At 39.8% G+C, this 115,343-nt stretch carries 107 protein-coding genes, 1 tRNA gene and 1 pseudogene (1 of these 109 running past the window's edge); 61 read left to right on the forward strand and 48 right to left on the reverse strand.

The features are described from left to right. Nucleotides 1-322: 322 nt before the first annotated feature. The 14 genes from ASE55_RS11495 to ASE55_RS11560 all read right to left on the reverse strand — a co-directional run bounded on the left by ASE55_RS11495 (nucleotide 323) and on the right by ASE55_RS11560 (nucleotide 16,719). Nucleotides 323-2,674, reverse strand: a complete 2,352-nt coding sequence (locus tag ASE55_RS11495) for a hypothetical protein (protein ID WP_128414558.1) — start codon at nucleotides 2,672-2,674, stop codon at nucleotides 323-325. 16 nt (nucleotides 2,675-2,690) lie between these two features. Next, nucleotides 2,691-3,245 (reverse strand): LptE family protein, encoded by a 555-nt coding sequence (locus ASE55_RS11500; RefSeq protein WP_056219514.1) that lies wholly within the window; start codon nucleotides 3,243-3,245, stop codon nucleotides 2,691-2,693. Beyond that, a complete protein-coding gene (locus ASE55_RS11505; protein WP_056219515.1) occupies nucleotides 3,235-3,927 on the reverse strand; it encodes a hypothetical protein in 693 nt (230 codons plus the stop codon). Before ASE55_RS11505 ends, ASE55_RS11500 begins: the two co-directional genes overlap by 11 nt. A gap of 11 nt (nucleotides 3,928-3,938) precedes the next feature. After that, nucleotides 3,939-5,234, reverse strand: coding sequence for a sigma-54 interaction domain-containing protein (locus ASE55_RS11510; RefSeq protein ID WP_056219520.1), 1,296 nt, complete (start codon nucleotides 5,232-5,234; stop codon nucleotides 3,939-3,941). 87 nt (nucleotides 5,235-5,321) lie between these two features. After that, on the reverse strand, nucleotides 5,322-5,756 hold the full coding sequence (locus ASE55_RS11515) for a hypothetical protein (RefSeq protein WP_056219522.1): 435 nt from the start codon (nucleotides 5,754-5,756) through the stop codon (nucleotides 5,322-5,324). Nucleotides 5,757-5,815: 59 nt separating this feature from the next. After that, nucleotides 5,816-7,255: a tRNA (N6-isopentenyl adenosine(37)-C2)-methylthiotransferase MiaB gene (gene miaB, locus ASE55_RS11520; RefSeq protein ID WP_056219524.1), complete on the reverse strand. Its 1,440-nt coding sequence runs from the start codon at nucleotides 7,253-7,255 to the stop codon at nucleotides 5,816-5,818. A 120-nt stretch (nucleotides 7,256-7,375) separates the two neighbouring features. After that, the gene (locus ASE55_RS11525) at nucleotides 7,376-8,116 is read right to left on the reverse strand and encodes an energy transducer TonB (RefSeq protein ID WP_157844647.1); all 741 of its coding nucleotides are present in this window, start codon (nucleotides 8,114-8,116) and stop codon (nucleotides 7,376-7,378) included. Beyond that, entirely contained in the window at nucleotides 8,109-8,426 is a 318-nt protein-coding gene (locus ASE55_RS11530) for a hypothetical protein (protein WP_056219530.1), read from the reverse strand. Before ASE55_RS11530 ends, ASE55_RS11525 begins: the two co-directional genes overlap by 8 nt. 18 nt (nucleotides 8,427-8,444) lie before the next feature. Next, complete coding sequence (locus ASE55_RS11535) at nucleotides 8,445-8,933, reverse strand: energy transducer TonB (RefSeq protein ID WP_238585043.1); 489 nt, start codon at nucleotides 8,931-8,933, stop codon at nucleotides 8,445-8,447. A gap of 99 nt (nucleotides 8,934-9,032) precedes the next feature. Continuing rightward, complete coding sequence (locus tag ASE55_RS11540; protein WP_056219533.1) at nucleotides 9,033-10,292, reverse strand: MFS transporter; 1,260 nt, start codon at nucleotides 10,290-10,292, stop codon at nucleotides 9,033-9,035. Continuing rightward, nucleotides 10,292-12,025, reverse strand: a complete 1,734-nt coding sequence (locus tag ASE55_RS11545) for a thiamine pyrophosphate-dependent enzyme (RefSeq protein ID WP_056219536.1) — start codon at nucleotides 12,023-12,025, stop codon at nucleotides 10,292-10,294. The genes ASE55_RS11540 and ASE55_RS11545 overlap by 1 nt, the downstream gene beginning before the upstream one ends. 193 nt (nucleotides 12,026-12,218) lie before the next feature. Then, complete coding sequence (gene lysA / locus ASE55_RS11550; protein WP_056219539.1) at nucleotides 12,219-13,418, reverse strand: diaminopimelate decarboxylase; 1,200 nt, start codon at nucleotides 13,416-13,418, stop codon at nucleotides 12,219-12,221. A gap of 328 nt (nucleotides 13,419-13,746) precedes the next feature. Next, the gene (locus tag ASE55_RS11555; protein WP_056219542.1) at nucleotides 13,747-14,970 is read right to left on the reverse strand and encodes a PolC-type DNA polymerase III; all 1,224 of its coding nucleotides are present in this window, start codon (nucleotides 14,968-14,970) and stop codon (nucleotides 13,747-13,749) included. Between the two features lie 222 nt (nucleotides 14,971-15,192). After that, a complete protein-coding gene (locus ASE55_RS11560) occupies nucleotides 15,193-16,719 on the reverse strand; it encodes a helicase HerA-like domain-containing protein (protein ID WP_056219545.1) in 1,527 nt (508 codons plus the stop codon). Between the two features lie 264 nt (nucleotides 16,720-16,983). Here ASE55_RS11560 and ASE55_RS11565 point away from each other — a divergent pair, with 264 nt between their 5' ends. The 3 genes from ASE55_RS11565 to ASE55_RS11575 are packed head-to-tail and all read left to right on the forward strand — an operon-like array spanning nucleotide 16,984 to nucleotide 19,115. Then, the gene (locus ASE55_RS11565) at nucleotides 16,984-18,393 is read left to right on the forward strand and encodes an MBL fold metallo-hydrolase (protein ID WP_056219548.1); all 1,410 of its coding nucleotides are present in this window, start codon (nucleotides 16,984-16,986) and stop codon (nucleotides 18,391-18,393) included. 3 nt (nucleotides 18,394-18,396) lie between these two features. Further along, nucleotides 18,397-18,771, forward strand: a complete 375-nt coding sequence (locus ASE55_RS11570; protein ID WP_056219551.1) for a rhodanese-like domain-containing protein — start codon at nucleotides 18,397-18,399, stop codon at nucleotides 18,769-18,771. A 44-nt stretch (nucleotides 18,772-18,815) separates the two neighbouring features. Further along, on the forward strand, nucleotides 18,816-19,115 hold the full coding sequence (locus ASE55_RS11575) for a thioredoxin family protein (protein ID WP_056219554.1): 300 nt from the start codon (nucleotides 18,816-18,818) through the stop codon (nucleotides 19,113-19,115). Nucleotides 19,116-19,208: 93 nt separating this feature from the next. On the opposite strand, the gene ASE55_RS11580 is transcribed toward ASE55_RS11575, so the two are convergent. Beyond that, complete coding sequence (locus ASE55_RS11580; RefSeq protein ID WP_056219557.1) at nucleotides 19,209-19,967, reverse strand: nitrilase-related carbon-nitrogen hydrolase; 759 nt, start codon at nucleotides 19,965-19,967, stop codon at nucleotides 19,209-19,211. A 99-nt stretch (nucleotides 19,968-20,066) separates the two neighbouring features. On the opposite strand from ASE55_RS11580, the gene ASE55_RS11585 reads away from it, so the two are divergent. From ASE55_RS11585 to ASE55_RS11600, 4 genes are all read left to right on the forward strand, one after another. Beyond that, the gene (locus tag ASE55_RS11585) at nucleotides 20,067-20,507 is read left to right on the forward strand and encodes a DUF6646 family protein (protein ID WP_056219560.1); all 441 of its coding nucleotides are present in this window, start codon (nucleotides 20,067-20,069) and stop codon (nucleotides 20,505-20,507) included. 103 nt (nucleotides 20,508-20,610) lie between these two features. After that, nucleotides 20,611-21,960, forward strand: a complete 1,350-nt coding sequence (gene rseP, locus ASE55_RS11590) for an RIP metalloprotease RseP (RefSeq protein WP_056219563.1) — start codon at nucleotides 20,611-20,613, stop codon at nucleotides 21,958-21,960. A gap of 80 nt (nucleotides 21,961-22,040) precedes the next feature. After that, nucleotides 22,041-22,114: transfer RNA gene (locus tag ASE55_RS11595), tRNA-Asn, on the forward strand. Between the two features lie 108 nt (nucleotides 22,115-22,222). Beyond that, a complete protein-coding gene (locus ASE55_RS11600; RefSeq protein ID WP_056219566.1) occupies nucleotides 22,223-22,852 on the forward strand; it encodes an SOS response-associated peptidase family protein in 630 nt (209 codons plus the stop codon). Between the two features lie 52 nt (nucleotides 22,853-22,904). Here the strand turns inward: ASE55_RS11600 and ASE55_RS11605 are convergent, their stop codons facing one another. Then, nucleotides 22,905-23,135, reverse strand: a complete 231-nt coding sequence (locus tag ASE55_RS11605) for a hypothetical protein (protein WP_056219569.1) — start codon at nucleotides 23,133-23,135, stop codon at nucleotides 22,905-22,907. A gap of 295 nt (nucleotides 23,136-23,430) precedes the next feature. Here ASE55_RS11605 and ASE55_RS11610 point away from each other — a divergent pair, with 295 nt between their 5' ends. Next, entirely contained in the window at nucleotides 23,431-25,956 is a 2,526-nt protein-coding gene (locus tag ASE55_RS11610) for a DUF5686 family protein (RefSeq protein WP_056219572.1), read from the forward strand. A 50-nt stretch (nucleotides 25,957-26,006) separates the two neighbouring features. Here ASE55_RS11610 and ASE55_RS20475 read toward each other — a convergent pair whose 3' ends face one another. From ASE55_RS20475 to rplU, 3 genes and pseudogenes are all read right to left on the reverse strand, one after another. Then, a complete protein-coding gene (locus tag ASE55_RS20475) occupies nucleotides 26,007-26,192 on the reverse strand; it encodes a bacteriocin-like protein (RefSeq protein WP_056219575.1) in 186 nt (61 codons plus the stop codon). Between the two features lie 205 nt (nucleotides 26,193-26,397). Continuing rightward, complete coding sequence (gene rpmA / locus ASE55_RS11620) at nucleotides 26,398-26,655, reverse strand: 50S ribosomal protein L27 (RefSeq protein ID WP_056219578.1); 258 nt, start codon at nucleotides 26,653-26,655, stop codon at nucleotides 26,398-26,400. 53 nt (nucleotides 26,656-26,708) lie between these two features. Beyond that, nucleotides 26,709-27,071: pseudogene (gene rplU / locus ASE55_RS11625) on the reverse strand (50S ribosomal protein L21); the annotation flags it as partial. A gap of 179 nt (nucleotides 27,072-27,250) precedes the next feature. Between rplU and ASE55_RS11630 the strand changes: the two are divergent. Continuing rightward, nucleotides 27,251-28,135 (forward strand): hypothetical protein, encoded by an 885-nt coding sequence (locus ASE55_RS11630; RefSeq protein WP_056219584.1) that lies wholly within the window; start codon nucleotides 27,251-27,253, stop codon nucleotides 28,133-28,135. A gap of 116 nt (nucleotides 28,136-28,251) precedes the next feature. Beyond that, the gene (locus ASE55_RS11635) at nucleotides 28,252-29,343 is read left to right on the forward strand and encodes an acyltransferase family protein (RefSeq protein ID WP_056219587.1); all 1,092 of its coding nucleotides are present in this window, start codon (nucleotides 28,252-28,254) and stop codon (nucleotides 29,341-29,343) included. Nucleotides 29,344-29,353: 10 nt separating this feature from the next. On the opposite strand, the gene ASE55_RS11640 is transcribed toward ASE55_RS11635, so the two are convergent. Beyond that, nucleotides 29,354-29,593 (reverse strand): hypothetical protein, encoded by a 240-nt coding sequence (locus ASE55_RS11640; protein ID WP_056219593.1) that lies wholly within the window; start codon nucleotides 29,591-29,593, stop codon nucleotides 29,354-29,356. Nucleotides 29,594-29,752: 159 nt separating this feature from the next. Here ASE55_RS11640 and ASE55_RS11645 point away from each other — a divergent pair, with 159 nt between their 5' ends. From ASE55_RS11645 to ASE55_RS11660, 4 genes are all read left to right on the forward strand, one after another. Continuing rightward, on the forward strand, nucleotides 29,753-30,334 hold the full coding sequence (locus tag ASE55_RS11645) for a tRNA-(ms[2]io[6]A)-hydroxylase (RefSeq protein WP_056219595.1): 582 nt from the start codon (nucleotides 29,753-29,755) through the stop codon (nucleotides 30,332-30,334). 6 nt (nucleotides 30,335-30,340) lie between these two features. Then, the gene (locus ASE55_RS11650) at nucleotides 30,341-30,958 is read left to right on the forward strand and encodes a DUF502 domain-containing protein (protein WP_056219598.1); all 618 of its coding nucleotides are present in this window, start codon (nucleotides 30,341-30,343) and stop codon (nucleotides 30,956-30,958) included. Nucleotides 30,959-31,142: 184 nt separating this feature from the next. Then, nucleotides 31,143-32,228 carry an FAD-dependent oxidoreductase gene (locus ASE55_RS11655; protein ID WP_056219601.1) on the forward strand — a complete coding sequence of 362 codons (1,086 nt, stop codon included), beginning with the start codon at nucleotides 31,143-31,145 and terminating at the stop codon, nucleotides 32,226-32,228. A 2-nt stretch (nucleotides 32,229-32,230) separates the two neighbouring features. Continuing rightward, nucleotides 32,231-33,388: a pyridoxal phosphate-dependent aminotransferase gene (locus ASE55_RS11660; protein ID WP_056219604.1), complete on the forward strand. Its 1,158-nt coding sequence runs from the start codon at nucleotides 32,231-32,233 to the stop codon at nucleotides 33,386-33,388. A gap of 80 nt (nucleotides 33,389-33,468) precedes the next feature. Here the strand turns inward: ASE55_RS11660 and ASE55_RS11665 are convergent, their stop codons facing one another. Beyond that, nucleotides 33,469-34,668 (reverse strand): PQQ-dependent sugar dehydrogenase, encoded by a 1,200-nt coding sequence (locus ASE55_RS11665; RefSeq protein WP_056219799.1) that lies wholly within the window; start codon nucleotides 34,666-34,668, stop codon nucleotides 33,469-33,471. A gap of 210 nt (nucleotides 34,669-34,878) precedes the next feature. Here ASE55_RS11665 and uvrB point away from each other — a divergent pair, with 210 nt between their 5' ends. Beyond that, the gene (gene uvrB / locus ASE55_RS11670) at nucleotides 34,879-36,870 is read left to right on the forward strand and encodes an excinuclease ABC subunit UvrB (RefSeq protein WP_056219607.1); all 1,992 of its coding nucleotides are present in this window, start codon (nucleotides 34,879-34,881) and stop codon (nucleotides 36,868-36,870) included. A 45-nt stretch (nucleotides 36,871-36,915) separates the two neighbouring features. Here the strand turns inward: uvrB and ASE55_RS11675 are convergent, their stop codons facing one another. The 4 genes from ASE55_RS11675 to ASE55_RS11690 form a co-directional block, all read right to left on the reverse strand. Then, nucleotides 36,916-37,170 (reverse strand): DUF3820 family protein, encoded by a 255-nt coding sequence (locus ASE55_RS11675; protein ID WP_056219802.1) that lies wholly within the window; start codon nucleotides 37,168-37,170, stop codon nucleotides 36,916-36,918. A 16-nt stretch (nucleotides 37,171-37,186) separates the two neighbouring features. Further along, a complete protein-coding gene (locus ASE55_RS11680) occupies nucleotides 37,187-38,275 on the reverse strand; it encodes an AI-2E family transporter (RefSeq protein WP_056219609.1) in 1,089 nt (362 codons plus the stop codon). Further along, nucleotides 38,272-39,009, reverse strand: coding sequence for a hypothetical protein (locus ASE55_RS11685; protein ID WP_056219804.1), 738 nt, complete (start codon nucleotides 39,007-39,009; stop codon nucleotides 38,272-38,274). Before ASE55_RS11685 ends, ASE55_RS11680 begins: the two co-directional genes overlap by 4 nt. A gap of 73 nt (nucleotides 39,010-39,082) precedes the next feature. After that, nucleotides 39,083-39,805 (reverse strand): hypothetical protein, encoded by a 723-nt coding sequence (locus ASE55_RS11690; protein WP_056219612.1) that lies wholly within the window; start codon nucleotides 39,803-39,805, stop codon nucleotides 39,083-39,085. A 46-nt stretch (nucleotides 39,806-39,851) separates the two neighbouring features. On the opposite strand from ASE55_RS11690, the gene ASE55_RS11695 reads away from it, so the two are divergent. The 3 genes from ASE55_RS11695 to ASE55_RS11705 all read left to right on the forward strand — a co-directional run bounded on the left by ASE55_RS11695 (nucleotide 39,852) and on the right by ASE55_RS11705 (nucleotide 42,184). Further along, nucleotides 39,852-40,829 (forward strand): aminodeoxychorismate synthase component I, encoded by a 978-nt coding sequence (locus ASE55_RS11695; protein ID WP_056219616.1) that lies wholly within the window; start codon nucleotides 39,852-39,854, stop codon nucleotides 40,827-40,829. Further along, on the forward strand, nucleotides 40,813-41,439 hold the full coding sequence (locus ASE55_RS11700) for an aminotransferase class IV (RefSeq protein WP_056219617.1): 627 nt from the start codon (nucleotides 40,813-40,815) through the stop codon (nucleotides 41,437-41,439). Before ASE55_RS11695 ends, ASE55_RS11700 begins: the two co-directional genes overlap by 17 nt. A gap of 211 nt (nucleotides 41,440-41,650) precedes the next feature. Next, nucleotides 41,651-42,184 carry a hypothetical protein gene (locus tag ASE55_RS11705; protein ID WP_056219619.1) on the forward strand — a complete coding sequence of 178 codons (534 nt, stop codon included), beginning with the start codon at nucleotides 41,651-41,653 and terminating at the stop codon, nucleotides 42,182-42,184. Nucleotides 42,185-42,186: 2 nt separating this feature from the next. On the opposite strand, the gene menD is transcribed toward ASE55_RS11705, so the two are convergent. Further along, nucleotides 42,187-43,863, reverse strand: a complete 1,677-nt coding sequence (menD, locus tag ASE55_RS11710) for a 2-succinyl-5-enolpyruvyl-6-hydroxy-3-cyclohexene-1-carboxylic-acid synthase (RefSeq protein ID WP_056219621.1) — start codon at nucleotides 43,861-43,863, stop codon at nucleotides 42,187-42,189. 84 nt (nucleotides 43,864-43,947) lie between these two features. On the opposite strand from menD, the gene ASE55_RS11715 reads away from it, so the two are divergent. Then, on the forward strand, nucleotides 43,948-44,898 hold the full coding sequence (locus tag ASE55_RS11715) for an isopenicillin N synthase family dioxygenase (protein WP_056219623.1): 951 nt from the start codon (nucleotides 43,948-43,950) through the stop codon (nucleotides 44,896-44,898). Nucleotides 44,899-44,946: 48 nt separating this feature from the next. On the opposite strand, the gene ASE55_RS11720 is transcribed toward ASE55_RS11715, so the two are convergent. Genes ASE55_RS11720 through ASE55_RS20480 form a run of 3 tightly spaced genes read right to left on the reverse strand, consistent with a single transcriptional unit; the run spans nucleotide 44,947 to nucleotide 46,877 of the window. Continuing rightward, complete coding sequence (locus ASE55_RS11720; protein WP_056219626.1) at nucleotides 44,947-45,756, reverse strand: GLPGLI family protein; 810 nt, start codon at nucleotides 45,754-45,756, stop codon at nucleotides 44,947-44,949. Further along, on the reverse strand, nucleotides 45,749-46,648 hold the full coding sequence (locus ASE55_RS11725; protein ID WP_056219628.1) for a hypothetical protein: 900 nt from the start codon (nucleotides 46,646-46,648) through the stop codon (nucleotides 45,749-45,751). The genes ASE55_RS11720 and ASE55_RS11725 overlap by 8 nt, the downstream gene beginning before the upstream one ends. A gap of 25 nt (nucleotides 46,649-46,673) precedes the next feature. Then, nucleotides 46,674-46,877 carry a bacteriocin-like protein gene (locus tag ASE55_RS20480; protein ID WP_185116291.1) on the reverse strand — a complete coding sequence of 68 codons (204 nt, stop codon included), beginning with the start codon at nucleotides 46,875-46,877 and terminating at the stop codon, nucleotides 46,674-46,676. A 182-nt stretch (nucleotides 46,878-47,059) separates the two neighbouring features. On the opposite strand from ASE55_RS20480, the gene ASE55_RS11730 reads away from it, so the two are divergent. Both ASE55_RS11730 and ASE55_RS20485 read left to right on the forward strand, forming a co-directional pair. Continuing rightward, nucleotides 47,060-47,356 (forward strand): helix-turn-helix transcriptional regulator, encoded by a 297-nt coding sequence (locus tag ASE55_RS11730; RefSeq protein WP_056219631.1) that lies wholly within the window; start codon nucleotides 47,060-47,062, stop codon nucleotides 47,354-47,356. Between the two features lie 73 nt (nucleotides 47,357-47,429). Further along, nucleotides 47,430-47,594 (forward strand): bacteriocin-like protein, encoded by a 165-nt coding sequence (locus ASE55_RS20485; protein ID WP_170207314.1) that lies wholly within the window; start codon nucleotides 47,430-47,432, stop codon nucleotides 47,592-47,594. 80 nt (nucleotides 47,595-47,674) lie between these two features. Here the strand turns inward: ASE55_RS20485 and ASE55_RS11735 are convergent, their stop codons facing one another. Both ASE55_RS11735 and ASE55_RS11740 read right to left on the reverse strand, forming a co-directional pair. Next, nucleotides 47,675-48,721 carry a PA0069 family radical SAM protein gene (locus tag ASE55_RS11735; protein ID WP_056219808.1) on the reverse strand — a complete coding sequence of 349 codons (1,047 nt, stop codon included), beginning with the start codon at nucleotides 48,719-48,721 and terminating at the stop codon, nucleotides 47,675-47,677. Nucleotides 48,722-48,850: 129 nt separating this feature from the next. Beyond that, a complete protein-coding gene (locus tag ASE55_RS11740; protein ID WP_056219633.1) occupies nucleotides 48,851-49,045 on the reverse strand; it encodes a hypothetical protein in 195 nt (64 codons plus the stop codon). A gap of 166 nt (nucleotides 49,046-49,211) precedes the next feature. Here ASE55_RS11740 and ASE55_RS11745 point away from each other — a divergent pair, with 166 nt between their 5' ends. Next, nucleotides 49,212-49,562, forward strand: a complete 351-nt coding sequence (locus ASE55_RS11745) for a hypothetical protein (protein ID WP_056219638.1) — start codon at nucleotides 49,212-49,214, stop codon at nucleotides 49,560-49,562. Between the two features lie 17 nt (nucleotides 49,563-49,579). Here ASE55_RS11745 and ASE55_RS11750 read toward each other — a convergent pair whose 3' ends face one another. Together ASE55_RS11750 and ASE55_RS11755 are read right to left on the reverse strand one after the other, a co-directional pair. Next, complete coding sequence (locus ASE55_RS11750; RefSeq protein ID WP_056219641.1) at nucleotides 49,580-52,210, reverse strand: hypothetical protein; 2,631 nt, start codon at nucleotides 52,208-52,210, stop codon at nucleotides 49,580-49,582. Nucleotides 52,211-52,239: 29 nt separating this feature from the next. Next, a complete protein-coding gene (locus tag ASE55_RS11755; protein ID WP_056219644.1) occupies nucleotides 52,240-53,031 on the reverse strand; it encodes a DUF2797 domain-containing protein in 792 nt (263 codons plus the stop codon). An 89-nt stretch (nucleotides 53,032-53,120) separates the two neighbouring features. Between ASE55_RS11755 and ASE55_RS11760 the strand changes: the two genes are divergently transcribed. The 9 genes from ASE55_RS11760 (at nucleotide 53,121) to msrA (ending at nucleotide 66,746) form a co-directional block, all read left to right on the forward strand. Next, nucleotides 53,121-54,143, forward strand: a complete 1,023-nt coding sequence (locus tag ASE55_RS11760) for a GDP-mannose 4,6-dehydratase (protein WP_056219647.1) — start codon at nucleotides 53,121-53,123, stop codon at nucleotides 54,141-54,143. Between the two features lie 140 nt (nucleotides 54,144-54,283). After that, nucleotides 54,284-54,505 (forward strand): DUF2795 domain-containing protein, encoded by a 222-nt coding sequence (locus ASE55_RS11765; RefSeq protein ID WP_027382805.1) that lies wholly within the window; start codon nucleotides 54,284-54,286, stop codon nucleotides 54,503-54,505. A gap of 124 nt (nucleotides 54,506-54,629) precedes the next feature. After that, nucleotides 54,630-57,704 (forward strand): preprotein translocase subunit SecA, encoded by a 3,075-nt coding sequence (secA, locus tag ASE55_RS11770; protein WP_056219650.1) that lies wholly within the window; start codon nucleotides 54,630-54,632, stop codon nucleotides 57,702-57,704. A gap of 151 nt (nucleotides 57,705-57,855) precedes the next feature. Next, a complete protein-coding gene (locus ASE55_RS11775; RefSeq protein ID WP_056219653.1) occupies nucleotides 57,856-60,039 on the forward strand; it encodes a TonB-dependent siderophore receptor in 2,184 nt (727 codons plus the stop codon). Between the two features lie 55 nt (nucleotides 60,040-60,094). Continuing rightward, nucleotides 60,095-61,303, forward strand: coding sequence for a PepSY-associated TM helix domain-containing protein (locus ASE55_RS11780; protein WP_056219656.1), 1,209 nt, complete (start codon nucleotides 60,095-60,097; stop codon nucleotides 61,301-61,303). Then, a complete protein-coding gene (locus ASE55_RS11785) occupies nucleotides 61,303-63,420 on the forward strand; it encodes a TonB-dependent receptor (protein WP_056219811.1) in 2,118 nt (705 codons plus the stop codon). Before ASE55_RS11780 ends, ASE55_RS11785 begins: the two co-directional genes overlap by 1 nt. 47 nt (nucleotides 63,421-63,467) lie before the next feature. After that, entirely contained in the window at nucleotides 63,468-64,679 is a 1,212-nt protein-coding gene (locus ASE55_RS11790; RefSeq protein ID WP_056219658.1) for a PepSY-associated TM helix domain-containing protein, read from the forward strand. 87 nt (nucleotides 64,680-64,766) lie between these two features. Then, nucleotides 64,767-65,735, forward strand: coding sequence for an ROK family protein (locus tag ASE55_RS11795; RefSeq protein WP_056219660.1), 969 nt, complete (start codon nucleotides 64,767-64,769; stop codon nucleotides 65,733-65,735). A 456-nt stretch (nucleotides 65,736-66,191) separates the two neighbouring features. Further along, the gene (msrA, locus tag ASE55_RS11800; RefSeq protein ID WP_056219662.1) at nucleotides 66,192-66,746 is read left to right on the forward strand and encodes a peptide-methionine (S)-S-oxide reductase MsrA; all 555 of its coding nucleotides are present in this window, start codon (nucleotides 66,192-66,194) and stop codon (nucleotides 66,744-66,746) included. A 234-nt stretch (nucleotides 66,747-66,980) separates the two neighbouring features. On the opposite strand, the gene ASE55_RS11805 is transcribed toward msrA, so the two are convergent. After that, on the reverse strand, nucleotides 66,981-68,744 hold the full coding sequence (locus ASE55_RS11805) for a RagB/SusD family nutrient uptake outer membrane protein (RefSeq protein ID WP_056219664.1): 1,764 nt from the start codon (nucleotides 68,742-68,744) through the stop codon (nucleotides 66,981-66,983). Nucleotides 68,745-68,762: 18 nt separating this feature from the next. Further along, the gene (locus ASE55_RS11810) at nucleotides 68,763-71,807 is read right to left on the reverse strand and encodes a SusC/RagA family TonB-linked outer membrane protein (protein ID WP_056219667.1); all 3,045 of its coding nucleotides are present in this window, start codon (nucleotides 71,805-71,807) and stop codon (nucleotides 68,763-68,765) included. Between the two features lie 328 nt (nucleotides 71,808-72,135). On the opposite strand from ASE55_RS11810, the gene ASE55_RS11815 reads away from it, so the two are divergent. Next, nucleotides 72,136-73,212, forward strand: a complete 1,077-nt coding sequence (locus tag ASE55_RS11815; RefSeq protein ID WP_056219815.1) for a phosphatidylinositol-specific phospholipase C1-like protein — start codon at nucleotides 72,136-72,138, stop codon at nucleotides 73,210-73,212. 118 nt (nucleotides 73,213-73,330) lie between these two features. On the opposite strand, the gene ASE55_RS11820 is transcribed toward ASE55_RS11815, so the two are convergent. Both ASE55_RS11820 and ASE55_RS11825 read right to left on the reverse strand, forming a co-directional pair. Continuing rightward, nucleotides 73,331-75,121, reverse strand: coding sequence for a metallophosphoesterase family protein (locus ASE55_RS11820; protein ID WP_056219672.1), 1,791 nt, complete (start codon nucleotides 75,119-75,121; stop codon nucleotides 73,331-73,333). 74 nt (nucleotides 75,122-75,195) lie between these two features. Continuing rightward, a complete protein-coding gene (locus ASE55_RS11825) occupies nucleotides 75,196-76,044 on the reverse strand; it encodes a hypothetical protein (RefSeq protein WP_056219675.1) in 849 nt (282 codons plus the stop codon). Between the two features lie 404 nt (nucleotides 76,045-76,448). Between ASE55_RS11825 and ASE55_RS11830 the strand changes: the two genes are divergently transcribed. The 9 genes from ASE55_RS11830 (at nucleotide 76,449) to ASE55_RS20140 (ending at nucleotide 84,308) form a co-directional block, all read left to right on the forward strand. After that, nucleotides 76,449-76,637: a hypothetical protein gene (locus tag ASE55_RS11830; RefSeq protein WP_128414559.1), complete on the forward strand. Its 189-nt coding sequence runs from the start codon at nucleotides 76,449-76,451 to the stop codon at nucleotides 76,635-76,637. 47 nt (nucleotides 76,638-76,684) lie between these two features. Then, nucleotides 76,685-78,355, forward strand: coding sequence for a tetratricopeptide repeat-containing sensor histidine kinase (locus ASE55_RS11835; protein WP_056219681.1), 1,671 nt, complete (start codon nucleotides 76,685-76,687; stop codon nucleotides 78,353-78,355). A gap of 4 nt (nucleotides 78,356-78,359) precedes the next feature. Then, complete coding sequence (locus ASE55_RS11840) at nucleotides 78,360-79,025, forward strand: response regulator (protein WP_056219684.1); 666 nt, start codon at nucleotides 78,360-78,362, stop codon at nucleotides 79,023-79,025. A gap of 143 nt (nucleotides 79,026-79,168) precedes the next feature. Further along, nucleotides 79,169-79,618, forward strand: a complete 450-nt coding sequence (locus tag ASE55_RS11845) for a hypothetical protein (protein WP_056219687.1) — start codon at nucleotides 79,169-79,171, stop codon at nucleotides 79,616-79,618. An 18-nt stretch (nucleotides 79,619-79,636) separates the two neighbouring features. Then, nucleotides 79,637-81,340, forward strand: a complete 1,704-nt coding sequence (locus tag ASE55_RS11850; RefSeq protein WP_056219690.1) for a hypothetical protein — start codon at nucleotides 79,637-79,639, stop codon at nucleotides 81,338-81,340. Between the two features lie 10 nt (nucleotides 81,341-81,350). Next, nucleotides 81,351-81,524 carry a hypothetical protein gene (locus tag ASE55_RS20335; protein ID WP_157844649.1) on the forward strand — a complete coding sequence of 58 codons (174 nt, stop codon included), beginning with the start codon at nucleotides 81,351-81,353 and terminating at the stop codon, nucleotides 81,522-81,524. Next, nucleotides 81,521-82,045 (forward strand): hypothetical protein, encoded by a 525-nt coding sequence (locus ASE55_RS11855; RefSeq protein WP_056219693.1) that lies wholly within the window; start codon nucleotides 81,521-81,523, stop codon nucleotides 82,043-82,045. Before ASE55_RS20335 ends, ASE55_RS11855 begins: the two co-directional genes overlap by 4 nt. Before the next feature lie 2 nt (nucleotides 82,046-82,047). After that, on the forward strand, nucleotides 82,048-83,595 hold the full coding sequence (locus ASE55_RS11860; RefSeq protein WP_056219695.1) for an AAA family ATPase: 1,548 nt from the start codon (nucleotides 82,048-82,050) through the stop codon (nucleotides 83,593-83,595). Between the two features lie 401 nt (nucleotides 83,596-83,996). Continuing rightward, a complete protein-coding gene (locus ASE55_RS20140; protein WP_128414560.1) occupies nucleotides 83,997-84,308 on the forward strand; it encodes a hypothetical protein in 312 nt (103 codons plus the stop codon). A gap of 84 nt (nucleotides 84,309-84,392) precedes the next feature. Here ASE55_RS20140 and ASE55_RS11870 read toward each other — a convergent pair whose 3' ends face one another. From ASE55_RS11870 to ASE55_RS11880, 3 genes are all read right to left on the reverse strand, one after another. Then, a complete protein-coding gene (locus tag ASE55_RS11870; RefSeq protein ID WP_056219702.1) occupies nucleotides 84,393-84,842 on the reverse strand; it encodes a GNAT family N-acetyltransferase in 450 nt (149 codons plus the stop codon). Beyond that, nucleotides 84,835-85,458: a ribosome biogenesis GTP-binding protein YihA/YsxC gene (gene yihA / locus ASE55_RS11875; RefSeq protein ID WP_056219705.1), complete on the reverse strand. Its 624-nt coding sequence runs from the start codon at nucleotides 85,456-85,458 to the stop codon at nucleotides 84,835-84,837. The genes ASE55_RS11870 and yihA overlap by 8 nt, the downstream gene beginning before the upstream one ends. Before the next feature lie 69 nt (nucleotides 85,459-85,527). After that, nucleotides 85,528-86,289: an alpha/beta fold hydrolase gene (locus ASE55_RS11880; protein WP_056219708.1), complete on the reverse strand. Its 762-nt coding sequence runs from the start codon at nucleotides 86,287-86,289 to the stop codon at nucleotides 85,528-85,530. A gap of 272 nt (nucleotides 86,290-86,561) precedes the next feature. Between ASE55_RS11880 and mraZ the strand changes: the two genes are divergently transcribed. From mraZ to ASE55_RS11965, 17 genes are all read left to right on the forward strand, one after another. Further along, entirely contained in the window at nucleotides 86,562-87,020 is a 459-nt protein-coding gene (mraZ, locus tag ASE55_RS11885; RefSeq protein ID WP_056219818.1) for a division/cell wall cluster transcriptional repressor MraZ, read from the forward strand. A gap of 42 nt (nucleotides 87,021-87,062) precedes the next feature. Then, nucleotides 87,063-87,956 (forward strand): 16S rRNA (cytosine(1402)-N(4))-methyltransferase RsmH, encoded by an 894-nt coding sequence (gene rsmH / locus ASE55_RS11890; protein ID WP_056219711.1) that lies wholly within the window; start codon nucleotides 87,063-87,065, stop codon nucleotides 87,954-87,956. Nucleotides 87,957-88,025: 69 nt separating this feature from the next. Continuing rightward, nucleotides 88,026-88,394, forward strand: a complete 369-nt coding sequence (locus ASE55_RS11895; protein WP_056219718.1) for an FtsL-like putative cell division protein — start codon at nucleotides 88,026-88,028, stop codon at nucleotides 88,392-88,394. Next, entirely contained in the window at nucleotides 88,378-90,369 is a 1,992-nt protein-coding gene (locus tag ASE55_RS11900) for a penicillin-binding transpeptidase domain-containing protein (protein WP_056219721.1), read from the forward strand. The genes ASE55_RS11895 and ASE55_RS11900 overlap by 17 nt, the downstream gene beginning before the upstream one ends. 76 nt (nucleotides 90,370-90,445) lie before the next feature. Further along, entirely contained in the window at nucleotides 90,446-91,906 is a 1,461-nt protein-coding gene (locus ASE55_RS11905; protein ID WP_056219725.1) for a UDP-N-acetylmuramoyl-L-alanyl-D-glutamate--2,6-diaminopimelate ligase, read from the forward strand. Nucleotides 91,907-91,967: 61 nt separating this feature from the next. Next, nucleotides 91,968-93,209 carry a phospho-N-acetylmuramoyl-pentapeptide-transferase gene (gene mraY / locus ASE55_RS11910; RefSeq protein ID WP_056219728.1) on the forward strand — a complete coding sequence of 414 codons (1,242 nt, stop codon included), beginning with the start codon at nucleotides 91,968-91,970 and terminating at the stop codon, nucleotides 93,207-93,209. Between the two features lie 72 nt (nucleotides 93,210-93,281). Beyond that, a complete protein-coding gene (gene murD, locus ASE55_RS11915; protein WP_056219730.1) occupies nucleotides 93,282-94,637 on the forward strand; it encodes a UDP-N-acetylmuramoyl-L-alanine--D-glutamate ligase in 1,356 nt (451 codons plus the stop codon). Continuing rightward, entirely contained in the window at nucleotides 94,634-95,872 is a 1,239-nt protein-coding gene (locus tag ASE55_RS11920; RefSeq protein ID WP_056219733.1) for an FtsW/RodA/SpoVE family cell cycle protein, read from the forward strand. The genes murD and ASE55_RS11920 overlap by 4 nt, the downstream gene beginning before the upstream one ends. Nucleotides 95,873-95,884: 12 nt before the next feature. Next, nucleotides 95,885-96,127, forward strand: a complete 243-nt coding sequence (locus ASE55_RS11925) for a hypothetical protein (RefSeq protein WP_056219736.1) — start codon at nucleotides 95,885-95,887, stop codon at nucleotides 96,125-96,127. A gap of 10 nt (nucleotides 96,128-96,137) precedes the next feature. After that, a complete protein-coding gene (murG, locus tag ASE55_RS11930; protein WP_056219821.1) occupies nucleotides 96,138-97,232 on the forward strand; it encodes an undecaprenyldiphospho-muramoylpentapeptide beta-N-acetylglucosaminyltransferase in 1,095 nt (364 codons plus the stop codon). A 54-nt stretch (nucleotides 97,233-97,286) separates the two neighbouring features. Further along, the gene (gene murC / locus ASE55_RS11935; protein ID WP_056219737.1) at nucleotides 97,287-98,651 is read left to right on the forward strand and encodes a UDP-N-acetylmuramate--L-alanine ligase; all 1,365 of its coding nucleotides are present in this window, start codon (nucleotides 97,287-97,289) and stop codon (nucleotides 98,649-98,651) included. A gap of 60 nt (nucleotides 98,652-98,711) precedes the next feature. Next, the gene (locus ASE55_RS11940) at nucleotides 98,712-99,674 is read left to right on the forward strand and encodes a cell division protein FtsQ/DivIB (protein WP_056219740.1); all 963 of its coding nucleotides are present in this window, start codon (nucleotides 98,712-98,714) and stop codon (nucleotides 99,672-99,674) included. A gap of 86 nt (nucleotides 99,675-99,760) precedes the next feature. Further along, the gene (ftsA, locus tag ASE55_RS11945; protein ID WP_056219743.1) at nucleotides 99,761-101,155 is read left to right on the forward strand and encodes a cell division protein FtsA; all 1,395 of its coding nucleotides are present in this window, start codon (nucleotides 99,761-99,763) and stop codon (nucleotides 101,153-101,155) included. Between the two features lie 90 nt (nucleotides 101,156-101,245). Beyond that, nucleotides 101,246-103,171 (forward strand): cell division protein FtsZ, encoded by a 1,926-nt coding sequence (gene ftsZ / locus ASE55_RS11950; protein WP_056219745.1) that lies wholly within the window; start codon nucleotides 101,246-101,248, stop codon nucleotides 103,169-103,171. A 95-nt stretch (nucleotides 103,172-103,266) separates the two neighbouring features. Further along, nucleotides 103,267-103,713 (forward strand): GatB/YqeY domain-containing protein, encoded by a 447-nt coding sequence (locus ASE55_RS11955; protein ID WP_056219747.1) that lies wholly within the window; start codon nucleotides 103,267-103,269, stop codon nucleotides 103,711-103,713. A 372-nt stretch (nucleotides 103,714-104,085) separates the two neighbouring features. Next, complete coding sequence (locus ASE55_RS11960) at nucleotides 104,086-104,496, forward strand: BrxA/BrxB family bacilliredoxin (RefSeq protein ID WP_056219750.1); 411 nt, start codon at nucleotides 104,086-104,088, stop codon at nucleotides 104,494-104,496. A 108-nt stretch (nucleotides 104,497-104,604) separates the two neighbouring features. Beyond that, nucleotides 104,605-106,119 carry a GH3 auxin-responsive promoter family protein gene (locus ASE55_RS11965; RefSeq protein ID WP_056219753.1) on the forward strand — a complete coding sequence of 505 codons (1,515 nt, stop codon included), beginning with the start codon at nucleotides 104,605-104,607 and terminating at the stop codon, nucleotides 106,117-106,119. 39 nt (nucleotides 106,120-106,158) lie between these two features. On the opposite strand, the gene ASE55_RS11970 is transcribed toward ASE55_RS11965, so the two are convergent. The 8 genes from ASE55_RS11970 to ASE55_RS12005 all read right to left on the reverse strand — a co-directional run bounded on the left by ASE55_RS11970 (nucleotide 106,159) and on the right by ASE55_RS12005 (nucleotide 113,189). After that, the gene (locus ASE55_RS11970; protein WP_056219755.1) at nucleotides 106,159-106,563 is read right to left on the reverse strand and encodes a hypothetical protein; all 405 of its coding nucleotides are present in this window, start codon (nucleotides 106,561-106,563) and stop codon (nucleotides 106,159-106,161) included. A gap of 40 nt (nucleotides 106,564-106,603) precedes the next feature. After that, nucleotides 106,604-106,966, reverse strand: a complete 363-nt coding sequence (locus ASE55_RS11975; protein ID WP_056219758.1) for a hypothetical protein — start codon at nucleotides 106,964-106,966, stop codon at nucleotides 106,604-106,606. Nucleotides 106,967-106,970: 4 nt separating this feature from the next. Next, complete coding sequence (locus ASE55_RS11980) at nucleotides 106,971-107,945, reverse strand: endonuclease/exonuclease/phosphatase family protein (protein WP_056219760.1); 975 nt, start codon at nucleotides 107,943-107,945, stop codon at nucleotides 106,971-106,973. Between the two features lie 71 nt (nucleotides 107,946-108,016). Further along, nucleotides 108,017-109,003 (reverse strand): endonuclease/exonuclease/phosphatase family protein, encoded by a 987-nt coding sequence (locus ASE55_RS11985; RefSeq protein WP_056219764.1) that lies wholly within the window; start codon nucleotides 109,001-109,003, stop codon nucleotides 108,017-108,019. A gap of 6 nt (nucleotides 109,004-109,009) precedes the next feature. Beyond that, on the reverse strand, nucleotides 109,010-109,741 hold the full coding sequence (locus ASE55_RS11990; RefSeq protein ID WP_056219767.1) for a rhomboid family intramembrane serine protease: 732 nt from the start codon (nucleotides 109,739-109,741) through the stop codon (nucleotides 109,010-109,012). A gap of 5 nt (nucleotides 109,742-109,746) precedes the next feature. Next, nucleotides 109,747-111,531, reverse strand: a complete 1,785-nt coding sequence (mutL, locus tag ASE55_RS11995; RefSeq protein ID WP_056219770.1) for a DNA mismatch repair endonuclease MutL — start codon at nucleotides 111,529-111,531, stop codon at nucleotides 109,747-109,749. Between the two features lie 286 nt (nucleotides 111,532-111,817). Further along, entirely contained in the window at nucleotides 111,818-112,669 is an 852-nt protein-coding gene (locus ASE55_RS12000; protein ID WP_056219773.1) for a YoaK family protein, read from the reverse strand. A gap of 25 nt (nucleotides 112,670-112,694) precedes the next feature. After that, entirely contained in the window at nucleotides 112,695-113,189 is a 495-nt protein-coding gene (locus tag ASE55_RS12005) for a hypothetical protein (RefSeq protein ID WP_056219776.1), read from the reverse strand. Between the two features lie 235 nt (nucleotides 113,190-113,424). Here ASE55_RS12005 and ASE55_RS12010 point away from each other — a divergent pair, with 235 nt between their 5' ends. The 3 genes from ASE55_RS12010 to feoB all read left to right on the forward strand — a co-directional run. After that, the gene (locus ASE55_RS12010; protein ID WP_128414561.1) at nucleotides 113,425-114,357 is read left to right on the forward strand and encodes a GLPGLI family protein; all 933 of its coding nucleotides are present in this window, start codon (nucleotides 113,425-113,427) and stop codon (nucleotides 114,355-114,357) included. Nucleotides 114,358-114,492: 135 nt separating this feature from the next. After that, nucleotides 114,493-114,747, forward strand: coding sequence for a ferrous iron transport protein A (locus tag ASE55_RS12015; RefSeq protein ID WP_082474503.1), 255 nt, complete (start codon nucleotides 114,493-114,495; stop codon nucleotides 114,745-114,747). Further along, a protein-coding gene (gene feoB / locus ASE55_RS12020) for a ferrous iron transport protein B (RefSeq protein WP_056219778.1) crosses the window boundary here: on the forward strand, nucleotides 114,747-115,343 show its 5' end (the start). The gene runs 1,437 nt beyond the window's last position; 597 of the gene's 2,034 nt are visible here — the first part of the coding sequence; the start codon lies at nucleotides 114,747-114,749; the stop codon falls past the right edge of the window. Before ASE55_RS12015 ends, feoB begins: the two co-directional genes overlap by 1 nt.

Raw genomic sequence — 115,343 nt, forward strand, 5'->3', positions numbered from 1 at the left:
ATTTCATGACAATTAAAAATTTCTTATAAAATGATTTAAATTAAGAAATTTTTCGATTTATAATTGTAATAAAAATTTCATGACAATTAAAAATTTCTTATAAAATGATTTAAATTAAGAAATTTTTCGATTTATAATTGTAATAAAAAATGTCCATTTTTACAATTAATAAAAATGGACATTTTATGGATATATGATGATATATATAATTGTAAGAAGAAGCGGCAGGAGAAAATTCTCCTGCCGCTTCTTCTTAATTTCCGCTTTGAAATAATTCTAAAAAATAAGAGTCTTCAAAATCATTGTCACTGAAGATCATTTATTACTTACTTCTGAAATCCTTGATTTCCTTAATTTTACCTTTGAAGTAGGCTTCCTTTTCAGGCAGTTTCCCGATCAGGATTTCAAATGCCTTGATGGCTTTTGTATATAATTTCTGTTCAACATACAGATTGGCCAGGGTTTCCGTCATTAAGTGTGAAATATCATCCCCTTTCTCTTTTACCACAAAATTGACTTCATCTTTTAACTGACTGATTTTAGGGTTATTTTCAATAAAAGCCTCAATCACTTTGGTCTTGATCTCCACTTTTTCTTTTTCAACCTCTTCAGTCCTGTCGATTTTCAGCCAGCTCTGCCATGTATTGATGAATCCCGGAACGTTGCTGTCGGCAGGATTAGGCACAGTTACGTTTACAGGAGCCTCTTGTGTCTTTTCTTCCTGCACTTTATAACTATTCTGCCCTTCAGTTTCTTTTTTGTTTTTTTCAGGCTGCGCAATACTCCATCCTGAACCGAAGAACGAAACATTCATTACCGGGGCTTCTTCTTTATTTTCAGATTCTGTTTCCACTGTTTCATCATCATTGATCTGCTCCTGTTCAGTGATATTTTCAAATTCTTTCTCTACGTTCCCAGTTTGTGCAGGCTCATCCGCTGCAGGTGGAATTTCTTCCTGAACCGGTTTTTCCTCTTCCTTAGTTTCTTCAGGAGCTGTTTCAGTTTTTGCAACTTCCGCTTTTGGCTGGGGAGTTTCTGCTGATTTGCTGAGTAAAGAATCCGGGAGATTGGACTCAAATGACATGGGTTTCCATGCAGATTTTACTTCTGCCGGCTCTTCTGTTACCGTTGTTTCTTTCTCTTCCTTTTCTTCTTTTACGTCTTCAGCTAATGCAGGTTCCGTTTCTTTTGCTGAAACAATATCCTCCTTGCTTTCTTCTTTAATTTCCGGCTCAGACGGCTGTATCTCAAAGCTCTGGGTTTCTGCAAAACTGATGTCATGACCAAGATCTTCAGGCTCTTTTTCCTTCTCTTCTTTTTTAACGACATCAGAAGCAGCCTTTTCCTTCATCTTTTTCTCAACTTTCTCAATCAGGCGGCGCATTTCATCTTCATGCTTGTTGTTATTCGACTGAATGATTTCAGCGGTGCTGTTTTCTTCCGTATTGTTTGCCTGGATTTTTACTTCCGGCAGGAAAGATTCCATCCCGTGAAAGCTCAGTTCAGCATCGTCCTGAATGGTTTCCTTTTCTTTTTCTGAGGAAATCTCATCTTCATCAATGACCTTTTCCGAAGTAAATCCGGTCTGTTGGGCCGTATCCGGTTCTTCAACATGATCATCAGCTGTGGCAGGATCCCGGATTTCTTCCGGTTCATTACTCTGAATCTGAACTTCAGGAACGAAAGCTTCCATTTCATGGAAACTTACTTCTGATTCATCAAGAATTACTTCTTCTTTTTCCGGTTCTGCAGTATTTTTTTCTTCTTCAATAATGGTTTCAGGAGTGAATGCTTCTTCCGGCTTGTCTGTATCCGTACTTCCGGTATTTTCTTCAGCTGCATCAGGCTCCAGGGTTTCTTCTGATTCATTGTTCTGAACCTGAACTTCAGGAACAAAAGCTTCCGTTTCATGGAAACTTACTTCTAATTCATCAAGGATTACTTCTCCTTTTTCCGGTTCAGCAATAATTTTTTCTTCTTCAATAATCGTTTCAGGGGTGAATTCGTCAGGACTTTCATTTACCGGATCCTGAATCTGCCCATCTTTTTCTTCTGCCTCATTTTCACTTTCAGCAGCAACAGGAGCTTCTGCTTTTCTGGGCTTCTGGGTAACGATAGATCCTGATTCCAGTGTTGATTCAAGATCAATGGTCTCTACATCCTCATCTTCCATGAAACTCTCTTCACCTTCAAATAAAATCCTGTTCTTTTCACCATTAACATACACAGGTTTGATTTCAGGCCGGGGCTCAGGAAGTATGCGCTGATGTTCTTTGTTTTCAACAGTTTCCTCTACAGGCTCAATACTTTCAGGGATACTTTCGGTAACCGGAGCATCTTCTCTTTTGAGAGGAAAACCTGAAATTTTCGTCTGCTGTAAAGGCTTTAAAATTTTTTGTTCAGGAACCGGCTTTTCCGTTACGGTTTCAGATGGTATCTCAGGCTTGGGCCGCTGCTGAATTTTACCGTTGATCAGCTGATACAGAATTTTTTTGTCTGTGGTATAGGCAGCTGTTGTTGAAAGCACTTTCTGATAGTTCTCTTTATCATACCGGTGGACCCCATACAGGTATAAAGCCCTGATGTTCTGAACATAGGGAAAAGAATCTATTTCCTCTTTCAGAAGGCTGAGGTCTTCTGACTGAATATTTTTCGGGGTTTTTAGTAATTCCAAGACTCTGTGATTCATCTTACCAATTCGCTACAATGTCGTTAAATATCTTGTTTATAATTCTGTCCGTTGCTATTTTTACCTGAGAGCTTTCGATTTCAGACTGCGACAAATTGCTGTTAAATACAGCTTCATCAGAATAGCTTCTGTCAAAACTTACATCCGGGTGAAGCTTATTTTCATAATGCACTTTCACGGTGATGGTCAGTTTATTCTGGGAGTCCTGAACCACGCCGCCGGTACTCTGGTTCGTCGTGGTATTGGAACTGATGGTGGTAGGCGTAATGGAATAGTCCGTAATCTCGCCTTCCACAAGGATATCCGGATTTTCTTTTGTCCCTTTTAAGGTAGTCCGCTGTAAAAACCGGTTCTGTATATCAGTAGAAAACTGCTGTGACAGGGTTGGATTTACCAGAGGAGCATTGTTCGGGAACTCGTTGATCTGTATGGTTTTTTCATCGGTAAGTGACGAACCGGTGAAACTGTAACAGGAATTAAGGGTTCCCAGGCACAACAGCAGCATGCAGGTAAACCCGGACAATTTAAATGGTATGTTTTTCTTTTTAAAATTCATTTTTAGATCCGATTTCTTTTATTTCGTCATATTCAATCTGCTGCATCCCGTCTTCCAAAGCAAAATACTGAGCGGTATATACAAAAGGTATGGTCAGTAAAAGTCCGATACCACAAGCCAGAATGCCTAAATATCCTAAAATAGCAACAACAAGAATGAACAGGAACATATTCAGTCCGTTTCCTTTCCCCATTGTTACAGACATATTCCAGGCTGTTTTAACATCTGTAATGCCTCCCAGTGAAATTAGGGCCGTCATATAGAATGCCTTGATGAGAACCACTATAATTGCAACATATACAAAGAGCATATAAACCATATATAATATCCCGAAACCGGCAGAGAGGTTATCTCCGTTAGCCATAATCGGTATGAAAATAATCATCGGAATATAAATCAGCAGCAATCCGCCGATCAAAATTAACTGCATGATGAAATACGGCATAAAATTGTCAAAATTAAAGATATCCCCGGAACTTACCTTTTCCCCTCTGCGGAGCCCTCTGCAGTATCTGTAAAAATTCCCTATAGCCAACAGGCCGCAAAACGGAATGATTGACATTACAAAACAAAGCAGGAAGGCAACAAAGATATCTCCGAAGTTGCTCTTTAAAAAATTATATCCGTTACTGATATATTCGCCCATCTTAAAATTGACAGGCTTTGCATTTAATTTCATCATATTATTTAATTTTATTCTTCAAGATTATATTGTTTTATTTTTCTGTACAGTGTCCTCTGTGAAATTCCCAGTTCGTCTGCTGCTTTGTTCCTGCGTCCTTTATGCTTTTCCAAAGCTTTGATAATCAGGTCTTTCTCGTTATTCTGAAGTGACAGTGATTCCGGTTTGTTTTCTTCAATTTCAATATCTTCAATATCCTCGTAGCTTTCTTCCGGGCCGGACATAATGGTAGGATTCTGCACAACGGGATGGTCATTACTGTTATTATTCTCAAAATACAGCAAGGAATTCGGTGCTACATTCTGCTGTGCCTCAGGGGTATAAATCCTGTTAATCAGGTTTTTCTCATGGTTGCTCAGGTCTGTATTCCCACGGTTTTTTATCAATTCCGAAGTTAAGGATTTTAAATCATTAATATCGTTACGCATATCAAAGAGAATTTTGTACATGATTTCCCTTTCATTGCCGAAATCGCTCTGCTTCTGGGAATTAGGCGTATTGACAACCATAGGAAGATGGGTTTCCATAGGGATGTATTCCGCTAATTTTTCTGCTTTAACATGCCTTTCTCTCTCCACCACGGTCATCTGCTCCACCAGGTTCCTCAACTGTCGGACGTTCCCGGGAAAAGCATAGCTTTCAACATAATGCACGGCACCGGGCTCCAGTTCCAGCTCAGGCATCCTGTATTTTTCCGCAAAATCTATTGCAAATTTCCTGAACAGCAGATGGATATCCCCTTTCCTTTCTCTTAAAGGCGGCATATCGATCTGTACGGTATTCAGACGGTAGAATAAATCTTCACGGAACCTTCCGTCCTGGATAGCCTTCATCATATTCACATTCGTGGCCGCAACAATCCTTACATTGGTTTTCTGCACCTGGGAAGAACCTACTTTCATAAATTCGCCGCTCTCCAGGACCCTTAACAGGCGAACCTGGGTCTGCAAAGGCAGCTCCCCTACCTCATCAAGAAAAATGGTTCCGCCGTCTGCCACTTCAAAATATCCTTTTCTGGTGGCTGTTGCTCCGGTGAATGCTCCTTTTTCGTGTCCGAACAATTCGGAATCAATGGTTCCTTCCGGAATGGCTCCGCAGTTAACCACAATATATGGCTGGTGTTTTCTCTTGGATTCTGAATGGATGATTTTCGGGATAAATTCTTTCCCGACACCGCTTTCCCCGATTACCAGAACAGAAATGTCTGTAGGGGCTACCTGGATGGCTTTTTCCAAAGCACGGTTCAAGGCAGGAAAATTCCCGATGATTCCGAAACGGTTTTTTATATTTTGTAACTCGATATTCATAGTAATTTAGATTATTTATTCCTGCAGTTTTACTATTCTGCTGCAGAAATTCAGTTAATGTGTTGAAAATGATTTAATATATTCTTATTAACTCATTACCATTAAATAATCCTTGTTCCTGATTTTTGAAACTTTTGCTTTAAAATATAAAATATCAGTGAAGGCATATGCTTGACTGTTTTTCTCGAAGTTCTTCAGGGCCTGGCTGTGCTCTTGCTTTCTAAAAAGTCCGGATTCTGCCTTATCCTGATAATAATGGGTTTGGGTTTCTGAACAGAAACTATACCCGATAAGCTCTGATGCATTCTGTCTCCGGCTGATGGCCAGATGAACCTTCTGTTCTTCTTTTACACAAAGTTTTTGTGAAGTGCTGCAATCAGGGTTTAAAATCTGCTGATACAGTTCATATAGCTGCCTGCAGTCTTCATTTTCAAAACATGCGGTATTGCTGGCTTGTGCCGAGACATTACTGCATATGATCACCAACAAAACACCAAGGCAATATTTCTGAAACTTTTCCATTGTTAATTTGTAGGTTACTGATTTATTTTTAAAAAATGATGCCTGATCTTAAGTGCGGCTTATTTTGAAACGGTTTCCCCTAAAAGTGTGCCCTGCGTATTATCAAATACAAAAACGTTCACAATGTCACCAATTTTCTGGCCTTCCAGCATATCAAATACACAGACTGCATTCTGGGAGTTTCTGCCTTTCCACTGGTTTTTATTTTTTTTGGAAATTCCTTCAATCAGGACCTGATGGGTTTTCCCAACATACGATTTCATACGGTTTCTTGATAAATCGCCCTGTAATGCAATTACTTCCGCCAGACGCCTCTGTTTTACATCGGCCGGAATATTGTCTTCCATTTTTTTATGCGCAGGCGTTCCCGGCCTTTCCGAGTAGGCAAACATATAACCGTAGTCATATTCCACTTCTCTCATTAAGCTCAGGGTATCCTGATGGTCTTCTTCCGTTTCGCTGCAGAACCCAACGATCATATCCTGGGAAAACGCGATGTCCGGAACGATTTCTCTGGCTTTTCTGATGAGGTCAAGATATTCCTCACGGGTATGCTGCCTGTTCATGGCTTCCAGCATCTTATTGCTTCCGCTCTGAACGGGTAAATGAACATATTTGCAGATATTGTCATGCTTTGCGATCATTCTGAATACATCCAGGCTCATATCCTGAGGGTTAGAAGTGGAGAACCGGATTCTCATTTCAGGTACCGCTTTAGCCACAAGATCAAGCAGCTGGGCGAAATTTACAGCGGTGGCCTGCTGCATTTCCGAGGCTTTGACAAAATCTTTTTTCGGACCGCCTCCGTACCAGAGGTACGAATCTACATTCTGTCCCAAAAGGGTAATTTCTTTATATCCGTTACGCCCAAGGTCTTTGCATTCTTCTAAAATCGAGTGCGGATCACGGCTTCTTTCACGGCCTCTGGTAAAAGGAACCACGCAGAATGTACACATATTATCACAGCCTCTGGTAATGGTTACGTAAGCGGTTACACCGTTTCCTCCCAAACGGACCGGATTGATATCTGCATAGGTCTCTTCTTTTGAAAGAATAACGTTGATCGCGTCTCTTCCATCTTCAGTTTCTTTTAAAAGGTTCGGCAAATCCCGGTATGCATCGGGGCCGACTACCAAATCTACCAGCTGTTCCTCTTCCAGGAATTTGGTTTTAAGCCTTTCGGCCATACACCCGAGAACGCCGACCGTCATATGGGGTCTTTCTTTCTTCAGGTTTTTGAACTGTGAAAGACGCATTCTTACGGTCTGCTCCGCTTTTTCACGGATAGAGCATGTATTCAGCAGGATAAGGTCTGCCTCTTCTATTTTAAGTGTTGTGTTGTATCCCTGTTCATTAAGAATAGAAGCTACAATTTCGGAATCCGAAAAATTCATCTGGCAGCCGTAGCTTTCCAGGAACAGTTTCTTGGAATTACCGTCCCGCTCTGCAACTGCAAAAGCTTCACCCTGTTTTGTTTCGTCTATATATTTTTCCTGCACAATAGTCTCTGTTTAAGTTTCAAACGATAAAGTTCAAAGTTTCCGACATTGAATTTTAAAACTTTAAACTTCTGAATTAATTTGCAAAGATACAAAATATTGTGACAGAATGGCATGAGGCTATTGAGGAGGGCCAAAATTTAATGGGAGTCTAAATCTATATCTTACAGGAACACCATTTATTTTGCCGGGGGTCCATTTTTTTCTAACACTTTTAATTCCTTCAATAATTCTGTTATCAAATTCTTCTATACCGGAAGACTGCTCAAGCTTTATATCATTTATTCTGCCATCCCGCTCAACTACAAAAATCACAACAAGCTTAAAGGCACTTTTCCATTCAAAACCACGGAGATCAATTCTTTTTGCAACTTCTTCACGAAATTTATTGATTCCTCCGGGCAGACTTTCAAATGAAGCAGGATATACTTCCGGGACATATGCTTCCTTATAATTTCCAAACAGAGCATCCGGAAAAATAAAGAAACTTGATACTGCCTTTTTTTTAACACCATCTACAATTACAGGGTTCCACCGATCCATATGTTCAAGAACCTCTAAACTCAGATCATGAGCACATTTGTTCTTGGTTTCCATTTCAGTGTCCGTTTCCTCTTTTACATAGTTTACAGTAGAATTCTCATTAACCAAAACTTTCAAATAATAGAACTCAGACTTATTTTCACAAGGTTTTAGCTTTTTATCAATTAAAATCTGATGAAAATCTTTGTAAAACTGAACCTCACCTCCTGTATAAGCTTCCTGTCCTTTCGGATAAATATATAATTCTGATGAAATAACCTGCCCAAAAAGATGTACTGTAACACCGATCAGTCCCAACAATAAAATCCTTTTAATCATGATCATAGGTATTATGGCTGAAATTAACTTTCATTACCGATTCAGAAACTTCGGGAATTCCGTTTTTCACGGCGGGCTTCCATTTTCCTTTCATTTTTCTGGCCACGTATTTCATATTATCAACAAACATTTCGTTGTTTTTAAAGGCATGAACCATATTCATGAATTCCTTACGAAAGGCTTCATCATCTCCGGGAAATTCTGCCTTATGGTTGATTTCTGAAGTTTGCAGGGTTTGGGATCCGGTTTCCCGAGAAAGGGCTTTACTGCTCAGAAGCAATAAAGGAATCATTAAAAGATATTTTTTCATGGGTATTAAAAAGCAGTTTTATACATCTGCAGCAATTGATAACAGATTCATTTTTATTTTTATCTGTGAGGTTACCGGCTTTCCGTTACACATCGCAGGGATCCAGTTTTTTCTGATTCTTCTTACCAAATATTTCATATCATCAAAGAAAATCCGGCTGTTGTCAACTTGGGGAGCACCTTCAATATCGGTCACCTTTCCAGTTTGGTCTATGGTAAGCGTAAATGTAAAGTCTCCGTTCAGGACATAAAAATCCGTATTCAGATACACGTACATATTCTTTTTCAATATTTCTTTATAAGCGGAAACCCCGCCTTCAAAATCAGCAGTATTAAAATCATTACAGTTTTTAACAGCTACCTGAAATAAGGGTTCTTTGATCTCTATTTTTAAAATATTCTTATTATTTTCCGCAATAAAATCGTCGCCTCTTTCTTCAACATCAAACTGCGCAGAGGCAAAATTTGCCGTCAGCAACCCTATAAGCAGTACTATTGTTTTCATCATATTATCCTATAATTTATGACCGTAACAGGCACCAAAATTACATCAAAAAAAGAAAAAACTTCGCTGTACAACGAAGTTTTCTGATATTATTTACGAAGTTTAAGCTCTTAAAGGAAGCTCGGAACTTTTGCGTCCCGTCTCCTTCAGCAACAGCGAAATCAGGATGGCCAGAATAATCCCGACGATCCAGAATAAAATAGAATTCTGAAAATGCTCCGTGCCCGGTGCTGTTCCAAGGCTTTTCCCGAACCATCTGCTGAAAACCGGGCTTAATAAAGTGGTTACCCCAAACGTGATAAAATTAATAGCTCCCGTTGCGCTTCCTTTTACAAAATCAGGATTGGCTTCTTTGATGACTGAATAAGGGATCATGGCAGCACCGGATCCGAGACCGAGTATAAACATGCTTATTTTCGCAGGATATAATTCCGGTAAAAATATCAGCTGAAGCAGGCTCAGAATCATTAGGAGTGCCCCACCCACAAGAACCGGCTTCCGCCTTCCGATCTTATCGGTAATAAATCCTAAAAGCGGACATCCGAATACCCACCCGAATGCAACCATCGCACTGGTAATGGCAGCTTCCGAAAAAGAGAACTGCTGGTCTTTCTGAAAAAAAGCAACCGCCCAGGTCATCGCAAAAATCGTGGTGGGAGCAAACAGCAGTCCTGATATAATTCCGCACAGCCATGACTGGGGATTTTTAAATACAATTTTATACGGCTCAAGATAACCGACAGGCTTCGACTCCGTTTCATTTGATTCCGTGTCAACAGATTCTTTTTCCCTTTCCTCTTTCGGAATCACAAAAAACAGGCAGAATGCCGTAATAACTGTTGCGATCCCTGACCAAAGCCAGAATGAATTGATATTGATGCCCTGCTCCACCCAAGGCCCAACAATAAACTGACCGGCAGTGCCACCCAGCATTCCGATACATTGGGTAAATCCGATTGCGGTTGCAAGAGACTTGGAAGAAAATCCTTTACTCGCCAGATAGACACAGCCGGGAAAAGCAAATGCACAGCCGGCGCCCTGCAATAACCTCCCGGTAATTCCTGCCACCTGGCTTGAAAGCAGAAATAAAAGACATCCTATTCCAAGGATCAGTGTTCCGATGAAAAGAGACCGTTTGCCGCCGAACTTATCCAGTGCAATCCCAGCAATAAGGCTGCAGGTAGAATACGTGTAATAATAGGTCCCGACCATATTGATCAGCTTCAGTTCGGTGGTATTGAAATTATTAACCAGTTCAGGGATCATTACTGCAGGTGCAGATCTGATTACATAATCCAGGAAATAAAAAATCAGCCCGAAAATCCAGGCAACAATATACAGTCTCTTAAGGGAGTCAGTCATTACAGAATATCTTTAATATGTTTATAGTTGCTTTTTACCGTATCCAGTGCTTCTTCCATTTTCCCTCCGAGCATTAATTGGGTCATTGCTTTGGTCATTCCCAGTACCTGTTCAAGTTCCACCTTCGGGGGTAAAGCCAGTGCGTTACGGTTGGTAAAGATATTCAAAAGGTACGGACCATCATAATCTAGGCATTCTTTAATGGCATTTTCAACTTCTTCAGGCTTACTGACATTTTTTCCGGGATAGCCCATCACCTGGGCAAGCATGGCAAAATCCGGATTCACCATATCGGTTTCATTGTCCGGCATTCCGGCCACTTCCATTTCCAGCTTTACCATTCCCAACGACCTGTTGTTGAAGACAATCAGCTTTACAGGAAGTTTATACTGGAAAATTGTTGCCATATCTCCCAACAGCATAGATAAGCCTCCATCCCCGCACATGGCGATCACCTGTCTTTGCGGATGGGCCAGGGCTGCACCTATCGCCATCGGCATTGCGTTGGCCATGGATCCGTGGTTGAAAGAGCCGAGCATTTTACGCTCACCTGTCCCGGTAATATATCTTGCTCCCCAGACGCAGCACATCCCGGTATCAACGGTAAAAACAGCATCGTGCTTTGCCAGCTTATCTAAAATATGGGTTACAAATTCCGGCTGAATGGCATCTTCTGTCCCGGGATCTTTTACATAGATCATCTGGTCTTCTTTTACCTTTTCATAAAACTCCAACTGCTGGTTCAGGAAACTGACATCTTTTTTCTCATTCAGCAGCGGCAGCAGTGCTTTTATGGTTTCTTTGACATCACCGGTGAGCCCGAGCTCCAGTTTTGCCCTTCTTCCCAGCCTTTCAGGGCTTTCATCAATCTGGACGATTTTATTTTTTACCGGCATGAACTTCTGATATGGGAAATCGGTGCCCAGAAGAACCAAAAGATCGGCTTCATGCATGGCGTGGTAAGCAGAAGGAAGGCCGAGCAGGCCTGTTAATCCGACTTCATTGGGATTGTTGGGCTGAATGGCCATTTTCCCCCTGAAAGAATAACCGACAGGTGCCTTTAAATATTTTGACAGCTGTACCACTTCAGGAGCTGCTTTTTCAGCGCCTATTCCGCAGTAGAGGGTTACTTTTTCGCTTCCGTTGATAAGGTCAGCCAGGCTTTTCAGTTCTTCATCAGAAGGACGGATGACCGGATTTGTTTTAAAAATTTTATTGGAAGTTACTGCTTCTTCTGCATCCAGTTCGGAAACATCCCCCGGAAGCCCGATTACAGACACCCCTTTTTTGGAAATGGCATGCTGGATGGCTGTCTGCATAATTCTCTGCACCTGTTCCGGCCTGGTAATCATCTGGTTGTAATGGCTGCAGTCATCAAATAACTTTATGGTGTTGGTTTCCTGAAAATAATCGGTCCCCATTTCCTCACTTGGAATGGTAGAGGCAATCACAAACATCGGAAGGTGCGAACGGTGGGCTTCATAGACACCGTTGATCAGATGGACATGTCCCGGTCCGCAACTTCCGGCGCATACCGCAAACCCGTCGAGTTCAGCTTCTGCAGCCGCCGCAAAGGCCCCAACTTCTTCGTGCCGTACATGGATCCATTTAATACTGCTTTTTTTAACTGCCATATTAAGGTGGTTGAGGCTGTCTCCGGTTACTGCGTAAATTCTTTTCACGTTTGCACTTTCAAGCATTTCTACAATCTGCTCTGCTATATTTTTTGCCATAATGATATTTGATTTGGTTTCAGAATAAAGATATAAAGCTGTAAAGATTATGCCATTATCCCGTTTTAAAACATAATAATACCTTAAATTTTACTTAAAAAGAAAGGCTTTGCAGTATCATCCTGCAAAGCCTCTTGTATTTAAACGTTAATTACAACTGTCGTTAATAAATCTGTATCCTTTTTGTTACAATCTATAATATTTCAATCTGATTCCTCAATAGATCTTCAAACTCGTCTCTTTTACGGATCAGGTGGGCTTTACCGTCCAGGAAAAGGACTTCTGCCGGCTTCAATCTGGAATTAAAATTAGAGCTCATTTCAAAACCGTACGCTCCCGCATTATGAAAAACCAAAACATCGCCTTCCCTTACTTCGTTCAGTTTTCTGTCCCATGCAAAAGTATCGGTCTCACAGATGTTCCCGACCACGGTATAAATTCTTTCTGCACCTTTAGGATTTGATAAATTGCTGATCTGATGGTAAGAGTCATAGAACATCGGACGGATGAGGTGGTTAAAACCGGAGTTTACACCTACAAAAACCGTTGCAGTGGTCTGTTTGATAACATTGGCTTTTACCAGAAGATACCCGCTTTTCCCTACCAGGAATTTCCCCGGTTCAAACCAAAGTTCGAATTTCTTTCCTGTTGATTTTGAAAATTCTGAGATTACTTTCTCCACTTTCTTCCCTAATGTTCTTACATCGGTTTCTTCTTCGCTGTCCTGATAAGGAATTTTGAACCCGCTTCCCATATCCAGATATTTCAGGTTCGGGAAATGCTCGGAAAGTTCAAGCATAATATCCAGGGCCTGCAGGAATACATCGGGATCCTTGATCTCGCTTCCGGTATGCATGTGAAGGCCTTCCACATTCAGGTTGGTGCTTTTCATCACCCTTTCGATATGACGGACCTGATGAATGGAGATCCCGAATTTACTGTCGATATGGCCTGTAGAAATTTTATAGTTCCCGCCGGCAAAGATATGCGGATTGATCCTTACTAAAATCGGGTATGTATTTCCGTATTTATTCCCGAACTGTTCAAGAATAGAAATGTTGTCAATATTAATATGCACTCCCAGTGTCATAGCCTGTTCAATTTCAGCCAGGTCTACACAATTGGGCGTAAAGAGTATTTTTTCTTTGGTGAATCCTGCCTTCAGTCCCAGTTTTACTTCATTAATTGAGACACAGTCTAAGGAAGCACCCAGGTTTTTGATATATTTTAAAATATTGATATTCGTAAGTGCCTTTGCAGCATAGAAGAACTTCGTGTGTTTTAAAAAAGAAGAGGTCAGTTTCTCATATTGAGTTTTAATAGATTCAGCATCATAAACATACACCGGCGTGCCAAACTCATTGGCAATCTGTAACAAATCTTGTGAATTCATAAGTAATGGGGTTAAACTTCTTTTTTGATTTTAAGGAAATACAAATGTAGTAACAAATTGTTAATATTTTAAAATCAAACATATAGAAGATTATCCTTTTAATTTATCTTTTTACAGAATAAAAAACTTCACTTAAGTTTAGGATAGTTTTTTATATCACTAATATCATAAATAACCATCTGCACAATCAGATTCAAAATTGAAGGACCCGTAATGGTATATCTGAATTAAAGGTTACTTATCTAAACCTCACCAGCAAACCAAGGCGTGAGTTCATGAAAGAAAATTTAATTCTTTCTGATTATCGGCATTAATATTTTAAACCAGACTATTTAGGCAGCGGTAGTGTCTCAAAATCACCCCGGATGAGGGCAAGCTGTAGGTCATTATTAAGATCCGCCGACTGAAACAGCAAGTCAATTTTCAGCTTGGAAAGCTTGCTTAAAGTCTGAATCTGCGTAAAGAGTTCATAAAAGCCATAGGAAACCACTTTGCCGTTTTCGACAATTAAGAATAGTTTTTCTCCTAATTTCCTTCCTGTTCCCAACCAGAGTCCGTTCCTTTTTTTGAAATTGATTTTATTTTTAAAAGCTTCAACATCATTGTATTCTTCCAGTTTACTGATAAACTGCACCGCTTTTGAACCCTGTGTAAAAGATTTAAATTTGAGGATTGGTTTTTCGTCCTTATTCAGTTTATTCTTTTCTACGATATACTTTGAGTTTCTGTAATACAGTCCGAACGGAAGAATTTCCCTTTTCCTGATTCCTTTTGAATTTAAAATCAGCTTGGCAATAATATCGGTTCCGGTAAGTTCATAATTGATCTGTTCTACATCTGTCTGAACAGATTCCCATCTCTTGGACTTGGAATTGAATACTTTTTTTGAAAACTTATTGATGTCCTGAACATGATCCGAAAAAATAATTTTCCCCGATTCGTCCTGAAAATAAACAAAGCCTTTTTCATTAGGAAGATCCTGCGTAAGCACTTTGATCTTGTTGATGTAAGTCTTGGCATTGGATTCTTCATGATGCTCCTGGATGATCTCGTTTTTGGTATCTTTTAAAACCAGCAGCTTGAACAGCTCCAGGGTTGCCCTTGCGTCACCGTCTGCCCGGTGGTGGTTCGTAAGCGGGATCCCAAGGGATTTCACCAGTTTACCGAGTGAGTAGCTTACCTCATCCGGAATCAGCTTTTTTGCCAGCGGAATGGTATCCAGTGTATTGATCTTATAATCATAGCCCAACCTCTGGAAAGACTGGCGCAGCATCCTGTAATCAAAATCGATATTATGCCCCACCAAAGTAGTATTGGCAGTAATTTCAATCACCCTTTTGGCTATTTCATGAAACTTCGGAGCCGTTTTAACCATTTTGGGGGTAATATTCGTGAGTTTCTGCACGAAGGGCGTGATATCACTTTCAGGGTTGACTAAGGAAATAAACTGGTCTACAATTTTCTGCCCGTCATACCTGTAAATCGCAATATCTATAATGCATTCTTTTCTATAACCTGCACCATTGCTTTCTATATCGATAATTGAATACATTTAAATCTATACAAATTTCATTTGATTAATCTTCATACTACTGCCACCGGAACAAAGTCCGGTTAACAATAACTTAATAACATAACTTATGCCATATCTCCTGCCGGCCTGATGATAACAGGTGCTGCTGCACCCTAGGAAAACAGTGAAAAATAAACACTGACCACAAAATCATTGCATCTCCGGCAAAGGCATCCTGCTAAAATAACAAAAATTCTACAATTATCTCTTTCTTCCTCCCAATCCAAGCATTCCGAGGATCGCTTTGGCGCCTTCACGCATCAGGGTACCTGTAAAGGTTCTGCCTGCTTTACTTTGTAAAATCTGTTCAAACATTCCTGCCTCTTCTTTCACAGGCTTTGTCTTTTGGCCCGGAGCTGCTTTCTGAACGGCTTCTTCCATTCTTTTAACCAGGATCTCATAAGCCGATTCATTATTTTCCGGTTTTTCATATTTGGCAACCAGGGCTGACCTGCCTGTAAGCACCGTTATTTCCGCATCATTCAGAACATCCATTCTGGATTCAGGTGAAATCAGGTAGGTATGAACCAGCGGCGTTGGGATTCCTTTTTCATCCAGGGCCGTGATAAATGCTTCCCCTATTCCCAGGTTCTGGATCAATGTTGAGGCATTGTAAAATTCCGTTTCCGGATAGTTTTCCACCGCTTTGGAAATTTCTTTTTTGTCTTTTGCCGTAAACCCTCGCAGGGCATGCTGAATCTTTAATCCCAGCTGGGACAGTACCGCTTCCGGAACATCACCCGGAATCTGGGTGATAAAGTAGATCCCGACTCCTTTTGAGCGGATCAGCTTTACCATGGTTTCAATCTGGGAGACCAGTGCTTTGGAAGATTCATCAAAAATAAGATGGGCTTCATCAATAAACAGGACCAGTTTAGGCTTTCCGCTGTCTCCTTCTTCAGGAAAAGTCATATAAATTTCCGCAAAAAGAGAAAGCATGAAGGTGGAAAACAGCTGCGGCCTGCTCTGGATATCCGACACACGCAAAATATTGACTACCCCTTTTCCGTCCCTGGTCTGAAGCAGATCATGGACATCAAAACTTAATTCACCGAAGAAATCTGAAGCACCCTGCTGTTCCAGAGCAACAATAGACCTCAGGATTGCACCTAGAGAGGCTGAGGAAATGGAACCGTAATCGGACGAAAGCTCAGCTTTTCCCTGCGGGTTCTCCGTAACGTACTGCAATACTTTTTTCAGGTCATTCAGGTCAATCAATGGCAGCCCTTTATCATCACAATATTTGAAAACAATGGACATGATGCTTTGCTGTGTCTCGTTCAGCTGCAGGATTTTACTTAATAAAACCGGGCCGAATTCCGTAACCGTAGCTCTCAGTTTCACGCCTCTTTCCCCGGAAATTGTCATTAGCTCTACCGGAAACGGCTGTGGATTATAGGGAAGCTGCGTTTTTGCATACCGCTCTTTAATGGCCGGATTTTCGGTTCCGGCTTCTGCAATTCCCGAAAAATCACCTTTAATATCCAATACCAGAGAAGGAATTCCCTGATGGGAAAGCTGTTCTGCAAAAACCTGCAGGGTTTTGGTTTTCCCCGTCCCCGTTGCCCCGGCAATAAGCCCGTGGCGGTTAATGGTTTTTAACGGAACTGCAACATCCACTTCAGTAACGACTTCACCGTCCAGCATTGCTTTTCCCAATATAATGTGGTCTCCTTTCGGAGTATATTTCGTATTGAGTTCTTCAATGAACTTTGTTTTGTCTGCCATTTGTTCTTTTTAACTTATAAATATAAATTTTTTCAGGAGATTTCTGGACAGGAATTCAATTATGATTAATTTCAGGTATGGCTGTGCTGCAACAATCTCATCTCAGGAGTAAAATTTTGAAATGTTGAACGTTACCGGCAACAATCAAGGTGCCTAAAACTTTATAGATGTATTCTATCAATATAGATTTCTTAATTTTAATATGTATTAAAAAATAAAACACGATTTTTGTACATCAATAACATTAAACCGTTACACCATATAATGAAAGTCGAACAAATATATACCGGATGTCTGGCTCAGGGTGCGTATTACATCGTATCTGAAAACGAAGCCGTGATCATTGATCCTTTAAGAGAAATAAAACCTTATCTGGATCGTCTGGAAAAAGATAATGTCGCTTTAAAATATATTTTTGAAACCCATTTCCATGCAGATTTTGTCTCAGGACATCTGGATCTCAGCAGGAAAACGGGGGCACCAATTGTGTACGGACCCACCGCACAGCCTGAATTTGAAGCGATTATCGCAGAAGACAATCAGATTTTTGAAATTGGAAATGTAAAAATAAAAGTACTTCACACGCCCGGGCATACGATGGAAAGCACCACGTACCTGCTGGTTGATGAATCCGGTGTTGAAACCGCAATCTTTACCGGTGACACCCTGTTTTTGGGTGATGTAGGGAGACCGGACCTTGCCCAGAAAGCAACCAGTCTTACACAGGAAGACCTTGCCGGAATTTTATACGACAGCCTTCAGACGAAAATTATGCCTCTGGACGACAGCATTACGGTATATCCTGCCCACGGTGCAGGTTCGGCGTGCGGAAAAAATATGCAGAAAGAAACTGTTGATATTTTAGGTAATCAGAAAAGAACAAATTACGCTCTGAATCAGCCGGATAAGGAATCTTTCATTAAAGAAGTTCTGGACGGGTTGACGGCACCGCCTAAATATTTCGGAATGAATGTCGCCCTCAACAAAAACGGCTATGAAAGCCTTGATGCCGTAATGGATAAAGGCCTGACCGAAATTGCGGCTGATGATTTTGAAGCATATGCTGAAGAAACGGGAGCATTGATTTTGGATACAAGGAGTGCAGCTGAATTCTGCAAAGGGTTTATCCCGAATTCTATAAATATAGGCCTGAAAGGCGACTTTGCCCCCTGGGTAGGAACTTTAGTTGTTGATGTGCGGCATCCCCTATTGCTGGTGGCTGATGAAGGAACGGAAGAAGAAGCCATTACAAGACTGAGCCGAGTAGGCTTTGATAATGTATTGGGATACCTGAAAGGCGGCTTTGCAGCCTGGAAAAACGGCGGAAAGGAAACGGATGAGGTGAAAAGAATTTCTCCGGCAGAATTTGCAGAGCAGTTCACGGAACATTCAAAAGTTATTGATGTCCGTAAAATATCAGAGTATTCTGCCGAGCATATTGACAACGCTTATAATAAGCCTCTGGATATGATTAGCGAATGGGTAAAGACCATTGACGATTCCGAGCATTTCTTTTTACATTGTGCGGGAGGCTACAGGAGCATGATTGCAGCCAGCATCCTTAATTCCCACGGAATCAGAAATTTCACTGAAATCGAAGGCGGTTTCAGTGGGATTAAAAAAGCAGAGAAATTTCTGACTTCTGATTTTGTATGCCAGTCTAAAACATTGTAAATAATGAAGAGAAGCTTTTACGGAATTATTCTTGCTGCATTTTTGGTCATACATGCGTGTAAAACAACAGCTGCTACAAAAATACCTGACAGAAACATCAGGGATGTCGTGAACAGTGCTGATGTGGTGCTCATCGATGTAAGGGTTCCGGAACAGTATGCAGAAAATACCGCAAAGAATGCCATCAATATTCCTTTGTCTGAACTCCCTGCAAACACAGCGTCTCTTAAAGGAAAAAAAATAGTTGTTTTCTGTAACAAGGGAATCCAGGCAGATCAGGCAATGGAAATTTTAAAGAAAGAGGGGATTGAAGCTTATGACGGAACAACATGGAAGAATGTTAAAGCCATACAGGATGAAAAAGCTGCCGGCAAATAACTTACTTTATAGACACTATAATAATTTCAAATAAAACCTAAACTATGTCACAGAAATTCCAGGAAATCATCGACTCCGAAAGACCGGTACTGATCGACTTTTTTGCAACGTGGTGCCAGCCGTGTAAAGTTCAGTCTTCGGTTCTTAATACCGTAAAGGAAAACGTGGGCGACAGTGCGAGAATCATCAAGGTGGATGTTGACCAGTATCCTGCTATAGCTTCTCAATACGGAGTACGTGGGGTTCCGACCTTAGCCGTATTCAAAAAAGGGGAACTGTTGTATAAAGAAAGTGGCGTGCATGATGTGAATCGACTGACGCAGCTTTTGGAACAATATATTTAGGCGGAAAAAGTTTATTCCCACAGATTTTCACAGATGATTGAGAATAAAACTTGTGAAAATCTGTGTAATCTGTGGGAAACTCAATTTTTCAACTTAATCTAAACCTAAAATATCAAAATCATCACGGTCATCCAAAAACCGGAAGTGATTCCTAAAATCTTTTAATTCTTCTAAACTCCATTCTGAAGAAATTAGATTCCCCTTTTTCTCAGAAATTTCTTTTCCATCTGCAAAGAAACTGTGTGAACTTTCCTGATAGAAAATGTCGTTTCCGTCAGTCCCGATTCTGTTTAATCCAAACACATAAGACAGGTTTTCAATTGCTCTGGCTTTTAGCAAATGCTCCCAGGCTCCTACCCTTTTCTCCGGCCAGTTGGCTACATAAAGAATGGCATCGTAATCATCATTATTTCTTGCAAAAACAGGAAACCGAAGGTCATAACACACCTGTAACAGAAACCTGAAGCCTTTATAACTCACAATGACCCGTTCTCTACCTTTGGAATACACTTTATCTTCTCCGGAGAAAGAAAACAAATGGCGCTTGTCATAAAAATCAACATGCGAATCCGGCTGTACGAAATACATCCTGTTGTAAAACTTGCCATCTTCTTCTACCGGTGCACTTCCGCAGAAAGCCGCATTTTTCTCAAGGGCCATTTTCTTCAGAAACCCAAGGGATTCCTGGTTTCTGTCCGAAACTTCTGAGGCGTCCATACAAAAACCGGTAGAAAACATTTCCGGCAGAAGAAAGAGATCCGCTTCTTCATTCTGCAGTTCTTTTTCTATAAGTTGAAAGTTGACAGTTTTGTTTTTCCAGATGATATCCGAATTCAGGCCTGTGATCTTCATAATTTTATTAAAAACTTCCTTAAAAATACGCTTTTCCGATGAGTACGGTTTTATTTTTGCTGCAAATATTTATCAAATATAATCTGAAAAGTATAATTTATGAAGAAACTGTTTTTTATCGTGATGCTGATCTTTGCAGGTACAGCCGCAGATGCACAGGCATGGACAGGAAAAGGAGACCAGAAAATCAACGCGGGAATAAGTGCGTGGGGTTACGGAACAGGAATTACGGGAACTTATGATTACGGGTTGAATAATCTGATATCCGTAGGTGCCGGACTGAATGCTTATTTCGACAATTACAAAGATAATGACAATGACAACCGTGTTTTTGTTTTCGGAAGGCTGAATTTCCACCTGAAAGAAACTCTGCAGCTGCCTGAAAAACTGGATATTTATCCGGGGATTGATATCGGGATTGTGGGAAGCGATTTCGGGCTTGGCGCCCATATCGGTGCACGGTACTTTTTTACTGACAGAATCGGGGTATTTGCGGAAGTCGGCAACAATGGCAGTCTCGGAGTTTCCATTAATTTATAATAAATCATTACATTATATGACAAAGCTTCCTGAAACGGGAAGCTTTTTATTTGGCATCCTTTTGATAATTGTTACCTTTGCAAATTAAACATAAAAAGCATTAATGGAAATAGCAATCAAACTGTTTCAATTTATATTGAGCATTTCTATCTTAGTAATCCTTCATGAACTGGGGCATTTCTTACCCGCCAAATGGTTCAAAACCAAAGTTGAAAAATTCTATCTCTTCTTCGATCCGTGGTTTTCCCTGGTAAAGAAAAAAGTAGGTGAAACCGAATACGGTATCGGATGGCTTCCTTTCGGAGGATATGTAAAAATCGCCGGGATGGTGGATGAAAGCATGGATACCGAACAGTTGAAGCAGCCTGCACAGCCATGGGAATTCAGAGCCAAACCGGCCTGGCAGAGACTTATTATTATGTTGGGAGGGGTAACAGTGAACTTTTTCCTTGCGTGGCTGATCTACAGCTCACTCTCCTTTTTTAACGGGGAAATGTATACCGACCTTACCAAATTCAATAATGGTATCGGGGTAACGGATGCCGGCAGAAAAATGGGATTCCAGAGTGGTGACAAAATCATCAGCATCGACGGGAACCCGGCTGAGCGGCTGGAAAACGCATCCATTAATATTTTACTGGGTGACAATGTAAGGGTACTCAGAAACGGAAAGGAAGTAACGTTCCCGATTGATAAAGACGGTGTGGCAGATGTTTTAAAACAGAAAGAAGCCAAATTATACATTACTCCAAGATTTACCATGACGGTTGACTCTCTGGTTACACCGGCAGCCAAATCATCCGGACTGGCAAAAGGCGACAAGGTACTTGCTGTCAACGGAAAACAGACTCCGTTCTTTGACGAAGTGGGCGTTGTTTTAAACGAGAACAAAGGAAAAACGGTACAGATTGATGTACTGAGAAACGGACAGCCTCAGACCGTTGCTGCCCCTGTAGACAAAAACGGGAAATTGGGCATCGCTGTTGACCAGAAAAGCATTGCCGGCGTTGTTACCGATAAAAAATATTCTTTCGGTGAGGCAATCCCGAGAGGTTTCGTAAGGACTATTGAAGCTCTGACAATGCAGGTAAAGCAGTTCAAAATCATGTTTAACTCAAAAATTCAGGGCTATAAGAATGTCGGCGGACCGATTGCCATTGTGAAGAATATGCCGGTTGACAGAGATGCAAACGGCGATGTGTCCATTAACTGGGCTGCATTCTGGAGCTTCACTGCGATGTTCTCCGTATGGTTAGCCTTTTTAAATTTGATTCCCATCCCGGGATTAGACGGCGGCCATGTTATTTTTACTCTGTATGAAATGATTGTCGGGAAACCGGTTCCTCAAAAAGTACTGGAAAACGCCCAGATGATCGGGGTTATCTTCCTGTTAGGATTGATGTTACTGATTTTCGGAAACGACATTTTCAAGATCGTTACGGATAAGTTTTAAAAAAATAAAAATTATCTGCAAAAAATTTGCGTGGTTTAAATATCCGTCCTATATTTGCACYACTTAAAAACRAAGGACATTCCTCCTTAGCTCAGTTGGTTAGAGCATCTGACTGTTAATCAGAGGGTCGCTGGTTCGAGCCCAGCAGGAGGAGCMAAAAAGACTTACAGAAATGTAGGTCTTTTTTTATGCTGTAAAATGGATTGTTGGTTCTGAGCCCTCTATTTTGCATAAATTTTGTACGTTTTCCCTCAAAAATCATATGTGCTACAACTTCAACAATAAAAAAGTCAACCTGAAAAAAGCAGCCGAAGACCTTGATGCAGAAGGATACGAAGAAAAGGAGTTTGAATTAAAAGGCAGCATCAATGCATTCACCAAACAAACCGCCCCAACCATTCCTGCCATTGTCAACCACAACGGAATTCTCCTTATGAATACCTTCTGGGGTGTAAAGGAACATCCCGACACTCCGACTAAAGGAAAGAACCTGAAATCTGAAAATACCCACACTTTTTACCGCAAGATTGAAAAGAACCGGTGCCTGATCCCGGCTTCTTCTTATTTTGAACACAAAACCGTATCCGTACAGGGCAGAAAAACCCCGGCAAAAGTGAAACATGAAATGTTCTGGAAGGATAAAGTGCAGTTTTATATCGCCGGATATTTTGATGAATATGATGAAGGCAGTCTGGGCTTCGGCCTTGTAACTACTCTGCCTAACCCGGTGCAGGCAGAAATCCATGACCGGATGATTATTACCCTTGATGCAAAGATGGGCAGGGCATTTCTGGACCAGGAACCGATTGAGGAATTCCAGTTCCCGAACTATTCGCCGGATCTGGAATATGTGAACCTGGAACCGGAGAAAATACAGGATACTTTATTTTAACCTGAAAGAGGAAAACAACACATAAAAAAGCCCCATTCGCGGGGCTTTGACCTTAAGAAAACAACGGAGAGGCATCTGATTCTTTCTGTATCGAGATAATACTGTTCTTCAGCAGTAACGCCGGCAGCATAATACCTGAGTTGCCTTTTTCGTAATACACGCCCTTAACGTTTAAATCATCCAGTAAGGCTTCCGTTATTTCGGCATGGATCTTTCTGAAATATTCTTCGTTATCAAATTCTAACGTAATTTTTTCAATCAAAGTCTTGATTTCTATTTTCATATTGAGATATTTTGTTCTTTCAAATATAATTTTAAATGCAGGTATCATGTTCCCACTGAGCAATCATCTGCTCCCTGATCATACATTAAGTTTTATGCCACAATCCACTTTTCATAAAGGAATTGCTGAGATTTATTATTTTTAATTAAACATCAGGAGGAATCCCGTAAATGGTGATGTTATTTCCTTACATTTGCAGTTTTGTATCCAGCCTGAAATCCAGGTGAAATATTTTGATTACCAACAATAAAACTGCATACTTTTTGTTTATGCTAATAGCTTGAAGAAACAACAAATGTTAATTAACAATCCGAAATATTACCCTCTCTTTTTTCTCCTTTTTTTTATCGAATCTGTTTATGCGCAGAATACGGCCAACGGAAGGATTGTAGATGCCAAAACCAATAAAGAAATAAGCGGTGTGGATGTTTTCATCAATGAAAATGACAAACCTGTTCTTACCACTGCATCAGGCAACTTTATGGTTCAGTCTGACAGTATCATTTATAAATTAAAATTTTTGAGAAAAAACTATGCCCTGGAAAGCATAGCGGTTACTCCGGAAACGGCCTCCAATATTTTTGTAAAGCTTTCACAGGAAAAAGTGAGCAGCATTGAAGAGGTAGTCATCCATAACGAAAAGCCTAAGTATAAGAACAAGAAGGAAAATCCGGCTTATGCCATCATGCAGAAAGTCTGGGAACGCAAAAGAAACAACGGACTGGATAAATTTGACACCTATACGTACAAGGAGTATGAAAAAATCCAGTTTGATGCCAACAACCTGGACAGTGCTTTTATGAAGAGAAAAATCTTCAATAAACTTGATTTTATCTTTGAATATGCAGACTCTACCGCCAGCGGAAAAATGGGACTCCCCCTTTTCCTCAACGAAGCCGTCTATGAAAATTACGGAGAAAACAGGCCGTCAAAAAGAAACAAAAGGCTGCTTACGGCACAGAAAACCTCAGGGTTCCAGGATAACCAGATCATTACACTGACTGCCAAAAACCTGTACCGGGACATTAATATTTACGATAATACGTTAAATTATTTCGATATCGGATTTCCGAGCCCGGTGGGAGAAACCGGATTCAGTACATACGACTATAATTTGGTTGATACCATTTCGATACGCGGAGAAAATGCATTTAAGATCCGTTATCAGCCGAAAAGAACCGAAGTGCTGGCCTTTCAGGGATATCTTTTTATTGATACCGACAGCTATGCCGTTTTAGGGGCCACTTTGAAATCGACACAGAAAATCAACGTCAACTTTATCAACGGGATTTCAACAGAACTGGAATATGACAATCCTGACGAGAATACATTCCTGCCCAGAAAATTTGTTACCGAAATTGAGATGACCCCGTTTTCAAAAAAGAAAACATCTAAAAGTATCGTCGCGAAACGGTCTGTCGATTACTCGGATTATGAGTTTAACAAACCACTCGAAGATAACATTTTTAAACGGAAAGAAGAGGAATACAATGACCGGTTTGTAGATAAAGATGATGCATACTGGCTGCAGGCACGGCCGGACTCGCTGTCAAAAAGCGAGCAGGGAATTTATAACATGCTGGATAAGCTTCAGCAGACCCCAAAGTTCAACCGCCTTGTAAAATTGTATGAAACCCTCGGTTCCGGATATTATAATGTAGGAAAGAGTATTGATATCGGCCCTATTTTTTCTGTTTACGGGAAAAATGAAGTGGAAGGTGACAGAATAAGGCTGGGAGCAAGAACCTACTTTACAAGAAATGACCCGTGGCGGGTTCAGTTTTATACGGCTTACGGTTTTAAAGACCAACAATTAAAATACGGTGCAGAGGCGAGATTTATGTTCAACAGGGTGAACAGGTTCACCGTAGGAGCCGGAACGAGAAGGGACATCCTACAATTGGGAGTCCAGCTTACCAACGACGACGGGATTATGGCAAGGACATTTGCTTCTTCAACCATTTTTGCAAGGGGAGAAAATGCATCTTTAAGTTCTTTAAACCAAACCAATGTCTTCACCTCTATTGAGCCGTGGAAAAACTTCCAGATCAGGCTGGACGGAAGCATGCAGAGCATTAAATCTGCCAATCCTGATGGTTTTAACCTGATGTATTATAAGAATGGAGACCTGAGAAAAACAACCAATGACTCCCATTTTACGTTAAGTTTAATTGCAAGGCCGGGAGCTAAGTTCTCACAAACTGGTATCGACAGGTATGAACACGGAACCTTGGCGCCTACCATTATTTTAAAGTACACGAGAGGGGTTGAAGGGTTGTTCGGATCTGATTTTAACTATAATAAACTGCAGTTCATGTTCTATAAGCCGGTGCTGATCGGAAGCTGGGGTAAGACGCTGGTTAATTTTGAAGCCGGAAAAAACTTCGATACCGTGCCTTTGGCTTTACAGAACGTAATTCCGGGAAACCAGTCCTACAGCCTGGCAGCCAATACTTTTGCGCAGCTTAATTATTATGAATTTGTTGCAGACACTTATACCACACTGCATCTTGAGCATCATTTTAACGGCAAGATCCTTTCTTATATCCCTTTGATCAAAAAATTAAAACTAAGGGAAATTGCATTCATCAGAGGTGCTTACGGTACTTTGAGCGATGCATCGAAAGCCATTAATGTAGCAGGATTTAAATATTCAGCGCCCAGTGAGCATGTATATTATGAATACGGGGTCGGGATTGAAAATATTGGATTTGGAAACCTGAGAATTTTCAGGGTAGATTTTAACTGGAGGGGAAATTATCTCGACAGGCCTGATATTTCGAAGTTCGGAATTAAAGCCGGATTCCAGTTCGGCTTCTGATACAAAAATCTCCTTCATTTTGAAGGAGATTTTTTATGTGATGTATATATTTACGATTCCAGAGGATAATCTTTACAGCCATTGCAGTGTGCTACAATATATACGATATTGCAGGACGGCCGCTGCCCTTCGGGAATGTTACAGTAAATATCACAAGGCAGGCATCCTTGATCAGGAGCAATTCCGCCTGTTACATTTTTAAGTTCCTGTCTGTTGATTTTTTTCAGATTTTTCATATTATTTATTTTTGGTTTATATTTTCTTTAATATACTGCCTGTTTGCTTCTAGGCATCCGCAATGAATTCATATGTTGCGTATTATCAAATATATAAAAATATTTCACTGCTAACAGATTAAATAAATAAAATATTATACTGACTATATATAACAAAAAAATCCCCGGAAAACCGGGGATTTTAAGTCTTTATAAAACGCCTGTGTTATGCGTTTGCTTCTACAGATACAAAAGATCTGTTGTTTGCTTTCTTTCTGAAAACTACTTTTCCGTCTATTAAAGCGAACAAAGTGTGATCTTTACCGATTCCCACGTTTGCACCTGGGTGGTGTTGAGTACCTCTTTGTCTAACAATAATATTTCCGGCAATAGCCGCCTGACCTCCGAAAATCTTTACCCCTAATCTTTTAGAGTGAGATTCTCTACCGTTTTTGGAACTACCAACTCCTTTCTTATGTGCCATTTTATTCTAAGGTTTTTTGGTTTAAATTATTCTGCGCTTTCAGCAGCTTCAGCATCTGCTTTTTTGGTTGTTTTTTTAGCAGGCTTCTCTGCTTTTTTAGCTCCTTCAAATCCGGTAATCCCAGTGATCTGAATTTGAGTTAAAGATTGTCTGTGACCATTTTTTACCTGGTAACCTTTTCTTCTTTTCTTCTTGAAGACGATTACTTTATCAGCTTTTACGTGGTCTAGGATCTCTGCTTCTACAGTGATTCCGCTTACAGCTGGGGCGCCTACAGTGATTGCTCCGTTTACAGTAAGAAGTACTTTATCAAAAGATACTTTACCTCCTTTGTCTCCTGACAAACGGTTTACAAACAACTTCTGGTCTTGCTCAACTTTATATTGAAGCCCTGCTATTTCTACAATTGCAAACATTGTTTATAGATTTTTTAGTTATTTCGAGGTGCAAATATATGAATTATTTTTTAATCACCTCAAATTCAATCCAATCTTTTTTAAATATAAATTTTAACTATGCATTGAATAATTTATCACGATAAAGTGATTAATTATTCCGTTAAAAGTAATAACTTCGTGTTAATCAAAATATTTATATGAAAAGAAACCTTAATTTCCACCTTATCGTGGGAGCAATTGCTGCACTTTCCCTGTCAGCATGTAATGACGACACTATGGAAACTCCGGCAACGGAGCAACAGACAGAAAACCTGAAGCCGGAACAGCCGAATGCACTGGAGAAAGTCTGCTATTACGTAGATCAGTACTGGAGCTCAAATGCGGTCTTAACAACTTCCCTCCAGAATTCTACAGATACCAATTTTATGAATGCACAGATGACTAAAATTGCCAGCCTCTGGGGAAGAAGCAATCCGACCTTAAGATTCGTGAATGATCCTTCGAACTATAATTCTACGTACAATGCGATTTCTTATTCCACCGGGAAAATCTATTATGGCTACGCGATTTACTATGATGCCAAAAGCAAAGGCGGAGATATTGTGAATGCCATGATCCTGGCGCATGAATACGGACATCAGTTGCAGTACATTTTCGGACTGCCTACAGTAAGTGAATCTACCGCAAGGCCCAATGAGCTGGAAGCAGACGGGTTTGCCGGCTATTACCTGAGAAGACCGAACGGATACAATCAGACCTCTTTCGCTCAGATTGCCGCCGCCTATGAGTTTGCACAGAGCATCGGGGATTACCAAACGACCAGTCCAGGACACCACGGAACTCCGCCACAGAGAAGATCAGCGGTACGTCTGGGCTTTTTACTGGGACAGTATGACCTTACTGCCGCTGCATTTGATTATAACTTCTTCTATTATTACCAGGGCGTTTTAAACGGAACTTATAAAATGGGGAAAAACACCCAGTATCCTGAAATTGATGCTTATATGACTCAGTATATGGACGAATTGAGAAAAATCCAAAGTGGAGAGATTTCTGCGGAAGAATTTAAAGACCTTAAATAAAAATTCATTCATTCATTTTCGATATTATTATTCGGGAGGTAAGCATTTGTCTTACCTCTTTCTTTATTTAAATATCCGTAAAGTTTATTTACTTTTGACGCAACATATAAATTCGCATGAAAAGAGACCTTTATATAGATTTTGCAAAAGGCATTGCTACCCTTTCCATTATTTTTATCCACACGGCATTCTGGTCCGGACAGCTTTACATTCCGGCCGAAGTGAGGGTACTTTCCCTGGTTTTTGATGTAGCCTTATTCTATGCATTAAGCGGAATTACTTCAGGATCTGATATTGGAAAGACATTTTACAGATTATTGAAACTGCAGATTACATATATGATCTTTGTAACCCTGCTGTTTTTTCTGGATTATTTCTTCAAAGTTTTCGGGCTGGCTTTCTTTTCAATGGAATGGCTGCAGAATTTCTATACGACTTTCGGATCAAAATATGCCGCTACAGATATTTCTGCAGTTCCCCAATGGGAAAACCTCGGCAACTGGTACCTCCATGAATACAGCAATGCAGATACTTTCCCCGTAGTAATGGGAAGTTTCTGGTATCTGAAAGTGTATTTTATACTGACGGTTTTCGGGGTCCTGATTTTAAAATTCTTTCCGAAGCACATCAACTGGTTCATTGGGCTGTGTGTGGCTTTAACACTGATATTTAATATATTTCCGGAAATTTATCCCACAGGACAGGTGGGTTATGTTGCATTTTACATGACCATATTTCTGGCTGCTCATCAGATGAAAGGAAAAAAGATTCCGGAAAAGATCATCCCCGTTTTATATGGCATTGTAGCTTTAGCCTTAGTATGGATGTTTTTCTTTTACGGAAATGAAATCTTTTATAAGATCAACAGGAACAAGTTTCCGCCGAAGATCCCTTATATCATATGGACTTTATTTTCACTGGTAACCTTATTTGTTTTTTACAACCGGCTAAAAATTACGAAAGAAAGTTTTGTCACCCATATTGGCAGGAATGCCATATTCTTTTATTTTGCACAGGGAATAAGTTCGTCATTGGTCTATTTCCTGATGGCCCCATTAAAAGACAGTATGCCCTGGTGGATCCTAATGATCTTAATATATATCATCAATATCATTTTAGCCTTCGTAATTTCGGGCGGACTGAAAAAGGTGGACGAATGGGGATGGAAAATACTGCAGTTCCTGAGAATAAAAACGGCTGTTAAATAACAGCCTTAATTTATCTTCTTCTTCCGCTTCTCGTTATCAAAGCGATAATGATAATCAGCAGGACCGCTCCGGCAATAATATACATCGGGTCTGCATACCATTCTGTAGTGGTTGTGGATTTAGAACTGTTTTCTTTGGTAACCAGTTCTCCGGCAGTATCCTGGGCAAAAACGGTAAGAGACATCAGTACAGTGAACGTTAACGATAATAAAGCGTTGGCTTTATTCTTCAAAATTGCAATTGCTTCCATTGTTTAAATTTTTAAGTTATTTTTAAATCAACAAACAAAAAAGAGACCATCTGTTTAAAAAACGGCAATAAAATGTGAATTTTAATATAAAACAGGAAATAGCAATAAAAGATTCTGTCATATCACAAATTATTTTAATTTTACGGAAAATTTTAAAACATGTTTAAGTTGAAACTTCCTACCGATCCAAGGTGGGCAAATATTGCAGAGGAAAACATTGAAGAAATTTTAACAGACCATGCCTGGTGTGAGCAGAAAGCCGCCACCAATGCCATCGGGCTGATTACAATGCTCCCGGAATACCCTGAAATCGTTACAGAACTTCTCGCCATTGCCCGGGAAGAACTGGACCATTTTAATCAGGTACATGAGATCATTAAGAAAAGAGGCTACACTTTCGGGCGTACCCGAAAAGATGATTATGTAAACGAACTTGTACATTTCATCCAGAAAGGAGGCAACAGGGATGACCTTATTGTAGACAAGATGCTTTTTGCAGCGATGATTGAAGCAAGAAGCTGTGAAAGATTTAAAGTGCTTACCGAAAATATCAAAGATGAAGAGCTGAAAACCTTCTACAAAGAACTGATGATCTCGGAAGCCAACCATTATACTACTTTTATCGGTTTTGCAAGACAGCTTGGGGACCCGGATAAAGTAAATGCAAGATGGGAAGAGTGGCTGGAATATGAAGCCAGGATCATCCAGTCTTATGGAAAAGGAGAAACTATACACGGATAAATTATTTTGAAAAAACTGACGTTTGAAAACTTTGCCAATTTTTTCCTGAAAAACTTTTTTCAGGGATTAGTCATTATCGGCCCCATCGGGCTGACCATTTTTGTGATCTGGTACATCGTTTCGTCAATAGATAACATCATCCCTTCAGTGGCAAGGCAAATTCCGGGGCTGGTATTTATTTCAACAATTTTATTCACCGCAATTTTAGGGTTCTTAGGAAACAAATTCGTGCTGGGGAAATTCTTTTTTGATTCCATGGACCGTTTACTGGAAAAAACCCCCGGCGTAAAACACATTTACACCCCAACAAAAGACGTGATGTCTTCATTTGTCGGAGACAAAAAAAAATTCAATGACCCGGTCTGGGTCAAAACCAATGAAAGCCCGGAAATCTGGAGGATCGGCTTTCTGACGCAAAAAGAAATGGCCGATGTGGAAAAACACAATTATGTTGCGGTTTACCTTCCCCACTCCTATGCAATTTCGGGCTGGGTAATTGTTACTGAAGAAAAAAACATTAAGCCTGTTGTCGGGATGACGGCAGCTACTGCCATGAAGTTTGCCGTGAGCGGCGGTGTGGCAGGATTTCATTCAGATGACAACATCTTCAAGGCACCGGAATAACTTTCATTCCACTTACCACATAAAACCCGGTATTTTCCTATCAGATTTATCATACTTTGGTAAAAAGGAAGATTACCTACACCTGCTGTATTAAAATCCGCAGACCGGCTTTACCGGATATAATCCGGCGGCTTATATATTCAGATCCAAAAAATAACAATCAACAATACGATAACATTAAAAAATGGGCAAAGTTGCAATCATAGGAGCCGGGGTTTCCGGCCTGAGCATGGCAAATTATTTAGAGAAAAATAACATAGACTACCACCTCTACGAAAGAAGAACGCAGAATGACCTGAAAGGACACGGGTTTATCCTTCCCAAAGAAGGCATTGAGTTTCTATCCAACATCATTAACATTGATCATCTCTACGAAAAAGGAAGTTTCCTGAAAAAATACATCCATTACAGCCAGAGCGGGGAAATTATTTCTGAAAAAGACCTGGATGATGTTTTTGTGGTTTCCAGAAGTGCACTGATTGAGATTTTGGCCAGCGGAATCCCTTCAGACAAGCTTTCATATGAAACAACAGCAGCCCTAAACGGTTTTTCAGACGGAAAAGCGGATATCCTGATTGATGACAACACAAAGCTGGAAGCTGATATTGTTATTGCGTCGGACGGATCAAGAAGTCGGCTCAGAAGGAAAATTTTTCAGGATGAGATCATGAAAGCCGTTCTGGAAAATGAAGTGGTCAATATCATTGAAAATGAAGAACTTGCCGGACAGATCGAAAGCAATTTCCTGAAATTCCATCATGAGAGCGGAGGCCTTACCTTTGGTGTTTTAAAGCTTTCCTCTTCAAAAATCCTTTGGTACTGCCAGTTTGACATTACCCGGTTTTTCATTAATGAAGATTATACTCCGGACTGTATCAGGCAGTTCATGCTCGATAATTTCGGGGACTGGAACCCTTTGGTTTCGTCCATTATTGAAGGCTCAGGCTATGAAAACGCCCATATCTGGAGGGTGTATGAACTGGAAAAACTAAACCCGTTCTACCATGAGAATATTGTATTCATAGGAGATGCAGCACACCCACTCATTCCTTTTACCAGCCAGGGAGTTACCTCAGCACTGAAGGATTCTTTTACGCTGACTGATCTTCTCACCCAGGGAAATGACCACCAGGAAGCTTTCCGGAAATACGAAGAAGAAAGAAGGCCTGAAATTGATATCCACATCAAAAACGGAAGGGCTCTGCTTGAGCAGTTCCTGTTGCCCCTGGATGAACAACCTAAAAATACGTTACCAATTTCTTATAAATAAAGATGTTTACAAATAAAGATATTAATTTCGAAGCCCTGAAAAGAAAAGCCTACAACGGCAGATGGGCAACACTGGAGAACGGAATCATCCCTTTAACGGCAGCCGATCCGGATTTCAGGATGTCATCGGAAATTGAAAACGGCATCATTGAATATATTAAGGATGGCTATTTAAGCTACGGCCCTTTTTCCGGAATCCCGGAATTCAAAAAAAGCGTTGCCGAACATTTCAATACGGAAAAGAAAGGTAATTTTACTTCGGATAATATTCTGGCAGTAAACAGTGCTGCCCAGGGCATGTTCCTGATTGCAAAATATGTTTTAAATCCCGGAGACGAAGCCATTATTTTTGACCCTGTCGATTTCCTTTTCAAGAAAACGGTGGAAGCTGTCGGGGGAAATATAAAATTGTGTGCTGTAGACTCCACAACAGGTGATATTGATCTTGAAATGCTGGTTTCATTAATTTCTCCCAAAACAAAACTGATCAGCATCTGCAATCCCCACAATCCTGTAGGAAGGGTATATTCTAAAGAAATTTTAAAGAAAATATCAGAGATTGCCGCGGCTCATGACCTTTGGGTAATGAGTGATGAAATCTGGAGTGATATTGTTTATGATAAAAAAGAATTCAACACCTATTCTTCGGTATCTGAAGAAGCTAAAAAGAAAAGCTTTACGGTGTTCGGCTTTTCAAAATCTTTCGGTATTGCCGGACTGAGAATCGGAGCGGTTTTATGCAACGACCAGGAATTACTGGATGATTTCACGGAAAAATCAAATTTCAATTCTACCATTGAAGGCGTTTCTACTTTATCTCAGATTGCTGCCAGCGTAGCGATTGACAAGGCAAAACCCTGGTTTAATGATTTCCTTACGCACCTGCAGCACAACAGAGATCTGGCTCACAGCATGTTAAGCAATTCAGGAATCCTTACCCCTAATCTTCCGGAAGCTACATTTGTAATATTTCCTAAAATAGAAAATGGCATGTCCAGTGATGAATTTGCCCAGCATGTTCTTAAAGAAGGGAAAGTAGCTATTGTTCCGGGCTCGGAAAGATGGTTTGGCAAAGGTGCCGAAGGGCATATCAGAATCTGTTTCTCTACTTCGCAGGAAATTCTGACGGAAGGGCTTAACAGGATGATCAACAGCTTTTAAATAATATTCCCGCAGGTTTCATATTGATACGGATTTAAAAATTGTGTATCATGCGAAACCTGCGGGATTTTTTATCTGTATTATTTCTTGGAAATTTTATACAGCTTCCCGCTGTCTGTGATTCCGTAAAGGTTGCCGTCCATTCCGTTCAGTACATCCCGGAATCTTTCTTTCTGGTCCAGAAGCAGTCTTTCTTCCCCTACTACTTTATTGTCTTTCAGCACAATCCTGTTGATATGCTGTCCGCTGAGACATCCGATAAATAAATTGCCCTTCCATTCAGGTATATTTCCGGTGTAGAACGTAACGCCGCTTGGAGAAACTACAGGGTCCCAGTAATAAACCGGCTGCTCGGTCCCTGCTTTCTGTGTTGTTCCGTTATTGATTTTCTCGCCGGAATATTCAATGCCGTAGGTAACATCACCCCAGCCGTAATTTTTTCCCGGCTGAATCAAATTGATTTCATCACCGCCCCGGGGTCCCATTTCAATATCCCAGAGCTGGCCTTTTTCATCTAAAGCCATACCCTGCGGATTCCGGATTCCGAATGCATAGATTTCAGGCTTATACCCGGAGGTATTCATAAACGGATTTCCCGGAGCAGGTTTCCCGTCTTTTGTAATCTTTAGGATTTTGCCTAAATAATTATCCGTTTTCTGGGCATATACCCGGGTCTGTTTATCTGACCGCTCCCCGGTACTTACAAATAAATTCCCATCTTTATCAAACTGCAGCCTTCCTCCGTAGTGCTTGTCTCCATCATAGGAAGGTGTCGCCCGGAAAATCACCTGTATGCCGGAAATATTTTTCATATCTGCCGAAAGTTTCCCTTTTGCTACTGAAGTTAAATTTCCGTCTCCGAAAGGCTCAGAAAAAACAAAATATACCATATTATTGGCTTTAAAATCAGGATCTAAAGCTACATCAAGCATTCCTCCCTGGCCTTTGGCATCCACTTTAGGAAAACCTTCAATTTTAGAAACCTGTTTTCCGTCGGCTGATACTACATTAATAAAACCTGATTTTTCCGTGATCAGGAACCTGCCGTCCGGCAAATTGATAATTCCCCAAGGCTTGCCCAGATCTTTATTTAAGACTTCTACCGCATAAGGCGTCGTTGTCTTTACCGTAGCGATTCTGGTCTGTCCTTTAAATGCAGGCTTATAATTGGTATTGGCTTTCTCTTCCTTTGGGGAAGGTTCACTTGGTTTGCCTTTTCCCTGGCATGAAACGAGCATGATTCCGGAGGTAAGCAAAACGGGTAAGAATATTTTTTTCATAATCAAAATTAAGAGGTTACGGGATAAGACAGAAAAATTGGTGCCATAAAACCCGGTCATTCAAATAAAGTACAGCAACAATCAAAAAGGTGCCGTTTTTGTATATCTGATCATTCATTTAAAAATATACGGACTGACTTTCGTAAATGTTAAATACATTCTCAATCAGAAATTTCTTTCGTATTTTTGTTATACAAGATCACATTTTCTATGCAGTTCAAACTTGAATCAGAATATAAACCAACCGGGGACCAGCCTCAGGCCATTGAAAAACTTACCGAAGGCATTAAAATCGGGGAAAAGTACCAGACCTTACTGGGGGTAACCGGTTCCGGAAAGACTTTTACAGTGGCCAATGTTGTCCGTAACGTACAAAAGCCTACCCTGGTCCTGGCACACAATAAAACCCTGGCCGCACAGCTTTTCATGGAGTTTAAAGAATTCTTCCCTGAAAACGCCGTGGAGTATTTCGTAAGTTATTACGATTATTACCAGCCTGAAGCCTATATCGCAACATCAGGAACGTATATTGAAAAAGACCTGAGCATTAATGAAGAGGTTGAAAAACTGAGACTTTCTGCAACAGCCAGTCTGCTTTCCGGAAGAAGGGATGTCCTGATTGTAGCTTCCGTTTCATGTATTTACGGTATCGGGAACCCGACAGAATTTCACAAATCCTTAATTTCAATAGCCATCGGGGAAAAAGTAACCCGGACCGCCCTTTTACACGCTTTGGTTAATGCCTTATATTCCAGGACACTGAATGAGTTCCAGAGAGGGACATTCCGTGTAAAAGGTGATGTTATTGATGTATTTCCGGCCTATGCGGACAATGCTGTAAGAATCCAGTTTTTTGGGGATGAAATTGAGAAAATCCAGAGCTTTGATCCCGTTTCAGGAAATGTAACCGCCAGTTTTGAGCAGATTCAGATCTACCCTGCCAACCTTTTCGTAACATCAAAAGACACGTTAAACGGCGCTATCAGGAGTATACAGGATGACCTGGTAAAACAGGTGGATTTCTTTAATTCCGTTGAAAAACCACTGGAAGCCAAAAGGCTGCAGGAAAGAACGGAACTGGACCTGGAAATGATTAAAGAACTCGGCTACTGCTCAGGAATTGAAAATTATTCCAGGTATCTGGACGGCAGGATTCCGGGAAGCAGACCTTTCTGCCTGCTGGATTATTTTCCTAAAGATTACCTGATGGTGATTGATGAAAGCCACGTAACCGTACCGCAGGTCCATGCCATGTACGGAGGCGACCGCAGCAGGAAAGAATCCCTGGTGGAATACGGCTTCCGGCTTCCGGCAGCGATGGACAACAGGCCTCTGAAATTTGAAGAGTTTGAAGCCATCCAGAACCAGGTTATTTATGTTTCCGCCACACCGGCCGATTATGAACTGGAAAAAACCGGGGGTGCCTACATTGAACAGATTATCCGTCCGACAGGACTTCTGGATCCCATCATTGAAATCCGCCCGACCATCAATCAGATTGATGATTTAATGGAAGAAATCCGGAAGCGGGCTGATGTGGACGAAAGGGTTCTGGTAACAACATTAACAAAGAAAATGGCCGAGGAACTGACCAAATATTTCGTCAAATTCGGCATCAGGACGCGATACATCCACTCTGATGTGGAAACCCTGGAACGTATCCAGATTATGCAGGATCTGCGTGTGGGGCTTTTTGATGTCTTGATCGGGGTGAATTTATTAAGAGAAGGACTTGATTTACCTGAAGTTTCCCTGGTTGCCATCCTGGATGCAGATAAAGAAGGAATGCTAAGAAGCAGGAGATCGATGATCCAGACCGTAGGCCGTGCCGCAAGAAACCTGAACGGAAGGGCCATTATGTATGCCGACAAGATCACAAAATCCATGCAGGCTACCCTTGATGAAACAGATTACCGTAGGGCGAAGCAGATAGAGTACAATGAAAAGCACGGGAAAGTTCCTGTTGCTTTAAATAAAAAGATTTCTGAAAACCTGGTCGGAAGAACCAAGGATTTCCCGGACGAAAAATACACACAGAAAGAAATCCTGCAGAAAGTGGCCGAAGCCAAAGCAAATTATACTTCTGAAGATATGGAAAAAGTCATCGGACAGAAACAGAAAGAAATGGAAGCGGCGGCAAAAAGCCTCGATTTCATTAAAGCGGCAAAGCTGAGAGATGAAATTGCCGCTCTGAAAGGCTGATACTATTGATTTCGGCGGCATCTCCGATGCCGCCGAAATCATATTTTAAAATTTATACGTCTTTGTTTTGGGCTTTTCATAATTCACAGCACCTCCGCGGATAGGAATCAGCAGGTCTGACAGCCCGTTCAGCTTGATTTCATAAATCGTTGCCAACTGCATTCCCAGTTTTCCTTTGGGCATCCCCTGGCGCTGAAACCATTCAAGGTAACTTATCGGCAAATCTGCCAGGATCGTTCCCGCATATTTCCCGAAAGGCATTTTAACGGTACAGATTTTCTTTAAAATATCCGGGTTTATTCCTTCTGTCATTTTATTATAGTATTAAATCAATTTTCTTTTCTAACTCCTCATCTTTATTGGGAAGCTGTAATTCAGGAATATCGTCTTCTGAAAACTCATTCCTGTAGACCTGGATCAGCAATAAGGTAAGGGAAACCATAATGGGCCCGAAAATCAGTCCCATAAAGCCAAATAAGTTCATCCCCATGATAATCCCGAAAACGGTATTTAAAGGATGGATATCTTCCAGTTTTTTAAGCAGGGTAAAACGGAGCAGGTTGTCTGTTATACCAACTACGATGGCACAATACGCTGCCAATCCAAGTCCGGCACCGGTATTTCCTTCTGCAATCATGAAGATACAGACCGGCACATACACAATTGCGGCTCCTACTACAGGGATCATTGATGCAGCGGCAGTCAGAGCAAAAAGCAGAACAGGGCTCGGTGCCCCGAAAATGAAATATCCGATCAGTGCAATAATACCCTGGCCAAGTGCCACTACCGGAAGACCGATTGCATTGGCCATGATCAGTTTTCTCATTTTCTCACCGATCATGGAAACGTTTGATCTTTTCAGGGGAGCGGATGAGGACAGGATCCTTTCAAAAAACCTTGGTTTTTCGAGCATAAAATAAAGAATAAAATACATGGATGCGATGACGGTAAGCGTATTTACCGTCCCGCTTAAAGCTTTTGTTGAAAATTGTCCGACACTGCTTTTCAGCTTGCCCATATTCTCCTTGCTCAGGATATCAACCTTGACTTTCGAGTAAATATAGGTGTGTATTTTTTCCAGGAATACATTGAACTTATTCATATAAGCCTGTGCATTCCCGAATTTTTCGATGAGTAAATCCCCGATAAAATAAACCGGCAGAATAAGAATAATCAGACTGGCAAACATCAAGACAAGCGCTGCAGCCCAGGGTTTCCATTTTTTCTCTTCCTGCAGATAAAAATTATATTTCCTGCAGACCACATAAATGGTAATGGCTCCCAATACAGAGGGTATAAAAAGCGCAAGATTAAAACAGATTAGACCTGCCATGACCAAAATAATAGCAAGTAATGCTACCTGCTTTATTTTAGTACTGCTTATTTGTTGTTCTTTATTCATCATTTTTTATAAGTTATTTGTCTCGGTTTTCCCAGGAAAGCACAATACAGAGAATACATTACCACCATAATAAATGGCGCAGTTGCAATAACCCCGATTCCGCAAAGTACAATCCCGGCACAGGAAATTATGATTCCCAAAACAGTCGTTCCTAAAAACGTGCCGTAATTTTCTTTAGCGATCCTGAATGTTTTCCCCAAAGCATCTGTGGCAGTGGCATTTTCAAAAAGGAGGATTGGATAGCCCAACATCAGTAAAGGATAAACAAAGAATACAGGGATGACGCAGAAAAAAGCAGCAACTGAGGTAATGAGACCTGAAAGAAGGCTATAGATCAGAATGTTAACAAAATTCTGCCGGTAACCAATAAACAAATCAGAAAATTCAACAGGTGTTTTGGTATTGTATTTATTAACAATATAGATCAGGCCTACATACAGCGGAGCCAGTAAAATCCCTAAAAGCCAGGACATGGAAAGATACAGCGTAAACCCGGGAGCAGCCCAGATATTATATCCTGAAAAATCATCTCCATAGCTTTTCATATCATCGGCAAAGCTCATGGAATTGAATCCGCTCAGAGCCTGGATCACCGATCCTGCGACGAGATAGATAACCATTGCTACGATGGCATATAAAAAGACGCCTTTATACATTTCGAAGGCGTGTGAGATAACAGAGCTTGTATTCCTTTCCGGAACAGAGCCCTGCTGATCAAATTCGTTAAATTCTGACATGGTGTATATTTTTAATGTTGTTCTTCCCAAATTTAACTTTTTTTTGAAAGAAAAAACATTGAACATTCAAAATTTACTCCTTCTCTGTAAAAATTGTTTTATAAAGTGAGTAAATCATAGCATTCCAGAATGGAAACGTAAACAATCCGCCGATAAGAAATAAGGCAAACCCGATGTATTTAAAGATAACCGCAACCATGACACAGACAAATATTTCCAGGAAATACATTTTTAATGCCTTAAAATTCAAAGAGATGGACTCGAATATGGTTTTGTTCATAAAGAACATAATCGGTGCAACAAAAATGGTGATACACACCCATACAAACGGCAGGATAACCAGCCTGAAGGTCATCATGTAGATCATAAACCAGAATAGATAAAAAGCGGCATATTTAAAAAAATTAAAGCCGTTATAACCAACAAACAGGTCTCCGATTTCCGGTTTTTCGTTAAGATCAACTTTCCTGAAAATCTGAAACAATCCCAGGTTTAAAGGATACAAAAAAACGAGTATGCCTAAAAACGCATAACTGAAATACTGTGAGTTCTCTGTCTGCCCAAGTGCCTGTGCTTTCTGAAGATAAGCTTCCGTGCTCACCTGAAAGGCCTCCATAAGTTCCTGCTGCTGATCCAGGATTCCGTATTTTGAGGCAAAGAAAAAGAATGCCGTAAAAAAGATGGCAAAATAAATCACTGAAAACTTCAGCTGGTAAATAAGCGTCTTATTCCAATAGAAAAATGCCTGCTTCAGTATAAAATCTAATCCCGGTTTCTGTGGATATCTGTTTTCCATTAAAAAATTTTGTGCAAAAGTAATCATCAATAATTACTTTTGCAGGATGTTTTCAGTGAAACAACAAAAATTTATGGAAATGGATGAACTTTCGCTCCGGAAAGTTCCTTTTTTCTTTATGGTCGACTTCCCCGCAGAGAATATTGAAATTTTCAGGCAGGAAGAACTCATAAGTTCAGGCCTGCTGATTGATTTCCAAAACTCTTCAAATACATCCGAGCAACCTGTCCTGCATAAAAATATTGAATGGAAATTTTATCCTGAAACCCTGGAAAGCTTTAAAAAAGGATTTGATAAAGTGCAGGAAAATATCCACCTCGGGAATTCCTATCTGGTCAACTATACCCGGAAAACCAAAATTGAAACCAACCTGACCCTTAGAGAAATATTTTTTCATTCAAGTGCGAAATATAAAGTTTTTTATAAAGATTTTTTTGTATTTTTTTCTCCTGAAACTTTTGTGAAGATCATTGACGGAAAAATTCTTACCTACCCCATGAAAGGGACCATTGATGCCGACCTGGAAAATGCTGCGGAAACCCTGAAAAACGACAGGAAAGAGAAAGCCGAACATTACACCGTAGTAGATTTGCTGCGAAATGATCTCAGCATGGTGGCAGACGATGTGAAAGTGGATAAATTCCAACACATTGATTTCATCAGGACCCAGCAGAAGGACCTCTATGCCATGAGTTCTGAAATTTCAGGAAATATAAAGCCTGAATTTAGCGGAAAGGTAGGAAGCATTATGCAGAAGCTGTTGCCTGCAGGCTCCATTTTAGGAGCCCCGAAATCTAAAACAATGGAAATAATTTTAGAGGCGGAAGGTTATGAAAGGGGTTTTTACACCGGGGTCTGCGGCTGGTTTGACGGCCAGAATGTAGACAGCTGTGTGATGATCCGGTTTATAGAAAAAGAAGGTGAGGACCTTTATTTTAAAAGCGGCGGCGGGATTACCCACATGAGCAGGTCAGAAGACGAATATCAGGAAATGAAAAATAAAATTTATGTCCCAATTTATTGAAAGCATCAAAGTAGAAGACCAGGAAATTTTTTTACCGGAATTTCATCAGAAGCGTGTAGACCAGACTTTCGCCCATTTTGGGAAAGAGGGCTCTATCGACATTGCCAAGATTTATAAACAACTGGACCATGACGGAGACGGGCTTTTTAAGCTCAGAATTGTGTATGACCTTGATAAAAAAGTACGTACCCAGATGATTCCTTATGCCATCCCGGAAATACAGGATTTCCAGCTGGTAGAGAATAACAGCTATGATTATTCCTTCAAGTTTGAAGACCGGAAAGAGCTCGAAAAAATGAAGATGAAATCCAAAGCGGAGGAAATTATCATTATCAAAAACAACCATGTGACGGATACTTCCTATTCCAACCTCCTGTTTTTAAAGGGGAAAGATTGGTATACGCCCTCCACTTACCTTCTGAACGGAGTACAGCGGCAGCATCTTTTAAAACAGAAAAAAATCAAAGAGACCGAAATCAACATCCAGAACATCAAACAGTTTTCTCATTTCCAGATCATTAATGCGATGAATAATTTCAATGAAAATTTTATTTATCCGCTTGATAAAATTACTAATCTGCCCGGCAATGAGGAATATACGGATCTGTAATTCAATTGTATCTGCATCTTTTAGAAACAATATGTTTTGTAGCTTATGATTTTTTATGAATAAAATATGTACCTTTTTACAGATCATCAATTTTGTGACAGTGGCAGTCTTATTGTATTTTACATTGACTGATTTATATACCTAGGAATCTGAAACCGCATGGCTGAATCCTACCTATCACTTTTATACCATAAGGTCTGATGTAAAAGTATTGACAACCATATGCATTATTCTGCCTTTCGCATTACTCTGCCTGAAAAAATGGCCCTACATCATCCAGGCTATCGTAATTCTGGCTGTATCCAACAATTACTGTAATGATTTTTTTCAGAAAACCATCTTTATCAACCAACCTTCCAGCATTCAGAAAACCAACCATAAAATAAAAGATCTTATCGATCGCAGCGAGTCCGGACTGCAACTGATTGTCCGTGAAGTCAACAGCCGGCATACAGATTCGGTAGCGCTTAATGCATTGAATACATACACGGAAAACGAAGATTTCAAAATCTACCAGATCAGTATAAAAAATAAAAAGGTAGAGTTTTTAAAAATTTGTCCCAAAATAAGTGTTCATCAAAACCATTCTTATGGAATTGCATATTATCCTGATGGCTATCCCTTAAAAAATTCCGTCCATGATGATATTTATCCGTTCGGAACGAAACTGTGCCTTACCGGTTCAAGAAATTATTTTTATCAGAGGAAATGGCTGATCCACATTTCCGGGTTAGCGGAAGGATAAGTTTAATTTTCCTTTAAGAAGTTAAAATAAGCTTTCTGTACCTCTGCATTGTTCTTTCCGTAGGTATTGATCTCCAATATTTTAGGCTGAACATCAGGTTTAAAGAAATTTTCCAGAACCCGGTCTAACGTAGCCTCTTCATCTACTTTTGTGTAGGAAAACCCGAAATGTTTCGCGAGATGCTCTGCATTCTTATGGTGCTTGGTGGCAATAAATTCATCCAGCGCATTCGGGTTGGCATTTCCCGGCCCCTGAATAATCTTGAAAATATTCCCTTCCCCATTATTGAAAATCATAATCCTTACGAACGGAGGGATATACTGGTTCCAGAGTCCGTTAATGTCATAGAAAAAGCTTAAATCCCCTGTAATCAGCAGAGTGGGCTCCGTATTTTTAATGGCAAATCCCATGGCAGTAGACGTTGAACCGTCAATTCCGCTGGTTCCCCTGTTGCAGTAGATTTTTCTTTTGCCGTAATCAAACAGCTGGGCATACCTGATGGCTGAACTGTTGCTGAAATGGATATTGTAATGTTCAGGAATTGTCTGTGAAGATTTATGGAAGAAATAAAAATCAGAAAATCCTACCGTATTCAAAAACTGTTCATGTTTTGCATCTTTTTTATCTTTCAAAACATCCCAGAGATTAAAATAGGGCCTTGGCTCCAGATTAATGAATTTCAATAATTTAGTAAAGAAAACTTCAGGCCTTACTTCTATCTTTTCTGTCAGGGCAAAATAGGTATCCGGCTGCCATACTTCATCCAGGTGCCAGTGCTGTTTCGGTTTGGCACTTCTCAAAAACTGCTTTACTTTTTTAGAGACTACGTTCTGCCCTACCGTGATCAGCAGGTCAGGTGCATAGGTCCTGTAATCTTCCTCTGTAAAATTAAATATATAGCGGTCAATATGCCTGAAGAACTTTTCGTGATAGAGATTGGAATTGGCTTCACTCAACACCACCACAGAATGGTTTTTAACCAGTTGGGTCAGTTGATTTTCCAGTTCCGGACTGTACCCTCTGGTTCCTACCAGAATCATGATCCGCTGCGAAGTATTCCAGTCGGCCACAAGGTTTGACGGGATTTCATAATCTTTCTGCTTAATTGTTTTTTCCACGGTAGGGAAAGTCGGAAGCTCAGAGATGAGATCATATAAAGGTTCTTCCAGAGGAATATTGATATGGACCGGTCCCTGCTTTTCGAAACACAGCTCAATGGCTTTTTTAAGGGTATCGAAATTAAAATCCTCTGCATTTTCCCGGCTGTCTTCCAGCAGCTGGAAATCCCCGTAGGAATGCTGGTGAAAAAGATTCTGCTGCCTGATCGTCTGTCCGTCAAAAATATCCACATAATCCGTGGGCCTGTCGGCAGTCAGTATCAAAAGGGGAATATTCGAATAAAAAGCTTCCGTAACCGCAGGATAATAATTAGCCGCTGCAGAACCGCTGGTACAGGTAATGGCAACGGGTTTTTTATGGCTCATGGCCATTCCCATTCCTACAAAAGCTGCGCTCCTTTCATCTACAATACTGAAACAGTTAAAGCCGTCGGTTTCCGAAAAATGAATCGCCAGAGGGGCATTCCTGGATCCCGGGGAAATAATAATATCTGAAATTCCGTACTGCTGAAGAAGGTGTGCCAATATCTGAATACTTCTTTTGGAAGAATATTTTTTCATAGGACAAATTTAATTTATAATACCGGAGATAAAAAAGAATTTAATTTAAAAAATGTAATTTAGCACTACGTAAAATTTCTATAAATGGACAAAATACCTAGTGTAGACCTGCGTGATTTCCTTTCGGGTAACCCGGAACGCAAACAGAAATTTGTAAATGAAATCGGAAAAGCTTATGAAGAAATTGGTTTTGTAGCCTTAAAAGGCCATTTTCTTAGTGACACCCTGGTGGATGAACTGTATGAAGAGGTAAAGAACTTTTTTGAGCTGCCCACAGAAACAAAACAGAAATACGAGATCCCGGGCATCGGCGGGCAGAGAGGCTATGTAGGATTCGGTAAAGAGACGGCAAAAGGCTTCAAAAAGGGAGACCTGAAAGAATTCTGGCATTTCGGGCAGTATGTGTCTGAGGATTCAAAATACAAAAGCGAGTACCCAGACAATGTAACGGTTGAAGAACTTCCGAAGTTCAATGAGGTAGGTAAAGAAGCCTATCAGATGCTGGAAAAAACAGGACAGTATGTTTTAAGGGCCCTGGCTTTATATTTAGGACTTGATGAATTTTATTTTGATGATAAAATTGCAGAAGGGAATTCTATTTTAAGACCAATTCATTACCCTCCGATTACACAGGAACCGGACGATGCTGTAAGAGCAGCTGCTCATGGCGACATCAACCTGATTACGCTTCTGATGGGTTCCCAGGGAAAAGGCCTTCAGGTTCAGAACCACAAAGGTGAATGGATCGATGCAATTGCAGAACCGGACGAACTGATGATCAACGTTGGAGATATGCTTTCAAGGCATACGAACAATAAGCTGAAATCAACCATTCACCGGGTTGTTAATCCGCCGAGAGAACTGTGGGGGACTTCAAGATATTCCATCCCTTTCTTTATGCACCCGGTAAGCTCCATGTCTTTAAATGCGCTTGAAAACTGTGTAGATGAAAACCACCCGAAACTGTATGAAGATACCACAGCCGGAGCGTTTCTGCATGAGCGGTTAATTGAGTTGGGACTGATTAAAAAATAATAAAAAAACCGGACGAATTTTGTCCGGTTTTTTATTTGATAAAAAAGTTTAAAAAATCAGGATATATGTTTTTTTATCTATCGGATTATTAAATTTTGAAATAACTTCTTCAATATAAGTTTTCATATCATAATAAGATTGATCCTTTTTACCACTAAACCTATAATTATAAGAATCTTCAGACTCATTAACAATGGTAATATTTCCTAAAGCAGGATTTTTAATAAAATTAGCAATCATTCCATCTATTTTACTTTTTTTAACTGCAGAATAATTGCCAGACTTTTGGTAAAGTAGATTTTCGCCTTGCTTACTGATTTCTACCATTTCAAAATTATAATCTCCGTCTACAGAATAAACTTTCAGGATAAGGCCCGGTAAATTTGAAAATTTATATGGTCCTTTACTGATTGGTATTTCGGAACAGAATACAGCAATCCATTTTCTGCCTTCAAAATCTATTTCTGCTTCCTGAACTTTATAATTTTTATAAAGATACTGTGCATCTCTAATCTTCCAGTTTGAAGGTATTTTCTCTGTGTATGTAAAGAAAAAATTATTAAAATCACCATAATAAGAATAAGACTTTTCATCCTGTTTAATAGTAAATTTAAGGTAATGAATATCTCTTTTTTGTTTTAACCCAGTAACAATACTATCAGATTTTTTATAATTTACATTGTAAAAAATGCTTTTATCAAAACTGATATCCAACGCCATATGTTCTGTTTTCATATGTGCATTATTAATCTGTGGTCTAAAATTAACCTTATATATGATGTGTAATTGCTGTCCAAATATAAAAGCTGAAAATAATAAAAATACAAACTTAATTACCGAATTTTTCATATCAATCATTATTAAATTTTTCTTTTAAAATAGTTCTGTAAAATTCAGCTTTAGGATCTTTTATATGGTTTAAATAGTTGTATCTGCTTTGAAAATAAAATTTTTGACAGCTTTTATTCATAAATTGATTAATATCATCTTCATCAGATTTTTCAACGATATTATATTTTGTAAGAGAGAGTCTCAACTCTTTTGAATGTTTAGCAAACTTTCGAATGATTTCATAATCCCAATAAGATTCACATGAATAATGAGTAATATCTTTTTTTATATAATTGTTAAAATAATATTGCAATATTTTGTTTTTCGTATTTCCATTATTTGTACTGTCAAGATTAATAAAAATAGAATATAACCATTGGCGAATTATATATCTTTCAATCTTTTTTAAATAAGCATCATCTATTACTGATGTGGTAGTATTGTATTTTTGGATTTTGCTAATTATGTTACTTTTGGCTATTTCTGATAATCTTATAAATGTATTAACATCATCTTTGTGGTAACTTTTCTGATAGTTTCCAATATTTATAAAAAGATCATTTTTTAACGTATTAAATAAATACGAATGAATACTATCCTTATTACCACCAAATTTTATATTATTCTGATTAACAGTAATACTGAGTGTTTCATCTGTCCTTAAAAAAAGAGGGATATTTATTTCTCCATTGATATTTTCTTTCAAAATATTTATTTCAGATATTTCAAATTTTGACTGAACTATCTTTTTTTCATTATTTTTAACAATATCAGAATTTTTTAAGTAGCTAATCTCAATTGGAAAACTATTTTGATTATCAATAATAATCTTTTGGCCAAAGGAATAATACGAAAATGAAAATAAGAGGATAATAAATACCCTCTTATTATTTTGTAGTTCTTTGCAGTTTAATTTCATGTTTTAAACTTAAGAAATTTATGCACTAGTTTCTACACCCCGCTTCTCCTCTATAACATGAACAAGTATTGAAACACTGTGCAGAACTGTCAGCCGGAATATCAATTGGGGGCAGACCTTGCTTCGGGCTTGAAGATGTGCTTCCATGACAATGACAATTATTTTCTGCCATCTTTCCTCCTGTTACAGATTTTAAATCATTTCGATTCAGTTTTTTTAAATTTTTCATTTTTAAAATTTTAGTTAATTAGTTTTTAGTTACGGATCAATAAATCCTACTACAATCAGTAGTAATTTTAAGACAAATTTAAGAGATTTTTTTATGGTAAAAACCGGAATTTTATTGCCATTTAAGCAATATTTATTCTCCGTAACTAGAAATATTATTACATTCGTGAAACAAATGAAAAGATGAAAAAAAATAAGCTAATAAATATTCGTAAAACTAAAAAGGTCTCTCAGGCAGACATCGCAACTTATTTAAAAATTAGCCAAGCACAGTATCAAAAAAGAGAATCAGGTAAAATAAAAATTACTTCTCATGAGTGGTTCAGGATTGCCTCATTATTAGATGTCCCAATTGAATCTATTTATGAAGATCACTATTCTTTAGAACAGAAAAGCCTATATAATGAAATAGTATTGTTGAAGGAAAAAATTAAAAAACTTGAACATGAAATGGCATTAATAAAAATAGATAAAAAATAATATACCACAACTGGTTGACTTATGTGTTTTTTATTTATCTTTACAGTAATATCAAATTTTTAATTAAAACAATATGAAAAATCTAAAAAAGCTAAACAAAAGCCAGTTAAAAACCATTACAGGAGCAGGAGGAATTAAAACACTTCCGGAACCGGATTTCTGTATGTATGCATGCGGAAACGTAGTAATCTGTGCAACCTGCAGTGATGATTTCAAATGCCCGGATGACAGTATATAAAATGCTCTACAAATCATAAGCAAGCCGTTCCTTTTGGGGAGCGGCTTTTTGTTTAAAAAGTATTTTAAGTAGTATAATAATTAATCAAACAGCCTCAATTGCTGATCTTTTGTTCCTGTAAAGTTAGCTGTTGATAATTTCGGGAATTCTTTTCCGTCAAAGAATTTTTTTCTTCCGATTTTAAAAGTATTGTGGATCATTTCAGCAATAGTTCCTTCTCCTTTCTGCCGGTCAAAATATCTTTTTTCACCCAGCTTTCCGCCGCGCATAGAACGGATTAGGTTCAGTACCTTCTGGGCACGGTCTGGAAAAGCACTTTCAATCCACTGAACAAAAACCGGCTCAACCGTATCATTCAACCGGACCAACGTATATCCGAAACTCTGTGCGCCGGCATCAGAAATAGCTTTCAAAATAGCCAGAGGCTCATCACTGTTCAGTCCCGGAATAACCGGGGCGACCATTACATTGACAGGGATTTTATTTTCAGACAGAATTTCTATGGCTTTCAGTTTATTTCTTGCAGAACTTGTCCGCGGCTCCATTTTTCTGCGCAGTTCTTCATTAATGGTGGGAATACTCAGAGAAACGGAAACTAAGTTTTGTTCCGCCATCGGCTGTAAAAGGTCAATATCCCTCAAAACCATCGTGTTCTTGGTCAGGATATGAACGGGATGCCTATAATCCAGACATACTTTCAGGAGCTTACGCGTAATTTCGAACTGGCGTTCTGCAGGCTGATAACAATCGGTGTTTCCGGAAAGTAAAATCGGAGCAGGCTGATAGCGTTTTTTCTGAAAAAATTTCTCCAGAAGTTCCGGTGCATTTTTCTTGACCATGATCTTTCTTTCAAAATCAATTCCAGCGCTGTAGCCCCAATATTCATGAGTCGGCCTTGCAAAGCAGTAGGAACAGCCGTGCTCACAGCCCTGATAAGGATTCATGGAATATTCCATCGGTAAATCCTCGCTTTTTACCTGATTGACAATGGTTTTCGGAAAAACTTCGGTGAAAGATGTTTTTACAGTTTCGAAATCTTCGTCTTCCGGCTCATAGGTATATTTCTCGAAACGGTTGACTACATTTCGCTGCGCTCCCTGACCTTTTATGATATTTTCGTTCTGCATTGAAATGTAAAGATAAAACGGTACATTTATAAAACAATGCATTTTAACATCAAATTTTCCCACAAAAAAATCCATCACCTGTACGGCATGGATTGTATATGGTAATGTTTGTTATTGTTGCTTATACTTCTATTTCAGTGCATAGAATTCTACTCCGTGATATTCATCATCGTAGGAATCTTTGTCAAAATGCCTGTAATAATCCGAGTAGGTATCGTTATACTTCTTATCTTTTTTATTCAATATCTTTTTGATTCCGATGATGCTTAATACTGCCAAAAGACCAACTCCCCCTGCCAGTAAAACTCCGACTTCTTTTTTCATATTTCGTCTGATTTATTAATTTTTCTATTGCAAAAAGCATACCCAAAGGATGGCAGCTGTTATAAATTTTGTTAACACTTAACAGGCTCCGGTATAATCTCCTATATAAATACCGTCCCCTTATCGCTATGGTTTAATTATTGTACTTGAAAGAAAAAATAATATTATGGAAGAAACAGGAAATATCGACAAAATGACCACATTAAGTCAGGTAATGACAAGACTGACACAAAGAGGGATCCACAGAGAATTCAGGATGAATGAAGACTGTGAAATGAAATTTGAAAATTCTGAAAAGAACTATCAGCCTGATGAAATGACCATCGTAAAAACCTACCGTTTCGAAGGACCGAGCAATCCGGATGACAATGCCGTTCTGTATGTAATTAAAGATACAGAAGGCAATCTGGGAATGATGATTGATTCTTACGGTGCAGGAAGTAATTATCCTAAGGAATTTGATGATTTCTTACGTAAGATCCCCATTCTTGAAAACGAAGAATTTGATCTTGATTAATATCTTAAACCCCGGAGCTATTTGCTTTCGGGGTTTTCTTTTTTCCCGAAGATGCCTTTCAGAAAAGGCTTTTTATTTTTATCTTCTTCAGTTTTTATCTCTGTTTTATCTGATGCAGCAGATGTTTTGCTATCTTTTCTTGCAGTATTGCCATTATCCGGTGCTTTGGTTCCGCCGCCGATATTGATTCCGATAAGTGTTTTCTTCAATCCCTGCTCTATCCCTTTCCAGAATAAATTAAAAAATGATTTGGAAGGCTCCCTTTCCACATCTTCCACTTTCACATCTTCCGGAAGTTTTCCTGAATCTGATTTTACCAGCAGATTGGCAACAGCAGACAGCAGTCCTTTTTTCCCGCGGTTTTCTTTATCCAGAATGGTAACTTTCAGATCCTTGTGCCTGAGATTAAAATCTCCGTTCAGCCCTTTAGGACTCCCCTTGAAATTGAAGAGCATCTCCTGGATCGTTCCTGTAGCGCTTACATGCAAGTAAGGACGGATGAAAGGATTAATGCCGCGTGCAGGAAGACCGGTTGTTTTCCCTGAAATATTAAATACGTCGCGCCGATCTGCAACATCGAAATTCCAGTTTACGGTAAGTGGTGCCAAGTCCATAAATGAACAGTTGATCCTGATGTCAACTCTTGTAGGCTTCCCTTTCATTTTTGCTGAATTCAGGTTTTTAACATTCATATTAAAATTGCTGAACGTAAGTTTCCCCGGACCCGCACTCTCCGGAGTATCTTCTTCATATACCAGTTTTGAATCTTTTAAAGTAAGCGTATTGACAACCATCGGAATTTTAATCGACCGGAGCAGTCCTGAATACAACGGCTTCTCCTTAGGATCATCATTGGGAATTTTACTCCTGAAAATATTGGCATCAGCAGACTGAATGGTTACCTGAGAAGCATTAATGGATTTCTGTTCTGAAAACAGATCCCAGGTTCCGGCGGCAGTAATCTGGCGGACTTTAATATCATAAAGGTCTTTCTCAACAGGAATCGCTTTGATAAACTGAGCCCTTGAAACCACGGGCCTCATTTCAAAATTGCTGATCAGGGCATTTTTTTCATCAAGCTTTAAAGAGCCGGCAGCCATCCTGTAAAACTGTGTTTTATAAAGGAAATTATTCGTAGTAAGAGTATAATTCTTAATATTTACCGCGATCCCTGAATTATCTTTTTTTGAAGTAAGGCGGATACCGTTAGCCGTAGCATTAAGTCCGCTAAAGCTCAATGGCTGGTTATCTTTATCATAAGTAATATCCGAATTTTTTACAGTAACTTTTCTTACCGTAACCGGAAACTGTATTCCGCTGAGATCACCTTTTTTACTGTTTTTGGCATCGCCGGCTTCGATTGTTCCTTTTACCCTGTTTACCAGAATTTCATTGATATCAAGCCTGAGTTTTTTCTCGGCAAACTCCCATGTATTGATTGTAAATCCAATATGTTCCGCAGACAGATTCATAGCCGTTTTCCCTGCAGCAGTGCCATTAGGCACAACGGTAATCGCTTTCAGCTCGCCCTTTCTGGGATTTAAACTGAGACTTTTAATATTAAAATCCTGATGATCGGAATATAGAATATCGCTTCCTGAAATACTGAAATCTTTGTACCCTATCGGGATAAGCTCTTCGCGGGTATCCTTATCAAATTTCAACTGATTAACATCTGCATTAATGTTCTTAGCGTATAAAAGCTTCTTTCCGTCAGGCTTCATGATCTGAACAACAGCATTGTTAAGCCTTATATCTTCAAGATTAAGCTCAAAATCAGAAGACTTTTTAATTTTTACGGGAGCTGCATTAGTAGTATATATTAAAAAATCCGGATCATAGAAATTAGCATGGGCAAGCGTTACCTTATTTTTTTTCAATACCAAATCTTTAAACTCCATCTTTTTGGCAGCAAACTGAAAAAGCGCTGTCTTTTTAGGATAATATTTTTTAAACTGATCAAAAGTAAGTACCGGGACAAGCTGGAAATCACTAACTGACACCTGCCCGTTTGTAGTCTGTATGGAATTAATCCGTAAAGCATAGACATCATCAGGACGTATAAAGAAGTTCCGGCCTCTGATATTATAATTGTCAAAAACAACAGGCAGCTTATCTTCTACCCATTCTTCGGTCAGCTGCAGGTTTTCTACATACAGATCAAGATCCTCCACGGATATGAACTTTTGTTTCGTATGCCTGAAAATACTGATGTTGCCTTTGTTGATCCTGATATTTTCAAACATAACCGGGTTTCTTTTTTTACCCGTTTTTGTCTCCACAGGTTTGGCCAGGATGATGTTCAGATCAGGTTTTGAGAGCAACAGATCAGATGAGTTGATCTGTTTGTTAAAAATTGCATCATAGATTCCGAAACGGCTGATCTTAAGGGTATCAATAGTTCCCTGCAGCCCTATAACATCAATATTCTGGGGATTTTTACTGTTAACAGTAATACCTGTTGAGAGAATATTCCCGGACAGAAGGTCAACTTCCATCAGCTTATAGGAAACTTTGTAATCCGTATTATTCTTTATATATTTTGGAAGCTGGGTTTTAAGCCAGATATTCAGTCCGAAATTGGCCAGTAAGACCAGGATAAGCACAATTCCAAGACCGATGCATATCTTTTTAACCCATTTTTTCATCCTGTGATTTGATGTTAATACCGTTAGTTTTATAGTGTCAGTTCAATTACATATCCTTCATGTCCCCTTACATTAATAAATTCACCGCCGTCGAAGCCCAGATACTGCCCTTTAATCCCGGTCAGTTTCCCTGTAAATTCAGGCCTTTTATCCAGGGTAAATGAGGTTACTTTTTCAGGCTTTTCAAAAGGATAGTCGAACTTCCATAGATTTTCGCCTTCACTGTAGAATTTCCGGAAATCTTCAGGGAAATATTCTCTTATTTTCTGCTGGAAATCGGCTAGGTCTATATCATCTTCCAGATCATCTTTCAGCATTTTCTTCCAGCTTGTTTTATCGGGAACATGCTGTTTAAGAGCTACTTCTATCATGCCTGCTTCATACCGGTTTTCCGTTCTTGCGATAGGCAGAGCAAAAGTCGCGCCCTGATCAATCCACCGTGTAGGAATCTGCGTATTCCTGGTAACCCCTACTTTTACTTCTCCCGTGTAAGCCAGGTAAACAGTATGGGGCTGCAGCTGAATGTGTTTTTCCACTTCCAGGTCACGCTCAGCAATTCCGAGATGTGCCGTGGAGAGTTCAGGACGGATGATGGTACCGCTTGCATAAGGGCTTTCAAAAAAACAGTTTTTGCAGAACCCCATTCTGTAGACCGGCTTATCTTCCTGGCAGTTTACACACTGGAATCCGGTATGCTTTATCGTGAGTTCTTTCCCGAACAGTTCATTCATATGGATAAGATCCCCTGAAAGATTAAGGTAATACTGAATCGGCTCACCGTTGAAGCACGTCATTTTTAAAATTTGTCCCTGAAACTGCATATTAATTTTATATTACTTTTTTAAGTAAATTTACTGATTATATTTTTCACGAAGTAAATTTATATTTTTGTGGGAAGAAAAACATACAGATGAATTATCTTGTAACCGGCGGAAGCGGTTTTATTGGTTCCCACTTAGTTGAACAGTTGCTTAAAAAAGGACATTCTGTCATCAATATTGACAATTTTGATAATTTCTATGATTATCGCATAAAGATTAAAAATACTTTAGATTCTGTTCAGCATTTTTCGGATTTTGAGTTTTCTGAAAAGGAGAAAGATATCCGGGAACTGGTTTCGCTTACAAAGTCTGACTCTTACTACCTGTATTACCAGGATATCCGTGATAAGAAGGGACTGGAAGAGATATTTAAAAGCCACAAGATTGATTTAATTATCCATCTGGCAGCGCTTGCCGGGGTGCGCCCGTCTATTGAAAGGCCGCTGGATTATGAGGAAGTCAATATCCGCGGAACACAGAACCTTTGGGAACTGGGCAAGGATTTCCAGATTAAAAAATTTGTATGCGCTTCTTCTTCCAGTGTGTACGGGAATAACCAGAAAACACCATTTTCCGAGACCGATGCGGTAGACCACCCTATTTCCCCATATGCCGCCACGAAAAGATGCGGTGAAATTTTAGGCCATGTTTATCATCATCTCTATCATATGGATATGATCCAGCTGCGTTTTTTCACGGTATACGGCCCAAGGCAGAGGCCTGATCTGGCCATTCATAAATTCACGAAATTAATTTCGGAAAATCAGGAAATCCCCTTTTACGGCGACGGGACTACGGCAAGGGATTATACCTATATAGATGATATTATTGACGGGGTTACAAAATCCATCATCTACCTGGAAGAAAACTCAAAGGTCTACGAAATCCTTAATCTCGGGGAAAACCAGGTCGTTGATTTAAACACCATGGTAGCTACCATAGAAAATACGCTGGGAAAATCTGCCATCCGGAAAAATCTGCCAATGCAGCCCGGAGATGTACAGAAAACCAATGCCGATATTACAAAAGCCAGGACACTAATAGGCTACAAACCTGACACAAACTTCCAAAATGGCATAAAAAAATTTGTGGAATGGTTTTTGAGAAAATGACAACAATCAGGCGGCCTTCACAGCTGTAACAGCAGCTCCGAAGGACAATGAATAAAAATTAATAAAAAGAATTGAAAATCAGGTATAAAAAAGCGCATCATATAAGCTATTTTTATACTTTTGCAAAAAATTAAAAAATTATGTACTGGACATTAGAATTAGCTTCATATTTAAGTGACGCACCATGGCCAATGACTAAGGCAGAGCTTATCGACTATGCAATCCGAACTGGTGCACCTATGGAAGTAGTGGAAAATCTTCAGGCGATTGAAGATGAAGGGGAAATCTATGATGCGATCGATGAGATCTGGAGTGATTATCCTACGGACGAAGATTATCTTTGGAACGAAGACGAATATTAATGGGAAGCAATAAGCTTTAAGCCTCGCTTAGAGCTTTTTTGCCCTTTTCACATATCAAATTTACACGATAAGTGTTATTAAAAACGCTTAAAGGATACTATTTTAAGCATAAAGCAAAAAATTTATGAGTTTTTTAAACAAAGTTCTAAAAGGGTTTTTGGGAGACAAAAAAGCGCAGGACCTAAAAGAAGTAAAAAAAGTTGTAACAAAAATCAAAGCTGTTGAACCCGATATTCAGCAATTGTCTGATGACGGTTTAAGAGAGAAGACTGCTGAGTTTAAAGAAAATATCAAATCTGCAACCAGTAAAATCACAGCTCAGATAGAACAGGTCCAGGAGCAGATAAAAAATTCGGAAAACGTTGACGAAAAAGAAGCGCTTTTCTCTAAAATTGAATCTCTTAAAAAAGAATCATACGAAGTTGAAGAAAAAGTCCTTCTTCAGATTCTTCCTGAAGTTTTCGCTTTAGTAAAGGAAACCGCAAGAAGATGGGCACAGAACGGAGAAATCCGTATAAAAGCAGGTGACTGGGACAGAAAACTGGCCGCTGCCGGAAAAGACTTTGTTGAAATTCAGGGAGATACTGCTATCTGGAAAAACTCATGGAATGCTGCCGGAACTCCGGTGGTATGGGATATGGTGCATTACGATGTACAGTTTATCGGAGGGGTTATCCTTCACAGCGGTAAGATTGCCGAAATGGCAACCGGAGAAGGTAAAACCTTAGTGGGTACTTTACCTATTTTCCTGAATGCACTTCCGGGAAGAGGCGTTCACGTAGTAACGGTAAACGACTATCTGGCAAAAAGGGACTCCGCGTGGATGGGGCCATTGTACCAGTTCCACGGTATGTCCATTGACTGTATTGATAACCACCAGCCGAACTCAGACGGAAGAAGAAGCGCATATAATTCAGACATCACCTACGGAACCAACAACGAATTCGGTTTTGATTACCTGAGGGATAACATGGTAACTTCACCTTCCGAGCTTGTACAGAGAGAACTGAACTTTGCGATTGTGGATGAGGTGGATTCCGTATTGGTGGATGATGCCAGAACACCGTTGATTATTTCCGGTCCGGTTCCTCAGGGAGACCGACAGGAATTTGATGTTCTTAAGCCTTCCATTGATAGGATTGTTGAGGTACAGAAAAAAACCGTTTCTGCTATTTTCAATGAAGCTAAAAAGCTGATTGCTGCAGGAAACAATAAAGAAGGAGGATTCAAGCTGCTTCAGGCATACAGAGGTCTTCCTAAAAACAGACAGCTAATTAAATTCTTATCGGAAAGCGGAAACCGTGCATTGCTTCAGAAAACCGAAGCGCAGTATATGCAGGACAACAACCGTGATATGCCGATTGTAGATAAAGATCTTTATTTCGTAATTGAAGAAAAGAACAATCAGGTAGACCTTACAGATAAAGGGGTTGAATACATGTCTCAGGGAAATGAAGACAACAATTTCTTCGTTCTTCCGGATATCGGGACAGAGATAGCAGAAGTTGAAGCTAAAAATTTATCTAAAGAAGAAGAATTTGAAGCTAAAGAAAAACTTTTTGCAGAATTTGCCGAAAAGTCGGAAAGGGTTCACACCATGAGCCAATTGCTGAAAGCCTATACATTATTTGAAAAAGATGATGAATATGTGGTTATTGACGGCGAAGTGAAAATTGTTGACGAGCAGACAGGCCGTATCATGGAAGGAAGACGTTATTCAGATGGTCTTCACCAAGCGATTGAAGCGAAAGAAAACGTAAAAATCGAAGCGGCAACGCAGACGTTTGCAACGGTAACGCTTCAGAACTATTTCCGTATGTACAACAAGCTTGCCGGGATGACCGGTACTGCCGAAACGGAAGCCGGTGAGCTTTGGGAGATCTACAAATTAGACGTTGTGGTAATTCCTACCAACCGTCCGATCTTAAGAAATGACAAACAGGATTTGGTTTTCAAAACCAACAGAGAAAAATATAACGCCGTAATTGAGGAAATTGAAAAATTAACCGCAGCAAGAAGACCTGTTTTGGTGGGTACTACTTCCGTTGAAATTTCCCAGTTATTATCAAAAGCATTACAGTTAAGAAAAATCCCGCACCAGGTACTGAACGCAAAACTTCACAAGAAGGAAGCGGAAATTGTTGCAGGAGCCGGACAGCCGGGTGTTGTAACCATTGCCACCAACATGGCAGGCCGTGGTACGGATATTAAGCTTACCAAAGAAGTAAAAGAAGCCGGAGGTCTGGCGATCATCGGAACAGAAAGACATGATTCAAGACGTGTTGACAGGCAGCTGAGAGGTAGAGCGGGACGTCAGGGAGATCCTGGAAGTTCACAGTTCTATGTTTCTCTGGAAGATAACCTGATGCGTTTGTTCGGTTCTGAGAGAATTGCAAAAATGATGGACAGAATGGGTCACAAGGAAGGTGAAGTCATTCAGCATTCCATGATCAGCAAGTCTATTGAAAGAGCCCAGAAAAAGGTGGAGGAAAACAACTTCGGGACCAGAAAAAGGCTTCTTGAATATGATGACGTAATGAACAAACAGCGTGACGTAATCTACAAGAGAAGAAAGAATGCCCTGTTCGGAGACCACCTGAAATATGACATTACGAACATGATTTTCGATGTTTCGAACTCGACCGTAACCAAAGGAAAAGCAACAGGAAACTATAAGGATTTTGAGTTTGAAGTAATCAAACACTTTACCATGGCTTCTCCTGTTTCTGAAAATGATTTCGGCAATAAGACCGTTCAGGATCTCACCAATATCCTGTTCAAGGCAGCTCAGGAAGATTATCAGATGAAGCTGAACTTATTGAAAGAAAAATCATTCCCGATTATTGAAAACGTATACCAGAACCAGGGATCCATGTTTAAAATGATCCAGGTTCCTTTCACGGACGGACATAAGACAATGACTATTGTTACTGACCTTAAGGAAGCATACGAATCCCAGTGTGAAAGCCTGATCAATGATTTTGAGAAGAACATCACATTATCAATTATCGATGAAAACTGGAAGCTTCACCTGCGTGAAATGGATGACCTGAGAAGATCTTCGCAAGGTGCCGTGTACGAACAGAAAGACCCGCTTGTGATTTACAAACAGGAATCTTTCCACTTATTCAGCGAAATGATAGACAAACTGAACAAAGAAATTATTTCATTCTTATACAAAGGGGAAATTCCTGCATAAGAAATAACAATTTCAATTATATAAACCGCTCCAGCACAGTCTGGAGCGGTTTTTTGTTATTCACCGGATATTAATTGTATGATAAATATCAATTCATTAATTTATTTAGAATAATTAAAAACAATATATTTGCAAAAAAAAATTGCGTTTCATGAAAAATGTACTGATCTGTGCCTCGCTGTTAGGTTCTATGCTGACTTTCGCACAGGAAAATGATACTGTTAAAGCTAATATTGAAGAAGTTATTATTAATACGTATATCAAGAAAGACAGTGACTATTCAAACAAAATGCCTTTAAAGGCGATTGAAGATCCACAGGTTTTTTCATCTATCAATAGAAATATTTTAGAAAATCAGGCAATTTTCACAATTGACGATGCGTATAGAAACGTTACGGGATTACAGAAAATGTGGACGGCAACAAGCAGAGCCGGTGACGGAGGATCTTTTGTCGTATTAAGAGGGTTTCCTTCCAACAACTCTTTAAGAAACGGATTGGTATCTCCTGTTACCACAACAATAGACGCGATCAACATTGAAAGGCTTGAAGTATTAAAAGGACCTTCAGGAACTTTATACGGAAGCAATGTAGCATCTTATGGAGGTCTGATCAATAGAATCACCAAGAAACCTTTTGAAAGCTTCGAAGGCCAGGTAAGCTTGATGGGTGGCAGTTATAATACCTACAGAGCGCAGGCTGATATAAATACACCGCTTACGAAAGATAAAAAATTACTTTTCAGAATCAATACGGCTTATACCAACGAAGGAACATTCCAGAAAACCGATGCAAAAAACTCATATTTTGCTTTTACACCGTCGTTAACGTATAATCTGAACGACAGATTACAGTTTAATGTAGAATATGAAATGTTCAATACAAGAGCTGTTGGGGATCCTTTTTTCTTCTACCTTTCACCGGCTTTAGGGGTTGATAATATGAAAGACCTGGAAAAGAAGGGATTGAATTATAAAGAATCCTACACCGGAGATGATCTTTACACGACAGCAAGGGTGAATAATATCTTCGGTCAGATTAATTATAAAATCAATGATAATATTAAGTCTTCTACAAACATCAATAGTTCTTCAAGTTACTCGGATGGTTTCGGACCTTACTTTTCTGTTGGTTTAGATGCTAATAATTCATTGACTGTTTCAAGATTCGACCAGGGAACAAGAGACAGCAGAAAAAAATATTTCCAGGCTCAGCAGAATTTTAATTTCGATTACACGTTCGGAAACGGAATGAGAAACAGAACCGTAGTAGGTTTTGATTATTTGAAGACAAAAGACAGGTCGCGTTATATTTATTTAACGGTGAGCGGTGCAGGCAGTTTTAACAACCCTGTTTCTGCAAATGGAGCAGATTATTCAGATTTCAACGGAACTGTATTAGGGAATCTTTACAACAACCCTTCAAATATTGGTAACTTTGACAGTGACGCAGATATTAACACCTATAGCGGATACATTTCCAACGTTTTCACACCCGTTACAGGGCTTAATATTGTGTTTGGGCTCCGTTATGAAAGCAACAATGCTAAAGAAGGTAAATATTTCATGTCTGTTGTTGAAGGGTACGATCAATCCGCATGGTCTCCTAAAGCAGGTTTAGTGTATCAGATCATTCCGGATAAATTCTCAGTTTTCGGAAACTATCAGAACAGTTTTAAAAGTAATGGATATTATACACAGGATTTCGCAGGGAGCATAGCACTGGCTGACCCTGAAAGAGCCAATCAGTTTGAAGGAGGTTTTAAAGCAAACCTTATCAACGGGAAAATTAATGCCTCGGTAAGTTACTATGATATCAAAGTAAAGAACCTCTTAATTGGGACAGGACAGTTTACTCCTACGGGAACTTCTGTTCAGACTCAGGCTGGTGAAACGCACAGCAAAGGAGTTGAATTGGAAGTAAATGCCTATTTAATTAAAGGCTTCTCCCTAATCGGGGGTATTGCTTACAATGATATAAAAGATGTAGCTTCAGGGTTAAGACCAAGTACAGGCGGATCGCCATGGTTAGGTAACTTTAATGCAAGTTACCAGTTCTTGGACGGAAGGCTTAAAGGTTTCGGAATTGGTGTCGGAGGAAATTATGCAAGTGAAAACAAGATCTTAAATCAATTAAATGCTGTAACCAGCAATATTGATAAATTCATACTTCCTACTTACTTTGTATTAAATGCCAACGCATTTTATGATGCGAAAAAATTCAGGATCGGGGTGAAAGTTGACAACTTTACCAATCAGCATTACTGGATAGGATATACAACTGCAAACCCACAAAAGCTTATCAATGCTTTGGGAACTGTTACTTACAAATTTTAACAATTGATAATTACAACTGCTATTCCTGAAAAATTTCAGGAATAGTTTATTTTAAATGAGAAAGAAGCATCATCACAAGAAGAAACCTTCTTTTATAAAAAAATGGTCTGCCAAACTGCATCTGTGGTTTGGCTTATCCGTTGGATGCATCATTTTTATTGTTTCCCTTACCGGAACCATGTATGTTTTTAAAGATGAAATCCAGAATCAGCTGAGGAAAGATGCAGTCTATGTAAAAACTGAACCGGGTATCCACCAGCATCAGCCGCTTTCCATTGCAGTCCTTAAAGAAAAAGTTTCTCTGGAAACCCGGGAAGAATTTCCGGTCAGTTCAGTAGAAATTCCTTTGGACAGAAGCAAAACGTACAAGTTTCTTTATTACGAAAAAGACAAACAGGCGTGGAACTATTTTGATGAGGTAAAAATCAATAAGCTGGTATATGTAAATCCGTACACCGGGCAGATCCGGGGGATTTACAATGAAAAGTATGACCTCTTCCCTATCCTGAAGTCCATCCACTGGAGCCTGCTGTTAAAAGCAGACTGGGGAAAATATGTCGTGGGAATCCCGACCGTATTGTTTATCATCATGCTGATCACCGGCATTATCCTGTGGTGGCCCAAAAATAAAAATGCCAGGAAAACACGCTTCGGCTTCGACTGGAAAAACGTAAAAACATGGAAACGTAAAAACTATGACCTCCATAATGTATTGGGGTTTTATGTTTCATTTATTGCATTGTTGTTAAGCCTTTCAGGAATTTATTTCGCCTATCCGTGGGTGAAAAACGCATTCAATTTTACATTGTCCGGTTCAGCTGAGCTTCCAAGAGAAAAAGAAATTAAATCCCCGGATTCACTGCTGGCAAAAAACAGTTCGGTTTATGATCTCGCCGCCCGTCAGACCCAGGCCCTGTACCCGGGATCTTCAAGCTTCAGGATACCGCTGAACGGAAAAAATAAAAAAGGAAAAGAATTAAAAAATATTCCGGTCACCGTCTATGGTGAAGACGGGAAATTTGCCGTAAGAAACCAACTGGCTTTCGATAAATATTCAGGGAAACTGCTGGTAAACAAACCTCATCAGGAGCTCACTGCCGCAGAACAGTATGCCCACGCCAATTATGATATCCATACCGGTTCTTATTTCGGGCTGATTGGGAAGATCATCTGGTTTATGGCAGGCTTACTCTGCACCTCATTGCCTGTAACCGGATTTTTGGTCTGGTGGGGGAAAAGAAAAAAACAAGGAAAAAAAATATAATGAAAAAGGCTCTTTTATCAGTGGCTTGTCTGGGAACCGTTACTGCATTTGCGCAGGGTACAGACAGTTTACAGACCAGAAATGTAGATGAGGTGGTATTAACAGCTTCCCGGAAAAAAGAAAGCATAAAGGAAATTCCGGGTTCGGTTACCATTGTAGGCAGGAAACAGATCCAGTCGCAATTAACCGTTAATTCAGATATAACAAACATTTTACAGTATACCATTCCCAGTCTGGCTACCAGTTCGGGAATGACTACCAACAGCGGGCAGACCCTCAGAGGCCGACAGGTTCTGGTACTGATTGACGGGATCCCGCAGTCTACCCCACTGAGAAACGGTTCCAGGGACATCAGATCCATTGATCCTTCCGTAATTGAAAGGATTGAAGTTATCAAAGGGGCATCTTCCATTTACGGCAACGGTGCCGACGGAGGTATCATCAATTACATCACCCGGAGATCAGACAGTGACCGGAAAATCTCGGGACAGTCGCAGATTGGCGTTACCGGGCAGCTTTACGGCGGCACATTAGGTTTCAGGGCAAGCCAGCTGCTGTCCGGAAAGATTACTGAAAATTTCGATTACGTAGCATCACTGGCTTATGAAAGAACAGGATACATGAAAGATGCAGATGGTGTCAGCCTCAGCCCTACATCAAGCCCTGCCAAAATGGACAATTACAACGGGATGATCAAACTGGGCTATACACTGAATGATAACCAGAGAATTGAAGCGGCCTATATCGGTTACGCATCAAGATCAGATTTGAATTTAGGCTTGAGAACAGGGAAATACGGCCTTATTCCCACCATTGGCGAAGGCGAAGGGAAGGGTCTTGAAACCACGCCGCAGGGTACCCCGAGAAACCACAATTTTAAACTGAGCTACGACAATAAAAACCTGTGGAAAGGTACATCACTGAACATCAACCTGTACCTGCAGGATTTCAGAACGGTTTACGGATACAGCGATACTTTCTTAAACGGAGGCCAGTCCAATGTCATTTCAAAAAAGAAAGGGGCAAGGATAAATTTTGATACCCGGCTTTGGAACGCACAGAATTCCCAGGCTGAAATGATCTACGGAGCTGATATTTTAAATGACCAGACCGTACAGAAACTGGAAGACGGCCGCTACTGGACCCCGGATATGGATATGACGAATATAGCGCCTTTCATGCTCGTAAAAATTGATCTTTTTAAAAAATTAATCCTTAAAGGAGGCTTTCGCTATGAAAATATAAAAGTGAAAACAGGCGATTTTAATACCCTTTCAAGTATTAAAAATGACGGGACGTTTACCAAAAGTATTTTTGTGACAGGAGGCAATCTTGAGTACAATGCCCTGGTAGGAAATATCGGGTTCCGGTACAACATCAATCCTGCTATTAATCTTTTCGGGAGTTTTTCACAGGCCTACTCCATCAATGAACTGGGGAGAATCCTGAGAACCTCCACTTCTGATACCATCAGTAACCTTGAAACGAAACCGATCATCGTTAATAATTATGAATTCGGGGCAACAGGCCAGATCAGTAAAGGGATCAATTATGAATTAACTTCTTATGTAAGCACTTCAAAGCTCGGTGCCTCATTCATTCAGAGTCCGGACCGGGCCTTGATGATCCAGCGCGCACCGGAAGTGGTATACGGTGTTGAAGGGTTTCTGCATTTCACGCCTACAGAACGCATCAGTTTCGGAGGCAGCTACAGCTGGATGGAAGGCATTACTTCCCCGAAAGACGACGGCGATTATTCAACAAAAATCAATAACAGCAGAATTTCCGCACCTAAAGTACTGGCTTATATCCAGGTAAAACCTTTACGGAACCTGTCTGTAGGACTGGATATGCTTCACGCTTTTGAGCAGGACCGGTTTGAACCGAATGCAAAAACAGGCCTGTATGTGTACGGAGAAGGGAGAATCCCGGATTATACCATTTTCAATTTCAGGTCAAGATATGAAGTCAACAAGAACTGGAAGCTTTCCCTGGGTATTGAAAACCTTTTCAACCGCCTGTATCAGCCGACCATTGCCTGGTGGGCAGCCCGTGACAGTGATTTCGCGAATTCTTTAGGGATGAGGGGGACCTTCATGGCTGAATATAGATTTTAATTAATCTAAATAAATTTAAAGTTTATCTTTGCAAAAGTTTTATCAGCATGAGAAAGAAGCATCACCATAAAAAGAAACCCAGCGCATTTAAGAAGTGGACCGGCAAACTGCATTTGTGGCTTGGGCTGGGTGTGGGCTTTCTGATCTTTATCATCTCCATTACCGGAGCTTTATTTGTTTTCAAAGACGAAATTGAAAACTTTACAAGACAGGATGTCATCTATCATAACGAACAGAATATTGACCGGAAAGAAGTTCTTCCGATCCGTACGCTGGAAAAAGCAGTTGTGGAACAGGTAAAAGAAAAGTATCCGGTGCATTGGGTAAATATCCCGATTGATAAAAAAATGTCCTACCTCTTCTACTGGTATGAACATGACCCGGAAGCCTGGAATTATTTTGATGAATTTCCGATCTATAAAGCGGCTTACGTAAACCCGTACACCGGTAAAGTACTGGAAACATACGATGAAAAGAACGGTTTTTTCCAGATCGTAAAGATGATCCACTGGAGTTATCTCCTGAAGCAGTCCTGGGGAACATACCTTGTTGGCATCCCGGTGATTATTTTCATGATTATGCTGATCTCCGGAATTATTCTCTGGTGGCCGAAAAATAAAGCGGCGAGAAAACAGCGGTTCTCCTTCAAATGGCAGAATGTAAAAAGCTGGAAAAGGAAAAACTATGACCTTCACAATGTCTTAGGTTTTTATGCTTCCATATTTGCGCTGATTTTTTCCGTTACGGGATTATTCTATGCATTTTTCTTTGTGCAGGCAGCCATCTATTTCATTTTCTCTGGCGGGAAGACACAGTACCCCGACTTTTCATCAATTAAAACCAAAGCACCGATTGAACTGAGAACGGAAGGAACCCTGGATAAGATCAGCAATACAGTAAAAGCTAAATATCCGGATTCTTACGGGTTTTCCATTGATCTGGGGCATCCGCATATGGATGATCACGAACACCCGCATTTTGAAGTGTACGTAAAACATTTATCCTATTCTTATCATAAAAGCAGCAGTCTTATTTTTGATGAAAATTCCGGCGACCTGCTGCATACCCACGATATGAAAGACAAAAATTTCGGTGAAAAAGCAGTCGGAGCCAATTATGACATCCACGTAGGATCCATTTTGGGGCTTCCTACAAAGATCATTGCCTTTATGGTAAGCCTCATATGTGCCTCATTACCAGTAACCGGATTTATGATCTGGTGGGGCAGAAGGAAAAAGAAAACGGTAAAAACCGCCTGAAAAAAAAATTCAATAATTATTTAGTTAATAATCCATTAATACAATCTTTTTTATAATTTTAACCTTTTAGAATTTTAGAAGTAGAAAATGTCATTAATCGATTTATCAAAAAACGTTGCCCTAGGAATTGACATAGGCGGCACGAATACCAAATTTGGAGTGGTCAACCACCGGGGTGAAGTTCTTGAGAAAGGAAATCTCCGTACAGATGCTTATGAAACTGTAGAACAGTATATCGATGCGCTGTATGAAAATATTTATCCTTTAATAGAAAGGCACAGCAAAGAAAGAACGTTTGAAGGAATCGGTATCGGGGCTCCCAATGGCAATTACTATACAGGAACCATTGAACAGGCTCCGAACCTGCCATGGAAAGGCGTAATCCCGTTCGGGAAACTGATGACTGAAAAATTCAATCTCCGTTCTACGGTAACCAATGATGCCAACGCAGCCGCTTACGGTGAAATGCTTTTCGGGGCAGCCAGGGGAATGAAGGATTTTATCATGATTACTTTAGGGACAGGCGTGGGAAGCGGAATTGTGGCCAGCGGAAAACTGATCTACGGACATGACGGATTTGCAGGAGAACTGGGACATACGATTGTAAAACCGGGCGGACGGAAACACTGGAGCACAGGTTCTGAAGGTTCCCTTGAAGCCTATGCCTCTGCAACAGGAATTGCCATTACGGCAAAAAAAATGCGGGCGGAATTCCCGGAATCCATGCTGAGCCAGTTCCCGGAAGAGTCAATCAATTCTAAAACCGTTCACGAATGCGCTCTTAAAGGCGATCCTATTGCCATTGAAGTCTTCAGGTATACCGGACAGAAATTAGGGGAGGCACTGGCCAATTTTGTCATGTTCTCGTCTCCGCAGGCCATTCTTCTGTTCGGAGGAGTGATTAAAGCCGGGGATTTTATCCTGAAACCAACCAAGCTTCATATGGAAAGGAACCTGCTTCCGATCTTCAGAAACAAAGTAAAACTGGTATTCAGTGAGCTGGATGAGGCGGATGCTGCTATTTTAGGAGCGAGTGCTTTGGTCTGGGAAAATTAATCTGAATTTATTTTTAAGTATATGAGCATCCTTTTGGGATGCTTTTTTTGTTATGGACTAAGTTATTAACGCAAAGATTTATAAAGTGAACTGTTGATTTTAGGGAAGCAAAGACAAATGAATTTGCTGCGCGAAGCTTGCGTTACAGCTTCATCAAATCAACCTGTTGATTCTTCTTTGCTCACTAAAATAAGCATGAAAAAGATAAAACTTTGCGTTTAAAATGACTCACAGATAATGCTGAAAAAGGCAAAGGTTGAATTGTTTAATTCTCCCACAGATTACACAGATATTTATATTATATTTTCCTGTGATTTATTTGTCTTATCTATCAGTTTAATTTGTGTTTAAGAGCGGCTTTTTAATGGTAAATGGAAAAGTTTTTGCTATTTTTGATAGGCTTTTTCTCTACCATTCTTACGGAGAAAACAGGTAAATACAATAATCAATTTTAAAATGGATAACAATAATTTAGAACAGATCACTTTCGGCGGCGGCTGTTTCTGGTGTGTCGAAAGCTGTTTCAATATGCTGAAAGGCGTAAAATCTGCTGTTTCAGGATATTCGGGAGGCCATAAAGACAACCCGACCTATGAAGAAGTCTGCACCGGGCAAACCGGACATGCAGAAGTGGTACAGATCACATATGATCCGGCAGTTATTTCTTACGGACAGTTAATGGATGTATTCTTTTTCCTTCACGATCCTACCCAGCTGAACAGGCAGGGGAATGATGTAGGGACCCAATACCGTTCTGTTATTTACTATAAAGATGATGCTGAAAAGGCAAAAGCTGAAGAAGCAGTCAAAGCATCACAGGAATCAGGAAGATGGACAGGAACTTACGTGACAGAATTAACCCGGTTTGAAAAATTCTGGCCGGCTGAACAGTACCACCAGGGATATTATAATGAAAATCCTACACAGCCTTACTGCAGCGCCGTTGTAGGCCCGAAAATCCAGAAATTCAAAAAACATTTCGGAGAACTGGGAATGCTGAATGAGGCGTAATCTTTAAGCTTCGGCTGAAACTGATGGATTTATTTTTTGTTAATCAGGCTAAAGTCCGTTCTTATTGATAAAAAATGCATTAATAGTTTGTCATTCCGCAGGAATCTGAGCAATGATTATCATTAAAAATAAATCCGGATTCTATTGAATAGGACATAAAACAAAAGCGGGGAGACTTAGTAATCTCCCCGCTTTCTCTTTACATAAAAATAATAATCTTTGATATGAAGAAATCTAATATCCGGGATTTTGGGTAAAATCCGTCGAGGCATCTATTGTTGCCTGAGGAATCGGGAAAATTCTGCGGTAAGGCTGGGAAGCCGGCTTTGCGGTTCCTGCAAGATCAAACTTTCCGAACCTGATCATGGCCTTTCTCCTGTACATTTCCCAATAAAGCTCGTATCCTGACTCTTTAAACAGCGTATTGGCATCAAGGGAGGCAATGGCTACACCGGGAGCATTGTTAAACAAAGCTTCACGGGTCCTGCTTGTTCTCAGTTTATTAATATCATTCAATGCTGCGGTTACATTCTGGCTTCTGAAATACGCTTCTGCTCTCATCATATAGATGGTTCCTAATCTGTACAACGGTACATCCATTCCGCTCGTCCCGTTATTTCCGTATCCGGGATCGAACTCGAACTTAAAGTTTCTTACGCCCCTGTTGATCTGTGCCTGGGTAAATACGGCTTCTGAGGGTTTATCAAAATTCAGTTCCGGCGTAAAGTCCGCTGCCAATGTTGTATTTTTCTCTGTAAATAATTTATACACTTTAATTCTTCCGTCTGCAGTTGTCTCAAAGTTTCCGTTAACGATCTTCGGGCCATACTGCTGGCCTACCTGCAATCCCCTGTTGAAATGGAACCACGGTTTTCCCGTTCCTTCCACTTTGCTTGTTGATGGCACGCTTACATCGGTCCCGTCATTTCTGAACCAGGTTCCGTCGGCATACTGATAATGCCTGTGGAAACGCGGATCTTCGAAATTCCCGTTCCATGAATAATAGAACTCCGGAGTCACACAGTTGGCATTGGTTCCCCTGTTATCAGGCGACGGCTTCTGGATTCTTTCCATAGACATATACGCCAGATCATTATCTGAACCTTTGTCTGAATTCGCAATTTTCTTCTGAACGACCGTAAAGATCATTTCCTTACTCGTATTATTGTCAATATCAAAATTGTGGAAATAATTAGACTCTAAGCTGAAAAGCGGATTAGTGATCAGTAAAGTGGAATACTGGATTACTTTATCCATATCCGTTCCTCCTCCGTTAACCGCCTGTTCTGTAAAATTGAACGTGGCTGCCGTTTTATTCTTTATAACCGCCCGGTTAAGGTACATATCTGCCAATAATGCATAAGCTGCCTGTTTTGTAAATCTTCCGGCATGCGTATTCTGGGTTTTAAGGTCTGCCAGGTTCGGAATAAGCCCTTCCACTTCGGTGATTAAGGCATCAATGGTAGTTTCTGCTTTTCTGATTTCGATCGGAGCATTGATATTATCCGGATCCCGGTAAGGAGCCTGTCCAAACAGATCGATTGTTGTATAGGTATAATAGGCTAATAATCCTTTCGCTTCCGCTAAAAATAATGTTTTATTGGCCCCGGTACTTTTGCTGGCACTGGATATTGCCGTTAAAGATTTTGTAATCCCAAAGTTCAGTTGGTTCCATGTATTTTTTACCACATCATTATTCGCATCCCAGGTGAACTCGTGCATCGCTCTCCATTTTCCGCCGTCTCCCCAGTCGCTTCCCCTTGTCGGCAACAATGCCTCATCCGTAGAATATTCCTGTAAAGCAAATACGCTTCCATGGTCTACAAAAGTTCCCTCGCCAAGCTGGCTGTAAGCCGCAGCCAGAGCAGCCTCAGAATCTGCAATTTCAGAACCTAAAACCTCATCGATTACTTTTTCATCCAGATTGGTACATCCAACCAAAGCCAGTACAGCAACGGATAAAACGATCTTATTAATATTTAAAAATTTAGACTTCATAATTTCTTTTAACTTAAATTAAAATTTAACGGTTGCTCCAAAAATGAAAGTTTTCGCAGATGGATACGTGGTGTAATCAATTCCCAGAGACTGATTACCTCCCACCTGTTTGTTGGTATCAACAAGCGGATCATAGCCCGTATAATTGGTAATGGTAAATACATTCTGTGCGCTTACGTAAAGATTGATACTTTTCAAAAATTTCAGTTGGTTCATATCGAAAGTATACCCCAATCTTACATTATTCAGACGGATAAAATCTGATTTTTCAAGGTATAATGAAGATAATTGCGGCTGGTTGGTAAAGCTCGCTCCTGAATCGTAGAAGTTTTTCAAAACGTTTCTGTCTGATGCCAGGTTATTGATATTTAAGTCCAACGCTGTATTATTTACCAAATAACCTCCGGTCTGCCCGATAAAAGAGAATGCAAAATCAAACTTTTTGTATTTCATATAAGAATTGATCCCGAAAGTGAAATTAGGAATAGCTCCTTCAAAAATCTTTCTGTCATTCTGATCGATTCTTCCATCTGTATTGACATCTTCATAAATGTATTTTCCGTTGGCATCAACCCCTAAATAATTATACATGTAAAAAGATCCTGCTTCATATCCGTTTTTATAAATATTAGCGGTAACCCCGGAAAGTCCGGGCCCTGAAACTTCTCCCGAATAAATTGCCGAAACAGGCAGATCTTTCACCACATTATTTACCGTGGCTCCGTTTACATCAAAATTCCAGGTAAAATTTTCATTCCTGATGATTTCTGAACCTAAAGACAACTCAAAGCCTTTATTAATAATCTGTGCATCAACATTTTTCCAGACTGTACTTGTCGGGCTTAATGGCCTTGAAGGAATATTCAAAATCGGATCTTTTGTCGTTTTATGGTAATATTCCAATGATCCGTACAACTTATTTTTTAATAAGCTGAAATCTGCACCGATGTTAGTTTGCTCCACCACTTCCCATTTCAGGTCAGGATTTACCGTTCTGTTAATAGAAACACCGTTAATCAGATTTAAATTATCATACAAATAATATCCCGCAGCCTGTGTCAGTGAAGAACTTGCCTGCGTAATTTTATTCGGAACTTCCTGGTTACCGGTCTGTCCCCAGCTTCCTCTTAATTTCAATTCATTAATAATTTGAGAATCCTTCAGGAAATTTTCATTAGAAACTGTCCAGCCCACCGCAACAGACGGGAAATACCCATATTTGTTATTGTCTCCGAAACGTGTGGAACCGTCCGCTCTTAAAGAAGCGGTTAATAAATATTTTTTGTCAAAATTATAATTTACCCTTCCGAAATACGACTGCAGGTCATTTTCCTGGGCATAACCAGCTCCCGGAACAAATGCCGTTCCCGAATATCCGGGATTAATGTCCGGTGCAATTCCCGCTCCCTGGGCTGCAATATCTTTTACGCCGAAAAACGTTCCTGTAGATTTGAATTTCTGATAAGAGAATCCGCCCAACAGACTGAAATTATGTTTATTTAAATTAAAATCATACGTTAAATAATGTTCTAAAAGCACATTATAAGAATCCAGGTTTGCCTGAACGTAAGCTCCTTTAGGCGTTCTGTCTGTAAGGTTCGGATACATCGTTGTATTTCTTTCAGACATCGTTTTATCAATCCCTAAATTGAATTTGTAATTTAATCCCGGAAGTATTCTCAACGTTGCTTCGGTATTCCCCAATACCCTGAATGTATTGGTTTTATCATTATAGACACTCAGCAGATACAGCGGGTTATAATGCGCATTCATGTTGAAATTGGTGAAGTTCCCGTTTTCATCATAGACGGAACGGGTAGGATTTGCCATTAAAGCATGGATAATCAGCTGGCCGTCAGATCCTGCATTGGCGCCGTTCGGAACCCCGGTTTCCTTGATGTCACTGGCGGTAAGGTTTACTTTAACTTTCAGTCTTTTATTATCGAAGAAAGATTCTTCTGCATTCAGACGGGCCGTGGTTCTTTTAAAATTGCTGTTCAGTACAATCCCGTCCTGATCCATGTGGGAAAGGGAGGCAAAGTAATTTCCGGTCTCCGTAGCTTTTGAGAATGAAACCGAATGGTTCTGTGAAGCGGCAGTTCTGTAGATTTCATCCTGCCAGTCTGTGTTTCCGCCGTGGTCATACAGCTTGTTGATCCCGGCCGCCCTGTATTCGTCTGCCGTTAACAGATCCAGCTTTTTGATTACGGAAGAAAAGCCGAAATAGGTATCATAGGTAAACATCGGTTCTCCTCTCTTCCCTCTTTTGGTGGTTACCAGCACTACCCCGTTAGATCCTCTCGCTCCGTAAATAGCGGCCGCAGAAGCATCTTTTAAAACCGTGATGGATTCGATATCTGAAGTATTCAGAAAGTTTAACGGGTTTTTTGCCTGTGCATTCCCGAGGCCGACGTTCGGGCCTGACGCGCTTACGGCATCGTTGCTTAAAGGAACGCCGTCCACTACGAACAAAGGTGTACTTCCGCTACGGATTGAACCGATTCCCCTGATGGAAACATTAACGCCCGCTCCGGGTTCACCGCTTGACTGAACGATACGGACACCGGCGATTTTCCCCTGCATCAGATTATCCACGGAAATATTCATCCCCTCTTTGAAATTTTCTGCTTTCAGCTGACTGACTGCCCCGGTAAGGTCTGATTTTTTCTGAGAGCCATACCCTACCAGCGTTACTTCTTCAATGGAAGTTGCCTCTTTTTTTGATTTTAACTGAACGGAAACGGAAGTTCCCAAAATTTTAATCTGCTGGATTTCATAACCGTCATAAGAAACGGATAACGTCTGCCCGATGGCAGCGGAAAGGCTGTAGTTTCCCGAAGCATCGGTAACTGCTGTTGCGCCCGTTTCTACAACCGTGACTTTCGCTCCTTCTATGGAGGAACCGTCCTGGTCCGTTATTGTTCCGGTAATGGTTTCACCGGCCTGAAAAGAAACAGAATACGCTGCCGTAAGTCCTTCTGCATGGGCCTGATGGCCCATAAGGAACAATAATGCGACAGGAATTAGTTTTTTAAACTTAAAAAAATTAAATTTGTGGTACATATCATTAAGCTAAGTAATTGCATACGGTTACATTGCTTTTTAAAAAGCCGCTGTTGTTCCCGCAACAGTGGTTTTTCGTTTAAGCACGTTAGTTTTTATTTCGGCCACAAAGTAAAGGCATCTGTACGGCAATCGTTTTAACCTAATATTATCTTAAAATCAAAAAATATTCATACACATGAAATGATAAAAACAAACCGCATTCATTATCAAAGGCTTACAATAAGGCATTTTCTTGTATTTACAGAATCGTAAAAAAGACTTAACATACTGTATAAATGTTATGCGGGCGGGAGTTGCTAATTTCGCCTTTACAAAAATCATCGCAATGAAAAAGGCTGTCCTTGCAGTTCTGTATCTCTCTCCTCTGAATCTTTACTGGTCACAATCCCATTCTCCGGAGGACTTAAAGATCAATGAAATCCAGGTTATCGGTTCTCATAATTCTTATAAAAAGGCCATCCTGCCGGAGGTATACCAATATTTATCCCGGAAGGATTCCATGAATTTCCTACCGAGGATCCAGTATGAACATATCCCGGTTCCCCAGCAGCTGGACCTGGGATTAAGGAATCTTGAAATTGATGTATATGCGGACAGCAAAGGCGGAAAATATGCCCATCCCAAAATACTGGACCTGGTGAAAACCACCGAACCTTTTGATCCGGAAGGGAAAATGAAAAAGCCGGGCTATAAAATGATCCATATTACGGATATTGATTATCAGACCTGGTATTATACTCTGGAAGACTGCCTGAAAGACCTGAAAAAATGGTCTGACGCACACCCTGGCCATACGCCTGTTTTCATTACACTGGAACCCAAAGACGGAAAAGCCAATCAGTTCGGGACAGAACCGGAACATTACACCGCAAAGCTTTTTGATGAACTGGACCATAAATTGAAAAAATATTTAGGGAAAGATAAAATCATTACGCCGGACGACATCCGCGGATCTTATAAGACGTTGAATGAAGCAGTTCTGCATAAAAACTGGCCGAAAATGAAAGATGCCAAAGGAAAATTCCTGTTTGTACTGGATAACAACAGCGAAAACAGGGATCTTTATATGAAAGACCACCCATCTTTGAAGGGAAGAATGGTTTTTACCAACTCAGCACCGGGAACCGCTGAGGCAGCCGTTTTACTGATGAATGATCCGGGCCCCGAGATTGCAGACCGGGTAAAACAAGGATACATTGTACGGACGAGAGCGGATGCTGATACGATGGAAGCGAGGAAAGAAGATTATTCAAGGTTTGAAAAGGCAAAAAAAAGCGGGGCGCAGGTGATTACCACAGATTATTATCAGCCCAGCAGGCTTTTTAAATCCGGTTACAAAATCAGTTTCGATCAGGATGCCAAATCCAAATATGAAAGAATAAACCCGGTAAACGGAAAATAAGAACATTTTTACGATTAGATTTTATAGGAAAAGGCTGTCAGGTTTCTGATGGTCTTTTCTGTTTTCAGCTGATTGGTGTCGTTCCCACAGATTCCACGGATTTATACAGATTTTTAAATTACAGCCTTCTGATTTCCTGTTTTTTCAGATCTATTTCGAAATGATCTGCCGGATCTGCTTCTGACAGCAGGGAAAGAGTTTTAAAGACTGATTTCAGCTGGATCACGAACGGATCCTGAGACGGGTTATTGTGATAAAGCTTCTCCAGCACCTGATACTGCTGCAGCCTTTCTTCCGGAATATCTTTTTTTGCCAGTTCATCTGCAGACTGGAATTTATAGATATCCAAAAGCAGATCTTCAAAATTCCATGTCCTGAAATCTGCTGTACTGATTTCTTTTTCTTTTAACTGATCTTTGTCTTTAATCAGCAACAACAGGTCTTCACCATTTAATTTTTCAGCTTTTTCAACGAAACTTTTCGGCCAGTCATCAGGGATCATCCTCAAACGTACGAGTTCTTTCAAGTGAAACAGCATAAAATCATGGTACGATTCCGATTTTAAGATCTCTTTATCCCAAATGATTTTATCCGGATTACTTTTTAAAGCTTCATATTCTTTTTCATACAGAGGAAATAAGGCATCAAAACCCGGAACGGTATTTAGAACTTCCGTCTGCACTTCCATTTTAGCCGGAGAATGAATGGTCAGGATCTTATAAGCCGGAAGGTAAGCCGCCAGCGAGGGAACCTGGATGTTCACCAGCATTTTGTTCCCGGTTTTCCGGATTCCGGTATCGTTGATGTGCATGTGTCCTGCGAAATGAACCTGTAAACCGGCATCAGCAAAGGCCTTTGCCACCTCATCATCAGGCACTCTTTCCATCTGCCATTTTTTTTCACCCAATAATTTTTTGATTTCGTCCGTTGCGCCGTCATTGTAATCAATCATCGGGTAATGGGTAAAGGCAATGACTGTTTTGCCGTTCATCTTTGCTTCCTGCATGATTTTTTTCACCCATCTGATGAGGTGCTTTTTATGGCTCAGCACATTATTGTAGCCGATGCCTGCTCCTTTATAATTTAAAGCATTGTCCGGATTTTCGTGTATATTTTTCGGAATGTAGGTGTTCCCGTCAATGGCAATCATCCAGATGCCTTTCACCGGCTCCACCACATAGCTCAGGTCCGGAACAGAAAACCCTTTGGAGACTTGATACATTCTTTTGGAATAATCTGCCTGATGCAGGGCTTTTTCATAAGCATACTTTTTGAAAGCAGCCGAATCAAACGGTGTACTCCAGAACAGGTTTTCTTTTTTAGGATAGAAACCGAAGCCTTTTAATTCATTTAAAATGTCAAGGTATCCAGATGCCGCGATGTCTTTTGTAATAATATTATTTTCTGTTTTTACAAGGCTTTCTTTGCTGTAAATGCCCAATGGATTCCCGTCCTGTCCGAGAAAATCATCTTTCCCTGCATCCTGGCGGAACGGCCCTACCGGATCATGGTTTCCGGTGGTGAGGTAAAAGCTGATCCCATATTTCTCATGATACCGATCCAGAATCCTTCTTAACCCCCGAAGGTTATAAGCCTGTCCGTCATCCGAAAAATCCCCGGGCATGGCTACAATTTTAATTCCTTTTGCGGCAATATCATCCAGAGCTTTCAGGAATGCGAAATAATTCTCATTGAAAATCCGGGTGGAATGCAGCTGGGAATCCATCGTTCTCAGAATGGCCGGGTTCCCGGTACCGGGGTTGATAATTCCTTTAAAATCATGATCTGAAAAACTCCCGTACAGGTCCTGAAAATGCACATCCGAAAGAAAAGCAATCTGTACAGGCTTCTGCTGCGCCTGAAATACAGTGAACGCAAAGAGTAAAAATGAGAATATTCCTTTATTCATCTTAAAATAAGACGAAAATAAAGGAATATTTCAGGAATGGGTTTAACGGAGTTTTAAATGATTATGAAGGAATGCTATTCTTCTACAAGCAGCGGCTCTGCATTCTTTCCTGCATATTTGTCAATTATGTATGAACTGGATTTTCTTAATTCTGTTTTTGTATCCGGATCAATTCCGTCCGCTGTAAAAAATTCCACTTCCCCATAACACTTTGAGTACCATGTCCTGCCAATAGAATTTTCAACGGTCATGGTGTCTTTTCTGGTTATTCTTCGTAAAAATTTTAACTGATGTTCATTTATGGCAACTACATCAAACTCAGGACTGATATAACTGCTGTCTGTGGCAATATACCTTTCTCCGTCCCAATACATATAACTTTTTTCAACAGCCGAATCTATGCCTGACATAAAGGTTAAAGGGAATAGAGTACTTTTTTCGGCCTTGCCTTTTGAAAAAAAGACCCCGCCCGTGACTAAAAGCAATACAAAGGTCATTTCTAAAATGCCCAAACCATTTTGTTTTATAAAATCCGGCACTTTAAAATGCTGCTCATTAGTAATATTGATGATGACTTTCGAAATTTTCTCCGTTAAAGAATCTTCATCATCAACAGTTATTTTAACCGTAGTTTTATTTGCATCCTCATCTTTTTTAACAAAATTTTTAGAGAAATCAGCAAAATCTTTATAGCCTAAATACTCACTTAACTTATTTAATCTATCAGGTTGTATGTTGATATCTCTATCACCTATTATATAAGTATCATAATAACGTGAGAAGCTTTTATCATTGATCTCAAAACCTATATCTTCTTTAAAATATAGCCATAAGTAAGATGCTAAACCATTTTTTGTATCCCGCTGTGATTCTTCTTTTGCTTTTTTAAATACTTCATGAATTAGTAGTTTTTTCTTGGACATAATTAATTTTTAAGGGTATTACAAAATAGATGATTTTCCACCGTATCACATTACGGGTTTCCGTAATGGATTCCTGTCCATTTCCGTGTCCATCGATGTCCATATTCTGTCTAACCCTTGCCTTACCATTTGCCACATCTTTGCATCAGAGATCAGTGATAAACAAAACATTACAGAAACAAATTTACAAAACTGATTTCAAAATTACCAGATAAAACGGAAGAAAATATCCGGGTTGGGAAGCAGATGTTTCTCTTCCGTTTTTGAAGGTTCCTACTTCCCAAAAAATTTAAGAAGCGCTTCGAATTTTTTAAACGTGTCCCACTGTCTGCGATCGGTTTCGCAGGGAAGAACACGAATGCTTTAACATTAAATTTTTTGACAAAATGATACAATTCTTTTTAATGCTACTAGGTTTAGCATTCGGAAACCACAATGCAAATACATCATGTAACAACGATAATAACGGAACGGTAACAATCCAATTGACGAATCCAGGAGGCGGTACTGATCCGATAACAGGAACTGACCCGGGAGGTTCAGAGGGAGATACAGGAGGAGATACAGGACCAGTACGTCCTCCAAAAAATTAAGTTAGGACCACTCTGCAAAGAGTGGTTTTTTTCATTAATTTAGTAAAATGAATAAATTTTTACTTTTTTCGTTAATAATTATAATTTCTTGTAAACAAAAGCAGGCTAATAATGTTAATATAATTAAGGGCAATGAATTATACAAAGAGGGGGAAGCATTGGTTCAAAAAGATAATTTAAAGGCATATTCAAAATTTCAGGATGCTATTACCTATTATAATATACAAAAAGACTCATCAAAAATTTCCAAAAGCTTAATTTATCAAGCCATTGCACAAAACTATACAGGTGATATTTTGGGAGCTGAGGCTACATTGGTAGAAACATTAAATTATATTAAAGAACACGATGAAAGTCTTTATTCTGTATTTGGAACCTTAGGAAACATAAATTATGATCAGAAAGAATATAGTGAAGCAGAGAAATGGTACACAAAAGCTCTTAACGAATATATTAAGTCTGAAGAAGAAAAAGCTAATTTATTAAATAATAAATCTGCAGCTCAATATAGACAGGAAAAATACAGCGAAGCACTTAAAACACTAAAACAAACTAATGGATTAAGAATAACTGAAGTTAACACCATAAATAGAATTAAGGAAAATACGCTCTATATTAAATGGTTACAAAACAAAAACTATCCTGCAGAAAATGAAATTGAAAGTTTGCTTAAAAATAAATTAAAAAACGAAGACTTTTGGGGAGCCAATTCAACTTATTCTCATTTAGCAGAAATAAATCAAATTAGAAATCCTGAAAAATCACTATTTTATGCAAAAAGTATGTTGCGAAATGCTATAAAGATTAAAAGTCCAGAGGATAGATTAGAAGCTATAGAAAGACTTTTTCCTGTTAGTAATTCTTCTAATTTGAAACAAACCTTTATTGAATATAAGACTCTTCTTGATAGTATTCAAAAGAGCAGAAATGATTATAGGAAAGGATTTGCATATATTAAATATGATAGTGAAAAAAAGGAGCTGGAAAATCAAAAACTAAAACTTCAAGATTTAAAAAAGGAAGCTGCTATTTTTAAACAATACATTGGAATAGGAGTTTTGTCATTATTTTTAATCGGCGGATTCTTTTGGTACAAAAAAAGAAAGAAAAGACTTCACCAGGAAAAAGAGCTTGAAGTAAAAAAGACACAACTCAAAATGTCTAAAAAGGTACATGATGTTGTTGCCAACGGAATATATCAGGTAATGACCAAGATTGAGAATCAGGAACATTTTGACAGGGAAAAAGCCCTGGATGAACTGGAATTTGTCTACGAAAAATCACGTGATATTTCCTATGAAAAAATAGATGTCGGCAACGAAGAAAAAGATTTTGAAGAAAAAATTTCTGAACTCATCGGTTCTTTTAATAATGATAATATAAAAACATATCTTGCCGGTAATGAAAAAGAGGTTTGGAAAAATACCAGTCACCATACACAGGATGAAGTATACCAAATCATCCGTGAACTGCTTGTCAACATGAAGAAACACAGCAAAGCAGAACGGGTTGTTTTCAAATTTGAAAGAATCAACAATACCATTCATATCCAATATAAAGACGACGGAATTGGCATTCCGGGAGAATTAATTTACAGAAACGGACTGTCGAGTACGGTTTCCCGTATAGAAATTATCAAAGGAGAAATTATTTTTGACACGAAAATAGAAAGAGGACTTAAAATTAACATTTCATTTCCTATTTCTTTAAAATCTTAAAAGTATGTTCAAAAAAATTTTAATAGCCGAAGACCAAGAAATGGGCAGTTATTCTGTTCAGAAAACATTAGAAGACCTTAATATCCCAAATGTAGATTACGTTTACTATTGTGATGATGCGTTAGCAAAAATAAAAAAATCTATCCGGGAAGACAGTCTTTATGACTTACTGATTACAGACCTTTCCTTTGAAGAAGACCACATCGAACAAAATATCAAGGATGGAAAAGAACTGATCCAAAAAGTAAGAGAATTACAGCCATCTTTAAAAATCATTGTTTTTTCAGGTGAACAAAAGGCAGGGATTATAGAATCTCTTTTTACAGAATATCATATTAACGGCTATGTCCGAAAAGCAAGAAATGATTCTAAAGAATTAAAAAAATCGATTGCATCTGTTTATATTAATGAAAATTATCTCTCTTTTGACCTGAAACAGGATGTGAAAAAATTCAACAGTTATGAGTTTTCTGCTTATGACATTACCCTTGTTTCATTACTTTCAAAGGGTATTTTACAGAAAAATATTCCCGTTCACCTACAGGAAAAAGACATTAAGCCCAACAGCCTGAGCAGTGTTGAGAAAAAACTGAACAGCTTAAAAGAAGACCTTGAAATGACCAGCAACGAGCAATTGGTTGCTTTCTGTAAAGACATTGGCATTATTTAAAGTAAATCCTTAAAGAAAATATTTAATAGGAACCTTTCAGTTTTTGAAAGGTTTTTTGTTTTTTATCCATTTTACGGTTTCCCGTAAGGATTGGATTTTAAAGGGTTATACTTTTGGAAATATATTAAACATAAACCCAGGCAATGGCACGAATAATTTTACAAAACCAACCTTTAAGAACCCTATCTGAAAGCAGACAGAATTCTTACAGCGTGATCAGCGACCGTGATATTCTTAAAAAGTGGTCTGAGGATTATTTAAAACTGATTAAAGGAATCGACGCCAAAATGATGGACGAAACCAAAGGCAAACAAGCATTGATGGAAAAAATCCAGGAAGAATTCGGGACTGCAGAACTTGCCAGCCTTCCGTTAGGAATTGTATCAAAATGTCACCTGGGACATCCTTACGAAGTTCATACACTGGATATAAGCAGCGGCCAGATCATCAGACATTATAAAAACAGAGAATCCCTCCCCGATCATTTTGAAAAAGCAAGGACACTCGCAAAACATAATGCATATGCCTTTGTAGAAGTGTATAAAGATAAGCTGATTCTGATTCGGGAAGACGGAACAGCTGCAAAACTATAATCTGAAAACTCAAATAAAATGTCACAAAAAGTAATTTCTTATGCGGATCTTTCCAGTATCAACAGTGCGCTGAGCTCCATTAAAGCAGATATGCGCGTGGTTAATGCAGAATTAGGAGGCATCAGCATTAAGCATGACCATCTTAAAAATGATTTATTAACTCTGGCAAACTCATTTGCAGATTTTGTAGAATCAGATATCAAACAAAAAGCGTTACAGCTTGCGGAAACCCGGCAGGGCAACCTGAAGCAGGATCTTCAGATCAGGTTCGGATATTATGCTGAAGTCCGCAGGATGGCGACCGGTATCCTTCAGGGAGCTGATACAGGAATTATCAGTGATGACACCCTAAGGCACACCACTGAAGAAGTTATGATAAAAGCCCCGGGCTATTGGCTTGCGCCTTCTCTGGTTGTTCTGGCATCATGGATCCGGGATGACAGAAACACATCTGAGAAAGCCCTTTCGGAAAGCTTAAAAAGGGACGATTATAAAACCACACTTTTCTTTATGCTGGTTATGAGAAGGCTGGGAAGAAATGAAGCCTGCCTTCAATGGATGAACAGATATTTCCTTCATCAGAATCCGCATGACCTGGACCGGGAATTTATTATTATCCTGGAAGCAATTACTACCGGAGTATTTCAGCCTGCATCACATCAGCTGATGATTAATAACATAAAAAGCTGGATTGATCAGCTTACGCAAACTGATAATTATATTGATAAACAAAAAGCTCAGTGGACTCGTTTTTTTGAAACAAAGGGTTCCTTATCAGAAAAAAAATATCCTCTGCTTGAGGAATACGCTGCCAATTGGGATCTTTTAAAATCTTCCGTAACCCAGGCAAGGTCCCATCATCCGTTGAACCTTCATTTTAAAAATATTTTTGAAACCGGGACAGACCATTCCAAAGCTACAAAAATTCAGCTTGATGAAATACTCTCGCTGCTGGTAACTAATTTTGATGATGAAGAGCTGCTGCTGCAAAATGAAGTCAGGCTAAACCAGCTTATTATTCAGGAGGACGGAGATAAAAAGTCTGCACAGGGCATAATGGATCAGGAAAAACACATCTTTGAGGAGAAAGTAGATTTTCTTCAGATGCTTACCAATGCAGCTTTCGATCCGGAACTGTCCGGAGCCACTAAGGCTACCCAGGCACTTGCCGTTTCCATCAGCCAGCCCTGGATCCTGGAAGCTCATGATACATTTACAGCCAAATACAGAAATAAGATTGAAGAAAAAGTAGAATTGGTTATTGATGGTTTTGAAACTTCAACAAACGATGGATCTGACGAGACAGAACAACTTCAGAAACATGATCAATACTGGTCTGGCTTATTAGAAAGTGAACTGAAAAAACTGACATCTCCCACGGCTGCAATTACCGTTGGGGTAATTATCGCTATTTTGAGCCTGATTATTTTTAAAATTGGGCTGATAGGCATTGCCGGAGTATTAATAGGAGGTTTAATTATCTGGTCTTCCGTTAACAGCCATAAAAATAAAAAGAAGAAAGCAATAGAAACCATTACCGAACGGAAGAAGAAATCCAAAGAGGTTTTACGCGGCTGCATTGCAGAAACAGTAGACTACCGTAAAGAATTTGCTCTGGAAGATGCAAAAGCAGAAGTCCTCAGACAAACACTAACTTCAGTAGCCCCTGAAGATTTCTCAGGGATTTCCAGAGATACAAGAAATATTTTACAGCCTTCTTAAAAGATAAATCATGAAAAACAACAATAATTCTGAAGAAAATAAAAATCCGAAACCGGTACAGCTGCAACGTCCCAATCTGTTTCAGGGAAGAACCGATGGAGAAAAAGAAAATGCAAAATTTTCAGACTGGGACATTCTGCCTCCCCATCAATTCATTAACCCCAGGATAAAAGCAAGATCATGAAAAGTACTGTAACCTATGCGGCATGGTGTAATTTATTTGAGCGTTTCGGGAATGGTGACGATACTGCTCTTGATGAAATGAATACCGGAAGTTTTGATCTGGATGCCGGAACTGCACAGCGTTTTTACAATCAGGCTGAGGAATCCTATAAAACCAGAAAAAAAAGATGGCTGGAAACATTTCAAAGATCTTTTGAAGCTCATCATATTAAGACAACACAGGATTTTGAAGCGGTTATCTTAACAGGAAGGAAAAATCTTATTCCGTTTTTAAAATTTTCAGAGTCAGAAGGATTGCCGGAAGATCTAAAAGACCTGTTCAGAAAAGACCTGAATGAATTCACGGACGAAATCAGAAAGTCCCTGAAAAAAAGTCTGCCCGGTACAGGAAAGGACCGGGAAAAGATCATCCTGATTATCAATTCTTTCCGTGTTTCTGAAAATAGCAGTAAAAAAAGTATTCAGCATGGTTTAAATCCGGATGAAGCAGAACCATCAACAAAAAGAAAAATAATCTTTTAATCATGTCAGATAAAATTGAATTTAAAAATTCTCTGTTACGGATGTTCCGCGCAAGGATCCCTTTCATTTCCATCAGGAGCATAGAGCGTACAAGAGTATTGGAGATTATTCAGGAATTAGCTGAAGAAATCAGTATCCCCATGTACGTCCACAGTCTTTCTCATGGCATGACAGATATTAAAACAAAGAAAACAGTTAATGATGACCGCTCCGTGGTAGGCGGTATTGATTTTGCCGTACAGAATATTTCACAAAGGCAAAACCTTACTTTTATTTTTACCGAAGTCAGTGACCTTGAAGATGACAATATTGTCTCAAGACACATTTATGACTGTGTAGTTCAGGCTATTGACAGAGGCGGAAGCATATGCATAATTTCTACTAAAAGTGTCTGGTCACAGCTCCAGAGACTGGGGATGACCCTGACTTTAGATCCGCCGAATGAAGATGAAATGCTAAAAATTGTCAGAGAATGCGTCCTTCCTTATCAGAATGCTTTCCCGATTGAATGGGATGAAAAAGATTTTAAAATGGCTGCATCAATTTTAGCAAACATGACAAAAATTGAAGCGGAAAACGTATTGGCCACCCAAATGGCAAAAGGTTCTTTAACCAAAGATGATATCAGGCTCCTTACGCAGGAAAAAGACAAGCTGTTCAGTGATATTTCAGGATTGGAAAAAGTAAAAATAGATCCGGGGATGCTTTCGGTGGGCGGATTAAGCGGATTACAGCAATGGCTGGATAACCAGAAACAGCTTCTAACGGCAGATCTAAAAGCCAGGAAACTGCGGCCTCCCAGAGGGGTTTTATTGGTAGGGGTTCCGGGCTGCGGAAAATCTTTATCTGCAAAGTTTATTGCGGCAACATGGAACCTTCCTTTATACAGGCTAGATTTTGCGGCCATCCAGGGCATGTATGTTGGACAGTCGGAAAACAGGCTGAAAGAAGCTTTTGAATCGGCCGACAATGCTTCACCCTGTATTTTATGGATTGATGAAATTGAAAAAGGATTGGCTGCAAATACCAGCGATTCGTCCGGTGTTACAACAAGAATGATCGGCCAGTTTTTATTCTGGCTTCAGGAAAGCACAGAAAAAGTATTTGTGGTAGCCACTGCTAATGATGTTACAAAACTTCCGCCTGAGTTACTTCGTAAAGGGAGATTTGATGAGTTATTTTTCGTTGACCTTCCGGAAGAAAATGAAAGAGCCGATATTATTAATCTTTATATTGAAAAAAATCTTTTGTCCCAGCCTTCCTCAGAGACTTTTGATAAACTGGTGACCCTTTCATCAGGATTTGCAGGTTCCGATCTGGAAGGGGCTGTAAGAGACGTTGCAATCCAGGCGGTGATCAATGGTGATGATTTTGTAAATGATAAGCTGTATGAAACCTGCTTCATGAATATCGTGCCTTTAAGCAAAACAAGCCCGGAAAAGATTGATGCCATCAGGGAATGGGGGAAGGAAAGAGCACTTCCGGCTTCCGGCCTGTCATGGAAACCTTTTGATGATAAAGTTACCATGAGGCGTTCAATCATTATTTAATCTTTATCTTAAACTCCACATACTTAAGAAGTTATTTTCATTTTTTACGGTTTCCCGTAAGGATTAACGTTCAAAGGGTTATACTTTTGGAATATCAACCAAATTAAAGATTATTATATTTAAAGAATCTGACCTGAAATATCCAGGTTACAGTAGAACAAGATTATATGGTGACTCAAGAATTACCGGACCCTTAGATGCTACCCTGTTAAACAGAAGTGAAATGTATGAAATGCTCTATTTTATTAATACATATATGGAAAATGAAAATCTGTATAATGTATCTGATGGTCATAAAATTGAGAAAATGATCAAAGATTATATACCCTCTACTCTGAGAAGCCAGGAAAATATTAAAAATTGGATAAAGAACAATTGGAATCAATATTAAACTATTTACTATGAAAAAACTACTACTTACAAGTTTATTAGGGTTAAGCTTTTTATTACCGGCAAGCATATCTGCTTCTGTAAATGAAACCGGTTCAAAAACTGAGCTCTCTTCTAAAAAACCAAGAAAAACCAGAAAAAGCTCCCGAAGCAGGACTAAAAGCTATGCTTCTTCAAGATCACCAAGATCCTATTCCAGAAGCACAAATAACTGTACCTATAACGGGCACCAGTTAATCGTAGGATCGCGGGGCGGATGTTATTATTACACAGGTAACAGCAAGAAGTATGTAGACAGAGCATATTGTTCAGGCTGTAATTAATTTACGATAAAACTAAAACCATTCAACATATTTAACCATTAAAAAAGCGAAGAATGAATTCATCATTTCTTCGCTTTTATTTTCTTACTTTCTGAGCATTTCCGTGTGCGGAATGTCATCTTCCAGATATTTTTTGCCCGTATCTTCAAACCCGAAATCACCATAGAACTTCAGCAGGTAATCCTGTGCGGAAATCCTGATTTCAGACGTATGAAAACGGTTTTCAACAGTTTCTACGGCATACCGGATCAGTTGTTTTCCAAGGTTTTTACCCCTTGCTTTTTCTGTGGTTAAAACCCTTCCGATAGAAGCTTCATCATATTTAATGCCTTTATTGAAAATCCGGCAGCCGGCCAGGACTTCCCCGTTTTCCTCTGCCCAGAGATGAAGCGCTTTCTGGTCGTAACCGTCAAGATCAGGATACGGACAGTTCTGCTCCACCACAAAAACATCGATCCTGCCTTTCAAAACAGCATATAATTCAGGAACGGTAAATTCATCAAAAGACTTGATTTTCCAGACAATATCACTCATCAAAAGTTACGTGGTTTAACGTTAAAAATTCATTGGTTTTCTTGATAAATTTCAGAATTTCGTCGCCACCCTCCTTTTTTTCAGCAGATGTTACGTATAGCTCCGGAAGGTCTTCCCATGTCTTATGCAGTTCTTTTTTATAATCTTCCACATTGGAGATTACGATATTAGGCTTCAGTTTATCTGCTTTCGTAAATACAATGGAAAACGGCACGCCGCTTTCACCGCACCACTGGATGAATTCAAGATCGATCAGCTGGGGCTTATGCCTGGAATCAACCAGGACAAAAAGGTTCACCAGGTTTCTGCGGTTAAGGATGTAGTTGGTAATCAGTTTCTCAAAGTCTTTCCTGATGGATTTGGAAACTTTGGCATACCCATATCCCGGTAAATCGGTAAGGTACCAGTTTTCATTTACTAAAAAATGATTGATAAGCTGCGTTTTTCCCGGGGTTCCTGAAGTTTTGGCCAGGTCCTTATGGTTCATCATGGCATTGATTAATGAAGATTTCCCGACGTTGGACCTCCCGATAAAAGCATATTCGGGAAGGTTGGGTTCCGGACAATCCTGCCATTTTCCGCTGCTCTTGACAAACGTTGCTGTTTTAATAACCATTTCTTGACGTATTTTTAGAAAAACAAACCATTAAGAAGTTCTTAATGGTTGTTTATATTATTATTTAATTTAAATTTTGTCTTTTATCCAGCCATACAGAATCTCGTTGAATTCATCAGGCTTTTCCATCATCGCCGCATGCCCGCATTTATCAATCCAGAACAATTCTGAATTCGGGATAAATTTATGCATATCCTCAGCCACTTCAGGCGGCGTTACATTATCCTGCCTGCCCCATATAAGGCATGTAGGAGTCAGGATTTTAGGTAAATCGTGCAGCATATTGTGTTTAATGGCACTTCTTGCCAGCATTACGGTTTTAATACCTTTCATCCTGTCATTCACTACCCCGAACACTTCATCAACAAGGTCTTCGGTAGCAACAGCCGGATCATAGAAAACCTCCTCTGTTTTTTTTCTGATATAGGAACGGTCGTTTTTCCTTGGAAAACTATCACCGAAAGTCCTTTCATACAATCCTGAACTTCCTGTAAGCACAAGGTTTTTAACCAGATCCGGTCTGGCCAAAGCCAGGATAAGCCCTACATGGCCGCCCATAGAATTGCCTACAATACTTACAGGCCCTTCAATATGGCTTTCTATAAACTTGATAATATATTTTGCTAAAGTGGTAAGATTGGTATTGAGTACCGGCAAATCGTAGATCGGCAACTGGGGAACATATACTTTGAATCCCCGGTTAGAAAAAAAATCCACCATCTTATCGAAATTACTTAAACCACCCATTAAACCGTGCAGCAGCACCAATGGATGTCCTTCTCCCGCCTCAACAAAGGTATATTTCTTTTCTTTTTTCGTACTAAATATCATATAATGCCTTAATAAAGCCTTGCAAAAATACAAATTAAACCTCAAAAATATTTTGATAACCCTAATTTAAAATAAAAATAACATACCAAACTCTTTTTTCTTTGCTTTTTTAATTAATTCTTTGCTATGAACCGAATAACAGCGTCTGCAACACCCGGCCGATCAATTTATTAAACCACTGAAACTTAGCTCCTGATAAAACTTATTAACATTAAGGTAAAATGTGGGAAAAAGTGGGAGCTTTTGGAAATTATTATATAAATTTGTCCCAAATGAAGAATTTCATTGGAACATATGAGTGTAAGATTGACGATAAAGGCCGGCTGAAAGTTCCTTCCTCCCTGATCAAACAGATGGAAGACCTCGAAGACAAGGCATTTGTAGTTAAAAGATCCGTGTTCCAACCCTGCCTGGAAGTATACCCTATGCATGCATGGGATAAAGTGATGGGCAAAATTAATAAGCTGAACAGGTTCATTAAAAAAAATGCTGATTTCATAAGAATGTTTACGGCAGGCGTGAAAACGGCAGAACTGGACAGCGCAGGAAGACTGCAGATTTCAAAGGATCTGACGCATTTCGCAAATCTCCAGAAAGATATTGTGATTACGAGTGCAGGAGAATTATTTGAAATTTGGGACAAGGAAGCGTATGAAAAGGTGATTTCAACCAATGAAGAAGATTTTGCCAGCCTTGCAGAAGAGGTAATGGGTGCATTTGATGAAGAATAAAAACGCTGAATATTAATAAAGTAAGAAAAAACACAACTTAACATGTATCATAACCCCGTTTTGCTGAGACAAAGTGTTGATGATTTGGTGACGAATCCGGACGGAATATACGTGGACTGTACCTTTGGCGGTGGCGGACACTCCAGGGAAATACTGAGCAGGCTGTCAGACAAAGGTAAACTGTTCAGCTTTGACCAGGACCTGGATGCCCTTAAAAATACGATTGAAGATCCCCGGTTTACACTTATTAACCAGAATTTCAGATTTCTGGAGAATTCCTTATTGATGTACGGCATTCCGCAGGTAGACGGTATCCTGGCAGACCTGGGTGTTTCATCCCATCAGTTTGACCAGGCCGAACGGGGCTTTTCAACAAGAAGCAATGCGCCGCTGGATATGCGGATGAACGTAATGCAGAGCCTTGATGCCAAAAGGGTGATCAATGATTATGAAGAAGATCAGCTGGCGGATATCTTTTACTATTATGGCGAACTTAGAGAAGCAAGAAAGCTGGCGAGGGACATTGCATACCATAGAAAAACCAAGAAAATCAATACCACGGAAGACCTGAAAAAACTGTTCAGCTATCTTCCGCCCCATAAGGTCAATAAATTTTACGCCCAGCTGTTTCAGGCGATAAGAATTGAAGTCAACCAGGAGCTTGAAGCCCTGAAGGAGATGCTGGTTCAGTCCTACAACATTTTAAAACCCGAAGGAAGGCTGGTGGTTATTTCCTACCACTCACTTGAAGACCGGCTGGTAAAAAGATTCCTGAAAAACGGAATGTTTGAAGGGGAGCCGGAAAGGGATATTTACGGAAACTATAAAAAAGCATTTGAACTGGTAAAGAGCAAAGCGGTTATTCCTGATGATCAGGAAATCGAAGAAAACTCAAGGGCCAGAAGTGCAAAAATGAGAACAGGAATAAAAATATAAATGATCAATAAATGATAGGCGATTCCAAATTTATCGGTTATCATTTATCAGTCATCAATTATAAGCAGCGTGGCAAAAAGAGCAACAACATACCGCCCTCAGAAGAAATTAACTTTTATAGATATTGTAAAAGGGAATTTCCTGAACCGTGATGAGGTAAAAATACACTATAAGTATTTTTTGCTGTTGTTTGTGCTGATGATGGCCATCATCTACAGCAACCACCTGGTGAATAAAAAAATAAAAATCGTTAACGCGTTAAAAGAAGAAACAGAAGAATATAAATCAAGAAACGCTTATGCGCAAAGTAAGCTGATCAAAGTAAAAATGGAATCTCAGTTGGGGAAAGAAGTGGCCCGGGACTCTTTGATGACCCTGGAAAACCATCCTCATAAACTGCTAATCAAACTGGACAGTACAGATGCAAAAACCGAATGAATACGATAACAAGCGTAAAAAAACGTTAAAATGGGGCTACCTCTTCACAGTGGTGGCTTTGTGCATGTTTGTCATGTTCTTGGCAAGGATCATAATCCTTCAGAACACCAATGTCCAGGAGATCAAAGATGATTACATCAATAAAAATTACCGGGAAGCAACCTTAAAGGCAGCCCGGGGAAACCTGTTTGCTTCAGACGGCTCCATTCTCGCAACCACCGTTATGCGGTATGATATCTATCTTGACTTCAAAACCATGAAGGATACGGTGTACATCAATAATATCGGTGCGTTAACTGATTCTCTGAGCAGAATGTTCGGAAAGTCACGGGCTGAATTCAGAAAGAAATTTGATGAGCAGAGAAAAAAGAAAAACCAGTATTACATGCTGGTAAAAGGGCTTGATTTTGACCAGTATGACAGAATCAGAAAATTCCCGATCTTTAAAAGAGGGAAAAACAAAGGCGGCTTTATCGTAGACAGAAACTATAAGCGTGAACTTGCCACTTCAGAAATCGGGGCCGGAACCATCGGAATGGACAACGGCGAATACAGCTCAGGGCTTGAAGGTGCTTTCTCGAAATACCTGAGAGGAACCGATGGAAAAAGACTGGAACAGAGGATCAATTCGTCCCAATGGAAACCGATTGATTACTGGAAAGTGAAAGAACCGGTGGATGGTGAGGATGTTTACACCACATTAGACCTCAGGATTCAGGATATCGCCCATTCTGCCCTGGAAAAACAGCTGATCAATTTCGAAGCAAAGCACGGAACCGTAATCGTTATGGAAGTGGAGACCGGAAAAGTGCGTGCCCTGGTCAACCTGAGACGCAATGAAGAAGGAGATTTTGTTGATTCCTACAACTACGCTTTAAAAGATAATATTGAGCCGGGTTCCACGTTTAAAACCATTTCGCTTCTGGCGGCAATGGACGACGGCTTTATTGATGAAAACACCACGGTGGACGTAGGAAACGGAGTCTGGGTCTACGCCAAACAAAGGATTTCAGACGGCCACGGCCATGGCATCTATGACATCAGTGATGTACTGGCGAAATCCAGCAACGTAGGAACGGCGAAACTGATTACAAAATATTACGCAGAAAAACCACAGATTTTCCTGGACCACCTGAAAAGATGGAAGCTGTTCGACAAAATGGATATCGAGCTTCCGGGCATCACCAAACCGAAAATCATAACACCGGAACATAAAAGATGGAATGCCGCAACCCTGGCCTCGATCGCTTACGGATATTCATCAAACATCAATTTATTGCAGTTAACTTCATTCTATAACGGCGTTGCCAACGGCGGAAAAATGCTGAAGCCTTTATTCATCGATAAAATCATGAAAGACGGAAAGCTGATGTACACCGCAAAACCGGAAGTAATGGTGAACAAAATGGCATCTGAAAAGGCCATTAAAATGATGACCAGTGCACTGACCAAAGCCGTAGAAAAAGGCACCGGGAAAAGCATCTTCACCCCGAACCTGAAAATGGCAGGGAAAACAGGAACCGCAAGGTTTGAATACTGGCTGCCCGGCCCTATGAAATACCGCGCTTCATTTGCAGGCTTCTACCCTGCCGACAAGCCGAAATATACCTGTTATGTAATGATCAGTGAGCCGAATACCGCAAAAGGATTTTACGGAGGAACTGTTTCTGCACCGGTATTTAAGGAAATTGCAGGGAAAACATTCCTGAAAACTCCTCAGAATATAGAAAAAGAAATGCTGGTCGACAGAAAGGTAAACCTGAATAAAATGGTGGAGCCTAATGTAAGAGTAGCCGTTAACAATAAGCAGATGCCCAGTGTAGTAGGATTGATCGGGAAAAATATTATTCCGCAGCTGGAAAATTTAGGGTACCGCGTGGATTTTAAAGGTGTCGGAAGGATTACGGAGCAGTTTCCCCTGGAAGGCACCACCATCAGTAAAAACCAGCGGATTTATTTATCCCTGCAGAATTAAAATAAGTTTAAAGCATGGCAGCATGAAAACCTGTCAGAATAAAAAATAGAAACGGGGCAAAGCCCATCCATATAAAATGGTATTAACAGAACTATTAAAAAGAATTCCGGTCTTAGAAATTCATGGTGATGATAGCCGTGAGGTTTCGGAGTTAGTTTTCGACAGCAGGAAGATCACAGAAAACTGTCTTTATATTGCAATCAGAGGAACGGTTGCAGACGGACATTCATTTATTGCCGCTTCTGCTGAAAAAGGTGCAAAAGTGATTGTCTGCGAAGAAATTCCTGAACATACGGATGAAAATATCACATACATCAAAGTAAAGGATTCTTCAAAAACGTTAGGTCAGTTAGCGTCCAATTTTTACGGAAACCCTTCGGAAAAGCTTCACCTAATCGGAGTTACCGGGACGAACGGAAAGACATCTGTTTCAACTTTGCTTTTCGATGTCTTTAAAAACTTAGGCTATGATTCCGTTCTGTTGTCTACTGTTGAAATCAGGATCGGAGATCAGGTAATCCCTGCTACGCATACCACTCCGGATGTTATTACCATCAACAAAATTTTAGCCCAGGCCGTTGAAGAAGGCTGCGACTTCGCATTCATGGAAGTGAGCTCCCATGGGATCGCGCAGAACAGAATCGAAGGTCTTCATTTTAAAATAGCCGGTTTTACGAACATTACCCATGACCACCTGGATTATCATAAAACGTTTGATGAATATTTAAAAACCAAAAAAAGGTTTTTTGATGGTCTTAACGAAAATGCAGTGGCCATTACCAATATCGATGATAAAAACGGGATGGTTATGCTTCAGAATACCAGGGCGGCAAAAAAGTCCTATGCTTTGAAGACTATGGCAGACTACCACGGAAAACTGCTCGAAGTTGATTTCAACGGAATGCTGCTGAACTTCAACGGAAAAGAATTCTGGACTACCCTGACAGGGAAATTCAATGTCTATAATTTACTGCTGGTTTTCGGTATTGCTGCTGAGCTTGGCTTTGAGCAGGAAGTAATCCTTCAGGCGATCAGCCAGCTGAAAAGGGTTTCCGGAAGGTTTGAAACCTTTAAATCGGACGGCGGGATTTTCTTCATTGTAGATTATGCCCACACACCTGATGCCCTTGAAAATATTCTGGACAGCATCAATGATATCCGGACGAAAAACGAGAGGCTGATCACCGTGTTCGGCTGCGGCGGAGACCGGGACCATGCCAAGAGGCCGGAAATGGGAAATATTGCCAGTAAGAAATCCACACTGGCCATCATTACCTCAGACAACCCCAGAACAGAAGACCCGGCACAGATTATCAGGGAAATTGAAGCAGGCGTTGAGCCCCAGTATTTCAGCAAATACACGTCAATCCCGGACAGAAAAGAAGCCATAAAAATGGCCATAAAGTTTGCAGAACCTAAAGATATTGTACTGGTAGCCGGAAAAGGACATGAAAATTACCAGGAAATCAACGGGGTGAAGCACCATTTTGATGATAAGGAAGTCATTATTGAGCTCTGGAAATTAATGAGTAAGTAAAGTTGATAAACGGTAATTGATACCATTCATCGATAATCATTTATCATTTAAAAAATAAGAAATGTTATACTATCTATACGAATATTTAACAAGTCAGGGAATCCACGTTCCGGGATTGGGGCTGCTGAGGTACATCTCCTTCCGTGCCGGGATGGCGGTGCTTTTCTCGCTGATCATTGCTTTGGTATACGGAAAAAGAATCATCAGCTTCCTGAGAACAAAGCAGATGGGCGAACTGGTCCGTGATTTGGGATTGGACGGACAGAAGCAGAAAGAAGGAACCCCTACCATGGGAGGCCTTATAATCATCATGGCAACGCTTATTCCCGTTCTGCTGTTTACCCGGATTACCAATGTGTATATCGTGCTCTTGCTGGTTTCGATGATCTGGATGGGGGCCATCGGCTTCCTGGATGATTATTTGAAAAAAATTAAAAAAAACAAAGACGGGTTAAGCGGGAAATTCAAAATCGTGGGACAGGTTGGCCTGGGGCTGATTGTTGGCGTTACGATGTATTTCCACCCAGATATTACCGTCAAAAGAAAATATTCGGATGCCAAAGTGGTCAACAGAAATAATGTAGAGCAGAATTTTATGCCTACAGAGAAAATCGCCATTTCCACCGTTCCTTTTGCGAAGAACAACGAATTCGATTACAGCGGAATCCTGTTCTGGATGAACGACAAAGATGCCCATGAATGGGCATGGATAGTTTTTATCCCGATTGTGATATTCATTGTAACGGCTGTATCCAACGGAGCCAATATCACAGATGGGATTGATGGTCTGGCGGCAGGCACAAGCACGGTCATTTTACTGGCGCTGGGACTGTTCGCCTATCTTTCAGGAAACATCATCTTCGCTGATTACCTCAACATTATGTTCCTCCCGAACATGGGGGAAACCACCATTTTCGTGGTTGCCATGGTAGGGGCCGTCATTGGGTTTTTCTGGTACAACACCTATCCTGCCCAGGTTTTTATGGGAGACACGGGAAGTCTGATGCTGGGCGGTGTAATTGCCGTATTAGCCATTATTTTAAGAAAAGAATTAATGATTCCCGTCTTATGCGGGATTTTCCTGATAGAAAATGTTTCTGTAATGCTTCAGGTTATCGTATTCAAATACAGAAAAAGAAAATTCGGGCTGGAATATGCCCAGGGCAACAGGCTGTTCAGAATGTCACCCCTGCACCATCATTATCAGAAAGGCGGGTTTCATGAAAGCAAAATCGTTAACCGGATGATTATCATTGGCGTGATGCTGGCCATTGTGTGTCTGATAACATTAAAAATGAGATAAAAACCGGCAGTAGGCCGTAAGCGGTAAGCATCAGGCTTAAAGCTTACAGCCCACAGCATAAAGCAGATAAATATGAAAATAGTTGTTTTAGGAGGAGGAGAAAGCGGATGCGGAGCTGCTTATTTGGCTAAGAAACAGGGCCTGGAAGTTTTTCTTTCAGACCAGGGGGCAATTAAGGATAACTATAAGCAGTTTCTTACAGACAATGATATTGAGTTTGAAGAAGGAAACCACAACGAAGAGAAAATCTTAAACGCCGACTGGATTGTAAAAAGTCCGGGAATTCCGAAGAAGGCGGAGATTATCTATAAAATTCAGGACAGAGGCATCAGGCTTTCCTCTGAAATTGAGTTTGCTTCAGAGTTTACAGATGCTAAAATCATTGCCATCACCGGAAGCAACGGAAAAACAACTACCACATCACTCATTTACCACATCCTGAAAAATGATGGCCTGAATGTAGGTTTAGGCGGAAACATCGGGTACAGCTTTGCAAAGCAGGTGGCTGATGAGAACCATGAATATTATGTACTGGAAGTAAGCTCTTTCCAGCTGGATGACATCCAGAATTTCAGGCCTTATATATCTTTACTGCTGAATCTGTCTCAGGATCACCTGGACCAGTACAACTACAACTATGAAGAATATGCGCTGGCGAAATTCAGGATTGCGGAAAACCAGGAAAATGATAATTTTTTCATCTACAATAAAGATGATGAAATGAGCAAGAACCTGCTGGAAAAACTTGAAATAAAAGCGAAGATGATTCCTTTTTCAACCAAAGAAAAACTGTCCGAAGGAGGTTTTATGGATGAAGACAGGATTGTGGTACAGCTTCAGGACAGGTTTTCCATGAAGGCGGAAGAATTATCACTTCTCGGCAGTCATAACGTAGCCAACAGCTTAGCCGCTTCTATCGCCGGTAAAATACTGGAAATCAACAATGAAAGCATCAGGAATTCATTGATGACCTTTCAGGCGGTGGAGCATAGATTAGAGTTTGTTACTGAAACCGACGGCGTGAAATACATCAATGACAGTAAGGCAACCAACGTTAATGCTACCTATTACGCATTGGAAAGCATGAAAACGCCTACCGTGTGGATCGTCGGAGGCCTGGACAAAGGAAACGACTATACCGAAATTGAAGATTTAGTTAAAAGAAAAGTAAAAGCCATTGTCTGTTTAGGACTTGACAATCAAAAGATTATAGACTTCTTTAAAGATAAGAAGGAATTTATATATGATACCTCAAGCATGGAAGAGGCAATAAAAATCTCAAAATCTCTGGCTAAAAAAGGAGATACGGTTTTGCTCTCTCCCTGCTGCGCCAGCTTTGATTTATTCAAAAGCTATGAAGACAGAGGCCATCAGTTTAAAGAGCAGGTATTAAAAGCCAGTAGCCAACAGCTGAAAGCAAACATATGAACGAACAAGACACAGAAAACAGATTTGAATTCCTGAAGGGCGATAAAGTACTTTGGATGGTCATTCTTGTGATCTCCGTTTTCTCCATCTTCCCTGTATATTCTGCAAGTTCAAATCTGGAATATATTGTTAATAACGGGACCACTACCGGTCACGTGATCAAGCATATGTTCTTTGTAGTCCTGGGGCTGGCCATTATGAGGGTAGTCGGGATGGTAAAATATGAATACATCGGCAAGCTCAGCAGCATCATGCTCGGCCTGATGATTGTCCTCTTAATCATCACCATGTTTACCGGACAGACCATTGACGGAGCCAGTGCCTCGCGGTGGCTGAAAATCCCAGGAACCCCGATCTCTTTCCAGCCGTCTTCTTTTGCATTCCTGATGCTCATTATCTATCTGTGCCGCTATCTGACAAAGAAAATCACCCGCGAAAGGCTCCCGATTGAGAACATTATGTACATCTTCGGGCCTATCCTGTTGGTGTTCGTTCTTGTTGCCAAAGATAACGGATCAACCGCATTAATGATTCTGATGGTTTCCGTTATTGTTCTGATTGTAGGACAGTTACACTGGAAATACATCGCAGGGTTTATCTCCTCGTCATTTGTTGCAATTGTCCTGTTTTTAGTTATTGCCTTAAATACCAATTTAATCGGCGGAAACCGTGTGCATACCTGGATGAGCCGTATAGAAACCTTTACCTCAAGCAAAGCAAAATCCGCTGATGTTGATGATGAAAGCATAAAAGCCAAAAATTATCAGGTGATGCAGGCAAAGGCAGCCATCGTACACGGTGGCATTACCGGGATGGGCCCTGGGAAAAGTGCTTTAAAACAAATGCTTCCGCAATCGGCCTCCGACTTTATTTTCGCCGTTATTGTGGAGGAATACGGGGTAATCGGTGCTGCATTCCTCGTCAGCCTGTATCTCATCATGATGATCCGTATTGTGATGATCGCCAGTAAAATGCCGGCCTTTTTCGGATCACTGCTCGTACTCAGCCTCGGCGTGATGATTTTCATACAGCTTTCGGTTAATATTGCCGTAGCAGTCAATCTGATCCCGGTTACCGGGCAGCCGTTGCCGCTGATCAGTTACGGAGGAACCTCCATGCTGGTTACCTATCTGCAGCTGGGGATTATTTTAAATATCAGTTCGAGGATCCAGATTTATGATGAAGAAGGAATGGGCAAAAAACAAAGCGTTGCAGAAATAAACGATATCGCTTAAAACAAAAACAAAATGGAAATAAGAAAAATTACTTTTACCAATAACAGAAATACAGAAAACCCGGTGGTTATTGACACAAATGAAGATATCATCAATTTTCTTGAAACTTTTAAACTGGAAGCTGAAGAAGTTATAGAGCTTAACGATGCTATGTATACCGTGAAAGCTGTCTCAGAAAAAAATATTGAGGGTAAAAATGAAATTTTGGTTGATGTAGAGTTTATTGATCTGATTGAAAATCAGCCTACAGCTTAAAATTGATATCATGAACAAAAGACTAAAAGTAGTGTTGAGCGGCGGCGGCACAGGAGGACATATCTTCCCGGCTATTGCTATTGCAGACGAAATCAGAAGACGATTTCCGGATACTGAGTTTTTGTTCATCGGCGCCAATGGTAAAATGGAAATGGAAAAAGTTCCCCAGGCCGGTTATGCCATTGAAGGAATTGATATCGCAGGAATTAACAGAGGGAATATCCTCTCAAACCTGGGCCTGCCTTTTAAGATTTTAAAAAGCTTATCTAAAGCTAAAAGGATCATTAAAAACTTCGATCCGGATTTTGCAGTAGGAACCGGTGGTTTTGCAAGCGGCCCGGCCTTATATGAAGCAGGCAAACTGGGAATCCCTGTTTTTATTCAGGAGCAGAATGCCCATGCAGGCGTCACCAATAAAATATTAAGCAAAAAAGCAAAAGCCGTTTTTACAGCCTATCCTGAAGTAGAGGGCTTTCCGGCTGATAAAATAAAGTTTCTGGGCAACCCGATCCGCTCAGCAATTGTTTCAGGAATGCAGGATCCTGCGCAGGCAAAAGAAAAAATGGGTCTTGATAAAGATAAACTGACGATTCTTTCAGTCGGTGGATCTTTAGGTTCCAGAACATTAAACAATGGCTGGAAAGAAAACCTTGAAAACCTTAAAGAAAAAGGGTATCAGTTGATCTGGCAAACCGGTAAACTGGATTACAGCGAGCTGTCTTCCGGCCTTGACCTTCCGGATGCTGTTCAGCTGAAGGAATTTATCAAAGATATGGAAACTGCCTATTCTGCAGCCGATGTGATTGTTTCAAGAGCGGGAGCCATCGCCATTTCAGAGCTGGCAGTAGCACAGAAACCGGTGATACTCGTTCCTTTTCCTTTTGCGGCAGAAGACCATCAGACTAAAAATGCCCTGAACCTGGTTGAAAAAAATGCAGCCAGAATGGTAAAAGACACCGAAATGCAGGAAAAATTCTGGAATACAGTATCAGAAATCTGCGAAAATGAAAATATAAGAAAAGAAATGTCTCAAAATCTCACCTATTTTGCCAAGCCAGATGCTGCAAAAGAAATTGTAGATGAGATTTTTAAAGTGATACCATAAGATAATCTGAATTAATTTTTAATCATTTAATCTTTAATTTTTTTAAATAAAATAATGAACAGTTTAGAAACATATCAGAATTTTTACTTCGTTGGAATCGGAGGTATCGGAATGAGTGCTTTGGCACGTTATTTCCATGCTTCGGGCAAAAAAGTTTCAGGCTATGACAAAACCAATACCAAACTTACCCAGGTTTTAATGAGCGAAGGAATAGATATTGTTTTTGAAGATGTCATTGATGAAACCATCACGTCCCTTCATCAGGAAAATACACTGGTGATCTACACGCCGGCCATTAAGAAACTGGGCATTCTGGACTATTTCACTGAAAATCAGTTTACAATACTGAAGCGCGCAAAAGTCTTAGGCCTGATTACAGAAAACACAGACTGCATTGCCGTTGCCGGAACACATGGCAAGACCACAACGTCTACCCTGGTCTCTCATTTATGCAAAGAGGCAGATCTTTCTTTTTCCTGCTTTTTAGGAGGAATTTCTGAGAATTTTAAGTCGAATTTCCTGTACAACGGCGCAAAATATGCTGTAGTAGAAGCGGATGAATACGACCGGAGTTTCCTGAATCTTTCCCCGGACTGGGCGGTGATCACTTCAACTGACGCTGACCATCTGGATATTTATGGTGATAAAGATACCATTGAAGAAGGTTTCAGGCAGTTTGCAGCTTTGGTTCCGGATGAAAAGCAGCTTTTTGTAAGAAAAGGAATCGAGATCGGAAGACCTCACCTGACGTATGCCGTGAATGAAGAAGCCGACTATTATTCGGATCATCTTCGGATGGAGAATGATAAGATTCTTTTTGATTTTCATACCCCTGAAGAAACGGTAAAGGATTTTATATGGGAAACCCCGGGGATCCATAATGTAGAAAATGCAACGGTAGCACTGGCTATCCTTCATAATCTGGGAGTGGATTTCGATGTGCTGAAGAAAGCGATTGCAGGGTTTAAAGGAATTAAAAGAAGATATACAAAACACAGCTGTACAAACGGTAAAATATATATCGACGATTATGCACACCATCCCACAGAGATTAATGCAGTAATAAGCTCAATCAGGACTTTTTATCCTGAAAAGAAATTACTGGTAATTTTCCAGCCGCACCTGTTCAGCAGGACAAGGGATTTTGCGGACGGATTTGCAGAAAGTTTAAGCCAGGCAGATGAACTGATCCTGCTGGATATTTACCCCGCGCGCGAGCTGCAGGAGAATTATCCGGGAATCACATCAGAATGGTTATCAGAAAAAATAACACTGGATAAAAAGGAAGTATCAACATTACATGATGCTTTCGGGAAAATAAAGGAAAAAGAGTTTGACATCATTCTTACCATAGGCGCAGGAAACATAGATACCCTGTATGACCCTATCTGTGAATGGACCGAAATAATTAAGAATTAATAATTTTAAAGCAGTTTAAAAGGTCTGAAATCGGACGTTGAAACCTGTCATCATAAAATAATGAAGAATAAGTACAGAATATTAAAAATTGCCGTCACCGTGATCATTCTCGGGTTTCTGCTGAGCTTCTCTCTGAAGAAATTCAGCGGCCAGAAGATTACGAACGATAAGATTTCTGTAAAAATGAGTGAGAAAACTCCGGTGTATTTTATTGATGAAAAAGACATCCGGGAAATTGTGAAGAAGGAAAACCCTTCAGGAAAAGTGGGGGCTTTGGATATTCCGGCACTGGAAAAAAAGATCAATGCGCTTCCGGCCGTAGACAGTGCCAATGTCTACTTAAACTTAAACGGGAAATTAAACCTTGATATTATACAGAGGGTTCCTGTTTTCAGGTTAAATACAAACGGCAGGGATTTTTATGTAGACGGAAAAGGAACCGAGTTCCCGATCTCAAAAACATATTCTCACCCATGCATGCTGGTGACGGGAAATGTAAAAAAAGATGAATATGAAAAAGTAGCCGAACTGGTGGAAAAAATCGATAAAGATGATTTCAGTAAAAAATATTTCATCGGCATTTCAAAAGACAACGGCAATTATAACCTTCTGACCAGTGAAGGAAATTATAAAGTAGAAATAGGAGATTTAGATCATATTGAATTTAAAGTAAAAGGGTTTAAAACATTCGTGGAAAAATACCTGGTCTTCCAGGATCCTGAAAAATACAGCATGGTGTCCGTAAAGTATCAGAACCAGATTGTTACCACCCTGAATCCTTATTTTAAAGACAATGACAGCATTTTAAAAGCAGGAAATAAAGAACTTGCAAAGAATCCGGTTATCACGCCAAAAAAAACTGAAGACAAACCGAAAACAGTTGAGGTAAAAAAACAGGCTAAAAAACCGGTTGCCGTTGCAAAAAAAGCAAAAACGGCAGTCCAGCCAAAGAAAGTTAAAAAGACAGAGAAAAAAACAACGGTTGAAAAACCGAAAAGAAAAGCAAAAGTTAAAATTGAATAATAAAGAGCGTGTAGCATACCATTAAAACAATTAGGATAATGACCTGTTACATCTTAAAAAAATAAAAAATCAAATCGGTATAAACAATGGAAAATCAAGAGTATTCAGTAGGTCTGGACATTGGAACGACAAAAATTGTCGCCATTGTCGGAAGGAGGAATGCACACGGGAAAATAGAGGTTCTCGGTGTCGGGAAGGCAAAGAGTCTTGGTGTTCACAAAGGTATTGTGAATAACATTTCGCAGACCATTAATTCAATCAAAGCGGCTGTGTCTGAAGCACAGACCAGCGCAGGAGTTCCGATCCGTAAAGTAACGGTAGGAATTGCAGGAAAACACATCCGTTCCCTGCAGCACTCCGATTATATTATGCGTGAACATCCGGATAAATTCATCACAGATGATGATATTGAAGCATTAAAAGATCAGGTAAAAAAATTGGTAATGCTTCCCGGCGAAGAGATTATCCATGTTCTCCCACAGGAGTATAAAGTAGATTCCGAAGGTGAAATTCAGGAACCGGTAGGTATGCACGGCAAACGTCTGGAAGCGAATTTCCACGTTGTTGTAGGCCAGATGGGCAGCATCAGGAACATTGCAAGATGTGTCCGTGAAGCAGGCCTTGAGATGGAAGCCCTTACCCTGGAACCCCTTGCTTCATCAGAAGCTGTCCTTACCAAAGAAGAAAAAGAAGCAGGTGTAGCCATCGTAGACATCGGTGGCGGAACTACGGATATTGCTATTTTTAAAGACAATATCATCCGTCATACCTGTGTGATCCCTTACGGCGGCGGAATTATTACAGAAGACATCAAAGAAGGCTGCTCCATTATTGAGAAACACGCAGAACAGCTGAAAGTTAAATTCGGCTCTGCAGTCCCTGAACTGGAAAAAGACAGTACTTACGTAACCATTCCCGGGCTCCACGGAAGGCCGGATAAAGAAATTTCACTGAAAACCTTAGCGCAGATTATCAATGCCAGGGTAGAGGAAATCCTGGAAATGGTGAATACGGAACTTAAAGCCTACGGCGCATTCGAACAGAAGAAAAAACTGATTGCAGGCATCGTCCTGACAGGCGGCGGTTCCAATCTGAAACACCTCAGACAACTCGCTAATTATACCACAGGTTTCGACAGCAGAATAGGTTTTGCAAATGAATACATTGCTAACGATAAAAATCAGTATCTTAAGGGCCCCGAATATGCCACTTCAATCGGACTGTTAATGGAAAGTTTGAAGATCAGAGATAAAAAGCAGAATGCCGAGCTTCAGGAAGTTATTGAAGAACAGGCGGAGACCTCATCTGAGGCTGAAACTGCAGCTGTCTCAAACGAAACACTGCAGCAGGCTTTAGAACAGGCGGAACCCGTTCTGCAACATGATCTGGTGAGCGAGCAACGGGAAAAAAGAGCGGCAAAACTGACTTTCGGCCAGTCGCTGATGGAAAAAGTAAAAAAATTCTTTGAAGAAGTAGAGTAAATTATAAATGATGAATGATAAATGAGGTATGATTTTTCGTTATCGGATATCATCAGTCAGTTATCATTATAATTATAAAAAAATATAGTTATGGAAAATTTAGGGACACAGGGGTTTTCATTTGATTTACCAAAAGGAAATTCATCAATCATAAAAGTAATCGGTGTCGGAGGCGGTGGAAATAACGCGCTGAAGCACATGTACGAAAAAGGGATCCACGGGGTGGATTTCGTTATCTGTAATACGGACGCCCAGACATTGGATAATAATCCGGTATCTAACAAAGTACAGCTGGGAACTACCATTACCGAAGGCCTTGGTGCCGGTGCAGACCCGGAAGTTGGTGAGAAATCAGCGATAGAAAGTATCGAAGAAATCAAAGCGGCTATGGGCCAGAATACCAAAATGGTGTTTATCACAGCCGGAATGGGCGGTGGTACAGGAACCGGTGCAGCTCCTGTTATTGCCAAAGTGGCAAAAGACATGGGCATTCTTACGGTGGGAATCGTAACGGTTCCCTTCAGCTTTGAAGGTAAAAGAAGACTTGAACAAGCCGAAAACGGGCTTGACAAATTAAGAAATAACGTTGATTCATTAATTGTCATCAACAACGATAAACTCAGACAGCAATTCGGAAACCTCGGCTTTAAGCAGGGATTCTCAAAAGCCGATGAAGTTTTAACCAACGCTGCCAAAGGAATGGCTGAGGTAATTACAGGATACTTTGATGTAAACATTGACTTTAGAGATGCTAAATCCGTACTTCAGAATTCAGGTACGGCATTGATGTCTACAGGTGTTGCTTCAGGTGAAAACAAAGCAGCGGAAGCAGTACGCAAAGCACTTGATTCTCCATTGTTGAATGACAATAAGATTATCGGTGCCAAAAATGTACTGTTATTGATCAGAAGCGGTGCAGAAGAAGTAACGATGGACGAAATCGGTGTAATTATGGACCACATCCAGAAAGAAGCAGGAAATACGGCCGATATTATTTTCGGGGTGGGTGCTGATGAAGAACTAGGAGATTCCGTAAGCGTACTGGTTATTGCCACCGGTTTTTCTAATGATAATAAAAAATTTTCCGGACCTACTGAGAAGATCAAGATCAGCCTGAATGATACATTTGACAGCCAGAAAGACTCACCTTTTAAAACAAGGGAACAAAGAGAGCCGAACTCCGGGCGTAACCATGATTTCGGAGGAAAAAATCTTTTCCGGTTAGATGATGAGGATAATGATACGCCGTTATTCGGTTCTTCTGCTGCTGAAAAAAAAATGATTATTGAAGAAGAGCCTAAGAAATCCGAAAACAGATACTTTGACAGTGAGGAGGATGCACCGGACAGTTTTACCAAAAGCTGGAGAAATGAGGATGAAGAACAGGAAGAGTCTTACAGCCTGTTTACTTCTTCGGATGATGAAAGCGATGACCCGAATGACCTGGAGACCCAGTCTTTCAGATTTGATTTTGATGATAAAAAAGAAGAACCTCAGTCCAATAGCCCATTCGGTAATTCCTATTCTCAGGAAAAGCCTGTTGAATTCAGCTTCTTCGTAAATGAACCGGTAAAAAAAGACCCAAAAAATGATTCGGGACAGCCAAAAGCCGAGTTCGCCTCTCACCAGGTAAACCATCTTACGGAAGAACCTCTTCAGAAAGTAGAGCATTTCTTTCAGCACTTGAAAGAAGAACCTGCAGAAGAGCCTGAAATAATAGAAAACAGCAGAGAAGCAGAGGCTCCTCAAACCGATGAAACGGCCTTCACTTTTGTGAATAAAACCGTAGATCAGGAAAGAATCATAGAACGGAGAAACAAATTAAAAGAATTTAATTCAAGATATCAGAGCTTTGACAGCTCAAGCGAATTTGAATCGGTTCCTGCTTTTAAAAGAAAGAATATTTCTATTGACGGAAACAATGCCTCTGACCAGAATATCAATACGTATCTGTCTGACAACAACGGATCAATACAGATCAGAGAAAACCGGTTTTTAAATAAAGACGTAGATTAAGATAATGTAACAATGTACCAATCTGATAATGTACCAATTCTGTACATTAAATTATTGGTAAATTGCTGCACTTTTACATTGTTAAATTATAAAAAATGAGTTTAGAAAATACCATAAGCGAAGCAATAAAAACAGCAATGAGGGCTAAAGACAGAGTTGCCCTGGATTCTCTGCGTGCCGTAAAATCCCAGATATTACTGCTTAAAACCGAAGCAAGAGGAACGGAGGTAACCGCAGAGCAGGAAATTGCCATTTTACAGCGAATGGTGAAACAGCGTAAAGATTCTTATGATCAGTTTACGGCTCAGGGAAGAAATGACCTTGCGGAAGTGGAAGATGCACAGATGAAGGTTATTGAGCAGTTTTTGCCTAAGCAGCTCTCTTCAGAAGAGCTGGAAGCAGAAATGAAGGCTATTATTGCCGAAGCCGGTGCTGAATCTGTAAAAGACCTGGGCAAGGTAATGGGAATCGCATCAAAATCCCTGGCCGGAAAATCGGATGGCAAAAGCATTTCCGAAATGGCGAAGAAACTGCTTTCATAAATTTATACCTTACCTCTATACTAAGGATATTCAACCTTTGCATATCGATTTGATTAAGAAGCCCGCAACTGAAAGTTGCGGGCTTCTGTTTTAGATTACTGATTACAGATGACCTTATCTATTCTGAAGAATTTAAGGCCACATACAGGTTGAGGGATAAGTGTAAATGTTTTTTCATAGTATTTTGTCTTCAGAATCATTTCAAATTTAATAATTATTTTTAAATATTAACAAATTTAATTCACATAAAATTGAATATAGACTACATATCGGCATTTAATCTATTTCATTTAACAAAAATACCGATAGTTTTTATATATTGATGAAAAGTAAAGAATTGCGTAAATTTGTAACTGATTAAAAACAAAAAATATGTATCCAATAGATTTAGTAATGCCTATGAAGGCTGAACTTACAGATAAAGGTTTTGAGGACCTTACAAACCCGGCTCAGGTAGAAGAGGCTATCAAACAGTCCGGAACTACCCTTTTGGTGATCAATTCCGTATGCGGATGTGCTGCAGGAGCGGCAAGACCAGGCGTAGTATACTCTTTAACCGGAGATAAAAAGCCGGATCATTTAACCACTGTTTTTGCAGGTTTTGATACTGAGGCTGTATCTGAAGCCAGAAAACACCTGGCTCCGTTCCCTCCAAGCTCACCTTGTGTAGCGCTTTTCAAAGACGGGGAACTGGTTCATATGCTGGAAAGACACCATATTGAAGGAAATCCTGCAGGCGCCATTGCCGCAAACCTTCAGGCTGCTTATGACGAATATTGCTAAGAAATTATCAATCTGAAATAATGAACCGTTACAAAAAAATGTAACGGTTTTTTTATTTTTTTGCGATAAAAATTCTATAAAAAATCAAATAGTATTATATTTGTTGGAATGGCAACGAAAGCACTTTTCAATACTGTGGTTAACTGGTTTATCCGCCAACGGATAGATCAGATCCAGAATTTTATGGATCATCCCATCGAGACACAGAAAGGCATTCTGTTTTCTCAGCTTTTTCATGCGGAAGATACGGAATACGGCAGGAAATACGGCTTCAACTCTATTTCAAGCTATCAGGACTTTAAAAGCAAAGTTCCTGTAGTCACGTATGAAGAAATGGAGCCTTTCATTGAAAAAGCCAGGCAGGGGCAGAAAGACGTCAGCTGGCCGGGTTATATAAAACATTTCGCCAAATCTTCCGGTACTACCAATGCAAAAAGCAAATTTATCCCGATTTCCACGGAAAGCCTGGAATATTGTCACATGAAAGCCGGAAAAGATATGGTGTCCATCTATGCCAATAACCATCCGGAAAACCAGCTTTTCAACTATAAGAACCTGCGATTAGGGGGAAGTTCTGAGCTGTATGCTGATTTTAACACCAAATTCGGCGACCTTTCGGCTATTCTGATAGATAACCTCCCGTTTTGGGTAGAAGTGACGACCATACCTAGCAAAAAGGTTTCGTTGATGGGCGAATGGGAAAGCAAGCTGAAAGCGATTATCTCTGAAGTGAAGAATGAAGATGTGGGAAGCATCCTGGGGGTTCCGAGCTGGATGATGGTCCTGTTGCAACGGGTGATAAAAGAAACCGACATCAACAATATCTCTGAACTGTGGCCGAATCTTGAAGTATTTTTTCACGGCGGGATCAGCTTTAAGCCTTACAAGGAACAGTACAGACAGATCATCGGGAAACCGATTAATTACTATGAAATCTATAATGCTTCCGAAGGCTTTTTCGGGATCCAGGACCGTTCTGACAGTGATGAAATGCTTCTGATGCTGGATTACGGGATCTTTTACGAGTTTATTCCGATGGACCAGTTCCATTTGTCAGATCCGAAAGTGGTAAACCTGGAAGACGTGGAAACCGGAAAAAATTATGCCATGGTCATCACCACCAACGGCGGATTATGGAGATACCTGATCGGGGATACCGTTATATTTACCTCAATAAACCCTTTCAGAATAAAGATTACCGGGAGAACGAAACATTATATCAATGCTTTCGGCGAAGAACTAATGATTACCAATGTAGAATCGGCTCTTACCAAAGCCTGTGAAGAGACAAAAGCATCCGTCTCTGACTTTACGGGAGCTCCTGTTTTCATGAAAGACAATGAAGGCGGCGCCCATGAATGGATTTTTGAATTCTGCAAAGAGCCGGATAACCTGGAACTTTTTATTGATGTATTCGACAATCATCTTAAGTCCATCAATTCGGATTATGAAGCGAAGCGTTACAATGATATGACACTGAAAAGGCCTATCGTCCATATTGCAAAAGAAAATTTATTCTACCGGTGGCTTGAAGCCAAAGGCAAACTCGGCGGACAGAATAAAGTACCCCGTTTAAGCAACGACAGGAAATATATAGATCCTTTGCTGGAACTGAATAAATAGAAATAAATAAAAAAACCGCAGATGATCTGCGGTTTTTACTTATCTGTTTAAATCCTCTTTCAGCTTTCTTGCGCCTTCCTCTACTTTGGAAGCTCCTTTTGCAGCGGCATCCTTTACATCATTGCCTACTTCTTTGGCACCCTGCTTAATATCCTGTCCGGCCTTATGCAGGTCTGCTTTGGTTTTATCTGCCGTAGCATCAATCTTATCCTTTGCATTTTCTGCAACGCGGTCTATTTTCCTGTCAGCTTCGTCAATTTTAGCCTCTGCATTTTCTGTGGTCTGGTTGATCTTTGCCGTGTCAATGCCTAATGCATTCTCAGAAACTGTAGTCGTAGTGGTTACGGTACCATCCGGGTTTTCAACTTTCTCCGTGGTGCTTGATTTTGTGCATGATACAACTGCTGCCGCAATTATCAATGCTGATAAAATGTTTTTTTTCATACGTATTTATAATTTTAAAATGTAATTGTATAAATTATGGTTAATCTGTCTTTGGTTCATTCGCGGCAGACGCTTCAGGTGATTTTTTCACTTTTTCACCATCCGCTTTTTTCTTCTCCTCATCTGCTTTATTCTTATTTTCTTTTTCAAGCTCTTCCTTCATCCTGTTCTCCTGCTCCTGAAGTTTTATCGCTTCTTTTACAGAATCCCGGTATTTCTGAGAAGACATCCTGATCTGGCGCACGATATCTACAGAAGTGGCACCGTTTGAAAAGGAGTCTACCGCTGCCGTATCATAGGCCGGTTTCGGGCTGTCTGCAGGATAAAGGTCTACCGGCTCTTTTTTAGAACATGAAACCGCTGCAACTGAAAAAATAAAGGCTGCAAAAGATAAATTTTTCATGAGACTAATTTAACAGAAATTCTGCAATTACAGGATAATGATCTGACAACTTAACGGAATTATCTACTTTGTAACTTAACGGAATAATTGATTTTGAGCTGAAAATATAATCAATCCTGAGCGGAACCTTATAATCATGGAAGCTGGAAGAACTTCCGTTCCCTGCAACCAGAAAGGCATCCTGAAGATCCTTACCCAGGTTATAATATTCATAGGAATTCGGTACCGAATTAAAATCACCGGCTAAAATCACCGGATACGGGGACAGGTCTACTGCCTTTCTTATTTTTTTTATCTGGTCTTCATGTGCTTTGAAAGTGGGTGTCATATGAGAAAGCAGCGTATTGATCTTTCCGCCCTCTTTTTCTACATCGTCAAATTTAAACATTGATTTCTGCAGCCTGAAAGGCTCAAGATAAACGTTAATAATCCGCACAATCTTTCCGTTGATATCAACATCCGCATAAAAGGAATTTCCGCGGGATTTGTCTGTAATCAGTTCTTCCTGTCTGATAATCTTATGCTTGGTCTTCAGAATAACAGACGGATATTTAACCATATCATCCCTCAGTGCACGGTTGGTATCTTTTTCCTGGACCAGTATAATGTCCGCATCCTGATCACTGATGTACTTTTTCACTTTCTCCCATCCGAAGTCACCGTATTTTACATTGAAAGTAATAACTTTTATATCTCTGACGGATTTTAAATTTTCAGTTTTCGGGGTAAAATTGATCCAGCGCCGGATCGGGTTATAAAACAAAAGCGTTCCTAATAAAAAAGCAATGGCTATTTTCTCCTTTTTAACAACCCAGATTAAGGTTAATATAATATACAGGGAAATTAAATAGGGAAAGCCTAATGACAGGAAATTGAGATACCCTACAAAATTGGGCGGCACCCATGCATTTCCCAAGGTACTCAGGAGTAAAACAGCAACAGTAATGTGCGAGAATAACAGAATCTGACGGAACTTCATTATGATAGTAAAGGTACCATCTTTTTTATCAAAAAACCGACCAACCCAAAAAGTTTAACGATTTTTTATAATTACTTCTGCAGCCTGAAAGTCGCAATTACAGGAAAATGATCTGAAATTCTGATAGAGCGGTCTACTTTATAACTAACAGGCTGTATTGATTTTGACGCAAATACATAATCAATCCTGATCGGGAATTTATAATCGTGAAAACTTGTGGCACTTCCCCTTCCCGCCTCCATAAATGCATCTTTCAGGTCTTTTGATAAATGATAGTATTCATAGGAATTGGGTACTGCATTAAAATCGCCGGCTATAATAACAGGATAAGGCGAACTTTCCACTGATTTTCTGATGGCCGCGACTTCTTCCTGATGAATCTTAAAAGTAGGGATTAATCTTTTGACTATATTTTTTATTTTCTCCTCGTCCTGGGCATTATTTCCATCAAGCTTTACCATGCTTTTTTCAAACTTAAAAGGATGAAGGTACACATTGATAAAACGGTAAATTTTCCCCCGGATTTTGATATCCGTCTGTGTTACATAAGAGTCAATATACTCTGAATCTATCAGTTTTTGATCTATAATTTCATGTTTTGTAAACACTGCTGAAGCAGTATGCACATTACCCTTTATATATCCGGGAAAATATATCTTATCACCAAAATCTTCCTGTAAAAGCAGGACATCGGCATTATGGGAATTTAAATATTCCTTAATATTCTGTTCTCCTGCTGTTTTCCCTCCTTTTGTGTTGAAGGAAACAATTTTTAAATCTGCGGGGTCATTCTTCGCAGGTGTGTAATTAACCCACCGTATGGAAGCATTAAAAAACAGAAGCCCTGAAAAAATGAATACAAAAGCCCTTTTTTTCCAGCAGAAAATCCAAAACAGGGTTAACGCAATATATACAGTCATTAAGACGGGAAATCCTAAAGAGAGCAGGTTGAACCACGGTGAAATCTTCGGCGGAATATAAGCGTTCAATAACATTCCGGCCAGAAGAAAGAAAATTCCTATGTGTAAGATCAGGAGTATAAGGCGAATAATTTTCACAAAGTTCTAGTTAAGTCTGTATAAGTGCTTTTTCCAAATCATAGCAAGGATGAATCCTACCAGAGCTCCGCCCACGTGGGCAAGGTGTGCAATGCCTCCTGAATTCCCGGAAACCCCCAGCCAGATTGAACCCAGTATGATAACGGGCAACACATATTTTACTTTCATCGGTATCGGAATAAACATGATCCCTATTTTTGCATCAGGATAAAGCGTGGCAAAGGCAGCAACTACCCCAAAAATAGCACCCGAAGCACCCACCATTGGCGTCCCCATTATACCGTTCAGGTTTTCTACCAAACCTTTCTGCTGGATAACAGAGTCTGATGTCCCTGAAAAATGAACACTTGCACCGGAAAGATATCCGTTTATATCAAATCCTAACTGCTGCAGTTCACCGGATATTTGCTGCACTTCGATAAAATTCCATAAATTAAATAAGAAAAATGCTCCCAAACCACTTAAGAAGTAAAGTATCAGATAGCGCTTCTGTCCTAAATTCTGCTCTAAAACAGGCCCAAAGCTGAACAGGGTAAACATGTTAAACAGAATATGCATAAAACTTCCGTGCATAAACATATGGGTAATAATCTGCCATGATTTAAAGAACGGTGAAAAGGGATAAAATGCAGCCAGATAAGCAGTAAATTTATCCTGAAATATTAAATTGGCTACAATGAATATAATAACATTGATGATAATTATATTTTTCGTAATCGGTGGTATACTGTTGAACATGTTTGCTAAAATTTATTTTTAAAATCATTAAAAGGTACTTCAAAGAAACATCTTTTTCCGTTCGGTAAAAATTCCGGGAAGCCGAGTGCCGTAAAATCCTTAATCAGCTGTTCTGCGTCTTTTTTGTAGATAAAATCAAACCTGGATTTCGACTGCATTTTATTCCACTGGTTCTGGTAGAAATGCAGGAATTCTTCTTCCGTTTTATATTCCAGGATTTCAAAAAGATCTTCAAGGAACTTCATGACCTGGGTTTCTTTCAGTCCCTCCGGTACCGCATCAATCCTCATGACATTTTCATGCGCAATGCTGGTTTCAAACCCTAATTCGGGAAGGTACTTTTTGATGGATTTATATTTACTCTTCTCAATCTCATTCATATGGTATTCCAAAGAGAATAATAAGGAATGGCTGTTGGTCGTCCCCTTTCTCAATGGTTTTGAATGTTCGGAAACCACCAGCCTGTGCATTCTTCCCAGGTCCAGCATCAGGGTTCTGTCGCCTTTATTGAAAAGCCAGTAACCATTGGGCAGCCTCATCAGGTCTTCATCAAAATCCTCATCTTCAAAAAGGTTGATTTTGGAAGGTTCTGCAGCAATATTCTGATGGTACATATCTGCCAGATTCTGAATTTCCGACTGCCTCATCCCTCTTTCTTCCAGAAACGGATTATAGTCTTTGTCTACAATAATTTCAGGCATCTTTACAAAACCGCCGCCACCGTTGCTTTTGCTTGGAAAAGTCTTCTGCAGGATTTCCTCCAGCTGAGGGTCTTTTTCAAAATCAAGACTCGGTGCTACGTTGTAAATCCCCAGGGACCTTTTGATGGTTGAGCGCAGCAGCGCAAAAATCAGGTGCTCGTCTTCAAACTTGACTTCTGTTTTCTGCGGATGGATATTTACGTCAATCTTTTCAGGATCAAGTTCCAGGAAAAGGAAAAATGTCGGAATATATCCCGGTAACAGCAGCCCTTCAAAAGCATCCTGTACGGCCTTGTTAAAATAAGAACTTTTAAAATACCTGCCATTGACAAAAAGGAACTGTTCGCCCCTGGTTTTTTTGGCACCTTCCGGTTTGGCAACAAATCCGTGGAGTTTACACCACAAAATATCTTCTTTAATGGGAATCAGCTGCGGCTGCAGTTTTCTTCCGAAAATATCGACAATCCGCTGCATCTGGCTGCCCTTTCTTAACCTGAATACGGCTTCGTCATCATGGAACAGGGAGAATTCCAGGTTTTCGTGAGCTAATGCCACACGCTGAAATTCGTCAATAACATGCCTGAATTCAATATTGTTATTTTTAAGGAATTTTCTTCTGGCCGGGACGTTATAAAATAAGTTCTTAACTAAAAAATTAGACCCGTCAGCCGTCTGAACCGGATCCTGAAACTGGAAAACACCGCCTTCTATGTAAATATTGGTTCCGATGGCAGCCTCTTTCCGCTTTGTTCTTAATTCCACCTGCGAAACAGCAGCAATAGAAGCCAGAGCCTCACCACGGAATCCTTTGGTAGAAATTTTAAAGATATCCTCCGTCCCTCTTATTTTGGAAGTGGCGTGCCTTTCAAATGCCATCCTGGCATCCGTTTCAGACATGCCCGTGCCGTCATCCACCACCTGAATCAGGTTTTTCCCCGCATCTCTTATGATCAGCTCAATTTTTGTAGAGTCTGCATCAATTGCATTTTCCAAAAGTTCTTTTACAATGGATGCCGGCCTCTGCACCACTTCCCCTGCTGCAATCTGGTTGGCTACATGATCCGGTAAAAGTTGAATAATATCTGACATAAAAATCGTAAATCAACTTACAAAAATAGGCATTCAGAATAAGAATTAAAATAATAACCCCCTTAATTAAAATTTAATTATCAACATATCAACAACCTAGCCGTAAAACAGCTTATACAGAGCATTATTGTAAACCCGTACTTCTAAAAAACACAATCCCCTGATTGCATTACACAATTAGAGGATTGATTCACAGCTAGTTTACACAAATTAATACTGATATTTTATCTTTTTTATTTATTTTATCTTTCAGAAGCAGAAGCATATAAAACTCAGATACTCACATTTAATCTTCAAATATAAGGGTCCGCTTTTTCTCCCGCCTCTCCTTAACCTGAGGCTTAACCTCCGGAATGCCGTGGATTTTGTCATACAGATACGCTATTGCATTCGGCTTGTTATAAATCTTGCTGTATCTGTACCGGGTTTTGAAATGCCTGATGTGAATCTTATAAGCATCATACCCAATAACCACTAACAGACACAGACTGATGATATAGAAAACCCTGAATTCCAGATAAAAATATGTCAACCCCGAAAACACAGCTCCTATCACATACGCCAGCATAATACTCAGCAACAGCTTAGCTCTTGCCACCAGCTCACCGTTTTTCCTGAACTTCTTCTGGGTAAACATAGAGAACAGGATACCCAAATCAGTAGTGGTACCGGTAAGGTGGGTTGTTTTTACTGAAAAGTTGGAGATGCTTGCCGTTAAGCCGTTCTGAAGGCCTGTTGCAAACAACATTAAAGCAACCAGATATTCTGTTTCTTCCAGCGTTTTCCGGTAATAAAACTGACCGTAAATCCCTACAAGCAAAAGACACATAATTTCCAGAACCAAAGGCATCGAATGCGCAAAATATTTACTTTTTTTATTGAACGTAATCACGATAAAATTAGACACGAACCCTCCGAAGAAAAACAGGAAGATCCATAACCCCACCACAGCGACCTGCGACCAGTTTCCTTTGCTGATCTCTGCTGCAAAAATGGCATAATGGCCCGTTACGTTAGATGTGAAGGAGAGAAAGATCAACAGGGAAGCAATATTTATAGTGCCTGCTGTAAAAGCGGTCAGCGTCCCCAGTCTGATGTTGTCTCCCAACGTCCTGCTGTTACTATAATTCCTTAGCATTTTTCAATTTTTTATACGTTCTACATTAGGCTTCTGCAAAAATCTCTGCCAGCCTTCCTTTTTCCGGAAGACTTTTCTGAGGCGCTACAGCAATTTCATAAGACTCAAGGTCTTTGCATTTCTTAATATAAGGAATCAGGTCAAATTTTCCTTTTCCTTTACTTTTAACAGAGGGAGAATAATAGGCCTCACTGATATCTTCCGCTTTCACATAGTTGTTGAAAGTCCGCTGAAAGCTTCCCGTGAAAACATCACAGACGATTTTATTGATCAGCTGAGGATATTTATTTTTAATAATCCCATAGGCATCACCAAACTCCTTTGGCATAAGCTTATTAAAAATTGTACTTTTTGTATTAAACAGAAGATCCCTGATAGAATCTCCGGTATCGTATCCTGAAACCAAAAGAATATTGTATTGATTTTCATCTTCCGAGGCATGCTTCTCTTTCATTACTTTCTTTAAAATATTCAAAGACTCAAGAGAATAATCTGTGGCTATTAAAATCGTTTTAGTCATATTATTGAGATTTAGGTTCTACATTATCTTTTTCGATGATACAAAATTAGAACGGTAAGATTAGAACCCCTTTGGAACGGAATTAAAATATGATTAAAGAGATTAAAATGAGATTAGAATTCATTAAAATAGGACCCTTCTAAAAAGATTCCGATGAGGATAAGTGAAAAAATCAGAAAAATAATGTAACAAAAGGATGAGACTGCTAACTAATTATTCAAACATCAGAAAAACAATGAAAAACCTATTTTCAATATTCTTTATCACTCTTTTTGCTTTTGCAGGTGCGCAGGACAAAGATTCCAAAGAAACAGCCAACCGTTTTTTCTATGAGCTGACCTTTAAGCCTAAGAAAGATTCTGCCAAACTCGAAAAAGTAATGGCCGTACTTGACATTGTTAAAGACAGATCCGTATACCGGGATTATACAGCGGTCGGACAGGATTCAATTATCAAGGTACAGGTTGAGGCCATGCAGAAAGCAGGTACCTTTAAAGATCTTTCGAAATCTATTAAAATGCCCAAGTTTTCAGAAAAAATTGTAAAGCATTATCCGGATATGAAATTACAGTACATCGAGAGAATAGCAAGCGGATTCACCCCGATGAATATCGGATACAACGAAACTGTTAAATTCGACTGGAAGATTTCCAATGAAAAAGAAAAAGTAGGAACCTACAATGCGCAGAAAGCTACTGCTGAGTTCGGAGGGAGAAAATGGACGGCATGGTTCAGTACAGATCTTCCTTTTCAGGATGGGCCTTATAAATTCTCAGGACTTCCGGGACTTATCGTAAAAATTGAAGATGAAGGTAAAAATTATTCATGGGTTCTTCAGGGAAACAGGAAAATACCAAACTGGGATGAACTGACGTATGCCGAAAAAATTTCTAATGTAGGCTTAAAGGTAACTGAAATGCCAAGAGAGAAATTTGAGAAAACATTCAATGATTTCAAAAAAGACCCTTTTGCAACCATAAGACCGATGATGAACAGCGAAATGATGTCAAAGACAATCCCGGGAATGGATGGAACGATCGGCGACATGATGAAAAAACAGGAAAAAATGTACAAAGATTTCTTTAACTTAAATGATAACCCGATTGAACCGCCTTACGAAAAACTGAAAGTAGGGACAGTGGAAAAGGTAGGAAAAGTGAAAGAATAAAGCAGGCACATTCATATTTAACTATATTTTAATCAACCCAAATGAAACGTTTCATTTGGGTTGATTTCTTTCATGCATTCTTGTTATTTAGATTAAATTTAAATAGCGTATATTTGCAGACACAAAATTTTGGCTTTGAAAGAGAACGGTTTACATAAGTTGAGCGGATTTCCCAAAAACAGAATGGGAAAAATTCTGGGGTATGATAATGACAGCCTTGCCATGCCGAATAAGATTATTGAAATGGGGCTTCTTCCGGAAACGTCATTCAGGATTTTATATCAGGCACCTTTCAGCGGACCGATGTATGTAGAGTTCGGAAATGAAAAAAGCCGCATTGCTCTCCGCGAAGAAGAGGGCGATTTTATCATTGTTGAAGAATTGAATTAATGCAAGAAATTCAGAGAAAACAGGTTCTTTTAGTCGGGAATCCCAATGTAGGAAAGTCAACGGTATTCAACGCACTTTGCAATAAGAAGCAGAAAACCGGAAACTACGCCGGGGTTACCGTGGCCAGCCATTCAGGCTATTATACCTACAAAAATGAAGAGGTTGAGGTTGTGGATTTACCGGGATCATACAGTATATATCCGAGTTCTGAAGATGAAGCGATCTTTTCTAAATTTGTTATCGACCACCAGCAGGATTATGCAGGGGTTATCTATATTCTTGAGGCCCTGAGCTTAAAAAGAGGGCTTTTGTTATTCCAGCAGATCCAGGATCTGGGAGTTCCGATGATTCTGGTGGTTAATCAGGTTGATCAGGCGGAGAAAAGAGGCATTACCATTGATGTTGAGAAGTTTTCGGAAGCTTTAGGAATAAAAATTATCCGCACCAATGCCAAAGAGCAGATTGGCATTAATGATATCAAAGAAGCTGTTTTGCACAATACTTTTGTGAAGGCCGAAAAACAGACTTTCGAAACGCCAAACGAACATAAAGATTTTATTCATAAAGTGGCTGCCCATAAAGGTATTGACAATGAA

It is taken from the genome of Chryseobacterium sp. Leaf201 (assembly GCF_001421435.1).
Lineage (GTDB): Bacteria > Bacteroidota > Bacteroidia > Flavobacteriales > Weeksellaceae > Chryseobacterium.

Coding starts and splice junctions, on each gene's coding strand:
- ASE55_RS11570 (WP_056219551.1), top strand. CDS start 18,397: ATGAAGAGAAGCTTTTACGGAATTATTCTTGCTGCATTTTTGGTCATA.
- ASE55_RS11730 (WP_056219631.1), top strand. CDS start 47,060: ATGAAAAAAAATAAGCTAATAAATATTCGTAAAACTAAAAAGGTCTCT.
- ASE55_RS11655 (WP_056219601.1), top strand. CDS start 31,143: ATGGGCAAAGTTGCAATCATAGGAGCCGGGGTTTCCGGCCTGAGCATG.
- ASE55_RS11580 (WP_056219557.1), bottom strand. CDS start 19,967: ATGAAGATCACAGGCCTGAATTCGGATATCATCTGGAAAAACAAAACT.
- ASE55_RS11785 (WP_056219811.1), top strand. CDS start 61,303: ATGAAAAAGGCTCTTTTATCAGTGGCTTGTCTGGGAACCGTTACTGCA.
- murD (WP_056219730.1), top strand. CDS start 93,282: ATGAAAATAGTTGTTTTAGGAGGAGGAGAAAGCGGATGCGGAGCTGCT.
- ASE55_RS11660 (WP_056219604.1), top strand. CDS start 32,231: ATGTTTACAAATAAAGATATTAATTTCGAAGCCCTGAAAAGAAAAGCC.
- ASE55_RS12010 (WP_128414561.1), top strand. CDS start 113,425: ATGAAAAACCTATTTTCAATATTCTTTATCACTCTTTTTGCTTTTGCA.
- ASE55_RS11510 (WP_056219520.1), bottom strand. CDS start 5,234: ATGAATATCGAGTTACAAAATATAAAAAACCGTTTCGGAATCATCGGG.
- mraZ (WP_056219818.1), top strand. CDS start 86,562: ATGAAGAATTTCATTGGAACATATGAGTGTAAGATTGACGATAAAGGC.
- rsmH (WP_056219711.1), top strand. CDS start 87,063: ATGTATCATAACCCCGTTTTGCTGAGACAAAGTGTTGATGATTTGGTG.
- ASE55_RS11990 (WP_056219767.1), bottom strand. CDS start 109,741: ATGTTCAACAGTATACCACCGATTACGAAAAATATAATTATCATCAAT.
- ASE55_RS11815 (WP_056219815.1), top strand. CDS start 72,136: ATGAAAAAGGCTGTCCTTGCAGTTCTGTATCTCTCTCCTCTGAATCTT.
- ASE55_RS11805 (WP_056219664.1), bottom strand. CDS start 68,744: ATGAAGTCTAAATTTTTAAATATTAATAAGATCGTTTTATCCGTTGCT.
- ASE55_RS11530 (WP_056219530.1), bottom strand. CDS start 8,426: ATGAAAAAATATCTTTTAATGATTCCTTTATTGCTTCTGAGCAGTAAA.
- ASE55_RS11830 (WP_128414559.1), top strand. CDS start 76,449: ATGCTACTAGGTTTAGCATTCGGAAACCACAATGCAAATACATCATGT.
- ASE55_RS11870 (WP_056219702.1), bottom strand. CDS start 84,842: ATGAGTGATATTGTCTGGAAAATCAAGTCTTTTGATGAATTTACCGTT.
- ASE55_RS11525 (WP_157844647.1), bottom strand. CDS start 8,116: ATGATTAAAAGGATTTTATTGTTGGGACTGATCGGTGTTACAGTACAT.
- ASE55_RS11940 (WP_056219740.1), top strand. CDS start 98,712: ATGAAGAATAAGTACAGAATATTAAAAATTGCCGTCACCGTGATCATT.
- ASE55_RS11880 (WP_056219708.1), bottom strand. CDS start 86,289: ATGATATTTAGTACGAAAAAAGAAAAGAAATATACCTTTGTTGAGGCG.
- ASE55_RS11500 (WP_056219514.1), bottom strand. CDS start 3,245: ATGAATTTTAAAAAGAAAAACATACCATTTAAATTGTCCGGGTTTACC.
- ASE55_RS11775 (WP_056219653.1), top strand. CDS start 57,856: ATGAAAAATGTACTGATCTGTGCCTCGCTGTTAGGTTCTATGCTGACT.
- murG (WP_056219821.1), top strand. CDS start 96,138: ATGAACAAAAGACTAAAAGTAGTGTTGAGCGGCGGCGGCACAGGAGGA.
- ftsA (WP_056219743.1), top strand. CDS start 99,761: ATGGAAAATCAAGAGTATTCAGTAGGTCTGGACATTGGAACGACAAAA.
- ASE55_RS20140 (WP_128414560.1), top strand. CDS start 83,997: ATGAAAAAACTACTACTTACAAGTTTATTAGGGTTAAGCTTTTTATTA.
- ASE55_RS11835 (WP_056219681.1), top strand. CDS start 76,685: ATGAATAAATTTTTACTTTTTTCGTTAATAATTATAATTTCTTGTAAA.
- ASE55_RS11795 (WP_056219660.1), top strand. CDS start 64,767: ATGTCATTAATCGATTTATCAAAAAACGTTGCCCTAGGAATTGACATA.
- ASE55_RS11820 (WP_056219672.1), bottom strand. CDS start 75,121: ATGAATAAAGGAATATTCTCATTTTTACTCTTTGCGTTCACTGTATTT.
- uvrB (WP_056219607.1), top strand. CDS start 34,879: ATGCAGTTCAAACTTGAATCAGAATATAAACCAACCGGGGACCAGCCT.
- ASE55_RS11605 (WP_056219569.1), bottom strand. CDS start 23,135: ATGAAAATAGAAATCAAGACTTTGATTGAAAAAATTACGTTAGAATTT.
- ASE55_RS11645 (WP_056219595.1), top strand. CDS start 29,753: ATGTTTAAGTTGAAACTTCCTACCGATCCAAGGTGGGCAAATATTGCA.
- ASE55_RS11925 (WP_056219736.1), top strand. CDS start 95,885: ATGGAAATAAGAAAAATTACTTTTACCAATAACAGAAATACAGAAAAC.
- ASE55_RS11755 (WP_056219644.1), bottom strand. CDS start 53,031: ATGCAGTTTCAGGGACAAATTTTAAAAATGACGTGCTTCAACGGTGAG.
- ASE55_RS20475 (WP_056219575.1), bottom strand. CDS start 26,192: ATGAAAAATCTGAAAAAAATCAACAGACAGGAACTTAAAAATGTAACA.
- ASE55_RS11515 (WP_056219522.1), bottom strand. CDS start 5,756: ATGGAAAAGTTTCAGAAATATTGCCTTGGTGTTTTGTTGGTGATCATA.
- mutL (WP_056219770.1), bottom strand. CDS start 111,531: ATGTCAGATATTATTCAACTTTTACCGGATCATGTAGCCAACCAGATT.
- ASE55_RS11600 (WP_056219566.1), top strand. CDS start 22,223: ATGTGCTACAACTTCAACAATAAAAAAGTCAACCTGAAAAAAGCAGCC.
- ASE55_RS11955 (WP_056219747.1), top strand. CDS start 103,267: ATGAGTTTAGAAAATACCATAAGCGAAGCAATAAAAACAGCAATGAGG.
- ASE55_RS11700 (WP_056219617.1), top strand. CDS start 40,813: ATGTCCCAATTTATTGAAAGCATCAAAGTAGAAGACCAGGAAATTTTT.
- ASE55_RS11680 (WP_056219609.1), bottom strand. CDS start 38,275: ATGATGAATAAAGAACAACAAATAAGCAGTACTAAAATAAAGCAGGTA.
- ASE55_RS11750 (WP_056219641.1), bottom strand. CDS start 52,210: ATGAAAAAATGGGTTAAAAAGATATGCATCGGTCTTGGAATTGTGCTT.
- ASE55_RS20485 (WP_170207314.1), top strand. CDS start 47,430: ATGAAAAATCTAAAAAAGCTAAACAAAAGCCAGTTAAAAACCATTACA.
- ftsZ (WP_056219745.1), top strand. CDS start 101,246: ATGGAAAATTTAGGGACACAGGGGTTTTCATTTGATTTACCAAAAGGA.
- murC (WP_056219737.1), top strand. CDS start 97,287: ATGAACAGTTTAGAAACATATCAGAATTTTTACTTCGTTGGAATCGGA.
- menD (WP_056219621.1), bottom strand. CDS start 43,863: ATGAAAAAATATTCTTCCAAAAGAAGTATTCAGATATTGGCACACCTT.
- rseP (WP_056219563.1), top strand. CDS start 20,611: ATGGAAATAGCAATCAAACTGTTTCAATTTATATTGAGCATTTCTATC.
- ASE55_RS11840 (WP_056219684.1), top strand. CDS start 78,360: ATGTTCAAAAAAATTTTAATAGCCGAAGACCAAGAAATGGGCAGTTAT.
- ASE55_RS12005 (WP_056219776.1), bottom strand. CDS start 113,189: ATGACTAAAACGATTTTAATAGCCACAGATTATTCTCTTGAGTCTTTG.
- ASE55_RS11765 (WP_027382805.1), top strand. CDS start 54,284: ATGTACTGGACATTAGAATTAGCTTCATATTTAAGTGACGCACCATGG.
- ASE55_RS11960 (WP_056219750.1), top strand. CDS start 104,086: ATGTATCCAATAGATTTAGTAATGCCTATGAAGGCTGAACTTACAGAT.
- ASE55_RS11845 (WP_056219687.1), top strand. CDS start 79,169: ATGGCACGAATAATTTTACAAAACCAACCTTTAAGAACCCTATCTGAA.
- ASE55_RS11535 (WP_238585043.1), bottom strand. CDS start 8,933: ATGATGAAAACAATAGTACTGCTTATAGGGTTGCTGACGGCAAATTTT.
- ASE55_RS11760 (WP_056219647.1), top strand. CDS start 53,121: ATGAATTATCTTGTAACCGGCGGAAGCGGTTTTATTGGTTCCCACTTA.
- ASE55_RS11810 (WP_056219667.1), bottom strand. CDS start 71,807: ATGTACCACAAATTTAATTTTTTTAAGTTTAAAAAACTAATTCCTGTC.
- ASE55_RS11635 (WP_056219587.1), top strand. CDS start 28,252: ATGAAAAGAGACCTTTATATAGATTTTGCAAAAGGCATTGCTACCCTT.
- ASE55_RS11545 (WP_056219536.1), bottom strand. CDS start 12,025: ATGGCAAAAAATATAGCAGAGCAGATTGTAGAAATGCTTGAAAGTGCA.
- ASE55_RS11735 (WP_056219808.1), bottom strand. CDS start 48,721: ATGCAGAACGAAAATATCATAAAAGGTCAGGGAGCGCAGCGAAATGTA.
- ASE55_RS11720 (WP_056219626.1), bottom strand. CDS start 45,756: ATGATTGATATGAAAAATTCGGTAATTAAGTTTGTATTTTTATTATTT.
- ASE55_RS11905 (WP_056219725.1), top strand. CDS start 90,446: ATGGTATTAACAGAACTATTAAAAAGAATTCCGGTCTTAGAAATTCAT.
- ASE55_RS11780 (WP_056219656.1), top strand. CDS start 60,095: ATGAGAAAGAAGCATCATCACAAGAAGAAACCTTCTTTTATAAAAAAA.
- ASE55_RS11970 (WP_056219755.1), bottom strand. CDS start 106,563: ATGAAAAAAAACATTTTATCAGCATTGATAATTGCGGCAGCAGTTGTA.
- ASE55_RS11565 (WP_056219548.1), top strand. CDS start 16,984: ATGAAAGTCGAACAAATATATACCGGATGTCTGGCTCAGGGTGCGTAT.
- ASE55_RS11975 (WP_056219758.1), bottom strand. CDS start 106,966: ATGAAAAATTTATCTTTTGCAGCCTTTATTTTTTCAGTTGCAGCGGTT.
- ASE55_RS11740 (WP_056219633.1), bottom strand. CDS start 49,045: ATGAAAAAAGAAGTCGGAGTTTTACTGGCAGGGGGAGTTGGTCTTTTG.
- ASE55_RS11695 (WP_056219616.1), top strand. CDS start 39,852: ATGTTTTCAGTGAAACAACAAAAATTTATGGAAATGGATGAACTTTCG.
- ASE55_RS11505 (WP_056219515.1), bottom strand. CDS start 3,927: ATGATGAAATTAAATGCAAAGCCTGTCAATTTTAAGATGGGCGAATAT.
- ASE55_RS11685 (WP_056219804.1), bottom strand. CDS start 39,009: ATGTCAGAATTTAACGAATTTGATCAGCAGGGCTCTGTTCCGGAAAGG.
- ASE55_RS11980 (WP_056219760.1), bottom strand. CDS start 107,945: ATGAAGTTCCGTCAGATTCTGTTATTCTCGCACATTACTGTTGCTGTT.
- ASE55_RS11860 (WP_056219695.1), top strand. CDS start 82,048: ATGTCAGATAAAATTGAATTTAAAAATTCTCTGTTACGGATGTTCCGC.
- ASE55_RS11585 (WP_056219560.1), top strand. CDS start 20,067: ATGAAGAAACTGTTTTTTATCGTGATGCTGATCTTTGCAGGTACAGCC.
- ASE55_RS20480 (WP_185116291.1), bottom strand. CDS start 46,877: ATGAAAAATTTAAAAAAACTGAATCGAAATGATTTAAAATCTGTAACA.
- ASE55_RS11610 (WP_056219572.1), top strand. CDS start 23,431: ATGTTAATTAACAATCCGAAATATTACCCTCTCTTTTTTCTCCTTTTT.
- mraY (WP_056219728.1), top strand. CDS start 91,968: ATGTTATACTATCTATACGAATATTTAACAAGTCAGGGAATCCACGTT.
- ASE55_RS11920 (WP_056219733.1), top strand. CDS start 94,634: ATGAACGAACAAGACACAGAAAACAGATTTGAATTCCTGAAGGGCGAT.
- yihA (WP_056219705.1), bottom strand. CDS start 85,458: ATGGTTATTAAAACAGCAACGTTTGTCAAGAGCAGCGGAAAATGGCAG.
- lysA (WP_056219539.1), bottom strand. CDS start 13,418: ATGAATTCACAAGATTTGTTACAGATTGCCAATGAGTTTGGCACGCCG.
- ASE55_RS11965 (WP_056219753.1), top strand. CDS start 104,605: ATGGCAACGAAAGCACTTTTCAATACTGTGGTTAACTGGTTTATCCGC.
- ASE55_RS11855 (WP_056219693.1), top strand. CDS start 81,521: ATGAAAAGTACTGTAACCTATGCGGCATGGTGTAATTTATTTGAGCGT.
- ASE55_RS11640 (WP_056219593.1), bottom strand. CDS start 29,593: ATGGAAGCAATTGCAATTTTGAAGAATAAAGCCAACGCTTTATTATCG.
- ASE55_RS11690 (WP_056219612.1), bottom strand. CDS start 39,805: ATGGAAAACAGATATCCACAGAAACCGGGATTAGATTTTATACTGAAG.
- ASE55_RS11725 (WP_056219628.1), bottom strand. CDS start 46,648: ATGAAATTAAACTGCAAAGAACTACAAAATAATAAGAGGGTATTTATT.
- ASE55_RS11630 (WP_056219584.1), top strand. CDS start 27,251: ATGAAAAGAAACCTTAATTTCCACCTTATCGTGGGAGCAATTGCTGCA.
- ASE55_RS11745 (WP_056219638.1), top strand. CDS start 49,212: ATGGAAGAAACAGGAAATATCGACAAAATGACCACATTAAGTCAGGTA.
- ASE55_RS11560 (WP_056219545.1), bottom strand. CDS start 16,719: ATGGCAGACAAAACAAAGTTCATTGAAGAACTCAATACGAAATATACT.
- ASE55_RS11825 (WP_056219675.1), bottom strand. CDS start 76,044: ATGTCCAAGAAAAAACTACTAATTCATGAAGTATTTAAAAAAGCAAAA.
- ASE55_RS11555 (WP_056219542.1), bottom strand. CDS start 14,970: ATGTATTCAATTATCGATATAGAAAGCAATGGTGCAGGTTATAGAAAA.
- ASE55_RS11665 (WP_056219799.1), bottom strand. CDS start 34,668: ATGAAAAAAATATTCTTACCCGTTTTGCTTACCTCCGGAATCATGCTC.
- secA (WP_056219650.1), top strand. CDS start 54,630: ATGAGTTTTTTAAACAAAGTTCTAAAAGGGTTTTTGGGAGACAAAAAA.
- ASE55_RS11900 (WP_056219721.1), top strand. CDS start 88,378: ATGCAAAAACCGAATGAATACGATAACAAGCGTAAAAAAACGTTAAAA.
- ASE55_RS20335 (WP_157844649.1), top strand. CDS start 81,351: ATGAAAAACAACAATAATTCTGAAGAAAATAAAAATCCGAAACCGGTA.
- ASE55_RS11850 (WP_056219690.1), top strand. CDS start 79,637: ATGTCACAAAAAGTAATTTCTTATGCGGATCTTTCCAGTATCAACAGT.
- ASE55_RS11715 (WP_056219623.1), top strand. CDS start 43,948: ATGGACAAAATACCTAGTGTAGACCTGCGTGATTTCCTTTCGGGTAAC.
- rpmA (WP_056219578.1), bottom strand. CDS start 26,655: ATGGCACATAAGAAAGGAGTTGGTAGTTCCAAAAACGGTAGAGAATCT.
- msrA (WP_056219662.1), top strand. CDS start 66,192: ATGGATAACAATAATTTAGAACAGATCACTTTCGGCGGCGGCTGTTTC.
- ASE55_RS11575 (WP_056219554.1), top strand. CDS start 18,816: ATGTCACAGAAATTCCAGGAAATCATCGACTCCGAAAGACCGGTACTG.
- ASE55_RS11790 (WP_056219658.1), top strand. CDS start 63,468: ATGAGAAAGAAGCATCACCATAAAAAGAAACCCAGCGCATTTAAGAAG.
- ASE55_RS12000 (WP_056219773.1), bottom strand. CDS start 112,669: ATGCTAAGGAATTATAGTAACAGCAGGACGTTGGGAGACAACATCAGA.
- ASE55_RS11540 (WP_056219533.1), bottom strand. CDS start 10,292: ATGACTGACTCCCTTAAGAGACTGTATATTGTTGCCTGGATTTTCGGG.